A 112,134-nucleotide genomic window follows, 5' to 3' on the forward strand; every position below is an offset into this window, starting at 1 on the left:
AACCACCGCCGCCGGCGCCGATCGAGCTGGCGTTCGGAGCAACGTCAACCTGGAAACGGATGTAACCGTTGATCTTGAGGCAGGTTTCGGTGCCCGGGATGTAGAAGTAGCCGGTGCCGTAAGCGTCGCAGACGCGAACGTATTCAACCGGTTCCGGCTCGGCAGCAACGATAGCGTCGGCGGCCTGAGCGCCGGATACTGCTGCAAGTGCAGCAGCGGAGCCGAGAAGAAGGCTCTTGATGTTCATGGAATAAACCTCCAGTTCAGATGCAAGAGGATGAAGACCGTCTGCCCTCGGCAGTCCCTACGTATCTTCAACCCGTGTGACCGAAGCGGCACCGTTTTGGCTCGGTGCCTGCCTCGCCGCGGAAATTACATAAGGGATGTTGCGCCGCAATAACGATATCGATCATGACAGAAGGCTGTCGTGGCTATGTTGCTGAAATAACACGCGTTTTGTCACAAACCCGTCATCTGTCCGTCACAAACCCGCGCTTCCGGATAGGTAGGCAACGAGGGGCTGAATGTTCAGCAGCGGTATGCAATTGATGCTCGAATGAGCGTATTCTCATATGTGAACACGCCGTAACAGCCATCTGCGCGAGTCGGAGGAAGGCTAGGCGACCGCCAGGGTATGCCGATATTGGCCACAGGTTCTAACGGGCAGTGATCGGTGGCTGACGATACGTCGCCTCGACGAGAAGCGACGAAAATCTGGCATGCACTTTTGCTGGAATCGCTCTATTTGCCCTTTTCACCAGCTTGCCGGCGGCCGCTCGGGCGTCGAACGGGGAGAGCTGTCGTCTCGCCAGCGATTTTTGAAGTCGTCCCAGAGGATCGCCACCCCAGCCGCGAGGATCGTGATCGGTATTAGCCAAAGCTTGATACTAATGGGTTCGACGACATGAAACTGCATATAACCGAAGCCGAGGAGGCCAGCCCCAGCTAGGGTGACGCCGAGGATTATGGATATCGCTTTCCGTGTCCGCGTCCTTTGCGTCCTACGTCCCCCCTTTCCCACGTGTGGGGGCTATCCCACGACCATTAAAATCCGGCCCGGATCATGGTCGCGGACCAATCACGTGCAAGCCCTCGCTCCGCAAAGTGCTGGATCTGGAGCGCGTGCCAAGGTGGGGATTTGTCAACGATGTCATGGAGATCGGATGGTGGGCGTGACAGGGATTGAACCTGTGACCCCTACGATGTCAACGTAGTGCTCTCCCGCTGAGCTACACGCCCATCCGATGGCGGCGCATAGATCACAAAACCTTTGGAGCCGTCAATAGGCTTTTTTCAGTTTTGTGACGCGCCGCCCGACAAGCCTTACGCGGCAAGCATCTTGTTGACCTCGTCGACGAGATCGCGCAGGTGGAAAGGCTTGGAAAGGACCTTGGCATCCTTCGGCGCCTTCGAATCAGGGTTCAGCGCCACAGCGGCAAAACCGGTGATGAACATCACCTTCAGGTCGGGGTCGAGCTCGGTGGCGCGGCGCGCCAACTCGATGCCGTCCATTTCGGGCATGACGATATCGGTCAGCAGCAGGGAAAACGGCTCCTCGCGCAGCCGGTCATAGGCGCTGGCGCCATTGTCATAGGAAAGGACCTTGTAGCCGGCCTTTTCGAGCGCTTTCACCAGGAAGCGGCGCATGTCGTTGTCGTCTTCGGCGAGAAGTATCTTCTGAGTCATCAATCCAGACCGCGATCCATAGGTTTTTGGTGGGCTGCCAGCCGTTTACACTAGTCTTTACCCGGTAAACAACCGGTGAATTGCCTGTGCGTGACCGCCATCCCGTTTACATAGTATGGACTTGCGGCCGGGCAACTGGCAACATGGGCCAAGCAGTCAGTTCATGACATGGTAAAGAGGGCCGAAAGTGCCGGAAATACGCGAATACGAGCTTTTTGAGGTTCATGAGCCCGTGTCGCAGACCATTCCCTTCGTCTACAACTCCCCCCATAGCGGCCGCATTTATCCACCGGAATTTATTGCCCAGTCGAGGCTGGAGGGCATCGCCATCCGCCGTTCCGAGGATCACTATGTCGACGAGCTCTTCGGCTCGGCCGTCGCACTCGGCGCGCCGCTGTTGGCGGCCAACTTCCCGCGCGCCTATCTCGACGTCAATCGCGAGCCCTACGAACTCGATCCGCGGATGTTCGACGGGCTGCTGCCGCCCTATGCCAATGTCAATTCGCTCAGGGTCGCCGGCGGACTCGGCACCATCCCGCGCATCGTCGCCGAGAACATGGAGATCTATGCGCGGCGCCTGCCGGTGCAGGAGGGGCTCGACCGCGTCGAAGCGGTCTACAAGCCCTATCATGCGGCGCTTCGCCGACTGATCGCGCGAACGCATGTGCAGTTCGGCTTCGGCGTGCTGATCGACTGCCACTCGATGCCCGGCAATGTGCGCGTCGCCGGCAGCACAGCGCGACCTGATTTCATCATCGGTGATCGCTACGGCACCAGCGCTTCGGCCGAACTTTCGCGCGCGGCCATCGCCATCCTCGAGGAAATGGGCTTTGCGGCGATCCGCAACAAGCCCTATGCCGGCGGCTTCATCACCGAACATTACGGCCGGCCTTCGCGCGGCCTGCACGCGCTGCAAATCGAAGTGAACCGGGCGATCTATGTCGATGAAGTGACGCTGGAGAGACGCGCGGATTTCGCCGAAGTGGCCGACGCCGTCACGGACTTCATGCAGCAGATGGCGGAATACGTCGAGAAATTTGCCGGCGAGCGGGCGCTGGCTGCCGAATAGCTCTCTTTTTCGATGTCGCTGGCGTCTGGCCTTCCCGGCCAAAAAAAACCGCGCTTGTGAGCGCGGCTAAGTCTAGGGAGGAAACACCCAAGGAGGGTATTTACAGTCAGAAGACTGTATGAAGAACCTACTATTGCATTGCACAAATGTCAAGCAATATATTGCATTGCGATATCTTTGGGCAGTTAAATCCAAATTGCCTGCTGTGTTTGCATTCCCGTTGCTTTTCGCTATGAAAAGCGCCACTCCCGCCAGCCAAACGGTGTCATCATGTTTCCTGACCGTTCGTTCTTCAACCGCCTGGCGGAAGCCGCCCGAGCCGAGACGCTTCCGCGATTCCGGTCCGGCCTCGATGTCACGAACAAGCTTCCCTCCGGTTTCGATCCGGTGACGGAGGGCGACCGGGCGGCCGAACTCGCCATCCGGGCGCTGATCGAGGAGAATTTCCCCGGCCACGGCATTCTCGGCGAGGAACACGGCAATGTCGGGCTCGACCGCGAATTTGTCTGGGTGATCGATCCGATCGACGGCACGCGCGCCTTCATATCCGGTGTGCCGGTGTGGGGAACGCTGATCGGCCTGCAGAAAGCGGGCCGGGCGATCATGGGCATGATCGAACAGCCCTTTACCGGCGAGCGTTATTTCGCCGACCAAAACGGCTCGATCTATACCGGGCCGGAGGGCGAGCGGCGGCTGGCGACGCGCCAGTGCGACACGCTTTCGAACGCCATCCTGTTCACCACCTCACCGCATCTCTTTGCCGGCGAGGAAATGGAGAAATACCGCGAGATCGAAGGCCAGGTACGGCTCTTCCGCTACGGCTGCGACTGCTATGCCTATGCGCTGCTTGCCGCCGGCCATATCGATCTCGTCGTTGAAAACAGTCTGAAGCCCTATGATGTCGGCGGCATCATTCCCGTCATCGAGGGGGCGGGCGGCATCATCACCACCTGGGACGGCGGACGGCCGGAAAACGGCGGCTCGATCATCGCTGCCGGCAGCCGGGCAGTCTACGAACAGGCAATCGCCATCCTGCAGCGCTGATCCCCCGGTCGGCAAAGCCGATCCGGCTCACGTGCCGAGGGCGGCGACGTCCTGGTTTTCTTCGGCATCGCTGCCGGGAATGAAGGCGTGGAAGGCCGCAAGGGCGGCGGCGCGGTAGATATCGCGCTCCTGGAAGATCTCGTGACGGGCGCCGTTGATCGGCACCAGCTGGCCGGCGCGGAAATAACGCGAAAGCCGCTCCTGCGCCGTGTAGGGCACGACACCGTCACGCGTGGGGGCGATGACAATGGTCGGGATGGTGATCGAGAAGAGATGGTAGGGTGAGGTGACCCGGTCCATGGTGCGAAAGGCCTCGATCAGCCAGCGAGCCGTCGGCGGCCCGAGCGTCAGTTCCGGATAGGCCTTCATCATTGCAACATTGCGCTCGAAGCGGTCTTCGTCCGAGGTCAGCGGGTTGTCGCTGAAGTTCGGCTCCTTCAGTTTCGAGGTCAGCGGCAGGAAGCCGAGGCCGAGGGCGGTCAGCGTGCCGGCGAGAGCGCGGATGACGCGGGGCGAGGCCGACTGGCCGGTCAGGCCGATGAAGGGCGCCGAGAGCACCATGCGATCGATACGGGTGGTGAGATAGGGCGCGGCCGACAGCGCAATCAGGCCGCCGGTGGAATGCGCGAGCAGATAGAAGGGCAGGCGGGTATCCGGCAGCACCACCTTTTCCAGGAAGGTATCGAGATCACGCTCGTAATCGGCAAAGCGGCGGATGTGGCCATGGTTGCGGCGCTTCATGAGCCGTGATGAACCGCCCTGGCCGCGCAGGTCGAAGGTCGCGACCCAGAGACCCTTGGCCGTGAGGTCGCGGATCGTTTCGAAATATTTCTCGATATATTCGTTTCGGCCGTGCAGGATGACGACGGTGCCCTTGGCAATCTGGCCACTCGAGCGGAAGACGGCGTAACGCAGCTGCTGGCCGTCATGGGTTTCGAAGAACCCCTCCGTGCGGTTTTCCGGGGCGGGATTATCGGGCGTCGAATAGAGAACCTGATCCATGACTTTGCCAATGCGCCGCTGCTGACTGCTTCGCATCAGGGATAGCGCATGGCATCCGGCTTGGAAAGCGGTGTGCCCGCAAGGCCTGCTGCAGGAAAAGGGCCGGCAGGAGCATGAGGGTGCTCGCGGCCGGCCGAAGTTGAGACTGAAGAAGAAGGGACGATGCACTTCAGCCATCGGGACCAGATTCACCCGACGCCGAAATTCCTAAGCGAATGCGCCTGAACGCGCTCCGAACCGGCCGTTCATGCGGGGTTCACGGGCCGATCAAGGCGATTCCGGAAAGGCCTTGAACTCCTCGAATCCCATCACCATCTCCTTTCTGCGGGTGCCGAACAGGGCCTGCGCAACCGTCCCAAGGCCGCCAAAAATGGGGTCTCAGGGGCATTTCATCGCAACACGTCGCTTCCACAGGAGGACATCATGCGTCACGTAGACTTCTCTCCCCTTTATCGTTCGACCGTCGGTTTCGACCGGCTCTTCACCATGCTTGACAGCCTTGCCCAGCCGGAGCAGGCGCAGACCTATCCGCCCTATAATATCGAGCGCACCGGTGAAAACACCTATCGCATCACCATGGCCGTTGCCGGTTTCGACGAGACCGAACTTTCGATCGAAGCCCATGCCCATGTGCTGTCCGTGAAGGGTGAAAAGAATGAGGAACCTGCCGAAAGCGGCGAATTCCTCTACCGCGGCATTGCCAAGCGCGCCTTCGAGCGCCGCTTCCAGCTTGCCGATCATGTCGAGGTGACCGCCGCTTCGCTGAAGAACGGCCTGCTGCACATCGACCTTCTGCGCAATATTCCCGAGGCCATGAAGCCCCGCAAGATTGCGATCGCCGCAGAACCGGTTGAAGCTCCGAAGGCCATCGAAGCACAGATCATCAATGGCTAATCACATCCTTGTCGGATAAAACGAACGGCGCTCCATCGGGGCGCCGTTTTTATTGTTGTTCAGGCCGGGCTGGCGGCTTCGTCTATCTCTTTTTGCGTTGCCCGGCGGGCCGCGGCGGCGGCGTATTTCTGGGCGATGACGGCGCAGACCATCAGCTGAATCTGGTGGAAGAGCATCAGCGGCAGCACGATCGCGCCGATCGACTGGCCGGCGAAGATGACGTTCGCCATCGGCACGCCGCTTGCGAGGCTCTTCTTCGAGCCGCAGAAGGTGATGGTGATCTGGTCGGGTTTGTTGAAGCCCAGCCAGCGGCTGCCGAACATCGTCAGCACCAGGACAATCGCCAGCAGAACCATGTCGGCGACGATGACGACGGCGATATCGGCGATCGAAAAGGTGTGCCACAGGCCCTCGACGACCGCCGTGCTGAAGGCGAGGTAGACGACCATCAGGATCGAGCCGCGGTCGACAGGCATCAGGATCTTCTTCTTGGCGCGAATCCAGTCGCCGATCCAGGGCTGCAGAATCTGGCCGACGATGAAGGGAGCAAGCAGCTGCAGCAGGATCTGCTCTAATGCGTCGAAGGAGAAGCCGCCATGACCGCCGATGGAAAACAGCAGGCCGACGAGCAGCGGCGTCAGGAACATGCCGAAGATGTTGGATGCCGAGGCCGAGCAGATGGCGGCGGGGACGTTGCCGCCCGCCATCGAGGTGAAGGCGATCGACGACTGCACCGTCGACGGCAGCACGCAGAGGAAGAGGATGCCGAGATAAAGCGGCTGCGGCAGGATCGTGTCGGGGATCAGTCCGAGCGCCATGCCGAGCAGCGGGAAGATGCCGAAGGTCGTCAGCAGGATGACGATATGGAGGCGCCAGTGCAGCAGGCCTGATATGACCACGTCGCGCGACAGGCGGGCGCCATGCAGGAAAAACAGCAGCGCGATGGCGAGATCGGTGGCGATACCGAAATAATCCGCGAACGTGCCGCTTGCCGGCAGCAACGAGGCAAGGATGACGGTACAAACGAGCAGGATGGTGAATGTATCGGGCAGAAAGCGGCGCATGGCGGTCTCGCGGCTTGATAAAACAGTCATTGTTCTGTCGTCCATTATGATCCAGGATGCAAGGAATAACAGTTATCGAGAAGCTGGACCATGTTGGACCTTTCGCAATTGCGCAGTTTCGTCGCCGTCGAGCAGATGGGCAGTTTCACGCTTGCCGCCGAAAGGCTGGGCCTCGGGCAGTCCACGGTCAGCCAGCATATCCAGCGGCTGGAGACAGCACTCGGGCGTAGGCTGCTGGCGCGCGACACGCATAAAGTGATGCTGACCGGTGATGGCGAGGCGCTGCTGTCGCATGCGCGCGCCATGCTTTCGATAGAGGGGCAGGTACAGTCGCTGTTTAAGAACAACAGCCTGCGCGGCAGTCTGCGGCTCGGCGTGTCGGAGGATTTCGTTACCAGCCAGTTGCCGGCGGTGCTCGAGGATTTCGTGCGTTCCCACCCCTCGGTCGACCTCGAACTGACAGTGGCGCTTTCCGGTGTTCTTTACGAGATGCAGGACAGTGGCGAGATCGATCTGGTGCTCGCCAAGCGCCGGCTCGGCGATGCGCGCGGAAAACTCGTCTATCGCGAGCCGCTCGTCTGGCTGGCGCGCGATCCCGAGCGTGTGCTCGCCTCCGGCCCTCTGCCGCTGATCGCCTTTCCGCCGCCGAGCGTCACACGGGTGATCGCGCTCGAAGCACTCGGGCGAAACGGGGTGCCGTGGCGGATCGTTTGCACCTGCGGCAGCCTGAGCGGGCTGACGGCGGCGGCGCGGGCCGGGATGGGCGTGCTGGTTCAGCCGCGCAGCATGGCGCCTTCAGGATTGAAGGAGATCGCTGCGGGAAGACTTCCGGTGCTGGAGGATGTGGAATTCGTGCTGGTGCCGCGCAAGGGCGCGGACCAGGCATTGGTTTCAGCACTGTCCGAGGATATTCTGCAAAAGGTGAGGGGACTGAGGTCGGCGTGAATCCTTGCGTCACCGAAAGGCCTGCCGGGCCGGCAAGCCTTTCGGGCAGGCGATCAGGCGGCCAGGCACTTCAGGAAGCCATCGACATCCGCTTCTGTTGTCGCGAAGCTGGTGACAAGGCGGATCAGGCTCTCGCTTTCAGAAGCGAGTTCGGGCGTTGCCGCCGGGACCGGCCATTCGTAAAATTTCGCGCCCTTTTCCTCCGCGGTTTTCGCAGCGCTTTTGCTGACGACGGCAAAGACTTCGTTGGACGCGGTCGGCCAGGCGAGGCGAGCGGCGTTGCTGGTGGCGATGCCGGCGCGCAGCCGGTCGGCCATGCCGTTCGAATGGCGGGCGAGATCGAGCCAGAGGCCGTTTTCGAAATAGGCATCGAACTGGGTGGCGATGAAACGCGACTTGGAGAAGAGCTGGGCGGCGCGCTTGCGGATGAAGGGCATTTCCCGGGCTTGATCCGGATTAAAGAAGACGATCGCTTCGGCACACCAGCAGCCGTTCTTGGTGCCGCCGAAGGATAGCATGTCGACACCGCGCTTCCAGGTCATCTCGGCCGGGCTGGCGCCGAGCGCGACCAGGGCGTTGGCGAAGCGGGCGCCATCCATGTGGAGCGGCAGATTGCGCTTCTTGGCGATGGCGGCAATCTCGCCGATCTCCGGCAAGGAATAAACGGTGCCGATCTCGGTCGCCTGGGTGATGGTCACCGCGCTGGCGCGGCCGTGATGGACGGCATCCTCGGGAAAGCTTGCGATCTTCGCCGAGAGCTTTGCCGGATCGATCTTGCCGGCTTCGCCGTCAACGGCAACGAGGCGGGCGGAGCCGGAGAAAAATTCCGGCGCGCCGCATTCATCCTCGATCACATGGGCCTCCGAATGGCAGAAGGTGATGCCGCCGGGGCGCTGGACGCTTGCCAGCGACAGGGAGTTGGCGGCCGTGCCGGTGGCGACGAAGAAGATCGAAACCTCACGCTCGAAGATCTCGGAAAAGCGGGCTTCGACCTTTCTGTCGAGATCGCCGGCGCCATAGGCGGCGGCAAAGCCGGTCGATTCCGTCAGCAGACGCTCGGCAATGGATTTGTGAGCGCCGGCCCAGTTATCGGAAGCAAAGAACATAGGGGGGAACCGTGGGGAAGGAGGGGTTGGCATCCGCAGCGGACATTACGCCAAAGCTTCACAGGATCAAGGTTGTCGCCCGCGACACATCACGGAAATTGAACTACGCAATCAATAAACAAAATCGCACGTCTCTACGTAATTTTATTTCGTCATCGCCGCTACCCAGGCAATCTTCCGTCGCAAATTAACGTTTTTTGACGGAGCGCTCTTGCAGAGCCGGATGCTTTCTGGCATAGAACTGATGAATTAGGACAGTGTTGCTGTCCTATTTTGGCCTTTATGACCGAAGAGGCGCCGAAAGCCCTGGAACAGACCGGCTTTCACGCTATAGTTCTTCCGAGCGTCAAGCCTCAAGGGGCGGCGCGCGGAAGCGAATGGCAGGCGCGGAACGCGACGGTTTGCTTTCCTTTAAAGCAGATGTCTGCGGCCGATCTTCACAATGCAACAGCGCTGTCATGCGCCGAACCTATCTTCGGGTTGCGGCGCGGGACGAAAAGCCGCCCGCGGCCCCGCGGGCTTCGACAGGAGGAAAGATGATGACGAAGACGCCATCCATGGAAGTTGACCGGTTTGCTGCTGCAGAGCTGCGCGCGACGGCCAATTTCTCCAAATCCGCCTCCGGCCTGCCGAAGAAACAGGGCCTCTACGATCCGCGCAACGAACATGATGCCTGCGGCGTCGGCTTCGTCGCGCATATGAAGGGCCAGAAGTCGCACCAGATCGTCAAGGATGGCCTTTTCATCCTTGAAAACCTGACGCATCGCGGCGCCGTCGGCGCCGATCCGCTGATGGGTGATGGTGCCGGCATCCTGGTGCAGATCCCCGACCGTTTCTTCCGTGAGGAGATGGCCGAGCAGGGCATCACCCTGCCGCCGGTCGGGGAATATGGCGTCGGCCATATCTTCATGCCGCGCGATGAAAAGCAGATCGAGCACTTCAAGAAGGTGATCAAGGACGTCATCACTGAGGAAGGCCAGGTCTTCATCGGTTTTCGCGACGTGCCGGTCGATAATTCCTCGCTCTCAAAGGCGCCGGCGATTGCCGCGACCGAGCCGCATCACGTGCAGGTCTTCATCGGCGCCGGCGAGGATGCCGAAAACAACGACGAGTTCGAGCGGCGGCTGTTCACGCTGCGCAAGGTGATCTCCAATCGCATCTATGACGAGTTCGACGGCGAGGAGAGCAATTTCTATCCGGTGTCGCTGTCGTCGGCGACGGTGGTCTATAAGGGCATGTTCCTGGCCTATCAGGTCGGCGCCTATTACAAGGACCTGTCGGACCCGCGTTTCGAAAGCGCGGTCGCCCTGGTGCACCAGCGCTTCTCGACCAACACCTTCCCGTCATGGAAGCTCGCGCATCCCTATCGCATGGTCGCCCATAACGGCGAGATCAACACGCTGCGCGGCAATGTCAACTGGATGGCCGCGCGCCAGGCGTCGGTCTCCTCGCCGCTGTTCGGCGAAGACATTTCCAAGCTCTGGCCGATCTCCTACGAGGGACAGTCGGACACGGCCTGCTTCGACAATGCTCTCGAATTCCTGGTGCGCGGCGGTTATTCGCTGGCGCATGCGGTGATGATGCTGATTCCGGAAGCCTGGGCCGGCAACCAGTCGATGGCGGCCGAACGCAAGGCCTTCTACGAATATCATGCCGCACTGATGGAGCCCTGGGACGGGCCGGCTGCCGTCGCCTTCACCGACGGCAAGCAGATCGGCGCGACACTCGACCGCAACGGCCTGCGGCCGGCGCGCTACCTCGTCACCGATGACGACCGCGTCATCATGGCGTCCGAAGCCGGCGTGCTGCCGGTTCCGGAGGAGAAGATCATTCAGAAGTGGCGCCTGCAGCCGGGCAAGATGCTGCTGATCGATATGGAAGAAGGCCGCATCATCTCCGATGACGAGGTGAAGTCGCAGCTGGCGACGGCGCATCCCTATCGCAGCTGGCTCAACCGCACCCAGCTCATCCTCGAAGACCTGAAGCCAGTGGAACCGCGGGCGCTGCGCCGCGACGTGTCGCTGCTCGATCGCCAGCAGGCCTTCGGCTACACGCTCGAGGATACTCGTATCCTGATGTCGCCGATGGCGACGACGGGCCAGGAAGCGATCGGCTCGATGGGCACGGATACGCCGATCTCGGCGATGTCGGAAAAGCCGAAGCTGCTCTACACCTATTTCAAGCAGAACTTCGCGCAGGTGACCAACCCGCCGATCGACCCGATCCGCGAGGAACTGGTCATGAGCCTGGTTTCCTTCATCGGGCCGCGCCCGAACATTCTAGACCACGAAGGCGCGGCGAACGCCAAGCGGCTCGAGGTTCGTCAGCCGATCCTGACCAATGGCGATCTCGAGAAGATCCGTTCGATCGGCCATACGGAAGACCGTTTCGACACCAAGACCCTCGATTTCACCTATGATATCGAGCGTGGCGCCGAAGGCATGCCCGAGATGCTCGACCGGCTCTGCGAGCGCGCGGAAGCGGCCGTCAAGGGCGGCTACAACATTATCGTGCTCTCCGATCGCCAGATCGGGCCGGACCGGATCGCCATTCCGGCACTGCTGGCGACGGCTGCCGTGCATCACCATCTGATCCGCAAGGGGCTGCGCACCTCGGTCGGTCTCGTCGTCGAGACCGGAGAGCCGCGCGAAGTCCATCATTTCTGCCTGCTCGCCGGCTACGGCGCCGAGGCGATCAACCCTTATCTTGCCTTCGACACGCTGCTCGACATGCATGCCAAGGGCGAATTCCCGAAGGAAGTGGATGCTTCCGAAATCGTCTACCGCTACATCAAGGCCGTCGGCAAAGGCATCCTCAAGGTCATGTCGAAGATGGGCATCTCGACTTACCAGTCCTATTGCGGCGCGCAGATCTTCGATGCGATCGGCCTGCAGTCCGAACTGATCGACAAGTATTTCTTCGGAACCGCGACGATGATCGAAGGCGTCGGCCTCGAAGCGATCGCAGCGGAAACCGTCGCCCGCCATAACGCGGCGTTCGGCACCGATCCGCTCCTTGCCACGACACTCGACATCGGCGGCGAATACGCCTACCGCATGCGCGGCGAAAGCCATGCCTGGACGCCGGATGCGGTCGCGGCCCTTCAGCATGCGGTGCGCGGCAATGCAGAGGACCGCTACCGCGAATTCGCCGACATGGTGAACAATTCGGCGCTGCGCATGAACACGATCCGCGGGCTCTTCAAGATGAAGAGCGCCGAGGCGCTCGGCCGCAAGCCGGTATCGATCGACGAGGTCGAGCCGGCGGCCGATATCGTCAAGCGTTTCTCGACTGGGGCGATGTCTTTCGGCTCGATCTCCAGGGAGGCGCATACTACGCTGGCGATCGCCATGAACCGGATCGGCGGCAAGTCGAACACCGGCGAGGGCGGTGAAGAATCCGACCGCTATATACCGCTGGCCAATGGTTCGATGAACCCGGAACGTTCGGCGATCAAGCAGATCGCCTCGGGCCGCTTCGGGGTGACCACCGAATATCTGGTCAATGCCGACGTGCTGCAGATCAAGGTGGCGCAAGGCGCCAAGCCTGGCGAAGGCGGCCAGCTGCCGGGTCACAAGGTTGACGCGACGGTTGCCAAGACCCGCCATTCGACGCCGGGTGTCGGCCTGATCTCGCCGCCGCCGCACCACGACATCTATTCGATCGAAGATCTGGCGCAGCTGATCTACGATCTGAAGAACGTCAACCCGACCGCCGATGTTTCGGTCAAGCTCGTCTCTGAAGTCGGCGTTGGCACGGTTGCCGCCGGCGTCGCCAAGGCGCGCGCCGACCACATCACGGTCGCCGGCTTCGACGGCGGCACGGGTGCGTCGCCGCTGACCTCGCTCAAACATGCCGGCAGCCCCTGGGAAATCGGCCTTGCCGAGACCCAGCAGACGCTGGTGCTGAACGGCTTGCGTTCGCGCGTCGCCCTGCAGGTGGACGGCGGGCTAAAGACCGGCCGCGACGTGATCATCGGGGCGCTGCTTGGAGCCGACGAGTTTGGTTTTGCCACCGCGCCGCTCATTGCCGCCGGCTGCATCATGATGCGCAAGTGCCATCTCAACACCTGTCCGGTGGGTGTGGCGACCCAGGATCCGGTGCTGCGCAAGCGCTTCAAGGGCGCGCCGGAGCACGTCATCAACTACTTCTTTTTCGTCGCCAACGAAGTGCGCGAAATCCTTGCCTCGCTGGGCTTCACCCGGCTTGACGAGATCATCGGCGCCTCGGAGCTGCTGGAGAAGGACGAGATGCTGAACCACTGGAAGGCGAAGGGCCTCGACTTCAGCCGCATCTTCCACAAGGTCGATGCTCCCAAGGAAGAGACCTTCTGGACGAGCCGGCAGAAGCACCCGATCGACGACATTCTCGACCGCGTGCTGATCGAGCAGGCGCAGCCGGCACTGACGGCCAAGACGCCCGTCGCCTTCGAGGTCGGCATCAAGAACGTCGACCGGTCGACGGGCGCGATGCTTTCCGGCGAGGTCGCCAAGCGTTATCGCCATCGCGGGCTGAAGGAAGACACGATTAATGTGACGCTTCGCGGCACGGCGGGACAGAGCTTCGGCGCCTTCCTGGCACGCGGCGTCACCTTCAACCTGATCGGCGACGGCAACGATTATGTCGGCAAGGGCCTTTCGGGCGGCAAGATCATCATCCGGCCGCCGGAGAATTCGAGGCTCGTGGCCGAGGACTCGATCATCGTCGGCAACACCGTGCTCTATGGTGCGACCGAGGGCGAATGCTATTTCCGCGGTGTGGCGGGCGAACGTTTCGCCGTGCGCAACTCGGGCGCGATCGCCATCGTCGAGGGTGTCGGCGACCATGGCTGCGAATACATGACCGGTGGCGTCGTCGTCGTGCTCGGCGCCACGGGCCGCAACTTCGCGGCCGGCATGTCCGGCGGTGTCGCCTACGTGCTCGATGAAACCGGCGATTTCGCCAGCCGCTGCAACATGGCGATGGTCGAGCTCGAGCCGGTGCCCGAGGAGGACGACATGCTGGAGAAGCTGCATCATCACGGCGGGGACCTCATGCACAAGGGACGCGTCGACGTCTCCGGCGACATGACGCGCCATGACGAGGAGCGCCTCTACCAGCTGATCTCCAACCATCTGCATTATACGGGCTCGGCCCGCGCCACGCAGATCCTCGACAACTGGGCCGATTACCGCCCGAAATTCCGCAAGGTCATGCCGGTCGAATACCGGCGTGCGCTCGAGGAAATGGAGCGCAGCCGGATGGGCATCGCCGCGGAATGAATTGCACCGGACATCCGTCACCGGCTGACTGCCGGTGACGGATGACGAAAATATCTCGATGACCCGAGACGATCACGCCGGCGGCGAAGGCTGTCCAGATCGCACGGATGTCTTTCAGGGGATATGGTCCAATGACGGTCAAGACAAGCAACTTGCCCCGGGTACCGGGACTGACGATAGACAGATTGGCTGCGGTGAGGCGGTCATGAGGGTAAGGGACGAAAACATGGGTAAGGTAACAGGGTTTCTGGAAATCGACCGGCAGGTGGCGAAGTACCAGCCGGCGTCGGATCGCATCCGTCATTTCCGCGAGTTCACGATCCCGATGTCGGACCCGGAAGTGCAGAAACAGGCCGCGCGCTGCATGGACTGTGGCATCCCCTATTGCCACGGCCCCACCGGCTGCCCTGTTCACAACCAGATACCCGATTGGAACGACCTCGTTTACAACAACAACTGGGAAGCGGCGATCCAGAATCTGCACTCGACCAACAACTTCCCTGAGTTCACCGGTCGCGTCTGCCCGGCGCCTTGCGAGGAAGCCTGCACGTTGAATCTCGAGGATGCTCCGGTCGCCATCAAGACGGTCGAGCAGGCGATTGCCGACAAGGCTTATGAGCTCGGCTTCATCCGGCCGCAGCCGGCCACCGTCCATACCGGCAAGAAGGTCGCCGTCATCGGCTCCGGCCCCGCCGGCATGGCAGCCGCCCAGCAGCTCGGCCGCGCTGGCCATGAGGTGCATCTCTATGAGCGCGAGACCAAGCCGGGCGGACTGCTGCGTTACGGCATTCCCGATTTCAAGATGGAGAAGAACTTCATCGACCGCCGCGTCGAGCAGATGAAGGGCGAGGGCGTCACCTTCCATTGCGGTGTCAATGTCGGCGTCGACGTAAAGGTCGAGCAGTTGCTCGCCGATCACGACGCCGTGCTTTACTGCGGCGGCTCCGAGACGCCGCGTGAGGCGGGCATTCCGGGCACCGACCTTGCGGGCGTGCATGATGCGATGCCCTATCTTGTGCAGCAGAACCGCCGCGTCGGGCGCGAAAACATCGACAGCGTCGGCTGGCCGTCGGACCCGATCCTTGCCGGCGCCAAACATATCGTCGTCGTCGGCGGCGGCGATACGGCTTCGGACTGCGTCGGCACGGCGTTCCGGCAGGGAGCCGTCAAGGTCACCCAGCTCGACATCCGGCCGCAGCCGCCGGAGAAGGAAGACAAGCTTGCCGTCTGGCCCTTCTGGGCGACGAAGATGCGCACCTCTTCCTCGCAGGCCGAGGGCGCCGTGCGTGAATTCCAGGTGGCCACTCTTGAATTCGTCGGCGAAGACGGCGTGCTGACCGGCGTCAAATGCTGCGAGGTCGACGAGCGCCGGCGGCCGGTTCCAGGTACGGAATTCGTCATCCGAGCCGATCTCGCTTTCATCGCCATCGGTTTCCGCGGGCCGTTCACCGGCAGCGTGCTGAAGGAGCTCGAGGGCAAGCTGACGCTCAACACCGACAAGCGCGGCTCGACCAACGTCGTCGCCAACGACCGCGACTACAAGACTTCCATCGACAAGTTCTGGACGGCGGGCGACGTGCGCCGCGGCCAATCGCTGGTGGTCTGGGCGATCCGCGAAGGCCGCCAGGCGGCGCGCGCCATCGACGAGGAATTGATGGGCTCGACCGTCCTACCGAACTGACCTTCGGCCGCCGACACATTTCCGAAGACATGAACTCCGCCCCCTTCGGCGGAGTTTTTCATGGTGCGCCGTGTCCGACAGGACGCGGGAGCGACCTCCTCGAAGCGGCGAGCCGCCTCCCGCGGCCTTTTCACTTGACCGAGACTTCGGCCGGCGCTTTTGCCACCGGCAGGCGGTAATCATCGACGCGGCCGGGAGGCGCCGGCGTCATTTCGCCCTGCTCGACGAGGAGATCGCGCGGCGACCGCGTCAAAGTCGGAGGCGGCGGCCTGGCGCCGAGAAGCTCGGCGCCGCCGTCGAGATTCGGATCGGAGAGGCTGATCGGCACGGTATGTTCGACCGGATTGGCGGGAAGGCCGAGGCCGGGCAGATTGCTGGAGTCGAGGCGGACCAGATCGGGGCTTGCCTGGGTGCCGAGAAGACGCCGCGCCGGTTTTTCCACATAGAAGGCGAGCTTGCGCCGACCGGCCTGGGTCAGGTTGATGCCGTCGGAGGTGCGCAGGCGCACCTGTTGGCCGTTCACATCCGAACCGGTGACGATGAAGTTGCCGTTTTCATCGACGAAACCGTCCCAGATATCGACGAATTCGCCGCCGATGCTTTCCATCTGGTTGCGGTAGAGCTGGTTCATCTGAACGGCATCGGCCGTCATCTGATCGGATTCGAAGGCGGGAAGGCCGACCCAGAGCAGCGGTATCTTACGATCGGTGACCTCCTTGCCGAAGGAAAGCACGCGGCGGCGGTATTCGGCGAACCAGCCATCGGTGCGGAATTTTTCCTTGGCGGTGTCGGTCACCATCTGCTGGCGGTCGTTGGCGCCGATCATGACGACGACCATTGCCGGCTTCAGCTCGTCGATCATCTTCGGCAGCTGTTCCGGCCAGTCGTAATAATCGTCGCGGACAAGACCCGTTGAGACGTTGCCGCGGGCTTCGACGACGACACCTGGCGATGTCTCGAAGGCGGCGGTGAGGCCGTCGCCAAGGCCGCTGGCCAGGAAATCGCCGACGATCAGGATCTTTCGGGCGTCGCCGAGCTTCTGTACGACCGGCTCCTCCTGTACGGGAGCGCGGACCGGCGGTGCCGTGCGGGTATTGACGATGGCTTTCTGCGCCGGCGGGCGTTTGCGCTGCTGGCGTCTCGGCTGCTGGACGTCAGGGGCTTGCGGGCGGTCGTCGAGATAGCGCCGACCGAGGAAGAAATCGAGGATCGACCGGCGTTGATAGCGCTGCTCCTGGGCTTCGGCGACATGCGCCGGCGCAGACACGCCAAGGCATAGCGAAGCCGCCGCCAGGGCGAGCACAAGCCAACGGATTTTACCGGTCCGATCAGTTTTCTTCGTCATGGGCAGTTCCGCATCTGCCGGCATCTTGCACGCGGGGTAGGCCAGCGTCCACTCCCGCTATTATCTAGGTCACGGTTCTGCCGCTTCCAATCAGCACTTGCTTTTTGGCGTCTGCTCTAGAGCAGTTCCAGCCAAAGTGTGCGCGGTTTTGCGTTCAGAATTGCGTGAAAACAAAAAGATAGAGCATTTTCGTGATTCGAAGAAAACGGAAATGCTCTAGCGACGAAGTGCGTTCAGCAGCGGTAGCGAGGGCTCGCCGTCCGGCTGCATGCCGATGCGAGACTGCACGGCTGATATCGCCGCCTTCGAACCCGAGCCGAAATTGCCGTCGACCTCGCCATTGTAATAGCCGAGCGTCTTGAGACGCGTCTGCAACTCGAATTTCTCGGTGATGTCGAGTGCGCCGTTCGGGCGCGGCCAACGCTGCTGCATGCCGCCGTAGCCGGCGATCTGGTCGGCCAGCAGGCCGACGGCAAGCGCGTAGCTATCCGAGGCATTGTAGTTCTTGATGGTGAAGAAGTTGGCGGTCATCAGGAAGCCCGGGCCACTGGGCCCGGCCGGCATCTTCAATACGGCCTTGGTGCCGCTCTCGCGGAAAGCCTTGCCGTTCGGGCGGGTCAGGCCGAGTGCCGCCCATTGCGCCAGCGTGTGAGTCTTGCCGGCCTGTTTGGCGGCGGCTGCGGGAACGACGACCTCGTAGCCCCAGGTCTTGCCGGTGTCCCAGCCGTTCTTCCTCAGGAGATTGGCCGAGGTCGCCAGCGCGTCGGGGATCGAGTTCCAGATGTCGCGATGGCCGTTGCCGTCGGCATCGATGGCATAAAGCAGGTAGCTTGTCGGAATGAACTGGGTGTGGCCCATGGCGCCGGCCCAGGAACCGGTCATCTCACGCGCCGGCACATCGCCGTTCTGCAGGATCTTCAGTGCGGCAACGAGTTGCTTCTTGGCGAATTTGGCTCTGCGCGGATCGGCATAGGCAAGTGTTGCCAGGGCGCGCGGCACGTAATGCAGTCGGTCGTCTTTGTCGAGGACCGCGCCGTAATTCGATTCCATCGACCAGATGGCGAGCAGAATGCTCTTGTCGACGCCGAAGCGCTGCTCGATTGCAGCGAGCGTCCTTGCATGCTTGGCGGCCATCTCGCGGCCGATCTTAACCGTATAGGGATTGACGCGCGAATCGACATAGTCCCAGATCTTCGCTGTGAATTCCGGCTGGTAGGCGGCCTTTTCGAGCACGGTCGGATCGGGCTCGCTCACCCCGGAAAAGGCCTTTTGATAGGTTGCCTTACTGATGCCACTCTGAGCGGCAGTTTGGTAAAAATCCGCGATCCATTTCTGGAACCGGGAATCAGCTTTCGCGTTGTCGGGGACCAGTCCTACCTGAGCTGCGACAATCAGCGCGAGAGCAAGACCACGAAGGGAGTTTTTGTGATTCTGGGTCATCGACAGTCGTATCCCACATCTTCAGTTTCAGGCGTAGCAGGGCTTCATGTCCGCCCAGACCCGAGACTACAGGAACGGAGTCAACAAAATCTTTACCATGACCGTCCGCTGAGGTCACCAGTTGCAAAACAGTTGCAATTCTATACTAGTCAGACGTGAACGGCTTTATTTAAAAGGCGATATAGTCAAAGCAGGAGGCCTGTGTGGCGCATCACAATAAAGTTCGTAAGGCAGTTTTCCCGGTGGCAGGGTTGGGAACGCGATTCCTGCCAGCAACCAAGGCTGTTCCAAAGGAAATGTTGACGGTCGTCGACAAGCCCATCATCCAATATGTCGTCGATGAGGCTATCGAGGCTGGGATCGAGCATCTGGTGTTCGTCACCGGCCGCAACAAGCATGTCATCGAAGATTATTTCGATATTCATTTCGAACTTGAGCAAACGCTCAAGGAGCGCGCCAAGAAGGCGGAAATCACCCTCCTGCAGCAGCAGCTTCCCAAGGCAGGTACGGTGAGCTTTACCCGTCAGCAGGAGCCGCTCGGTCTCGGCCACGCCGTATGGTGCGCCCGCGAGATCGTCGGCGACGAGCCCTTCGCACTGTTGCTGCCCGACATGATCATGAAGGGCGAGAAGGGCTGCATGAAGGGCATGATCGACCTTTACGCCCATAGCGGCGGCAATATCATCGCCGTCGAGGAATGCGCGCCCGACCAAGCGCATAAATACGGCATCGTCGGTGTCGGCGAAGCGATCGGCGAAGGCTTCCGCATCACCGGCATGGTGGAAAAGCCCGCCAAGGGGACGGCGCCTTCCAACTTCTTCATCAACGGCCGCTACATCCTGCAGCCGGAGATCTTCAAGATCCTCGAAACCCAGGAGCGCGGCGCCGGCAACGAGATCCAGCTCACCGACGGCATGCTGAAGCTGCTGAGGGAACAGGATTTTGCCGGTTACCACTTCCGCGGCACAACCTACGACTGTGGCGCCAAGGACGGCTTCATCCTGGCTAACGTCGCTTACGCCCTCGAACGTGCAGACATCCGTCCGTCGGTTGAAGGCGGCTTCAAGGAACTGCTTGCCGGCTTGAAGTAAGGGTCCCGCTCAGCGCATAATCAAGATCAGAATCGAGAGCGCCGCACCTCCAACCGGATGCGCGGCGCTCTCAACAGTATGAGCATGATGTTGCCCGAAAACCGCTCACACTTTTCGGCATCATGTTCTGAAGCGCGTCACGATCTTTCAGATTCGCTCCTCGCACTTTAGGTCTTTGTTTTGCGCATGTCGTTGGCGCAAAACCGCGACACGCTTTAGCGTTTCAGCTTCAGACCGACACCGGCTCGCCATTGTTGCGAATCAGTGCCTTCCTTGCGCGTCGTCAGCTCGTAGCCGAGTGTGCTGGTCAGATCGAGATAGCGGTTGATGTTCCAGGTCAGGCCGGTTGCGGCGGTATAGACGAGCTCGTCGTTGCTGGTGCTGTCCGTGGGATAATCGCGCCATATGACCCCGCCGATCATCGTCCCGACCAGGTTGTCGCGCAACTGGTGGGTGACCGTCGTCGTCAGCGCGTGCGAGACGTAGCCGCTTTCGCCTGCCGTGGTCGAGGGCTGGATGCTCGTCTGCAGGTCGAGATTGACATCGGTGCCGCGGATCGGCGACCAGAGCAGGCTCGCATCGAGCGTGGCGGTATCGATCGAGGACAGCCGGCTGTCCTCGAAATCCGCCATCTCGTAGCCGACGCCGACTTCACCCTTCAGCTTTTCGCCAAGGTCGACCTCGACGCCTGCCTTGGCGCCATAGCTATGGCCGGAGCGCTCGTAACCGGCGGAATCGTGGGTTTCATCGTAGACCGAACGGCCGATCGTTGCCTCGATGAAGGGAATGAGCGCGGGAGACAGCTCGTAGCCGACGCGGCCGCGTAGCGTACCGGTCGTCTGGTTACGGTCGCTGAGGGCGACGGTGGTGCCGTTGGCAAGCTTGGCATCCGAATAGATCGAGCGGGTCAGTGCCAGTGCCGTCGTGCCGCGCAAGATGCCGAAATCGCGTTGGACGGAGGCGCCGGCCGAAAATTCCTGCACGTCGGACTGTTGCGCGGCGTCGGCGATGGCGTCGGGATCGTCCGTATCCTCACGGTAGAAATTATAGCCAGCGGTGAGGTGCGCGGTCGTATCGTCGGGAAGATCCAGCCTGAGATCGCCGTTGACTTTAAAGGAAGGCTGCTCCTCGCCCTCGCCGCTGATGTTCCTCTGCCAGGCGCCTTCCGAGGTGACGGTCAGCTGGTGCCGACCCCAGTCGGACGTCAGCGTCGCAGCCGCATCCGTTTCGAGAAAGGCGCGCCGCTGCCTGGTATTGCCGTCCTTGGTGGTCTCGGTGTTGATGCTCTGGGTGACGCTCGGGCGGAGCACGAAAGTGCCGATCGGGATTCCTGGCGTTTCTGCCGTCGATGCGCTCTCGACAGCCCTGCTGCGCGGCAGTGCCTCGTCGATCGGCGCCTCGCGGGTGTTCAGCCGGCGTATGTCCTCGTCGAGGATGGAGCCGGTAATGTCGTCGCCGGCTTGCGCATCCGGTATGGCGGGCTGCTGGGCATCGTCCGCGTTCGCAGTCGCGCCGTTTGCCGCAGGAGTGGCGGTATCGCCGGTCTCGTCATCGAAACCGGCAGATGCGGTATTGTTGGTGGCGCGATTGTCCTCAGAGGCGGCGGAGCGGCTGTCTGCCGGCTGCGACGAGGCGGACTGCGCGAAGGCTGCCGTGTGGCTGAGAAACAGGGTACCCAGCACGGCAAAAGAGACGGCACGGCTCATGGCGCGGAGCGGCGCCACACTGCTCGTCTGTTTTGGCTGGCCCATGCAATTCGCGCCTGACATGCTTTCGGTTCTTACCCAAAGGTAAAGCCTCGTGGTTAATCATTCGTTGCCGGCGGCGGGGGCGCTGTTCACAATTCGGAAAGAGTGCGGGTCGGAAAGAGTGCGGGGTGGACTTGGAAAGTGAAAAGGTCTAACGCAATTTCATGAACAGAAGAGCGATCAACCTCATTGAGAACAGTGTTCTCGAGTCGGCAAAACGCACGATAGAGACCGAAAGACGCGGTCTTGAAGCGCTCGAACAGGCTTTTGACAATGGATTGGCCGGTCCTTTCACGCGGGCCGTCGAAGTCATCGGCGACATCTCCGGACGTGTGATCGTCACCGGCGTCGGCAAGAGCGGGCATATCGGCGTGAAAATCGCAGCGACCCTTGCTTCGACGGGGACGCCCGCATTCTTCGTGCATGCGGCGGAAGCCAATCACGGTGACCTCGGCATGATCGGGCAGGGTGATGTGATCATCGCCATTTCCTGGGGCGGCCAGGCGCAAGAACTCAAGGCGATCCTCTCCTATTCGAGGCGGTTTTCCATTCCGCTGATTGCCATTACCTGCGACGAGAAGTCGAGTCTCGGCCTTGCCGCCGATATCGTGCTCAAGCTGCCGAGGGAGGCTGAGGCCTGCCCGCATGGCTTAGCGCCGACGACCTCGGCAATCATGCAGCTTGCAATCGGCGACGCGCTGGCGGTGTCGCTTTTGGAGGCGCGCGGCTTTACCGCCACGGATTTCCACGTCTTCCATCCGGGCGGCAAGCTGGGCGCCAGCCTGATGCACGTCGCCGATGTCATGCATACCGGCGAGCAGCTGCCGCTCGTTGCCCAGGGCACACCGATGCCGGAGGCGATCATGGTGCTGTCGCGCAAGCATTTCGGCTGCGTCGGCGTGCTGGACAAGGATGGGCGGCTTTGCGGCATCGTCACCGAAGGCGACATGGCGCGCAACCTGACGCGCAATCTTGCCGAGCTTACCGTCGACGACATCATGACGCGGACGCCGAAGACGGTGAAGCAGACGGTGCTGGCGACCGCGGCCCTGGCGCTGCTCAACCAGCATCATATCGGCGCGCTGATCGTCATCGACGACGAGCGCCGGCCGGTCGGGCTGGTGCATTTCCACGACCTGCTGCGGATCGGCGTCGCCTGATCAGGCTTGTCTGATCAGATCGGCTCGACCCTCAGGTCGCGGCCGTGACACGAAACCACCTTCACCTGTGTTCCCACGGGAAGGTCGGGTCCCATCACCTGCCATAGCGTATCGTCGAGGCGAATGCGGCCCCGGCCCTCGCGGATCGGCTCGTGCAGCGTTGCCGTGCGGCCGACGAGGCTCTCGCCGCGCTGATTGAGGAAAGGCTCGTCGGTCGTCGCATTGCGCAACGTCAGTCGGCGGCCGGCGAAGGTCGCGGCAACGGCGAGAAGCGCAAAAAGGATCGCCTGCAACTCCCAGACCCAGAAGGCGCTGTCCCAGAAGAGCAGCGACAGCGCGCCGACGATCAAGGCGGCAAGGCCGATCCAGACCAGGAAGAAGCCGGGAACGATCATTTCCGCGGCGAGCAGCACGAGGCCCGCGACCCACCAGCTCCACGGACCGAGTTCGGCGACGATCTTCGCCAGCATGGCTTAACGCTCCTGCTCGGGATTGAAAGGATTGGGGGTCGAAGGATTGATCGGCGGCGTCGAGCGCGCCGGAGCAGGACGGGGACGCGGCGGTACCGGCTGCGGTGTTGACGGGCTGTTGCCGGCATCGCCGAAGACCTCGCGGGCAATGGCGCCGATACCACCGAGCGAGCTCAGGATGGAAGAGGCTTCCATTGGCATCATCACGATCTTCGAATTCGGCGCCGAACCGATCGAGGTCAGCGCCTCGGTGTATTTCTGGGCGACGAAATAGTTGATCGCCTGAATGTCGCCGGCGGCGATGGCTTCAGAGACCATCTTCGTCGCCTTGGCTTCGGCCTCGGCCAGGCGTTCGCGGGCTTCGGCGTTGCGGAAGGCGGCTTCGCGCTGGCCTTCGGCCTGCAGGATGGCGGATTGCTTGGCGCCTTCGGCCCTCAGAATCTGTGCGTTGCGCGAGCCTTCGGCTTCCAGCACCTGGGCGCGTTTCTCGCGCTCGGCCTTCATCTGGCGGGCCATCGCATCGACGAGGTCGCGCGGCGGCTGAATGTCCTTGATCTCGACGCGGGTGACCTTGATGCCCCAGGGATGCACGGCCTCGTCGACGACGCGCAGCAGCCGGTCGTTGATCGCATCGCGGTTGGAGAGCAGTTCATCAAGATCCATCGAACCCATGACCGAACGGATGTTGGTCATGGTGAGATTGAGAATGGCGTTTTCGAGGTTGGAGACCTGATAGGCAGCCTGAGCGGCGTTCAGCACCTGATAGAAGGAAACGGCATCGGCCGAAACCGAGGCATTATCCTTGGTGATCACCTCCTGTGTCGGCACGTTCAGCACCTGCTCCATCACGTTTAACTTGGCGCCGACGCGCTCGATGAAGGGGGTGATGAGGTTGAGGCCCGGCTCCAGCGTGCGGGTATAACGCCCGAAGCGCTCGATCGTATAGCGGTAGCCCTGCGGCACGGTCTTGATGCCGGCAAAGAGCACCAGGATGACGAAGATCACAAGCACGATCACGACGATGTCGAAGCCGCCGAACAGCATGAAGAATTCCTCCTATCGGCGCATGCGCGCCTGCCCAACTGATGTGGTGAGTTAGCACGTTCTTTGCGAGGAAGAAATGAGGGCGCAACCGCCCGGGCTCCAAGTGAAAAGGAGGTTCCGTTTCGGTTAAGTCATTGGTCTGTTATGAGCTACTCGTCCGAGGCCGCGTTCTGAGGGTGTCTCTCAGGCCCAGCCCTGCAATTCGCGGCGGACGACCTTTTCCAACACCTTCATGCCGTCCTCGCCGTCGTTGAGGCAGGGAATATGCGCGAACTTCTCGCCGCCATTCTCGTGAAAGGAATGGGCGGCCTGCTCGGCGATCTCCTCCAGCGTCTCCAGACAGTCGGAGACGAAGCCGGGATTGATGACGGCGATGCGCTTGACGCCGTCCTTGGCGAGCTTTTCCACGGTCTTGTCGGTATAGGGCTGCAGCCATTCCTCCGGCCCGAAGCGGGACTGGAAGGTGACTATGAAGTTTTCCTTGGTGAGCCCGAGCCGCTCGCGCAGCAGCCGGCCAGTCTTCTGGCATTGACAGTAATAGGGATCGCCCTGCTTGAAATAGGACATCGGTATGCCGTGGAAGGAGGCGAGCAGCATCTCGGGCTTCCAGTCGAGGGTCGAAAGATGCCTTTCGACAGACGTGGCGAGCGCTTCGATATAGGTATCGTCATCGTGGTAATCGGGAACGGTGCGCAGTGCCGGCTGCCAGCGCATCGAGAGCAGTTTCTGGAAGGCCTTGTCGTTGACGGTGGCGGTCGTCGCCGCCGCATATTGCGGATAGAGCGGGAAGAGCACGATCCGGTCGCAGCCTTCTTCTTTCAGCGCGTCGATGCGCGAGGCGATCGACGGCGTGCCGTAGCGCATCGCCCAGTCGACCTTGACGTTATCAAGATCCTTCAGGCGCTCAGCCATCAGGTCCGACTGGTTGCGGGTGTAGGTGCGCAGATAACTTTCGTTCTGTTCCTTGTTCCAGATCAGCTCATAGGCCTTGCCGACCTTCTGCGGGCGGGTGTTGAGCACGATGCCGAACAGGATCGGATACCACTTCCAGGGCGACCATTCGATGACGCGGCGGTCGGTCAGGAATTCTCTGAGATAGCGGCGCATCGAGGTATAGTCGGTGCCGTCGGGCGTGCCGAGATTGACCAGCAGCACACCGACCTTACCAAATTTGACGGCCGGATGGTCGGCCGGGCGGAGTGAAATATCTGCTGTCATTCTGGTCCCAACGTTCATTTGTCCCATCGGCTCATACGCAGCCCGGAGATCGTGGTTCACCCTATAGAAAGAAAAGCCGGCCCGGAAAACCCCGGACCGGCCAGCGGCATCGAGACAAATCGTCTTACTTGGCGGGGACCTGAATTTCCTCGCCGATCCTGAGATGGCGCGGGTTCGGGCTGCCATTGGCTTCCGAGAGTTTGCGCCATTCGGCGCCATCGCCATAGAAGCTTTCGGCCAGATCCCAGAACGTATCGCCGGCAACGATGACATGGGTCGATGGTGTTGCAGGTGCTGACGTTGCCGGAGCCGGTGCGGGCTCGGTCGAAGGCGCCGGTGTGGCGGGTGCCGGAGCCGGTTCTGCGGATGGGGCAGGTGCTGCCGGAGTCGGGCTGGGCTCTGCAGATGGGGCTGGAGCTGCAGGGGCCGGAGCGGGCTCTGCAGACGGAGCGGGAGCAACGGGTGCAGCAGGCGCCGGCTCGGAAGCGGAGGGAGCAGGCGCTGCCTGCGCCAGTTCGGTGACGCGGCCGTCCGTGTAGGGCTTGTAGGGCGAATGTGCTGCGACATATTCGGCGGTCACGTCGGCAAGGTCCGGACCGTAATCATAGGCGTTCTTGCCGTCCTTGAAGATCGAATAGCCATCGCCGCCGGCCCGCATGAAGTTATTGGTGGCGACTTTGTAGGTCTTGGCCGGATCGATCGGAGCGAAGCTGTCGCCCTCCTTCACCTGGACATCGCTGACGCGGCTGCCGACGGGCTTCGACTGATCGAAGGAGAACTTCAGGCCCGCGACCTGCGGGAAGCGCCCGGCGCCCTGGTCGATCTGGCTGACACCATTTTCGAGCGCTTTGACGACATCTGCGCCGGTTGCCTCAAAAGTGGCGAGCGTGTTCTGGAAAGGCAGGACGGTGATGACCTCGCCCTGGGTGACCTCGCCGCCGTCGATCGAGGCGCGCAGGCCGCCGCCGTTCTGGACGGCGATGGTGACGCCCTGGTTCTTGGTGCGATCGAGCATGGCGTCGGCCACCAGATTGCCCATCGAGCATTCCTTGACGCGGCAGACCTTGCGGTCGCCTTCGATCGGGCTTTCGGAAGAGCCGATCACCTTCTTGCGCAGTTCTTCGATCGGCTTTGCCAGTTCGGCAATGCGGGCAATGACGGCAGGATCGGGCGTGAAGCTGGAATCGATCAGGATCGGATCGCCCTTGGCATCCTTGACGACGCCGCTATCGTCGAAATTGACGACGAGATCGCCGAGATACTTGCTGTAGGAGGCAGCCTGGACGACCGGCACCTTGTACCCGCCGGGATTGTCAACCATCGTTGGGTAGGGGCCTTCAGCCTTCGGATCGGTGTTGGAAAGCAAGCTGTGGGAATGGCCGCCGACGACGATGTCGACATCCGGGATCTTGGCGATCAGGGCGAGATCGCGGGGATAACCGACATGGGTCAGCGCGATGATCTTGTTGACGCCCTGACCCTTCAGATCCTGAACGGCCGCGGTAATGGTCTCAACGTCATCAGCGATCGTGACGTTCGGGCCGGGGGAGGAAAGCTCTGCCGTATCATTGGTGACGGCGCCGACGATGCCGATCTTCTGGCCGCCGACATCGAGCACCAGCGACGGCTTGATGCGGTCCCCGAGCTTGGAGGCAGCCGTCGCCTTGACGTTCGCCGTCACGACAGGGAACTGCACCTTGTCGAGGAAGGTCGCGAGCCCGTCCTCGCTGTCGTCGAATTCATGGTTGCCGACGGTCATGGCGTCGAACTTCATCAGGTTCAGGAATTCGGCTTCGGCTGCTCCCTTGTAGGTCGTGTAGAAGAGCGAGCCCTGGAAATTGTCGCCGGCATTGAGGAGGACGATGTTCTTGCCGGATAGCGCCTGACGGCGCTGGTCGATCGCGGTCTTCAGGCGGGCAGCACCACCGAAGCATTCCTTCTTGCCTTCCTCCTCAGCCGAGCAGGTGGAGTCGAACTTGTTGATCGATTCGATGCGCGAATGGAAATCGTTGATATGAAGAATATTGAGTTCGTAATCCGCAAAGGCGGCGCCCGCGCTCAGCGCCAGCATGGACGCGGTCAAAAGACCGAAGCTGAAAGACTTCGTCATCCCTGTTCTCCTGATTGAGGCGAAAGATCCCCCTGATCCTCGCCGATCTTTTTCATCGTGCGCCGGGGCGGTTTCCCGGCCTGCGGATGTTCCATCAGACGATGCACGACCGCAAGAGAAAGCTGGGCCAGGCGCGGCGCTTTCCAAGGGGGCAGGGCAAAAAAGCCGGGTTGCCTATCCCAGGCATTCGCCGTCGGCGGCGTTTCGATAGAGTTCGTGCACGGCCTCTGCAATATTCGGAACCGCGGCGAGCGCGATGATCAAGCAGAGAAGGGAAACGAGGCGATGAATGCGCCGGCCGGCCCGATAGGCAAGGGCCGCGCCTGCACCATAGATCAGGACTGCCGGCACGGCGAAGATCAGCACCTGCAGCGGCCCGTCGCAATCGGGAACGGCGATACTCTGGGCACGATAGACATTGGCCGGCAAAACGACCGCAAGTGCCGCAAGCGGCATGGCGAACAGCAGGATGAAATAAGAGGCGAAGGCCCGCATGGTGTGCTTAGCCTATCGCCTTCTTTCAGCCGCGGCGGGAAAGCGTGAACTGTGCGCCGGAATCGGAGGTGCAATTGAGCTGGCTCGGGTTGACGAGGGCGCAATTGACCTTGGACTGGGTCTTGCGCACCAGCGAAGTCATGTTGATCTCCACCAGGGTCGGTGAGGTATTGATATAGGTGCCCGAGGCAAGAAGCTGGTTGCTGTCGGTCGTTCGGGTGGTGAAAGTACCGCCCTGGAAGGTGGAAACGATGCCGTTCGGATCGCTCCAGTTGCCTTCGACGCCGGTAGCGGCGGGCGCGGTTGCGACCGGCAAGCGACGCGGCTCTGATGAAACGCAGGCGGCAAGAGCGACCGCTGCACCGACAAGAACAAGACCAGTTCTGATTTTCATAAGGCTTCTCCCGGCGAATCGGCGCGGCGGACAGCCGCCAAGTTCGGGAAAAACATGGCGCGCGCCCGGCATGAAGGCAAGCCTTGGAAGGGCGGCGGGTGGCATTTAGACAGCCGGCGTTACAAAAATGCCCGCCTTGCGGCGGGCATTGTCGAAGTCGTGCTGGCGATCTTAGAGCGGTTCAGCTTTTCATGGAATCGGAGAACCGCTCTAAGTTTTTATTCTTACGCAATTCCGGACGGAAAACCGCTGCGCCTTTTCCTGGAATTGCTCTAGCGAACCAGAATGTTCTTGAACTGCCAGGGATCCTTGGTGTCGATGTCCTCGGGGAAGAGGCCCGGACGGCCGTCGAGCGGGGTCCAGTCGGTGTAGTGGCCCTCGACCGGGCCGAGATAGGGCATCTGCACTTCGAGGCAGCGCTTGTAATCGATCTCGTCGGCCTCGACGATGCCGGCATTCGGGTTTTCCAGCGCCCAGACCATGCCGGCGAGGACGGCGGAGGTCACCTGCAGGCCGGTGGCGTTCTGATAGGGTGCGATGCGGCGGGTTTCTTCCAGCGACAGGCGCGAGCCATACCAATAGGCGTTCTTCTCATGGCCGTAGAGCAGGACGCCGAGTTCGTCGATGCCGTCTTCCAGCTCGTCCTCGTCGAGAACGTGATGGACCGGCTGCGGCGTGCCGCCATTGCCGAACATCTCATGCAGCGAGAGAACGGCGTCGTTGGCCGGATGGTAGGCATAGTGGCAGGTCGGGCGGAAGGTCACTTCGCCGTCCTTGTCGCGAACGGTGAAGAAATCGGCGATCGAGATCGACTCGTTGTGGGTGACGAGGAAGCCATATTGCGGGCCGGGCGTCGGGCACCAGGTGCGCACGCGGGTGTTGGCGCCCGGCTGCTCCAGGTAGATCGCCGCCTTGTTGCCCTTCTTGTGCTTCTTGGCGTTCTTCGGCATCCATTCTTCATGCGTGCCCCAGCCGAGTTCGGCCGGCTGCAGTCCTTCAGAGATGAAGCCTTCGACGGACCAGGTGTTCCAGAAGACGTTGAGCGGCTTCGGATGCTTGGTGCGCTGGGTGTCGCGCTCGGCGATATGGACGCCCTTGACGCCGAGCTTCTTCATGAGCTTTGCCCAGCCTTCGCGATCGTGCTGGTCCGGTTCCTCGAATTTGAGGCCGATGTCATTGGCGAGGTTGACGAGCGCCTGCTTGACGAACCAGGAGACCATGCCGGGATTGGCGCCGCAGGTGGAGACGGCAGTAGCCCCGCCCGGGTTCTTCGCCTTTTCCTTGCGCACGGTTTCGCGCAGCGCATAGTTGGTGCGATCGGCATTGCTCATGCCCTTGTCGAAATAGAAGCCGAGCCAGGGCTCGACGACGGTGTCGATATAGGGAACGTCGAGTTTGCGGCAGAGCTTGATGATGTCGAGCGAGGAGGTGTCGACCGAGAGGTTGACGCAGAAACCCTGGCCTTCGCCTTCCGTCAGCAGCGGCTTCAGCAGTTCCTTGTAATTGTCCTTGGTGACATATTCCTTGATGTGGCGAACGCCGTGCTTCTTTAAGATCTCCATGTCGGAGGGCTCTTCACGAGGATCGATGACGACCATCCGGCTCTTGTCGAATTTGAAATGGCGCTCGATCAGGGGCAGGGTGCCGCGGCCGATGGAGCCAAAGCCGATCATCACGATCGGACCGGTAATTTCGGCATATACCGGATAGTTCTGTTCCGTCATTCTTTTCTCCTGTGGAAGGGGACGAAGGCGTTCAGCCCGAAGAATTATTTTGAAATTGCCGCAGAGAGTGCGAGGTGACCGGCTCTAATCATAAAATGGCGTCACAATAAAGAGCGTTGACGGGGAAAGGCCAAATATCGAGCGGCGATAGAGGCCGGCGAAACCGTCCTGGGGATCGGCAGACCGCATGGATTGGCTTAACCGATGACGGTGCCCTGGTGGAAGAGCATGCGCCAGTGCCCGTCCTCTTCCAACCGCCAGATGGAACTGCGCAGCGTCCGCCTTTCGCTTCCGTCGGTGTCTGTGTAAATGGCGCGGTAGATGACGAGCGCGATGTGCTCGGCAAGTCTTTGGGTTTCGAAATGCTCGCCGCGGGAGGTTCCCGTCCGTTGCTCGGCCAAAAGACTGGGCACAATGACGTCAAAGGTATAGAGCCGTCCGGAACTGCCGATTTCGCGGAAATCGCGCGAGAGCAGCGCGGTCAGCATCTCCCGCGAGGCGCGAACCGACGGATCGAAGAGTTTTTCTTCGAGCTCTTTCAGATGGGCTGCTAGATCATCCATGATCGGCTCCTTCGAATTCAGCGCTTCAGGATTTCCAGTCCTTCGACCGCCGTCGTCACGGAAAGCTCGGTGATGTCGTATTCGGCGACGCCATGAATGGTGAAGGGATCGGTGGCGACATAGGCCTCGATTGCGGTGCGATCGCCGATTGCGAGGATGACGCCGCCGGTGCGCGGCACCTTGCGGCCGGAAGCCAGAAACCAGCCCTTGGCGTAGCCCTCCTTCACCCAGGCCATGTGCGGCTCCATGTGCCTGTCGGCTTCATCGTTGGGTTTCACATAGGTGAGCGAGAGAATGAACATTGTCAGCTCCTGACGAGGTTTGCGCGGATCAGGCCGCGCAGCGAATTGCCGATATAAAGCGTGCCGGCATCGAGATCGGCAAGCGTGATACGGCCGACGCGGGCCTTGCGCCCGCAGATGAGCTCCGTGCGCAGCACGCCGGCGAGCAGGCCGCAGGAGATCGGCGGGGTGCGCATGATGCCGGTTCCGTCGTCCAGGAAGATCGAGGTGATGGTGCCCTCGCAGACTTCGCCGCGCTCGTTCAAAAGCATGACCTCATCGGCCTCATCCGGCCTGTATTCGGCCCGCGCGGCCTCGTAGACGGCACGGCGCGTGGTCTTGATGCGCAGCAGCCTGTCGGCGGAATTCAGGCGGGTCTCGGCGAGACGGACGGTCCAGGTGGCATCGAGCGCCAGGGGCACGAAAGCGGCGCGGGTCACCTCGATCCGGCCTTGCGCGTCGAAGGTCAGGCGGATGCGCAGCGGACCGTCAGCACCCGCAACGGCTTCGTCGAGCTTGGCCGCTGCCTCGATCGGTTGCGGGAAGCCAAGGCGACGGGCGGAGCGGGAAAGCCGGGCGAGATGTAGTCGCAGCCGGATGAAGCCTTCGCCGGGCTGCCAGAGCAGCGTCTCGATCAGCGAAAAATCGGTCATCGCGCAATCCATTGGTCGCCGACAGCGAAGCGGGCCTTGAGCAGGCATTCCTCATATTCGGCCTCGGCGGTCGAATCGAAGACGATGCCGCCGCCGACATTGAAGACGGCCCTGCCGCCCTCAAAAAGCGTGATGGTGCGGATGGCGACGGAAAAACGCATGGCGCCGGTGGGCGAGATCATGCCGATCGCGCCGCAATAGGCGTCGCGGGGAACATCCTCGAGCGCATGGAGGATTTCCATTGCCCGCATCTTCGGCGCGCCGGTGATCGAACCGCAGGGAAAGAGCGCGGAGAAGATGTCGCGGATCGAAAGATCGGGGCGGAGCCTTGCCTGGACATGGCTCACCATCTGGTGGACGGTCGGATAGGTCTCGATGTCGAAGAGCTTCGGGACGTCGAGCGTGCCGACCTCGGTGATGCGGGAGATATCGTTGCGCAGGAGATCGACGATCATACGGTTTTCCGCCTGCGTCTTGATATCGCGGCGCATGGCTTCGATGATTTCGGCATCCTCGGCGGCGGTAGCGCCGCGTTTCGCCGTGCCCTTCATCGGATGGGTCTCGATCCAGCCCGCTTCGTCGGTGCGGAAGAAAAGTTCGGGCGACCGCGAAAGGATGATCGGGCCGCCGAGATCGACCAGCGCGCCGTATTTGACCGGCTGGCGTTCGATCAGCGACCAGAAGGCAGCACGAGGGTCGCCATTCCAGCGAGCCTCGACCGGCATGGTGAGGTTCGCCTGATAGGCATCGCCAAGCCGCAGGTGCTGGTGGAGACGGTCGAAGCGCTCTTTATATATGGGGAAATCCCAGGCGGCTTTCGGAGCAGTGAGGAACTCCTCGTTTTCGAGGCGCTGTTTTGGCTGGGCAAGCGGATGCGTATCGGCCTGCGGAGCGTCGAACACGCCGAAACAAATGAGCGGGGTCTCGCGATGTTCCCCGGCGAAGGGAGCAAGTTTTTCCTCGAAGAGGTATCCGGCCTCATAGGCCATGTAGCCGGCAAGCCATTTGCCTGCGGCCTTGGCCTGCTGCATCCGGGCAAGGCCTGCAAAGAACTCGGCGCGCGTCCTGGCAACGATTATCTCTGCCGGCTCGGCAAAAAGCATCACCTGCCCTGATGTATCGTCGCGAAAGAGAATGTAGGGTTGGTCAGCCACGCGCCGCTTTCAATTTGTTCTGCTCCTCATTGCTCAAAATTTGATTGGGAGCGTGAGGCATTTTCCCTCTTCTTCCTCGGGGAGAAGATGCCCGAAGGGCAGATGAGGGGGCGGAGCGAAGTGACGTCCTGAGCATATGCGAAGGACAGGTTCGGCCGTATCGCCCCCTCATCCGCCTGCCGGCACCCAGGGTCGAGCCACTTGTCTCGACCCGTCCTTCGGACCCCCGAGGGGAGAAGAGACTCGTTGCTGCCCCTTCCGCTCTTGGCGAAAGGAATTTCAGGCCGACCTATCCAACGCTTCCAGTTCGTCGATCAGCCCTTCGATCATCGACAGGCCTTGGCTCCAGAACGACGGATTGGTGGCGTCGAGGCCGAAAGGCTTCAGCAGTTCCGAGTGATGCTTGGTGCCGCCGGCCCTCAGCAGTTCGAAATACTTCTCCTGGAAGCCCTTCTCGGCCTTCTGGTAGACGGCATAGAGCGAATTCACCAGGCAATCGCCGAAGGCATAGGCGTAGACATAGAAGGGCGAGTGGATGAAGTGGGGGATATAGGCCCAGTAGGTCTCGTATCCCTCGGAAATGTTGATCGCCGGCCCAAGGCTTTCCGACTGGACGGAGAGCCAGAGTTCGCCGATATCGTCGGCTGTGAGTTCGCCAGCCTTGCGGGCGGTGTGCAGCTTGCGCTCGAATTCGTAGAAGGCGATCTGGCGCACGACCGTGTTGATCATGTCCTCGACCTTCTGGGCAAGCATCGCCTTGCGCTCGCGCGTATCGGTCGTCTTTTGCAGAAGGGCGCGGAAGGTCAGCATTTCGCCGAAGACGGAAGCGGTTTCGGCAAGTGTCAGCGGCGTCTGGCACATCAGTGCCCCCTGCGCACCGGCGAGAACCTGATGCACGCCGTGCCCGAGTTCATGAGCAAGGGTCATCACATCGCGCGGCTTGCCCATGTAATTGACGAGCACATAGGGATGGGCCGAGGGAACCGTCGGATGGGCGAAGGCGCCGGGCGCCTTGCCGGCACGGACCGGTGCATCGATCCACTGTTCATCGAAGAACCGCCTGGCGATATCAGCCATCTCGGGGGCAAAATTGCCATAGGCAGAAAGCACCGTGTCCTTCGCCTCCGGCCAGGAGATGATGGCGCTGGAGGTTTCCGGAAGGGGCGCATTGCGGTCCCAGAAATTCATCTGCTCCATGCCGAGCCACTTCGCCTTCATCTTGTAATAGCGATGCGAAAGGCGGGGATAGGCTTCGCGGACGGCCGCGGCCAGCGCATCGACGACCTCGCGCTCGACACGATTTGCCAGGTGTCGGCTGTCGGCGATGTCTTCGAAGCCGCGCCAGCGGTCGGCGATCTCCTTATCCTTGGCAAGCGTGTTGGTGATCAGCGTGAAGGTGCGGATATTCGCCTTGAAGGTTTCGGCAAGCGCCATGGCTGCCTTGCGGCGCACTTCCGAATCCTTTTCCTGCAGCTTGTTCAGCGCCACTTCGAGCGGCACTTTCTCGCCATCGATATCGTAGCGAAGTTCCGCCATGGTTTCGTCGAAGAGGCGGTTGAAGGCTGCGGCCGATGTCATCGACTTCTCGAGGAAGAGCTGTTCCAGTCTGTCGTCGAGCTGGTAGGGCTTGTCCTTCCTGAGGTCGAGCAGCCATGGGCGATAGTGTCCGGCGGCGGGATCATTCGCCATGCAGGCGTCGATCACCGCGTCGTCGATGCGGTTCAGTTCCAGCGCGAAGAACAGGAGATGGCCGGAAAATTCGGTGATCTTGGCCTGTACGTCGCCGTAGAGCTTGCCGTTTGCCGGATTGGTGGTGTCGGAGAAATAGGTGAGGCCGGCAAAGGAGCCGAGACGGCCGATGATGTCATCCAGCGCCTCATATTCCTTCAAAGCCGCGCCGATGCCCTCAGCGCCGGTCTTCGTCGCCGCCTCAGTGAGTGTGCCCTTCCACTTTTCTTCAAAGGCGATCGCTGCCTTGCCGGCCTTTTCCATGTCGGCGACGAAGGCGGTGGAGGTGGCGGAGGGATAAAGATCCTGCAGCTTCCAGACCGGCAGATCGCCGAGCGCCGCATCGGCTGCCCCAGCTGGCGCTGCCGCCGATAGAAGAAGGCCGGCGTGCGGGAGCTTGTTTTTCATGAGCGCAATTCCTCTCCACTTTTATAACAGGTCTGCCGTAACAGGTCAGCTTGTCTACCGCATCGGCCCGAAAATCGGAATCGATTTTCGAAAAGCACGATGCGTCGATTGAAAGTGTTACAGCGTCCTTTGCGCATCTGAGAAGACGCGCTGCGCCGTAAGCGTGCCAAGGCCCGGCATCAAGGGGCTTTCGGCGCATGAAAGGCCTCGCTTCGGCACGAAAACGACCCGTTGCAATCGTTAAAATGCAATTGTTTCTCAAAACTGGATGTTCAAGCCTTGCTGTCAGAGTGCGCTTCATGGTTTCGCATGAAGTGAGGCGACAATGACCGGTTACAATGAGCTCAAGGGAGCAGGGCAAATCCTCGTGGTCGAGGACGACCCCGTGCAGCGCCGCCTGCTCAAGAACGCAATCGAGCGTCACGGCCATGTCGTGCACCAGGCGGAAAATGGCCGCATCGGCCTGGAAATGGTCAAACGCGACAGCGGCCTTTTCAACGTCATCGTGCTCGACTTGATGATGCCGGAGATGACCGGCCTCGAATTCCTCGATGCGCTTCATGAATTTGGCACGCAGATCCCCGTCATCGTGCAGACGGGGCAGGGCGGCATCGAGACGGTGGTGCAGGCGATGCGCGCCGGCGCCTTCGATTTCGTCGTCAAGCCGGTCTCGCCTGAACGCATCGCCACTTCGATCTCGAACGCGATGAAGCTCGACCAGCGCGAGGTGAAGGCACGGGCCGGACGCCGGTCGCGCTCAGGCTCGGTCGGCTTCGACGATATCGTCTCGGCAAGCCCGGCGATGCTCCGCGTCATCGATCTCGCCCAGCGGGCGGCTCAGTCCAACATTCCCGTCGTGCTCGAAGGCGAATCCGGCGTCGGCAAGGAACTGGTGGCGCGCGCCATCCAGTCCGGCGGCGACCGCTCGAACAAGCCCTTCGTCACGGTCAATTGCGGGGCGATCCCGCATAATCTGGTCGAGAGCATTCTCTTCGGTCACGAGAAGGGTGCGTTTACCGGCGCGACCGAGCGCCACATCGGCAAATTCATGGAAGCCGACGGCGGCACTATCTTCCTGGACGAGATCGGCGACCTGCCGCTCGACGTGCAGGTGAAGCTCCTGCGTGCCGTTCAGCAGGGCGAGATCGAGACCGTCGGTGCGCGCACCGCGCACAAGGTCAATGTCCGGCTGATCTCGGCGACCAACAAGGATCTGATCGAAGAGGTCAAGAACGGCCATTTCCGCGAGGATCTCTACTATCGCCTCAACGTCTTCCCGATAACCATTCCGGCGCTGCGCAAACGCAAGGAAGACATTCCGCATCTGGTGCGCGTCTTTGCCGACCGCTTCTCCAGCGAGCAGAAGAATGGCCGCCGCATGACGGTGAATGCCGGCACGCTGGCTTTGCTGACGGCCTATGACTGGCCGGGCAATATCCGCCAGCTCGAAAACGCGATCTTCCGTGCGGTCGTCCTGGCCGAAGGACCGGAGCTGACCGAGGCGGATTTCCCGCAGATCGCCGCCCAGCTTCCGGAATATGAAGTGATAGATCATCTAGCCCTCGTTGCCGACAATACCGGCCTCAATCCAGAGGATGGCTATGGCGAGGACTTCAGGGCGTCGATGGGTGAGGTGCACCACCGCCTGTCCGAGACCTCGGAAAATGCGATCGCCAGCGTCAATCCTGCCGGAGACGTGCGCAAGCTTGCCGATGTCGAGGAGGAACTCATCCGATTCGCGCTCAAATTCTATCGTGGGCAGATGAGTCAAGTGGCGCGTAAGCTCGGCATCGGCCGATCCACACTTTATCGCAAGCTCAAGGACTACGGCATAGACCCTGACAATCCCCAGAAAGATGCGGCTTAAGCGCTTTTCATTAAGATTAAGGCAACCACGTTTTGTTACTAGTCATAAACCACTTGTTAGTGGCGCGTTCACTATGTAAAGAAAAGGTTGATCATGTGTGGCATTTTTGCCATCGTGTGACCGCATTTGACAGTCATCTGAGACAGTACGGGACATTGTCTGTCTGACGGGGATCGAGTTGCCGAATCTGAATGGGAATTCCAAGCCTTCGCGCTTGAGCTGGCGTTTGTTGTGCGCCGACATTTGCGGAAAGGCAATGAGGACGGTAGCGGCCGCCCTTATTGCGCTCGCGGTTTCCTCACCGGTATTCGTTGGTACGCCTTCGCAGGCAGCGGGCGACACCCGCAGCCTCAAGCTCTATTTCATTCATACCGGCGAAAAAGCCGTCATCACCTACAAGCGTAACGGCAAGTTCGACCCCAAGGGTCTGGAGCAACTGAACCGCTTTCTGCGCGACTGGCGCAAGAACCAGCCGACCAAGATGGACCCGCGCCTGTTCGACCTGATCTGGGAAGTTTATCGCCAGAGCGGTTCGAGGGATTACATCAACGTCGTCTGCGGTTTCCGTTCGCCGGGAACCAACGAGATGCTGCGCGGCCGCTCGCGCAAGTCCGGTGTCGCCGAAAAGAGCCAGCATATGCTCGGCAAGGCGATGGACTTCTTCATTCCCGACGTCAAACTGGCGACGTTGCGCGCCATCGGCATGAAAATGCAGGTCGGCGGCGTCGGCTTCTATCCGAAATCGGGCTCTCCCTTCGTGCATATGGATGTCGGCGGCGTTCGGGCCTGGCCGCGCATGAGCCGCGACGAGCTTGTCCGGCTCTTCCCGAACGGCAATACCATCCATATTCCGGCCGACGGCAAGCCGCTACCGGGCTACCAGCAGGCAATGGCCGAGTATAAGCGCCGCGGCGGCGGCCCGCAGATCCAGATCGCCAGCGCTTCCGAATCGGCGGCGCCGAAACATAAGACGCTGTTTGCCGTGCTCTTTGGCGGCGGAGCGGACGAGCAGGAAGACGAGTCGGACGATTCCACGCCTGTTGCCGTCGCCAAGGCGACGCCGCCGAAGGCCGAGCCCGCTCCTGCCGAGCCGCAGCAGACCGAAGTCGCCGATCTGAATGCGCCGGTACCGCAGGTTCGCCCGGCATTCAGCAACCAGCCGACGGGCAGCGAAGTGGCGAGCGCGCTCGTCGCGCCGCCTTCGGGTAATGCCGCACAGCAGGCTCTTGCGGCGGCCCTTCCGGCCGATCAGGCCCAGTCGCAGCAGTTCGCCGATCTCAGCGCCTACAGCATTCCGGTTCCCTCGCTTCTCGGCCAGCGCCGCGCGCCTGGCGACGCCGAGGTGGCATTGGCCGATCCCATGCTGACCGGCGCGAATGCGCTGCCGGTTCCGACGCCGATCGAACGCCCTGCCGTTGCCGAGAACCTCCTTGCCGCGGCCGATGCCGATCCGGAAGCAGAGGCCGACGAAGCCGATCAGGACGCGCTGTCTCCTGCGGTCGCCGATGCGCTCGACCAGCAGCGGAACGAGGATGCGGAAAGGCAGATCGCGTCCAGGGCGGCGCCGCAGACGGTCGAGCAGGCCATCAACGCCGCGATGACGCAAAAGGCGCCTGCCGCAAAGCCGCCGCTCGAACTCGCCGCCTTGGCGCCGATGACCAAATCGGCAAGCTTTGGCGATGGCTTCGACGAACCGGCTGTCGAAAGCGCCGTGGCGCAGGGGCTTCCCGCCAAGGGTGGCCGCCCGACGCATAAGGAGGCCGCCGCAGCGGATGCCAGCCGCACGACGGTGCGCACCGAGCCGAAGCTGACGGAAAAGATGATCTCGCAGTGGGCGCTTACCAATGCCCGCCTGGAAATGGCCTCCAAGCAGGTCAAGGCGCCGCGGTTCGTCAGCCAGACGATGCGCGCCCAGCCGACCGCCGTCTATGCTGATGGCTTCAACGTCAAGACCGCTTCGGTCGACCCGGCCCGCTTCAGCGGCACGGCTGTGAACTTCATGGAAGTGCGCAAGTTCAACACGAACTGAGCTTGCGATTACGGAATATCGAAAACCGCCGGAGCGATCCGGCGGTTTTTCTTTTTTCGATCCGGCACGTTGGCTGTTTAGGCAGTTGTTTCCACCGCAAAAGAAAAGCCGCCGAAAGGCTCGGCGGCTTGTCGATATCGGCGATGTCGGCGGATCAGCCTTCCGGCGGCGACTCGATCATGCCGAGCGCGAGCAGGTAGGTGTCGAGGATTGCTTCCTCTTCCATGCGTTCCTGCTCGTCCTTCTTGCGCAGCGCCACGACCTTCTTCAGGATCTTGGTATCGAAGCCCATTCCCTTGGCTTCGCCATAGACGTCCTTGATGTCGTCGGCGATGGTCTTCTTTTCTTCTTCCAGCCGTTCAATGCGCTCGATGAAAGCGCGAAGCTGATCGCGGGCGACGCCATGAGCATCAGACATCGTGTTCTCCTGATTTTTCGGTGATCAATTTTGGATGCCAGTGACTGCCGCGAAGCGGCGTCACGGTCAAGCCTGTTCGCGGCCAGCCAAGCTATTTGTGTGGGTTGTTCAGTTCAAAAGCAGCCTTTTGCACAGGCGAGGCCTCGTTCTGGTGAAGATTCTTCCAGTCCTCATAGGACATGCCATAGACCATTTCGCGCGATTCGTCCCTGGTAACCGGGAGACCTTCGGCTTCTGCGGCTTCGCGATACCAGTTCGACAGGCAGTTGCGGCAGAAGCCGGCCAGATTCATCAGATCAATGTTCTGAACGTCGCTGCGTTCGCGAAGATGTGCGACGAGGCGGCGGAAGGCGGCAGCTTCGAACTCGGTCTGTTGTTCCTTGCTGAGCGCGGTCATCTCGCTTCCTTTCGTTAAAGTGAGGCCTTTCGTTCAATTGGCCTTCGTTCAATAGGGGCCGGTGCGCGACAAATGGACGTCGTATCCGTGCAAGGCGGGATCGGCATTCATCGCCGCAAAGATCGGCGCCAGGCGTTCGGCCCATGCCGATATGCCGGTCTCGTCTGCGATCAGGTCCTGCCGCACTTCGAGCAGCGCATGCGGAATGCCTGTGATCATGCAATGGCGGTACATGGTATCGCCCTTCAGTGCGCCGTCATAGGGTTCGTTGTCGCCAACGGCGAGATCGGGGTCGGCGCGCAGCATGTCGAGCAGCGGGCCGACGGCGCGATGGTCGCTATCCCAAAGCACGGCGGCGTGCCAGGGACGGGGAATGCCTTTCCAGGCCGGCGTGAAGGAGTGCAGCGACAGCACCAGCGGCGCCCTGCCGGTGGCATTCGCCACGCTGTCGATCGTTGCGGCGACAGCGTCGTGATAGGGGCGGTGGAAGGTTTCGATGCGGTAGTCCCATTCCTGCGGTGTGATCGGATGATTGCCTGATATGATGGCGCCGTCGGAGATCTTCATGATTAGCGTCGGATCGTCTTCACCGCGATTCGGATCGATCAGCAGACGCGAAAAGCCGCCGAGCACGGCAGGAACGCCGAGCTTCGCCGAAAGCTGCCGCGTCAGGCGCTCGATGCCGATGTCGTAGGCGATGTGGCGGGCGAAGGCCGCGTCGGGCAGTCCGAGCCGGCCATATCGCGCGGGAAGGCGGTTCATCGCATGATCTGCGAGGATCACCATGCCTTTGTCATGTTTGCCGGATAGGATTTCGAAGGATTGGAAGTCGTCCATCAGGAATTGCCGTTCGTCATTTGCGCCGTCGGGCGCAGTGATCGCATGTACCTGCGGCGGGTTCAAGCGTGGCGGGCGAGGAGAGGTTGAGCCGGACCCTCGACAGGTGGATTATGAAAGGAAATATAATCGATTAGCATTGCGTTGACTTTCGCTTGACGGCGGCGCAAGAAGACACGGATACGAATAACCGTGGAGCTATTTGGGAGCCGTGTTGATCCAAGCCGCGCCAAGTTTCCTCACGCGGTCCGGACCGCTGGTCCGTCTCGCTTTGTTCGCTCTTGCAGCCGCCATGCCGTTTTTCATCGCAGATGCCGCACGCGCCGATTTTCGCGTCTGCAACGGAACACAGAATCTCGTCGGCGTCGCGATCGGATACCGGGCCAAGGATGGCTGGGTGACGGAGGGCTGGTGGCAGGTGCCGGCAACGACCTGCGCCACGCTGATCGAGGGAGAATTGCAGTCGCGTTATTATTACCTCTACGCAGAGGACGCCGCCCGGGGAGGACGATGGACGGGTGACGTGCACATGTGCGTGGCGGAAAATGAATTCAAGATCTCGGGTGTGCAGGATTGTTATGCCCGCGGTTACCAGAAGATGGGATTCAAGGAATATGATACGGGCCGCCAGGGTAGCTGGATGGTTCAGCTCTCCGACACCCCAGGGACGCAAGAAAGCCAGAATTGATGAAGCGTAATCGCAAAGTTAAAATCCTCGCCACCCTCGGGCCAGCCTCCTCCGAGGAATCGATGATCGAGAAGCTGCACCAGGCCGGTGCCGATGTCTTCCGCATCAATATGAGCCATGCGAGCCACGACATGATGCGTACGCTCATCCAGCGCATCCGCTCGGTCGAGGCACGCTCCGGCCGGCCGATCGGCATTCTCGCCGACCTGCAGGGACCGAAACTGCGTGTCGGCAAGTTCGTCGACGGCAAGGTGGATCTGAGGCCCGGCCAGACCTTCACGCTCGACAACAACGAAGCCCTCGGCGATCAGAACCGCGTCTATCTGCCGCACCCCGAGATCCTGGAGTCGGTGCAGCCCGGCCACCGTCTGCTGATCGACGACGGCAAGCTCGCCCTGCGCGCAGAAAAATGCGACGGCAAGAGCATCGTCACGACTGTTATTTCGGGCACGCGCATCTCCGACCGCAAGGGCGTCAGCCTTCCCGACACGCTGCTCGGCGTCGGCGCGCTGACGGACAAGGACCGCGCCGATCTTGACGCCGTGCTTGCCACCGATGATGTCGACTGGGTGGCGCTTTCCTTCGTCCAGCGTCCTGACGACCTTGCCGAAGTGCGCAAGATCGCCCGTGGCCGCGTCGGCCTGATGTCGAAGATCGAAAAGCCGCAGGCTCTCGAGCGCATCGAGGAAATCATCGAGCTTTCCGACGCATTGATGGTCGCCCGCGGCGATCTCGGCGTCGAAATGCCGCTCGAATCGGTTCCCGGCATCCAGAAGCAGCTGATCCGCGCCTGCCGCCGTTCGGGCAAGCCGGTGGTCGTTGCCACCCAGATGCTGGAATCGATGATCTCAGCGCCGGTACCGACACGCGCCGAAGTTTCCGACGTGGCGACCGCCGTCTTCGAAGGTGCTGATGCCGTCATGCTCTCGGCCGAATCGGCCTCGGGCGACTATCCCGTCGAAGCGGTCTCGACGATGGCGTCGATTGCCACCGCCATCGAGCGCGAGCCGCATTATCCCGGCATCATCTATGCGCAGCGTGCCCAGCCGGAAGCGACCGGCGCCGATGCGATCTCGCTTGCCGCCCGTCAGATCGCCGAAACGCTGAAGCTGTCGGCGATCGTCTGTTATACCTCGTCGGGCACGACAGGCCTGCGTGCCTCGCGCGAGCGTCCGCAGGTGCCGATCCTGGCGCTGTCGCCGATCATCAAGACGGCGCGCCGTCTTGCCGTCGTCTGGGGCCTGCATTGCGTCGTCACCCATGACGCGACAGATCTCGACGACATGGTCAACCGCGCCTGCCGCATCGTCGCGGACGAAGGCTTCGGCAAGCCGGGCGACCGCATCATCATCTCGGCCGGTGTGCCGCTCGGCACGCCCGGCGCCACCAACATGATCCGCATCGCCTATATCGGCTCCGACGGCCAGAGCGGCGTCTGATCCAATCGCATCCCTTCGAAAGCCCGCTGCCTGAGGAGAGGCGGCGGGCTTTTTCGTTGACGGACCGGCATTGCCAAGCTTGGCGGCGCGTGCAAGTTTCGGTCCCTAGGGCAGGGTTCGGAGGAGCATCATGGATATCGTCACGCTTCTGGCTTTTGCGGCCGTTTCCTCCGTTGGCATCGCGACGCCGGGGCCAACGGTGCTGTTGGCGCTGACCAACGGTTCTCGGCATGGCCTCCGCCGCGCAGTTGCCGGCATGATCGGCGCGGTGCTGTCCGATTTCGTGCTGATCGGCGCCGTGGCGATCGGGCTCGGCGCGCTGCTCGCCGCATCGGAATTCTGGTTCTCGATGCTGAAATGGGCGGGTGCCGCCTATCTCGCTTTTCTCGGCATCATGCTGCTGCGTTCGAAGGGCACGATCGATGCGGCGTTGAAGTCCGGCGCGCCTTCGGGCGCGACTTCGGCCTTCTCGATCGGACTGAAGAGTTTTATGGTCGCGGCGACCAATCCGAAGGGCTACCTGTTCTTTTCGGCCTTCCTGCCGCAGTTCATCGATCCGACCATGCCGCAGGCGACGCAATATATACTGCTCGCCCTTGTCTTCGCCGCGCTCGATTTCCTCATCATGTTCGGCTACGCCTTCTTCGGCTCGCAGGCGGTGCGTTTCCTGAAAACCTCGGGTGCCATGTGGCTGGAGCGGGCCTGCGGTGGCGCGCTGCTGGCGCTTGCCGGCTCACTCGCCTTCTATCGCCGGGCGACCGTCTGAGTTCAGGGTCGAGCCAGGGATAGATGACCGACGCGATAGGCTTGCGTGTGCTCACCGATCTCGGGAATCTCCCGCCAGAGCCTGAAGCGCACCCGCGTCCAGGTCGTCGGTTCGAAGCCGGAGACGGAGGCGAGTGCTGCGCCTGTGGCAACGTCGGCTGTAGCCTCTGCGCTTTCGGTACGGCGGATATTGGCAACCGGCGCGTAAGCCTCCGTTTGCAGAATATCGCGTGTGGCGAACCTGGCTGAGGCGATATCAGGCGAGATTTCTGCCTGCCAGACGATCCAGGTCCTCACCCGCGGCCAGCCGAAGGCGCTGGTGAGAGCCTCGAAACCTGGGCTGCACAGAAAGTCGCTTGCTCCTTCCGGCCTCTGCCAGAGATAGAAGGGCGCATAGAGATTGTCGTGGCTGCCGAACTCCCCCTTGCGGGCGCTGAGATAGGCCTTGAAGCCGAGATTGGGAAAGCCCTCGAGTAACGGACCCTTTTCGCGGACGCGGCGGTCAATGATCGACATGTCGTAATCGGCGGGCAGGGTGAAGCCGTATTGCATGGCGATCATGATCGTGCCTCCACGGGTTGCCTCCATTTCCTCATTGCCCGCCTCCGGCCGTGTGCAGCCGCCAGTCGGGGTCGGTCATCTGGGCAATACCATTGCCGAAGGAGCAGTCTTCCGGGGCGCTGGTGCTGATGACGATCATAACGTCTTCGGGCCGAAGGCCTGGCGATTGAGTGAGGAGATCGACGATCCGCCGATAGAGCGTCTTCTTCGTCTCGACCGTGCGGGGCCTGCCGATGGTGATCGAGATATAGACGAAATCGTCGGAGCGCGGGCCGGCGAGATAGCTGCGGTCGAAGATCAATTCGTTCTCGTCATGCTGGTGGATGGTCTGGAAGCGGTCGTTTTCGGGCACGTCGAAGGTCTCGACCAAGGCGCGCTGAATGTTGTCGGCCAGTGCCATGAGGTAGTCCGGCGACTTGCCTTTGCGAAGGGAAATGCGAACGAAGGGCATCGGAATCTCCATGGTTCAGGCCGTCGGTCGGCCTTGACAGCAGAACCATCGCACGGCACGATGATGCTGAAAATCAGAATTTTATGAATTAATGATCCTTAAAAACGGGATTATGCGATGCGACGGACGAACTTCGATCTCGATGTGCTTCGAACCTTTTCGACCGGTATGGAGCTTGGCAATTTCGCCAAGGCGGCCGAGCGGCTCGGGCGTTCGACCTCGGCAGTGAGTGCGCAGCTGAAGAAGCTGGAGGAACAGGCCGGCACGCCCATCTTCCGCAAGGCAGGGCGCGGGCTGGCGCTGACCGATGCCGGTGAGACGATGCTCGGTTATGCCCGGCGTCTGCTGGAGCTTAACGACGAGGCGGCTGCGGCCGTCAACAGCGTTGAACTGGAAGGCTGGGTGCGGCTCGGCCTGCAGGAGGATTTCGGCGAGACCTTGCTGCCGGAGGTGCTTGGCCGCTTCGCGCGTGCCCATCCGAAGGTCCGGATCGAGGCGCGGGTGGTGCGCAATGCCGAACTGCTCGAGCGTGTCACATCAGGCAAGCTCGATCTGGCGCTTGCCTGGAGCGACGGCACGCTGACGGCGCATTGCGAGCGGATCGGCGAAGTGCCGATGCGCTGGATCGGACCTTCCGAGGGGCAGCCGGGCTGGCAAGCCGCAAGCGGCGGGCCGATGCCGCTCGCTTCGCTGGAGGCGCCGTGCCTGCTACGCAGCGCGGCGACCAAGGCACTTGATGAGGCGGGCATGTCCTGGCGGCTCGCCTTCGTCAGTCCCAGTCTCGGCGGTCTCTGGGCCGCGACGGCGGCAGGCCTCGGCCTCACCATCCGCACGCCGATCGGCCTGCCGGCGAAGGTCCGGCCGCTCGCGCCGGAGACAATCGGCTTGCCGGATTTGCCGAAGCTCGGTCTGGTCCTGCATCGGGCGGAAGCCGAACCGCAACCGGCTGCGGCCCGCCTTGCCGAGCTCGTGCTTCAGTCGGTGCATGGCGCGTTGCGCGAGGTGTTGGCTTGACATCTCCGCATTGACCCTTTGGGCACAAGCCTGTAGCCTCGAATCGCTATGAAGACGTTCACCCTCAATATCGCTTCGGTCTTCTTCTTGAGCCTCTAAGGCTCTGCCTTCGGGCATCAGAAGATGCGGCCGCTGACCAGCCGTTGTGGCTGGCGCGTTGCCGTGGATGTAACCACCCTGCATCTGGCCAAGGAAAGGGCCGGGCAGGTTTGGCGATAGAGAGATATGTCATGACATCAAATGTTTACCCGCCGGCACTGAGTGCTGCGCAGATCGAGCGATTCATCGAGGATGGTTTCGTCAGGATCGACGATGCTTTTTCCCGCGAATTGGCCAAGGAAGCTCGTGCCATCATGTGGCGCGATATTCCCTTCGATGCGGATGATCCAAGGACGTGGACGCAGCCAGTGGTGCGGCTTGCCGGTTATGGCGGCGGACCTTTCGAGAAAGCCGTCAACACGCCGGTATTGCATTCGGCCTTCGATCAGCTCGTCGGCACCGGGCGCTGGGAGCCGCGCAGTGGGCTTGGCAGTTTCCCGGTCCGCTTTCCCCATCCCGATGATCCCGGCGATGCCGGTTGGCATGTCGATCTGAGCTTTCCCGGCGAGGGTTCCGATCCGGACGAGCAGCGGGATTTTTCTGCCTGGCGGGTGAACATCACCTCGCGCGGGCGGGCGCTCCTCATGCTCTTCCTGTTTTCGGATGTCGGAGAGGAGGATGCGCCGACCCGTATCCGCGTCGGTTCTCACAAGGATATTGCTCGTCTTCTAGCGCCGGCGGGGGAAGCGGGGATGGCGCATCTCTGGCTGGAGCATGTGGGAGAAGACCGTCCGCTGGCGTTAGCGACGGGCCTGGCGGGCACGGTCTATCTGTGCCATCCGTTCCTCATCCATGCAGCGCAGATGCATCGCGGCAAGGAGCCGCGTTTCATGGCGCAGCCCGGCCTTGCACCTGCCGAACCTCTTCGGCTTGAACGGAAGGACGGTGCCTATTCGCCGGTCGAGACCGCGATCCGCCGGGCGCTTCAGGAGCAGTAGTCGAGACATGATGCATCCGGCCGCCGACAGCGCCGCGCGTCGTTTCAGACGCGCTAAGGACGCTGTAGCGCTTTGAATTGCTGCATAATTTTATCCTTAAATCGAATCCGATTTAAGGAATTAGGCAGCAGGCCGGGTGCATCAGATCTGCTGTTCCTGCACGGCGGCGCGTCGAATTGCCTGGGGCGGCTGGCCAAAGGCGCGAAGGAAGGCGCGGCGCATGCGCTCGCGATCGGCAAAGCCGGTTTCGCGGGCAACGATATCGATCGGGTGGCGGCCCTGCTCCATCATCAGACGGGCCGCTTCCAGCCGCAGATTCTCGACGGCCTTGGCCGGCGATTGTCCGGTTTCGGCGCGGAAAGCGCGGCTGAACTGGCGGGGGCTGAGATGAGCGGCTTCCGCCAACTCCTCGACTGAAAGCGCCGATTTCAGATTGCTGCGGGCGTGAGCGAGCGCCTTCTGGATGCGGTCCGATTTAGGCTCCAGTTCCAGCAGGGCGGAAAATTGTGACTGGCCACCAGCGCGGCGATGATAGACGACGAGCTTGCGGGAAACGGCGCGCGCCACCTCGAAACCATGATCCTTCTCGACCATCGCCAAAGCCAGATCGAGGCCGGCCGTCATGCCGGCCGAGGTCCAGATGGAACCGTCGATGATGAAGATCCGGTCCTCTTCCATCTTTATCTTGGGATAGCGGCTTTGCAATTCGCGGGAGACATACCAGTGCGTCGTCGCGCGGCGGCCATCGAGGATGCCGGCTTCAGCGAGAAAGAAGGCACCGGTGCAGATCGAGGCCAGACGACGCGCGGCCGGCAGAGCTGCGCGGATGAAGTCGGCTTCTGCGGCATTCGGCAGCCTGATACCGGGCGCTCCTGCCACGATCAGCGTGTCGAGCTCTGGGTCGCCAAAGGCTTCCGTCTCCATCATCATGCCAAGCGAGTTGGCAATCGGCCCGCCATTTTCGGAGAGGTAGCGGATCTCGTAAACCTTTTCCTCAAGCTCGAGATTGGCGAACTCGAAGGCGGAGACGGCTGCCAGGCTCATGATCTGGAAGCCGGGATAGAGCAGAAAGCCGATTTGCTGCACGATCATCACCTTCGTAAAAGAGGATGTCCTGAAAAGTGGTATATATGACATTCAGGACGCACGCAATCGAGCGTAAGACTCTCCTCAAGCGCAAGGCATCGGGCCGGCGCATGCGAGGAGATAGATCATGATACAGGAACATAAGGGCACGGCGCTTGTAACCGGCGCATCCTCGGGCATCGGAGCAGTCTATGCGCACAGGCTGGCAAAGCAGGGTTATGACCTGATCATCGTTGCCCGCAACGGTGAGCGGCTGAAGGCCTTGGCAAGCGGGCTGACTGAGGAGACGGGCAGGACGGTCGAGACCGTTGTGGCTGACCTCGGCAACACGGCCGACCTCGCCCGTGTCGAAGGCGTGCTGAAGCAAGACCGGAGCATCACGCTTCTGGTCAACAATGCCGGCGTTGGCGGAACGGCGCCGCTGCTCGCCGCCGATGTCGACAAGATGCAGAAGATGATCGAACTCAACGTGACGGCGCTGATGCGACTGACCTATGCCGCCGTTCCCGGTTTCGTTGCCCGCGGCGGTGGCACGATCATTAACATTGCTTCCATCGTCGCGATCGCGCCAGAGCGCCTGAACGGCGTCTATGGCGCCACGAAAGCCTTCGTGCTTGCCTTCAGCCAGTCGCTGAAGCATGAACTGACGGAGAAGAACATCCGTATACAGGCCGTGCTACCGGGCGCCACAGCGACGGAATTCTGGGGCATTGCCGGCACGCCGATAGAGCATCTGCCGAACGAGATCGTAATGTCGGCCGAAGACATGGTCGATGCCTCGCTCGCCGGCCTTAAGCAGGGTGAGTTCGCAACGATTCCGGCGCTTGAGGATGCAGGCTTGCTTTCTGCTTACGAGCAGGCGCGCCAGGCATTGATTCCGCACCTGTCTCGCAGTTTGCCGGCCAAGCGTTACAAGCTGGCATAATGGTTTGCTGACAAAAACCATCTGCGGCATATGCTGCGGATGGTTGGGCACTTACCTCAACCGAAGCGTTCCAAGGCGGTGGAGAAAATATCGGCATCGACGTTGCCGCCCGATGTGACGGCGACGATCGTGTCGCTTTCCAGGGCGTCGCCATGGAAGAGGGCGGCAGCAAGCGCAACGGCGCCGCCGGGCTCGACGACAATCTTCAACCGTGTGAAGGCGAGTGCCATGGCGCGCAGCGCTTCATCGTCGGTGACGACGATGCCGGCGCCGGCGAGGCGCTTGAGGATCGGGAAGGTGATGTTGCCCGGCTGCGGCGTGACGATCGCATCGCAGATCGAGCCTGATACCGATGCGTTGCGTTCGATCTTGCCGGAGGCGAGCGAGCGGGTGGTGTCGTCGAAATCCTTGGGCTCGCAGGGGCGGACACGAAAGCCGGGGGCGCTGGCTTCAAGGGCGAGCGCAATGCCAGAGGTCAATCCGCCGCCGCCGCAGGGCACGAGGACTTCGGCTGATATCACGCCTTCCTCTTCGGCCTGTTCGGAGATTTCAAGACCGGTCGTGCCCTGACCGGCGATGACCAGCGGTTCGTCGAAGGGCTTGATCAGCGTCAGGCCGCGCTCGGCCGAAAGCCTCGCGCCGATCTCGTCGCGATCCTCGTTGACGCGGTCGTAGAGCACCACTTCGGCACCGAAGGCGCGGGTGTTGGCAATCTTCAGCTTCGGCGCATCGCTCGGCATGATGATGACGGAGGGGATATTGTGCAGCTTGGCCGCAAGCGCAACGCCCTGGGCGTGGTTGCCGGAGGAGAAGGCGATGACGCCTTTCGAGCGTACCACAGCATCGAGGCCGGAGACGGCCGACCAGCCGCCGCGAAATTTGAACGAGCCGGAATGCTGCAGACACTCCGCTTTCACGAACAGACGCCGGCCGGCGATCTCATCGAGGAAAGGGGAGGAGAGAAGCGGCGTGCGCCTTGCATGACCGCGCAGACGGGCGCGAGCTGCGACAATCATTTCAATGCTGGCCATTCGGGAATCTTTCTGCTTGCGGGTTCGCCCATGCATAGGGCGCGGCAAGCCAATTGTGAACGGCGACTTTGTCACGGTGACATGAATGGTGCCACCGCTGCTTCTTGAGCCGCGTTGCGCTTCCGCCGACTGTTTGATCAGGCGATCGCGAAGCGTCAGTAGCCGCTTGCCGACCCTTCCGTTGCGCGGCTGTCCATGGCGCCATTATAGCGGGCACCGCCGCCTTTTGCGATGGCCGCAAGGCTTTTGCCGCCGACGAGGATGCCGGCGGCCTGGCCCCATTGCGGCGCATCATTGCCGCCATCGAAGCTGTAGCCCATGGCGGCGAGCGTCTTTTCCGTATCCGGCGAAACTGCATACGGTTCGAGAAAGACCTTGTCGGGCTGCCATTGATGATGGATGCGCGGAGCATTGACCGCCTGGCTGATGTCCATGCCGAAATCGACAACGTTGAGGATCGCCTCCAGCGTGATGGTGATGATGCGCGAGCCGCCGGGGCTGCCGATCACCATGAAGGGCTTGCCGTCCCGAGTGACGATCGTCGGGCTCATTGAGGAGAGCGGCGTCTTCTTCGGGGCGATGGCATTGGCCTCGCCCTGCACCAGTCCGTAGAGGTTCGGCACGCCGGGCTTGGAGGTGAAGTCGTCCATCTCGTTGTTGAGCAGCACACCGGTGCCGGGGGCTACGACGGCGGCACCGAAGGAGCCATTCAGTGTATAGGTGACGGCGACCGCATTGCCCTCGTCGTCGATGATCGAATAATGCGTCGTCTCGGTGCTTTCCTTACCGCCGAGCGGTTTCAGGTTCGCCGAGGTGCCGGCCTTGTAAGGGTCGATCTTGGCTGCGATCTCCAAAGCATATTTCTTGTCGAGTAGTTTTGTCACCGGATTCTCGACGAAATCGGGATCGCCGAGTGCAGCATTGCGGTCGACATAGGCATAGCGCATAGCCTCGACCATGATGTGCACGGTTTCGGCCGAGTTATAGCCGAGATAGGACAGCGGATAGCCTTCGAGAACGTTGAGGATCTCGCAGATGATGACGCCGCCGGAAGAAGGCGGCGGCGAGGAGATGATGTCGTAGCCGCGGTAATTGCACTCGATTGGCTTCAGCTCGCGCACCGCATATTGCTCGAAATCCTCCTTGGCGAGGATGCCGCCATTGGCCTGGCTCGCCTTGACGATCGCCTCGGCGGGCGCGGCCTTGTAGAAGGCGTCGGGGCCTTTTTCGGAGATGCCTGCCAGGACGGCGGCAAGGTCCGGTTGCTGGAGTTTTTCGCCGGAAGCATAGGGTTTGCCGTCCGCTTTCAGGAAGATCTTTGCCGCGGGTTCATCCTTGGCGAGGCGTTTGGCGTTGCCGGCGAAACTTGCCGCGTCGCCCTGTTCCAGCGTGAAACCTTCCTTGGCGAAGCGGAGCGCCGGCGCGATCAGTTCTTGGCGCGATTTGCTGCCGTATTTCTCGCGCGCGGTCTCGAAGCCCATGACGGAGCCGGGTACGCCGACGGCAAGATAACCGTCGAGGCTGGCACGCGGCACGATATCGCCCTTGGCGTCGAGATACATGGTCTTGGTGGCGGCAAGCGGTGCGCGTTCGCGGAAATCGAGGAAGGTCTTCGTGCCGTCCTTCAGGCGGATGGTCATGAAGCCGCCACCTCCGAGATTGCCGGCTGAGGGATAGACAACCGCCAGTGCATAACCGACGGCGACCGCTGCATCGACGGCATTGCCGCCGCTTTTCAGCACGTCGACGCCGACGTCGGTCGCCAGATGCTGGGCAGTGACCACCATGCCATGCTCGGCTTCGACGGGCGCAGGCGAGGCGGCAAAAGCCGAGGTCAGGCTCAGCGACAATGCTGATATGACGGAGATCGTCCCGATATGCAGACGGCCCATGATTTCCCCTCCTATGGACAATGATAGAAAACATATGGGGCTGCCGCAGCCCGCGGCAATGCAAAGGATTCGCTTTATGCGGAGCATGATGCCGAAATGTGTAAGCGGTTTTCGGACGACATCATCCTCTAACCATTTAATTTAGATCAGGATTCAGATTTTAGGCCGACCCGGCCTAAGATCATCCTGTTCTAGGAGTTCGGCAAGTTTCCTGTTGGTGTCGTCATCGAGCGGCGTGTAGACGATAAGCTTCATCTCCGGCCGGTTCGTCTGTGTCAGGCCGGTATGTTCGAAGGACATGCGGCCCTTGACGGGGTGATCGATGCGCTTGATGCCGGACAGCGGGCTGATGACCTCGTGGCGCTGCCACCAGTTGCGAAATTCGCCGCTTGCCTGCTTCAGCAGCGCGATCAGCCGCTCGAAATCCGGATCGCCGGCATAACGCGCGCTATCGGCGCGAAACATCGCCAGCGAGACGCGAGCAACCGATTCCCAATCGACGAGCAGCCGGCGATGCGCCGGGTCGACGAAGAGACGGTGCATAATGTTGCACTCGTCGCGATCGAGCGTGTCATAGCCACCGAAAAGCACGTCGGCGGCGCGGTTCCAGGCGAGCACATCCCATCGGCGGCCGAGCACATAGGCCGGTTGGTGAGTAAGGTTGGTAAGCATGCGTTGCAACGGCTCGTCGACGCATTCGGGTGCGGACGATACTGCCCGCGGCACTTGCCGATTGTTGAGGGTGAAGAGATGCTGGCGCTCGACCTCGTCGAGGCGCAGCGCATCGGCAAGGGCATTGAGCACCTGTGCGGAGGGACTGACGTCGCGGCCCTGTTCCAGCCATGTGTACCAGGTGGTGCCGACGCCGGCGAGCATGGCGAGCTCCTCGCGGCGGAGACCCGGCGTGCGCCGGCGAAACCCCTCCGGCAGGCCAACCTCGGAGGGCGTCAGCCGCTCGCGACGGGAGCGCAGGAAGGCTGCGAATTCACGGCGGCGGGCTTCGAATGTGTCGGATCGCTGGTCCATGGCGGCGATCATATCAGTATTGATACTAGGATAAAACTGGAACTGTTTGCCGTTTCCGAGCCGCGCATGATGCCGGTGTCGCAGCTGTTGAAGCGTCTGCGGCTCGATCAATTCAAGGAGCAGCATCATGTCTTTGCAGCATGTGGTCGTCATCGGCGGTTCTTCCGGCATCGGCCTTGCCACGGCGAAATTACTTTTGAAACAGGGGTATACGGTCATCATTGCGGGTCGCGACGCTGAAAAGCTGGCGGCGGCGAAGGCTTCGCTCGATGGCGATCTGCGCAGCCTCGTGCTCGATGCGACGCAGCTTTCCAGCCTCGGGGAGGCTTTCGCCGGCATCGGCGCGTTCGGTCATCTCGTGCTGGCGATGGGCAGCGGCCATGGCGCCGGACCTTTTGCCACGCTCGACATGGCGGATCTGCTCGCCGGATTCCAGACCAAACTCATTCCGCATGCCGCGGCGGCACAGGCGGCCCTGCCGTTCTTGCCGCCGGGTGGCAGCATCACCTTCGTCTCCGCGGTCAGTGCGCAGGCTGCAATGCCCGGTACATCGGGGCTTGCGGCCATCAATGCCGGCATCGAGGCGATGGTGCCCGTGCTTGCCGTCGAACTGAAGCCGCTGCGTGTCAACGGCGTTTCTCCCGGGGTCGTCGATACGCCCTGGTGGAATTTCCTGCCGCCGGAGCAGCGCGGCAGCGTCTTTGCGGATTTCGCCGGCCGCACGCCGGTCGGCCGTGTCGGCCGGCCGGAGGATATTGCCCAAGCGATCGCCTTCCTGATCGGAAACGGCTTCATGAGCGGCCATGTCGTCACCTGCGACGGCGGTGTGCGTCTCAGCGCGTGAGGCAGGTTTCCGGCGGTACGGCCGATCGTCTCGTCGGCGGGAAATTCCAAGCCGCAGAGCTTATGCGCCATGCAGGGCGCCTGGCCCCAGCGATGACACGGTTGCGACCGTTCGATCGCGTGATGCGGCGGCAAGCCTCTCTTCGGCCTTGCGGGCGATTGCCTGCAGGTCGCGCGGCTTGCCGGCGATCTTCTCCATGGCGGCGATGGCGACATCGGTTGCGAGGTAATCCGGCTTGTGGCCGACGCCGCTAACGGTAATGAGCTCGGAGCCTGATATATCGCGGGCGAGGCCGCGCGAGTGCAGGTGTTCCCAGACGATCTCGTCGCGGTCGCCCGTTATGATGACGGTCGGCGCGGTGATCTGCGAATAGAGCAGCGACTGCTCCTTCACATAGGCGAGCAGTCTTTTGAAATCGGCGGCATTGTTGTGGAAGGCACTGGGGCGCAACACCAGCGACGGACCGGTTTTTTCGATGTAGTCGGCCGGGCGAGGATTGGGACGGAAGACATTCAGCGTGCCGCGCTCCAGCCGGCTCAGCCCGAGCGGCACGACGATCGCATGGTTGAAGAGCCAGCCGATGATCGGCACGGTCGCCACATGATAGTACCAGTCGATGCCGCCCGGCCATGGATGGGTGGCGGGCGCGAGGAAAAGCAGGCCGACGGTCTTGTCAGGATGGCGCAGGCCGAAGGCGGCGGTGATCGCGCCGCCGAAGGAATGGCCGACAATGATCGCCTTCTCGATGCCACGCTTCTCCATCAGCCTAGCGATCGCATCGGCCTGGCCGGAGGGGACGGCGTTCTCTAGGCCCCCGCGTTCGGAATAGCCATGACCGGGACGATCGACGAACAGCATTTCCGCCCGGCCTTCGAGTGCGGCGCGGAAGGCAACGACCTGGTCGAGCAGATTGCCACTGGCACCGTGAATGAAGACCAGCGCCGGCAGATCCGCATTTTCGGGACGCTCGATGTGGACGGCATTCATGCGGTAACCGCCGACATCCGTCAGTTCGCCGATATTCGGATAGGCGTGTTCGAACTGCCGCGCCTTATAGGATGAATAACCGATGGCGGCGGCGAGCGGGGCGAGAAGAGCGGAAACTTCTGCAAGCATGATCTCAACGAGCGATAATTGCGGGATGACCTGCGGCGGACAACCGCCACATCGTTCCCTCCAAAGTCTAAAATTGTGCGGCGTGATCCGACGTCAAGATCGCTGACCGGGAATCAGGTGCGGTTGCCGGCAAGTTTTTCCGCAAGCGTGTTGGCCTGTTCCTGCGCGGTGCGTTCGGCGGGATAGATATCGAGAAAACGCTCCCACGCCTTCAAGGTCAGCTGGTCGTTGCCGGAATTGCTAAGGATCGCCGCCATGCCGGAGAGCGCGCCGAAATGGCGCGGCTCGAGATCGAGAACACGTTCGATGTCGGACATCGACTTGCGATAATTTCCCATGACGAAATTCAGCGTGGCGCGGCGGTTCCAGCTTTCGGCATAATCGGGCTTCAGCGCGATCGCCTCATCAAGGAAATCGAGGGCCGCGGGATTGCGCTTTTCCTCGATCGCCTTGTCAGCCCACTGCATCAGCAGATTGATGGTGGCGCTGCCGGAATCGTTCCATTCCATGCGGATTTCATTGGCGATGCCGCTGGCCTTTTCGGGATCGCGTTCACGCTTCAGCTGGCTGAAGAGCTGGTCGATGTGCTGCTTCGGCGAACTGTTGGCATCCGCCTGCTCGACGATGACGTCCCTTTTCGCGGCGGCAACGGGCTCTTCCGCGGCGGCGGCCGGAAAGGAGGAGGTGAGGAAAACGAGGGCGAGCGGCAGCGCCGCTGATGTCAAAGCAAAAAAGCGCATGGCGGACATATTAGCCCGCCAGCGCCGAAGATCAAACAAATTTGACGTGATCACCGCAGCGACCCACCGGATACATCCGCCGGCGTAAGCTCACGCGGCACGGCGATCCGGACGCGCGAAATCAGCCCTGACGAGCCTTGAAGCGCGGGTTCAGCTTGTTGATGATGTAGATGCGGCCCTTGCGGCGAACCAGACGGTTGTCACGGTGACGAGCCTTGAGCGACTTGAGCGAATTCTTGATCTTCATTTTTCTGATCCGCGATCTCTATGGGGGAATTCACATTCGCCCGTATCTTTAACAATCAAAAGCGCGCCATCGGGCGCGCTGTTTAGGTGGGGGAGCAGATACCCCGTCACCTTTTGCGTGTCAACCACATGAAGGTGTTTTTCCCAAGGCGCAGGGGTGTTTTCTCAGGCCAAAAGCGGCAATTTCGGCGTCAAGGTGGTGACATGGCCCATCTTGCGGCCGGGGCGCCACTCGGTCTTGCCATAGAGATGAACCAGCGTATCGGGGCGCCGCAGCCAGTCGGGAACGGCAAGGATATCGTCGCCGATCAGGTTCTGCATGACGCAGTCGGAATGGCGCTCGGCATTGCCGAGCGGCAGGCCGGCAACGGCGCGGATATGCTGCTCGAACTGGCTGACGACGCAGGCGGCTTCCGTCCAGTGACCGGAGTTGTGGACACGCGGCGCCATCTCATTGGCAATCAGACGGCCATCGGCAAGCACGAAGAATTCGATGCCGATGACGCCGACATAGTTCAATGCGGCAAGGATTTTCTCGGCCGATTGCCGCGCGGCGTCCGCCGCCGGCGCGGAGATCGCGGCGGGAACCGTCGAAGTGTGGAGGATACCGTTGCGGTGGACATTCTCGGCGGGATCGAAGCAGACGACCGTACCGTCGGTGGCGCGGGCGGCGATGATCGAGACCTCACGCTCAAAGGCGACGAAGCTTTCGAGGATGAGCGGCACGCCGCCAAGTGCTGCATAGGCGCCATCCGGGCTGTCTGCGGCCGAGCGGAAAACCTTCTGGCCCTTGCCGTCATAACCGAGTCGGCGGGTCTTCAGCACGCCCTGGCCGCCGAAATCCTTCAGTGCCGTCCCGAGGTCGGCCTGGCTGTCGATTGCATGGAAGCGGGCAGTGGTTATCCCGCAGCCGTTGAGAAATCGTTTTTCGACGAAGCGGTCCTGGGCGGCTTCCAGCGCCTTCGGCGGCGGATAGACGGACACGCGCGCCGACAGCGTTTCGGCGGCTGCGACGGGCACGTTCTCGAATTCGTAGGTCACGACGTCGCAGATATCGGCGAGTTCGGCCAGTGCCGCCGGATCGTCATAGGCGGCGGTGATCTGCCGGCTGGCGAGCTGGGCGGCCGGGCAGTCCGTCTGCGGCTCGAGGATGATAGTGCGAAAATTCAACCTGGCGGCGGCAATGGCGAGCATGCGGCCGAGCTGGCCGCCGCCGATAATGCCGATCGTTCCTGCCGTCATAGATCGTCCATTGGGTATTCGGCGACGGCAGCACTCTGGCGCTCGCGCCATTCGTCGAGCCGGTCGGCGATTTCTTCGTCGGAAAGGGCAAGCACGGCGGCGGCGAGAAGGGCGGCGTTGACTGCGCCGGCCTTGCCGATGGCAAGCGTGCCCACAGGAATACCGGCCGGCATCTGCACGATGGAAAGGAGGCTGTCCTGGCCGGACAGGGCTTTCGACTGGACCGGCACGCCGAAGACCGGCAGCGGCGTCATCGAGGCGGTCATACCCGGCAGGTGGGCGGCGCCGCCGGCGCCGGCGATGATGACCTTGAAGCCCTCCGCGCGTGCGCCCTTGGCGAAATTGACCAGCCGGTCGACTGTGCGGTGCGCCGAAATGATGCGCGCGTCATAGGGAATTTCCAGCGCCTCCAGCGTGTCGGCGGCGTTTTTCATGGTCTCCCAGTCGGACTGGCTGCCCATGATGATGGCGACGGGTGGTCTGTCTGTCATCGTTGCTGCTCTTCCCTCTCAGGCGATGATGTCAGGGATGATCTGATCTTCCAGCTTGGAGAGCTTGTCCTTGATAGCGAGCTTTTTCTTTTTCATGCGCTGGATCCGCAGAGCATCGCATCCGGTCTGGATCATGGCGTTGATCGCGGCGTCGAAATCCTCGTGCTCCTGGCGCAGACGCGCCACCGTGAGCCTGATTTCCGCCTGTTCCTGATCGGCCATATGCATTCCCCGTTATCGTCCTTGGACCTTGTCCGATCTGGCGATGATTTCCGCAAGCTCCTATCACCAAATACAGGTAACGGCTAGTTAGTCTTGATCATGAAATTGCCATCCAGTCTTCATCTTTTGGCCTTCGACAAGCCTTCAAAAATATGTCACAGTCCCGCCGTTGACACCTTGATCCCCGACGATGATGGCCGGGGAGGGTAAGAGGAAGGAAGGGTCATATGACTGTTCAAGCTCATCTTGAGTCACTCCAGAAAAAGCATGTCGCTCTCGAGGAGGAGTTGCACGCGCTCAGAACATCTCCCTCTATTTCCGATACGGAACTTGCCGAATGCAAGCGCCGCAAGTTGCGCATCAAGGACGAGATTCAGCGTCTTAAGTCATCCGTCCACTAATCTTCCCAAGGGTCGCCGGGCGATCATCTTGCGCAACAAGGTAAATCCATCCATTCCACCAAAAATTTGCAAGAACCGGTGATTTGACACCATAGTTGCGCCAGTCCGATGCATCCGGCATCGCGGCTGGCGCTTTTGGGTCGCCACGTCTCACATCGCGTTCTTGTGATTGGTATCGTATTCCCAGATCTTGCGGGAACCTGCATCAGGCCCAGAACTGATCCAGCCACAAATTGAGCTTGTCGAAGCCGCGGTTGTTGACCGTGTAGATGCGTTTGGTGCCTTCCGAGGTCACGGAAACGAGATTGCTGTCGAGAAGCGCCTTCAGGTGCTGCGAAACAGCAGGACGACTGATCGGCAGACCTTCGGCGAGCTCATTGACCGTCCGTGGCGCGCGACGCAATTCCTCCAGCAGAAACCGCCGGTTCGGATCGGCAATCGCGGAGAAAGGGTCTGTGTTCGACATGGCGGCAACGCTACGTCAAACAGGCCGTGCCAGCAAGGAAATTGTGCATTGCAGCGTGCAGCCACTCAAAGTGCTACAGCGTCCTTTGCGCGCTTGAAAAGACGCGCGGCGCTGTAGGGCCGCTTACCAGCCAAGGCCCTCGCGCAGGATCAGGAAGGCGGCGATCAGAGCCATTGCATAGATGAAGGGATAGAAGATCTGTGGCTTCATGCGGCGCACGCACCAGGCGCCGGCAATGGTGGCGAGCGGGGCGAAGGGCAGAAGCGTTGCGGAGGTCGCAAGGTTCTGGGTGCCGAGTTGGCCGAGCGCGAAATAGGGGATCAGCTTGATGGCGTTGAGGATCGCGAAGAAGCGCACGCTGGTGCCGGTATATTCGCGTGGCTGCAATTTGAGCGGCAGGGTATAGATCTGGAAGGGTGCGCCGCCGGCATGGGCGACGAAGCTGCCGTAACCGGAAAATGTGCCCCAGAGGCTGGCTGCTACCGACCGCTGGCCGCGCGGCGGGACCACCTTGCCGGCGCTCGGGCCGAAATTGCTCCAGAAATAGCGCAGGCAGAAGAGAATGGTCACCGCGCCGATGACGATGCGCAGCATGTTGCCCGGAACCAGCGCCGAGGTCGCCCAGCCCAGCGCAATGCCGAAGACGGCGCCCGGCAGCATGATCTTCAGCGTCGCCCGGTCGCCATGCTTGCGCCAGATGACGAGCGAGATCATGTCCATGAAGACCAGGATCGGCAGCAGGATGGCTGCCGCCTCGACCGGCGAGACGACGAGGGCGAGGAAGGGCAAGCCGATCAGCGACAAAGCGTCGCCCATGCCGCCCTTTGCGAGGCCCACCAGCAGAACGGCGGGCACGGCGGCGTAATAGAATGACAAATCCTGCGGCATGCTTTCGACGTCCTCCTCTTGCAAGCCTCGTCTAACGGAACTACTCACACAAAACGAGTGCGGATCCCTCATTTCGAAGGGGAATTCGCAGGAAACGGAAAGACCCCATGACCGAACCGGAAAACCGCTGCCGCCTTGTGCTCATCGTAGCCGATATCGCCGATGCCGATGAACAGGCAAAGATCGTCGCCGACGCGCTGAAGGGCGGCGATGTCGCGTCGGTGATCGTGCCGCAATACGGGCTCGACGACGGCACCTTCCAGAAACATGCCGAAAAGCTGGTGCCGTTGATCCAGGACGCTGGCGCCGCCGCGCTGATTGCAGGCGACAGTCGTGTCGCAGGCCGGGCGAAGGCCGACGGCCTGCACCTTTCCGGCAATGCGGAGGCACTTTCGGAGGCGATCGACAAACATGCGCCGAAGCTGATCGTCGGCGGCGGCAACGCGGCCGACCGGCACCACGCGCTGGAGATCGGCGAAGTCAGGCCGGACTATATCTTCTTCGGCAAGCTCGATGGGGACATCAAGCCGGAGGCGCATCCGAAGAACCTGGCGCTCGGCGAATGGTGGGCCTCGATGATCGAGATTCCCTGCATCGTCATGGGCGGCACCGATCCGGCCTCGGCGCTCGCCGTCGCCGAGACTGGAGCGGAGTTCGTGGCGATGCGGCTGGCGGTCTTCGGCGAGCCTGCCCGGGCGCCGTCCGTCGTTGCCGAAATCAATGCCTTGCTTGACGAAAAAGCGCCACGGTTTGAGGATTGAAATCGCGCTCATGCCGATCCCGCCCTCCCGTCTTTTGAAATATCTCCTCGCCGGCATGGCCGCCTTCCTGGCGGCCGGGCCGAATGTTGCCTTGGCGCAGGCGCCGGACAGCGTCATCAGCCAGCCAGGCACGGGGCCGGCTTCGACCTTTCGCACCGACCGGCCTTCCAGCCCGGGCGTGCAACCCTCCGATGGCGTCGGCGTATTCGACCGCATGGGCGCGAAGCTGCCGGACCTGCCGCCGGAGAAGGATTACAAGGGGCCGATCGACGAGGCCTACGGCGCCTTCCAGCGCGGTTATTACCTGACGGCAATGGACAAGGCGCTGCCGCGCGCCCAGCTCGGCGATCCGGCGGCGCAGACGCTGATCGGGGAAATCCTCTCGCAGGGCCTCGGCGTGAAGAAGGACGTGAAGAGCGCTGCCTTCTGGTACGGCAAGGCGGCCGAAGGCGGCGATGCGGCGGCGATGTTCAAATATGCGCTGATCCTGATGGAAGGCGAAGGTGTGCCGCGTGACAAGGTCAAGGCCGACGACTACATGCACAAGGCGGCCGAGGCGGGCAATCCTTCGGCGGAATTCAACTGGGCACAGCTTCTCATCGCCGACAATCCCGGCGAAAAGGGACTGAGGCTCGCGCTGCCATTCTACGAGAAATCGGCCGAGCAGGGCATTGCCGACTCGCAATATGCCGTGGCGCAGATCTATGCGACGCTGAAGGACCTGCCGGAGGAAAAGAAGAAGCTCGCACGCGAATGGATGGCGCGCGCGGCGCGCGCCGGCTTCGACACGGCCCAGCTCGATCTCGGCATCTGGCTCGTCAACGGCGTCGGCGGACCGAAGGATTACGTCAAGGGCTTCGAATGGCTGAAACTTGCCGCCAATGGTGGCAATGTCGCCGCGCAGAACAAGCTCGCCCATCTCTATATCAATGCGATCGGCACGGCGCCCAATCCGATCGAGGCGGCGAAGTGGTACGTGCTGTCACGCCGGGCCGGGCTCGCCGATCCGGCGCTCGAGGATTTCTATCTCGGCATCGAGGATACCCAGCAGAAGGCGGCGATCGACGCCGCCAACAAGTTCCGGCGGCGATAGCGCCGCTTGGCGACCCGGCCGACGAGGCGGACGGGCTATTGCATAATCCCTTAAATCTGATCGATTTGGGCATTATGCGGCTACGGCGTCCTTTGCGCGTCTGAAAAGACGTGCGGCGGTTTAGCGTTCCAACCTAAAAAAGCGCATCGGCGAAGAGGTCTTCATCGTTTTCGGCTTTGGCGGTTTCGGCGGGAGCGGAGGTGCTGTCCTCGCTCGCCGGAATGATGCCGCGATGAATGCTGCGCTCCTGGACCATCGTATAGTGCTTGAAGATCTTGCGGTCGAGCGACGCGATCGTCTCAGCGAGATCGGAGATATCGGCGACATCGGTGCCGGCGACCCCTTCGAGCATATCGGCGCAGCCGGCAAGGACTTCGCCCAGATTATGCTGGAAATCGAGCTTGCCGATCAATAGGCTGATCTTGTTGGCGACCTCGCGACCGTTCTCGGAGAGCACCTTCAACTCGTTTTCCATGACGTTGGCTGCAGAGCGGATGTTGTCGACGGCCGAGGTCAGGCTTTCTCCGAGATTGCCGGCTCCGGCATCCGTGGCGGGAGCGACGCGCCCGGCCGCCGCTTCGAGCGCCGGCAGGCCGTTGACGATGGCGTCGGCGGAATCGTCGAGCTTGCCGGCGAAAATGCGCAGCTCGGCGGTGACGACGTTGATCGACTTGCCTTCCTCGCCGAGCCGGCTGCAGCGCAGGTTGGTATTCAAAGCCATATAGTGAATGTCGGTCTTGACGGCGCGGATGTTACCGATCGCTTCGGAGAGCTTGGCGGCCGTACCGATCGTCGACTGGCTTACCTGGTCGGCCTGGCGGCTTGCCGTGTCGACCTGCTTGACGATTTCATGGGCGGCCGAAACGCTGGATTCCAGCGCGCGCATGAAGTTGCCGCCGGCCTCGTCATCCTCACCGCTCATCTGATCGCGGAGCTTGAGAATCTCCCGCATGTCGTGGTCGAAACTTGCGATCGTCTTGACGACGTTTTCGGAATCCCGCTGGAAATTTGCGCACATGTCGCTCATCTGCGCCGCTGTCAGATGGTGAATGACGTTCTGGAGGCGCTGGCGTGCGTCGGCATCAAGCCTCACGCCATCCTCGCCGGCAAAGAAATCTTCAAGCAGCGAAAAAGTGGCCTGCACATGCTCGATGCGCTGGCGGGTGATGTCGCCGATCTGCAGGGCAGACAGGGTCGAGGCGACCTTGCTTTGGACGGCGCGGGCAATTGCGCCGACCTCGCGGGCGATGACGCCGAGATCCTTGCGATGTCCGGCGATCTTGGCGGCATCATCTCGGAGCGCTGCCGCGACGGCCGGAACAGTATCGGCATAGCCCTTGGAAACACCGGCGCCAAAGGAAGTGGCGAGCTTGACCTCCTTATCGAGACTGTCAAGGTGCGTGGCGAAACGGTTGACCTCATCGGTGCCGGAATAGATGCGCTCCAGGATCTCCTGCGCAAAGCCGGCGAATTCGGCGAGGCCGGCACCGGTGATCTTCACGGTCACCGCGAAGGTTCTGAGATAACGCATCGTCTCCTGCATGTCGGCTACGTGCTTGCGCAGCTCGCGGCCGGTATGCGCCAGCGAAACGAGCGCCTGTTGCCGGTTTTCTTCGGTGACGGGCAGCGCCATCAGGCTCTCCACCGTGGCACGGAGATCGGCGCTGGTGTCGCTCGCCTCCTTGTTGTCGAGCGTCGTGGTGATGCTCTCGAGCGAGTTCAACAGGCGGTTGAGGACCTCCATCACCGAGAGCAGCACGGTGCCGCCTTCGAGGAAACGTTCCTCGACCTGGCTCCGAGCAGATTCCAGGGTCTGGCTGATGTCCCGCCCAGACGTGTAGGCTACAGCGTTCGACAATACCAGAGCGTGTGCCACTTTTATACCTTTTCTTAAAATACAGGCAATTCGACTCTATTTTTACGGGCAGGATGGAAACGTCCGGTAAACGCGTCGGGACTCGCCAGCGTTGTGATTAACGAAAGATGTCGATGGGGTGCCGGTGAAAGAGTCACCGTCGCGTGGTGTAATTCAACATACTGTTTTTACTTTATTTATTTCTAAATTTTGAGGAAAAAATACAACTTATCCCGGATGAGAATTGGGAGTCGCGGAACGCGCTATACGGCAGTTTCCTACAACCGCTGTTTACTCTGCATTAACGCTGCCGTGAGAGTCCTTTTAGGGTCATCAAGTATTTTTCTGGCCCAGGAGGCTGCATTGGATACTCAGAAACAATATTACGAATCTATAAATTTGCCGGACGTGCTCAGTATTCGTAATGTGTCCGAGCTATATTCAAAGTTTATCGATGAATTTCATAGCAATGATACAATCACCATCAGCATTCCAGAAGGCGCGGAAGCGGATCTGAGTTTCGTTCAACTCATCGAATCCTCGCGCCGCCAAGCAAAAGCCAAGGGAAAGACGTTCAAACTTTCTTCGCCGGCCAGCGGCTCGGTTCTGAAGGTACTTGAGCGAGCAGGTTTCATCGAATCCTTCGATCACGAAGACGCAAAGTTCTGGTTGCATAAAGAGGTGACGTTATGAGTGCAAATATCCTGACTGTTGACGATTCCGCCAGCATTCGTCTGACCACCAAGGTCACGCTGACCAATGCCGGCTATAACGTCACCGAGGCGGTCAACGGGGCAGAGGGCCTCGCGACGGCCAAGGGCAGCAGCTTCGATCTGATCGTGACCGATCTCAACATGCCTATCATGGACGGTCTGACGATGATCGAGGAACTGCGCAAGCTGCCGGCGCAGGCAGGCGTTCCAATCATCTTCCTGACGACGGAATCGGACGCCGATCTCAAGGCGCGCGCCAAGGCCGCCGGCGCGACGGGCTGGCTGACCAAGCCGTTCGACCCGGAAAGCCTAGTGAAGATCGTCAAGAAGGTTCTCGGACGATGAGTACGCTCGATCCCGTCGCCGTATTCCGCACGGAGGCTGCCGAATGCCTCGAAGCGATCGAGGCCGGTCTTCTCGACCTGACCCACCAGCTCGACAACAAGGATCTCGTCGACGCCGTGTTCCGCGGCCTCCACACGCTCAAAGGCTCCGGCGCGATGTTCGGTTTCGAAGCGCTCGCCGCTTTCACCCATCATTGCGAAACGGCCTTCGACCGTGTCCGCAAGGGCGAGGTCGCGGCGACCAGCGAACTCGTCGCCGCCGTTCTCGCCGCCCAGGACCATATGCGAGCCCTGGTCGACCAGCCGGACGCCGATCACGGTGATACCGGGCATAAGCTTCTGGCGCAGCTGCAGGCTGCCGTCGGCGGCAAGGAAGCGGCGCCGGCCGCTGTTTCCGTACCCGCAGCCGTGCGCGACGCTGCGGCGAAGAAGAAGAATAGCTGGCACATCCGCTTCAGCCTACCCGCCAATTCGATGGCCAACGGCACCAACCCGCTCGGCCTGCTGGACGAGCTGCGCGACCTCGGCGAATGCACCGTGCGCGCCAACACCTCGGCCATTCCGCCCCTCGATGCGCTGCCTCCAACGGAACTCCACATTTCCTGGGACGTGACGCTGACCAGCGAGCAGGACCGCTCGGCGATCGACGACGTCTTCATCTTCGTGCTCGACGATATGGAACTCAGCGTCGAGGAGATCAGCGGACGGGCAGCGGCAACCGCCGCTCCGGTCGAGGAGAAGGCTGAACCTGCCCCTGCCGTCGCGGCATCGGCGGCCCCTGTTTCACCGGCCACCGTGCCGGAGTTCCGTCCTGTCGAGGCGGTTCCGGTCAAGCGTGAGGCGCCCGCTGCCGTCAGCCAGGCAAAGGCGGCCGAGAATGTCCGCGTTCCGGCCGAACGTCTCGATGAACTGATGGACCGCGTCGGAGAACTTGTCATCGCGCAATCGCGCCTCAGCCAGCTTGCCAGCGCCAGCGCCGATATCGCGCTGCGCTCCGTCTCGGAAGAAATCGAACGCCTCTCCGGCGAATTGCGCGACACGATGATGGTGCTGCGCATGGTGCCGGTCGCCACCCTCTTCTCCCGCTTCCGCCGCCTTGTCCACGATCTCGCTCGCGAGACCGGCAAGGTGATCGAACTGGTGACGGAGGGCGAGAGCACCGAAGTCGACAAAACCGTCATCGAGCGTCTGGCCGATCCGCTCGTGCATCTGGTGCGCAACTCGATCGATCACGGCCTCGAAACGCCCGCCGACCGCCTTGCCTCCGGCAAGACCGAAGCCGGCACGGTGACGCTTTCGGCCCGCCAGGCCGGCGGCGAGGTGATCATCTCGATCAAGGACGACGGCCGTGGCATCAATCGCGAACGGGTTCGCGCTAAGGCGGAATCCTCCGGCCTCATCCAGCCCGGTCAGCCGCTTTCCGACTCCGAGCTACTGCAGCTGATCTTCGCCCCAGGCTTCTCGACAGCAGCCGCCATCACCAACCTGTCCGGCCGCGGGGTCGGCATGGACGTGGTCAAGAAGACGGTCGAGGCGCTCCGCGGCGCGATCGACATCGTCAGCGTGCCGGGACAGGGTTCGGAAGTGTCGCTGCGCATCCCGCTGACGCTCGCCATCATCGATGGCCTGCTGGTGCGTGTCGGCGCCGGCCGCTACGTGATCCCGCTCTCGGCGGTCGAGGAATGCCTCGAGCTGTCGCTCGAGGAAGATCTGCGCTCGCGCGGCCGCAGCTTCATCTCGCTACGCGACAGCCTGGTGCCGTTTCTGCGCCTGCGCGATCTCTTCCGCACCGGCACCAAGCCCGACGTGCATCAGAAGGTCGTCGTCATCTCGACCGGCACGGAGCGCGTCGGCCTCGTCGTCGACCAGATTATCGGCGACCACCAGACGGTCATCAAGTCGATGTCGAAGCTGCACAATAACGTCGCGACCTTCTCGGGCGCCACCATTCTCGGCGACGGCAGCGTCGCTCTTATTCTCGACGTCGGGCACCTGGTTGCCGCGGGTCAGCAACAGGAGGCGCAATTGCGTGTAGCAGGATGAGTGCAACAGCAGCAGCCGAACGATTTGACAATCACTGGAGCTATGCCGAGGAAGTCGAGGTCCTGACCTTCGATCTCAACGGCGAAACCTTCGCGCTGGAAGCGGTCATCGTCCAGGAAATCCTGGACCTGCTTCCCGAGACCGCGGTGCCGGGCAGCCAGCCCTTCGTCGCCAGCGTTATCAACTTTCGGGGCAAGGTCATTCCGCTCGCCGATCTGCGTCTCGCCTTCGGGATGGAAGCAGCGGAGGCGACGATCGACAGCCGCTTCATCGTCATCGAGATCGATCTGCAGGGCGAGCCGACGCTCGTCGGCCTCAGGACCGATAAGGTGAACGAGGTGACGACGCTTGCAAAATCCGCCAGCGAGGCGCCGCCGAGCGTCGGCATGCGCTGGCGCGCCGATTACATCAACTGCCTGGTGAAGAGGGGCGGAGAATTCATCATTCTCCCCAATCTGCAGGCGATCTTTTCATCGAGGCACGACGCGGCCGGAGCCGCCAGCTGATGTCGGCCGAGTTAAATTTGGGGTTAGACCGATGCGATTGACAATCAAGACAAAACTGGTGACGGCGTTCACCTTCATCATCCTCATGCTCATGGGCACCGCTGCCTACGGCATTTTCAGCCTAGGATCGCTTAACGACACGATTGGCAATCTCCTCGCCGGTCCGGCAGCCCGTCTCGACCTCGCTCAGCAAATCAACATTGCTCAGCTCGAGGCCATCCGCCAGCAGAAGAACCTGCTCGCTGCCCGCACTGCCGACGAAACCGCAGGTGCGATCGCCAAGGGCAATCAAGCCCGCAAGGACTTCACAGATGCCTTCGGCCAGGTACTGGCGTTGGCAACCGAAGAAGGCAAGGCGCGCTGGGCGCGCATTGCCGAACTTTCCAAGACCTTCACGGCAGCCGACGATCAGATCCGTGACTATGTGAAGGCCGGCAACGCCGAAGGCGCAAATACCGTCTCCGTGACCGCGGCGCGGGCCGCTGCCAACGACATCGACTCGACGCTTAGCGAAATCCTGGCACTTGAAAAACAGCGCATGAAGGCCGCCGACGATGACGCCGACGCCCAGTATGCTGCCACACGCACCATGATGATGGCGGTGGCAGCCGTTGCCCTGCTGGTTGCTGCGATTACCGCATTCTGGATCGCCAGCACGATCAGCAAGGGCCTTAGCCGTGCCAACGCCGTGGTTCGTGAAGTGTCGGAAGGTGATCTGACGAAGATGGCCGACATCACCAGCCGTGACGAAATCGGCGAACTTCTGGGCAACGTCAATACTATGATTGAACGTCTGCGCGGCGTCGTTGCCGACGCACTGTCGGCCGCCGACAATGTCTCTTCCGGCAGCCAGGAACTTTCGGCGAGTTCGGAACAGGTATCGCAGGGCGCCACCGAACAGGCAGCGTCGGCCGAAGAGGCTTCCGCCTCGATGGAGCAGATGGCCGCCAACATCAAGCAGAACGCCGATAACGCCGCCCAGACCGAAAAGATCGCCCGCCAGTCGGCCAAGGATGCGGAGATGAGCGGGGAAGCGGTGACGCGTGCCGTCGACGCCATGCGCACGATCGCCCAGAAGATCGGCATCGTCCAGGAGATCGCCCGTCAGACCGATCTGCTGGCTCTCAACGCCGCCGTCGAAGCCGCTCGTGCGGGTGAACACGGCAAGGGCTTTGCGGTCGTCGCTTCAGAAGTGCGCAAGCTTGCCGAACGCAGCCAGTCGGCCGCGGCCGAAATCAGCGCGATGTCGACAGATACGGTCAAGGCTGCCGCCGATGCCGGCGACATGCTCGGCCGGCTGGTGCCCGATATCCGCAAGACGGCGGAATTGGTTTCCGAGATCAGTGCCGCCTGCCGCGAACAGGATATCGGCGCCTCGCAGATCAACGAAGCGATCCAGCAGCTCGACAAGGTGACGCAGCAGAATGCCGGCGCCTCCGAGCAGATGTCGGCAACTTCCGAGGAACTCGCCTCCCAGGCCGAAGAGTTGCAGACGTCGATCGCCTTCTTCAAGGTCGATACGGCAGGCAGCCTGCGATCCGGCGCCAACAAAGCGCAGCCAAAAGCTTCGGCCAAGGTGAAGGCCCCGGCCGCTGTCCGTAAAGCTGTCCCGCAGGCCCACAGCCAAGGCCGAGGCCAGACGATTTTGGCTCAACAGCAGCGTCTCAAAGGCTTTGCTCTCGATATGTCGATGGGTGGTCCAGACGCCAGCGACGACGATTTCAGGGAAAGCGCTTGAGCGCCTTCGCCTCAAAGTGATCCCTCGGGCTGCTCCTGCGGCCCGAGGCGGGAATATCCCCCAACGCATGTAGGCGTTGGCGCTGCGATCGATAGATGTCCGGCTGCCGGGAAGTGAATGTAGTCGCTTTCCCCCTTTTCAGACACATCACTTTCAAGCTCGACGCCCCACCGATGGGACGTGTCGCTATCCATTCATTTTGACCGCAAATAGGGGTATCACATGCGTTTCACCATCAAGCTCAAACTGGGTCTTGCCTTCGGCATCATGACGCTGCTGCTGATCGGCATCGCGGTTTATGGAAGCCTGAGCCTCGGCACCTTGAACGATGCAAGCGGCAAAATGATCGACGGCCCGATGCGCCGCCTGGAACTGGCGCTGAACGCCAATGTTGCCGAAGTCAACGCCATCCGCGCTCAGAAGGACGCGCTGCTTTCCACCGAACCCGACGCCGCTGCCGGTTTCTACAAGGAGGCCGACCAGAACTTGCAGGCGATGTTCGACGCCCTCGATGCCGGCCACGCCATCGCTTCGCCCGAAGGCAAGCCCTATTGGGAAAAGCTGCAGACGGTCGGTGCGAAATTCCGCGACAGATCCGCCGAACTGCAGCAGCTTGACGCCAGGGGCGATCAAGCCGGCGCATTGGCGCTGTCGCTCGGCGACCTGCGCACGATGACCAACGACATGGGTGACGCGATTGCCGCACTCATCGAGATCCAGCGCAAGGGCATGAAGGCGACCGATCAGTCGAACACCGATCTTTACAACTCGACGAAGCTGATCCTCGGCACCGCTTCCGGTATCGCCCTGCTCATCGCTCTCGGCGCTGCACTGTGGATCACGCTCGGCATCAACAACGGCCTGCGGAAGATTACGACCGTCGTAAACGCCGTCGCGATCGGCGACCTCAACCAGAAGGTCGATGTCAAGACCAATGACGAGATCAAGGATCTCATCAATACGGTCAATGCCATGACTGCCAATCTGCGCGCCACGGCGGCACTCGCCGATCAGATCGCCATGGGCGACCTCAGCACCGACGCCAAGCCGCTTTCGGATAAGGATGCGCTCGGCATTGCCATGCGGAGCATGATCTCCAACTTGCGGACCACCGCCGGCATCGCCGATCAGATCGCGAACGGCGACCTGACGGTGTCTCCGAAGCCGCTCTCCGACAAGGATGCACTGGGCATCGCGCTCGAACAGATGGTCGAGCGCCTGCGCGGCGTCGTCGCCGATGCGATCTCGGCCGCCGAGAACGTCTCATCCGGCAGCCAGGAGCTTTCGGCAAGCTCGGAACAGGTGTCGCAGGGCGCCACCGAACAGGCGGCTTCCGCCGAAGAGGCTTCCGCCTCGATGGAGGAAATGGCGTCGAACATCAAGCAGAACGCCGACAATGCCGCTCAGACGGAAAAGATCGCTCGTCAGTCGGCCAAGGATGCGGAAGCCAGCGGAGAGGCTGTCTCCCGCGCTGTCGACGCCATGCGTACGATTGCCCAGAAGATCGGCATCGTTCAGGAAATCGCCCGCCAGACCGATTTGCTGGCTCTGAACGCTGCTGTCGAAGCCGCGCGTGCCGGCGAACATGGCAAGGGTTTTGCGGTCGTCGCCTCGGAAGTGCGCAAGCTTGCTGAACGCAGCCAGTCGGCTGCTGCCGAGATAAGCTCAATGTCGAGCGATACGGTGACGGCGGCCCAGGAAGCGGGCGACATGCTCGGCCGGCTGGTGCCCGATATCCGCAAGACGGCCGAGCTGGTTTCCGAGATCAGTGCTGCCTGCCGTGAACAGGATATTGGGGCGGCCCAGATCAACGAGGCAATCCAGCAGCTCGACAAGGTGACGCAGCAGAATGCCGGCGCCTCCGAGCAGATGTCGGCAACCTCGGAGGAACTCGCCTCCCAGGCTGAAGAGCTGCAGACGTCGATTGCTTTCTTCAGGGTCGACATGGCAGGCGGGCGCCGCGAGCGTGCGCCGGCTGCAAAACTCACGGTCCGCAGCCGGGCTCCGGCCGCACCGCGAAAACCGGCTGGCAAGGCGCCCGCCAATACGGTCGCTGGCCAGCAGGCCCGCGTGAAGGGCTTTGCCCTCGATATGTCGATGGGCGGTCCCGATACGACCGATGACGAGTTCCGTGAAAGCGCATAGGGCTTTTCCGATGCAGAAGCGGGGGCCGCGGTGGATAGCGGCCCTCGATTGAACCGGTGCATGGACGCACCTGGTCATGCCGGCTCCGCTGGTGACGCATGAAGCGTTTTTACGACGGCACGATGTGCGATCTGGCGGAATATCCGCCGCGGTACTAACGGGGTTTTGAAATGCGCTTCACAATCAAAGCAAAACTGAGCCTAGTGTTCGGTTTCATCGTTCTCCTGACCTGCGCGATGGCCGGTCTTTCGATCTATAATCTCTCGTCGCTGAACAACGAGATCTCGATCATGGTCGCCGGTCCGGTCGCCAACTTGCGTGATTCCAGTGATCTTTCCGATGCCGTGATGCGCTCCATTCGCGCCGAAAAGGATGCGATCATCAATACCGACACCAGCAAGATCACCGGCTATGTCGAAGAGATCTCGCAACAGCGAGAGCTCATCAAGACGCTCCAGGGTCGCCTTGCCGCCTCGGACGATCCGGAGATCAAGTCCGGCATGGCACAATTCGGCGAACTCTACGGTAAATGGACGGCGCTGCAGGATCGTGTGGCCGATCTCGCCAAGCAGAACACCACCGAATCCAACGCCCAGGCCGGCATCATTTCGATGGGCGAAGGTCAGCAGGTGACGACCCAACTGCTCGGCATTCTCACCAAACTGAACGACACGGTGACCGGCAACGTCGCCGAAACCGACGCCGCCACCAACGACCAGTATGCGCACTCGCGCAATCTGCTGGTCATGATGACGATCGGCCTGATCATCGTCTCGTCGGCAGCAGCAATCTGGATCCTGCTCAACATTTCGCGCGGCCTGAAGCGCGCCGTCAACCTTGCCGATGCCGTCAGCATCGGCGATCTCGAACAGAACATCGAGCACAAGAGCAACGACGAAATCCGCGATCTCGTCCATTCGATGAGCCGGATGACGGCGAACCTGCGCACTACCGCAACGATCGCCAACCAGATCTCGAACGGCGACCTGACTGTCTCTCCGAAGCCTCTTTCGGAGAAGGACATGCTCGGCATCGCGCTGGAGCAGATGGTCGAGCGCCTGCGCGGCGTCGTCGCCGATGCGATCGCCGCCGCTGAGAATGTCTCGGCCGGCAGCCAGGAACTGTCCTCGAGCTCCGAGCAGGTGTCGCAGGGCGCCACGGAACAGGCCGCATCGGCCGAAGAAGCATCGGCCTCGATGGAAGAGATGGCCGCCAACATCAAGCAGAACGCCGACAACGCTGCACAGACAGAAAAGATCGCCCGCCAGTCGGCCAAGGATGCGGAGATGAGCGGCGAAGCCGTCTCTCGTGCTGTCGATGCCATGCGTACGATTGCCCAGAAAATCGGCATCGTCCAGGAGATCGCCCGCCAGACAGACCTTCTCGCCCTCAATGCCGCCGTGGAAGCGGCACGTGCCGGCGAGCACGGCAAGGGCTTCGCGGTCGTTGCCTCCGAGGTGCGCAAGCTTGCCGAACGCAGCCAGTCGGCGGCTGCGGAAATCGGCGCGATGTCCGGTGATACTGTCAAAGCCGCCCAGGAAGCGGGCGACATGCTCGGCCGGCTGGTGCCCGATATCCGCAAGACGGCGGAGTTGGTCTCCGAGATCAGCGCTGCCTGCCGCGAACAGGATATCGGCGCCTCGCAGATCAACGAGGCGATCCAGCAGCTCGATAAGGTGACGCAGCAGAATGCCGGCGCCTCCGAGCAGATGTCCGCAACCTCGGAAGAGCTCGCCTCCCAGGCCGAGGAACTGCAGACGTCGATCGCCTTCTTCAAGGTCGATATGGCTGGCGGGCGCCGTGACCGCACGCCAGCTGCCAGGATGACGGTGCGCAGTCCAGCTCTGGCCACCGCCCGCAAGCCGGGGGCCAAAAAACCAGCCGCCAACAGCGTCGCCGGTCAGCAGGCGCGGGCGAAAGGCTTCGCTCTCGATCTCTCCATGGGCGGTCCCGATGATGGGGACGCCGAATTCAAGGAAAGTGCATGATCATGGCCACGACCTCCCTGGAAGCGCAATTCGTGACCTTCAGCCTGGGCGAGGAGATTTTCGCCGTGCCGGTTGAGGTGGTGCGGGAAATCCTCGACTATGCGGAAGCTTTCAAGATTCCGAATGGTCCCGACTATCTGCTCGGCCTGCGCGATGTGCGCGGGCAGGGCGTGCCGACGATCGATCTTCGCTTGAAGCTCGGCATGACGAAGACCGTGCCGACGCCGCACACGCGGGTGCTCGTCCTCGATGTGCCGATGGAAAGCCGGCTGCTGACGCTTGGCCTCGTCGCCGACCGCGTCTTCGAGGTCACACCGTTCCGTCGCGAGCAGATCGAGGCAGCGCCCGATATCGGCGTGCGCTGGCGCTCGGACTACATCGCTGGCGTCGTTCGCCGTGAAAACGGCTTCGTCGTCATCATCGATCTTGCACGGCTGCTGTCGCGCGAGGACGCCTCGGCACTGCAATCAGCGGCCTGACCGCGTATCAACTTGGAGTACTGCGTTCTATGGGTATGGCAGCAGCGGTGGAAACCCAATTGCCGGGCGACCGGATCAGCAAGCGCAATTTCGACAAGCTTGCCCGGTTCATCTACGATTATAGCGGCATCAAGATGCCGCCGACCAAGCTGACGATGCTCGAAGGGCGGTTGAGACGCCGCCTTCGCGCAACCAACCATTCGACCTTCGACGATTATTGCGACTTCCTGTTCAATGAGGATGGCCTCGCCCAGGAAACCGTCTACCTGATCGACGTCGTGACGACGAATAAGACCGACTTCTTCCGCGAAGCCAAGCATTTCGACTATCTGCAGAGCGTGGCGTTGCCGGCGATCGCCAACAGCGGCGTGCGGACCATCCGCACCTGGAGTTCGGCCTGCTCGACGGGGGCCGAACCCTATACGATGGCGATGGTGCTGGCAGAATTCGCCGAAGGCCGCAATGACGTCTCCTACAGCGTGCTGGCGACCGACCTTTCCACCGACGTGCTGCAGACGGCGCGCCGTGGCATCTATCCGGAAGATTTGATTGCACCCGTGCCGCGCGACCTGCAGCGCAAATACGTGCTGACGGCCAAGCAGCCGGGACGGCGGGAGGTGCGCATTACGCCGAAACTGCGTAGCAAGATCGGTTTTGCCCGTATGAACCTGATGGACGAGAAATACGCGATCGGCGAACCGATGCACGTCATCTTCTGCCGCAACGTGCTAATCTACTTCGACAAGCAGACTCAGGCCGGTGTTCTCAACCGCCTCTGTGATTGCCTGGCGAAGGGCGGCTATATGTTCATCGGCCATTCCGAATCGATCACCGGCTTCGATCTGCCGTTGAAGCAGGTCTCGAATACGGTGTTTCAGCGTATCTAAAGCGCATCGCGTCATCCCAAAACCGCTGCGCACTTCTGGACGGCATGCATTAGGGGCATTCATGGCTAAGAAAATCCGCGTTCTCATCATCGACGATTCCGCCAGCATCCGCCAGACGCTGACCCATGTGCTGGAGCAGGATCCCGATATCGAGATCATGGCGGTCGCATCTGACCCCTTCATGGCGGCGCGGAAGTTGCAGGAAGAGATCCCCGATGTCATCACGCTCGATGTGGAGATGCCGCGCATGGATGGCATCACCTTCCTGCGCAAGCTGATGTCGCAGCGGCCAATCCCTGTCGTGATGTGTTCGTCGCTGACGGAAGCGGGTTCGGAAACGCTGCTCCAGGCGCTGGAGGCTGGCGCAGTCGACGTCATCCTGAAATCGAAGATCGGCGCCGCCGACAGCCTTTCCGACGATGCGATGCGCATTCGCGAAGTCGTCAAGAGCGCTTCGCATGCACGGCTTTCCAATGTCCGCCGCGCCGCCGGAACCATCCGCTCCGCCTCAGTGGAGGGGCCGGCCAAGAAGCTGACGGCGGATGTGATGCTGCCGCCACCGACGGGGCGTGCCATGGCGAAGACGACGGAGATGGTCGTCTGCGTCGGCGCCTCCACCGGCGGCACCGAAGCACTGCGCGAGTTCCTCGAGGAACTGCCGGCCAATGCACCTGGCATGGTGATCGTCCAGCATATGCCGGAGAAATTCACCGCCGCCTTCGCCAAGCGGCTGAACGGGCTTTGCGAGGTCGAGGTCAAGGAAGCCGTCGATGGGGATCCGGTGCTGCGCGGCCATGTGCTGATCGCGCCAGGCGACAAGCACATGCTGCTCGAACGCCAGGGTGCGCGCTACTATGTAAGCGTCAAGACCGGGCCGCTGGTGTCGCGACACCGGCCTTCCGTCGACGTGCTCTTCCGCTCGGCGGCGCGCTCGGCCGGCTCGAACGCGATGGGGATCATTATGACCGGCATGGGCGACGACGGCGCGCGCGGCATGCTGGAAATGCATCAGGCCGGTGCCTACACGGTGGCGCAGGACGAGGCGAGTTCCGTTGTCTTCGGCATGCCGAAGGAGGCGATCGCCAAAGGCGGCGTCGACCGGGTCCTGCCGCTCGATCAGATCGCTCGCGAAGTGCTGATGACGCAGCAGAAGTTTTAAGTCGGTTTCAACGGAACCGGCTTTTGATCATAGCCGTGCAGGTTCAGTATTCAGGCGAGATAACCGCCGTCGATCGTCAGGCTGGCGCCGGTGACGAAGGCGGCCTCGGCACTGGCGAGATAGGCGGCGAGGCCGGCGATCTCGCGGTCCTCACCCAGGCGGCCAAGCGCCATCAGCGGCTTGAGGCGCTCATGATCGTCCTCATTGGGGTTCATGTCGGTCGCCGTCGGGCCGGGCTGGATGTTGTTGACGGTGATGCCGCGTGGGCCGAGATCGCGGGCGAGGCCGCGGGTCATCGAGGCGATCGCGCCCTTCGTCATGCTGTAGACTGCGGAGGTTGGAAAGCCGCTGCGATCGGCAGTAACGCTGCCGATGGTGATGATGCGGCCGCCTTCGTTCATATGTCTTGCCGCTGCCTGGATGCCGACGAAGGCAGCGCGGACATTAATGGCAAACATCCGGTCGAAATCTTCGAGCGAATAGTCATCGAGCGGGTTGAGGATGAGAATCCCGGCATTGCTGACGAGAATGTCGAGACCGCCAAAGGTTTCGGCTGTCAGCGCGACGGCATCCTGTACGGCCTTCGCATCGGCACTGTCGGCCCGGATCGACAGCGCCCTGCTGCCAGCAGCCTCCAGCTCGGCGACGATCGCCTTCGCCCTGTGCTCGGAGCTGGAATAGGTGAAGGCGACGGCGGCGCCGTCAGCGGCAAGTCTTCGGACGATGGCGGCACCGATGCCGCGCGAGCCGCCGGTAACGAGGGCGATCTTGGTCGAAAGGGGTTGAGACATGCAGGTTTCCTTTGTTTTGGATTGATCAGTCTAGAATTTCCCATGGAAAACCAGTTCGATGTTCCCCTTGTTAGCGGAGGCCTCTGATTGCCATGTGTGCGATACCGCGGAGCGTCTCGGGTGGGGCGCCGTTTCGGGCGCTGACTTTCATTCCGGACAGAGTAGCGCCGAGAAACGGAATGGCGTCGGCGATATCGATATCTGTTGCGAGATCTCCGGTCCTGCGAGCCTCTCCGAGAAGGCTCTCGATCGCCGCGTGAAGCGCGTGGCCGGCGCTGTCGGTAAGAGCTGCGACCTCGGCATCGGTGCGGCCGAACTCACAAATGGCGCTGACACCGAGGCAGCCGCGCCGCGCCTCGGCAGCGGGACGCGAGGCGAAGGCGACAAGAGCGCCTTCCAGCGCCTCGATCGGCCGGCCCTCGCGGCGAAGATCGGCGATGATCTTGTCGATGCTCTCCACATTGTAGCGCTTCAGCGCTTCCAGATAGAGGCCGCGCTTGTCGCCGAAGGTGTCGTACATGCTTTGCCGGCTGATCTTCATCGCCGTCAGCAATTCCTCGGTCGAGGTGCCTTCATAGCCGTGCTCGGAAAATACGCCGATGGCGGCATGAAGGGCGGTGTCGCGATCAAATTCCTTGTGTCGTGCCATGACCAGCCTTCTACCCTTATTGGACTAATCTGTCCAGAATAAAATTAATGGCTTTTGGCGCTGCAGGGCAGCCATGCGCGCCTCCCCTTGAAATTTCCCCGATTTTGTGGTCTTGAGGCCGCCAATCTTCGCAGCGCTGTCTGTCATGCATGTTCAGGGACACTTCCCGCCCCTGGCAGCGCGCGCGCCCAGTATCAGTCCCAAGGAAAATGCGCCGATGGCCCGTTCAGCTCTTCTCAATGTCATGGTTCAGGCTGCCCTTAAGGCAGGAAAGTCGCTGGGACGTGATTTCGGCGAAGTGCAGAACCTGCAGGTTTCCGTCAAAGGACCGGGCGATTTCGTTTCCACTGCTGACCGCAAGGCCGAAAAGATCGTCAGGGAAGAGCTGCTCAAGGCGCGTCCGACCTATGGCTTCCTCGGCGAGGAAAGCGAGGAAATCAGGGGCACCGACGGTGCGCATCGCTGGATCGTCGACCCGCTCGACGGTACGACGAACTTCCTGCACGGCATCCCGGCCTTCGCTGTCTCGATCGCGCTCGAACGCAACGGCGAAATCGTCGCCGCTGTGATCTTCAATCCGGCGACCGACGAGCTCTATACCGCCGAGCGCGGTGGCGGCGCCTTCCTCAACGACCGGCGCCTGCGCGTCGCCGCGCGCCGGGCGCTGTCGGATTGCGTCATCGGCTGTGGCGTGCCGGCGCTCGGCAAGCGCAATCACGGCAAGTTCCTGGTCGAGCTTCGCCACGTTATGGGCGAAGTGGCAGGCATGCGGCGCCTGGGCTCGCCAACGCTCGATCTCGCCTATGTCGCGGCCGGGCGTTTCGACGGTTTCTGGGAAGCGGAGCTTGCGCCCTGGGACATGGCGGCCGGCATCCTGCTCATCCGCGAAGCCGGCGGTTTCGCCACCGACTGGGACGGCGGCGCAACGATGCTTGAGAGCGGCACGATCGTCGCCGGCAACGAGCTCATCCACAAGGCGCTGATCGAAGTCGTCAAGCGGCCGGTTCCCGCCAAGTGACCGAACGAAAATCTGGCTGTTGTAAAGTCACGGTTTTCTCCCCGGCATACTTCAATTCGGCACAATGTTGCTCTAGTCTCCGCCGGCAGGGAATGCGGAGGCTGCGTAACCTATGGAAAATGTGAATGTGGCGGAGATCGGCTCCACCGAAAAGACGGCAGGCGCTTATGCCCACAGGCTTTCAAGCCCCATGCCCTTCCTCTGGACGATGCTGCTTTTCCTCGTCATCGTCGGTTTTATAGCCGCCATCCTCTTCCGGCAGACGCAGACCGCCTTTATGCACAATCCGGGCCTCAATGGCCTGATCGTCGGCGTTCTCGCGGTCGGAATCATCCTTGTTTTCAACCATGTACTGGCGCTTCGCCCCGAGGTGCGCTGGTTCAATTCGTTCCGTGCCGCCGGCAGCGCCGACAAGGTCAACCGCAATCCGCGGCTGCTTGCGCCAATGCGGGCGCTGCTCGGCAGCCGCAAGTCCTCACTGGCGCTGTCGACGACGGCGCTGCGCTCGATCCTCGATTCGATCGCCACCCGCCTCGACGAATCGCGCGACGTTTCGCGCTACCTGATCGGCCTCCTGGTCTTCCTCGGCCTGCTCGGCACCTTCTGGGGCCTCATCGGCACAATCGGTTCGATCAGCATCGTCATCCAGTCGCTCGATGCTGGCTCGAACGGCACCGGAGACGTGCTCTCGGCGCTGAAGGAAGGGCTTTCCACGCCGCTTTCGGGCATGGGCCAGGCCTTCTCCTCCTCGCTGCTCGGCCTTTCCGGTTCGCTCATTCTCGGCTTTCTCGACCTGCAGGCGGGCCGCGCGCAAAACCGCTTCTACATGGAGTTGGAAAACTGGCTGTCCTCGGTCACGGATGTCGGCTCCGATCTTGCCCCGGCTCTGGAGGCCGTTTCCGGCGCGTCCTCGGACGACATGCGCGCGCTCTCCGATTATCTGCGCAAGGTCTCCGAAGAGGGCGGCGCCGGCAGCCAGCGCTCCGTCGCCGCCATGGCAAGCCTTGCCGAAGGTATTCAGGGCCTCGTCAAGAACATGCGCAACGAACAGCAGATGCTGCGCGACTGGATCGAGGCACAGCAGGACGAGGCCAAGGCGATGCGTCGCACGCTCGACCGGCTCGCCGAACGCATCGGCGTGCAGGAGCGCGCCGGCGAGAGGGGCGAGCGGTCGCGCGACCGCGCCAGCCAGGCCGAGAAGAGCGAGGGCAAGTAAGCCATGGCTCTTGCCCGCAACCGGCGCCGCGAACGCACGGTGGATTACTGGCCGGGCTTCGTCGACGCGCTGTCGACGCTGCTCATCTCGATCATGTTCCTGCTGACGGTCTTCGTCGTCGGGCAGTTCATCCTCAGCCGCGAGATCAGCGGACGCGATGAGGTGCTCAATCGCCTCAACAGCCAGATCAACGAGCTGACGCAGCTTCTGGCGCTCGAAAAGGGCAGCAACCAGGATCTCCAGGATTCGGTCGCCAATCTGCAGGCTTCGCTTGCCACCGCCGAAGGCGACCGTTCGCGACTGCAGGCGCTGCTGAATGCCGGTTCGGGCGGTCAGGATGCGGCGCAGAAGCGGATCGGGGCGATGACGCAGGAGCTCGACCAGCAGAAGCAGGTGAGCGAGCGGGCGCTCAGCCAGGTCGAACTGCTGAACCAGCAGATCGCAGCGCTTCGCAGCCAGATCGCCGCCGTCGAAGCAGCCCTTCAGGCGTCCGAAGAGAAAGACCGGGTGTCGCAGACCAAGATCGCCGATCTCGGCAGCCGGCTCAACGTGGCGCTCGCCGCGCGCGTCCAGGAGCTGAACCGCTACCGCTCCGACTTCTTCGGCCGTCTGCGCGAGATCCTTTCGGACCGCGAAAATATCCGCATCGTCGGCGACCGGTTCGTCTTCCAGTCGGAAGTCCTGTTTCCCTCGGGCGGCGCCGATCTCAACCCGGAGGGGCAGACGGAAATGGCGAAGCTTGCCGCCGCCCTTCTCGATCTTGCCAAGGAAATTCCACCGGAGATCAACTGGGTGCTGCGCGTCGACGGGCATACCGACAATGTGCCGCTTGGCGGTACGGGCCGCTATCGCGACAATTGGGAACTCTCCTCGGCGCGCGCGATTTCGGTCGTCAAGTTCCTGATCGCACGGGGCGTGCCGGCCGACCGGCTGGTTGCCGCAGGCTTCGGCGAGTTCCAGCCAATCGCGCCGGGCGATACGCCGGATGCGCGCTCTACCAATCGCCGCATCGAGCTGAAGCTGACCGAGAAGTGATTAACCTGATATCGCTTGCCGCGCTTCCTTTAGCCGACCGGCAAGAAAATCGCGCACGGCGGGGCTGTCGCTGAGACCGATCGCTGTCATATAGGAATCGGCTGCCGCGGTATCATCGCCGGCCTGGGTTAGGAGAAAGGCACGCACGGCCCAGTAGGGCTGGTAGCTTGTAATGTCATGCGGATCGAGCTTGTCGAGCTGCTCCAGCCCGGCAACGGCGCTCGAGGCCCTGCCGATTACTGCAGCCTGGCTGACCCGTGCACCCAGCGTTGGCTTCATCATCACCAGCGCCGCGTAGAGTGTCGTCAGTGCCTGCCAGTCTGTCGCTCCTGACAGCCGGCGCGCCGCATGCACGGACTGGATCGCCGCCTGGCACTGGAAGGGGCCGAAACGGTCGAAGCCGCTGGCCTTGCGCAGCAGTGCATCCGCCTCGGCAATCATGATCGCGTTCCACGCGGCCGCGTCCTGCTCGTCCAGCGGCACATATCGGCCGCTATCGTCGCGCCGGGCGCTGCGGCGGGCTTCGCAGTGGAGCATCAGCGACAGCAGGCCGATCGCTTCCGGTTCGTCCGGCAGCACCGTCAGAAGCGCACGGCCGAGCCAGATCGCCTCGCCGGCAAGCGAAGGGTGTTCGTTCTCTCCGTCGAGACCGTCCCAGCTGAGGCCGTAGGCCGCGTAGATCGCCGAGAGCACCGCGGCAAGCCGCCCGGGCAAGGCGGGGCGAGGCGGGACGGCGAAGGGAATGCCGGCATTCCTGATCTTCACCTTGGCCCGCACCAGCCGCTGGCTCATCGCCTCCGGTGAGACGATGAACGATCGGGCGATGGTCTTTGCCTCGATGCCGAGAACGGTCTGCAGCATCAGCGCCGTATGCACGGAGCTGTCGATGGCGGGGTGGGTGCAGGCGAAGAGCAGCTTCAGCCGCTCATCGGGAAAGACGGCGTTACCGGTCTCGTTCATGCGTTCCTCGGCCTCCTCGAAGGCGACCGATATCGTCGTTTGCGCATTGGCCTCAACGGTGCGGTGGCGGGCCGCCTGCATGAGGTTGCGGCGGGCGGCCACCAGCAGCCAAGCTTCCGGATTGCCGGGAATGCCGCGCTCCGGCCAGACGCGAAGGGCCGAAGCCAGCGCTTCCGACAATGCATCTTCTGCCGCCGGCACGTCGTGCGAGCGGGCGGCGAGGAAGGCGATCAGCTTGCCGTAGGACTGACGCGCCACCTTTTCGGCGGCGCGTCCGGCATCGAGCGGCATGACCGCCTCACATCTGCAGGCGCGGGCGCACCTCGACCGAACCCTTGTCGGAGATCGGAACGCGGGTTGCCCATTCGAGCGCGGTGTCGATGTCAGGGACGTCGATCAGATAGAAGCCGCCGAGCTGCTCCTTGCCGTCCGGATAGGGGCCGTCCTGGACATCGTGCTCCTCGCCTTTGCGGCGCACGATCGTGCCGGTCTCCGGGCCTGTCAGCCCCGCACCGCCGGTCATGATCCCTGCCTGGGCGAGCGCCTTGCTGTAGGCGACCCAACCGTCGCGATAGGCGGGATCGGCGCGGCGAGCGAAATCCTCGGCGGCTTCGCGAATGATGAGAGCATATTGCATGGAAAACTCCTGATCTCGTTGTTGGCGTTGATCCGGGCATGCCGATATCGGGACCGATATCCCGAAAGCCGTGAAGCCCGGGGGAACGGGGCGGCCGTTCCGAAACAATGAGGCGCGGCCACCGGTCGTTTCGACATGGCTTTCAAAAAATATGCGAAAAAGAAAAATGGCGCCGAAAATCGCAAGCGGGCCGGGCTCAAGGGCGTCGGCGCTGCTCAAGGGCGCGAGAGGGCAGGGCGGCAATCACGCCGCCGCTGCCGGTCTGCTCAGGACTCGGCCTTCGTCTGGTCGACGACCTCGGCGCTTGGCGTGTTCTTCTTGATGGATTCGATGGCACTCACGGCGGACGCCTTCGCCTTGTAGCCTTCGGACAGGAACATGGTTTCCCCGTTCGATGCCTTGAAGCGGAAGCGGAACTCGCCGGCCTTATCCTTATAGACTTCGAATTTATACATAGATGTCTCCCGAAATCCCAAAACGCTGAATTGCAACCATCAGCTTAGTCGAGGCTAGATCAAAATGGCGAGCTTTTCCACTGCCTTAATCAGGAATGGGTTGCTTAGCGTCCAATTGTCACCGTTTCCATTGGGCGCAAGCGAATGAATACGCCGGCGCCTATGCCCCGGGAGCAGGATGATTTCAGGCCGGGCCAGCCTGAAATCTGATTCCGGTTCTCAATTAAAGAGCATGATGCCATCCGAAAACCGCTCACACTTTTCGGCATCATGCTTTGGCATCACTCCATCTGAATGTTCGCGCCCTTGACGACCGGTCCCCATTTGGCGAGCTCGGCCTTCACATGGGCGGCGAGTTCCTCCGGCGTCGAGCCGACGATGGTGGCGCTGAATTCCTTCATCCGTTCCGCGACGGCAGGGTCGGCGAGCGCTTTCTTGGCCGAGGCGTTAAGGCGGATCACGACCTCGCTCGGCGTCTTGGCCGGGGCGAAAAGCGCGTTCCAGGTGTAGGTCTCGTAACCTGGAATGCCTGACTCGGCGACGGTCGGTACGTCGGGGAAGGAGGGCGCGCGCTCAGCCGTGGTCACCGCCAGCGCCCGCAGAGTGCCGGCCTTGATGTGGCTCGACGAGGAGGGCAGGTTGTCGAACATGATCGGCACCTGGTTGCCGATGACGTCGTTCAATGCCGGGCCGGCGCCCTTATAGGGGATGTGCTGCATGCTGACACCCGCCATGGACTTGAAGAGTTCACCGGAAAGATGCAGCGGCGTGCCGTTGCCCGACGAGGCGTAGCTGTATTTGTCGGGCTCGGCCTTCAGCAGCGCGACCAACTCCTGCACGGTCTTTGCCGGCAGTTCCGGATTGACCACCAGCACATTCGGTACGATGACGAGCAGCGAGATCGGTGCGAAATCCTTTTCGGCGTCATATGGCGTCGATTTCAGGATCAGCGGATTGAGGGCGTGGGTCGCGACCGTGCCCATCAGGATGGTGTAGCCGTCTGGTTCGGCGCGGGCGACGTTACCGGCGCCGAGATTGCCGCCGGCGCCGGCTACGTTCTGGACGATCACTTGCTGGCCGAGATCCTCCGACATCTTCTGCGCGACGATGCGGGCGACGACGTCGGTCGAGCCGCCGGCCGCGAACGGCACGACCATGGTGATCGCGCGATCGGGGAAATCCGCAGCAGTGGCAGACGCGCCGACGGCAAGGGCCGCAAGCACACCGAAACCGAGCGCAAGGCCCGTACGTCGCGTTATATCGGAAAGCGCCATTCCTATCTCCTCCCAAGGATTTCAGCAGCAATATCCCCACCCCGGGGAATGAAGAGGTTAGGGCAGGAAGCGCGAAAGACAACCGCAGAGAAGCGCGGCGGGTTCAGACTTTAGTCGCTGTTGGCGGAAGAAGTGCGCGCCGGCTATTTCGCCGCGGCGAGCACATCCTCGTTGGCGGCGTCGAATTGCAGCCGAGCCAGCCGCGCGTAGATGCCACCGTGACGGATCAGGCTCTGATGCGTGCCCTCTTCGACGACCCGGCCCTGATCCATGACGAGAATACGGTCGGCCTTCAGCACGGTTGCCAGGCGATGCGCGATGACGAGCGTCGTGCGGCCGTCCACCAGGCCGTCAAGCGCCTTCTGCACCAGCGTCTCGCTTTCGGCGTCAAGCGCGGAGGTCGCCTCGTCGAGCAGCAGCACGGGTGCGTTCTTCAGGATGGCGCGGGCAATGGCGATGCGCTGTCGCTGGCCGCCGGAGAGCGTGATGCCGCGTTCGCCGACCTCGGTCTCATAACCCTGGTCCAGCCGGGCGATGAATTCGTCGGCCTGTGCGGCAAGAGCTGCGGCACGGACCTCGTCACGCGAGGCGCCGGGACGGCCGAAGGCGATGTTGTCATGGATCGAGGCGGCAAAGATGGTGACGTCCTGCGGCACGATGGCGATGCGCCGGCGCAGCTCGTCGGGCGTCGTCAGCTGCGCATCGACACCATCGACCTTCACGCTGCCCTGCTGCGGATCGTAGAAGCGTAAGAGAAGCGAAAAGACGGTGCTCTTGCCGGCACCGGAAGGGCCGACGATGGCGACGGTCTCACCTGGCGTGATCGCGAAGCTTAAGCCATGCAGCGCCGATTTGCCGGGGCGCGAGGGATAGGCAAAATGCACGCCGGAAAATTCGACGCGGCCACGGCTGGGCGAAGGAAGCGGCTCGGGGTTGGCGGGAGCGGTAATCGGCGAGACCTCGTCGAGAAGCTCGGTCAGCCGGTCTGCGGCACCGGCAGCCTGCGAGAGTTCACCCCAGACCTCCGACAGCGCGCCCAGCGAACCGGCGGAGATGACGGCATAGAGCAGGAACTGGCCGAGCGTGCCGGCCGAAAGCGTGCCGGCAAGCACGCTGTGGGCGCCGACCCAGAGCACGGCAACGACGCTGCCGAAGATCAGCGTGATGGCAATCCCCGTCAGCAGGGCGCGCGAGCGGATGGCGGCGCGGGCGGCCTCATAGGCAGATTCGACGGCGGTGCCGTAACGCATCGCTGCAGCATCCTCGCCGTTGAAGGCCTGGACGGTGCGGGTCGCGGCGATCGTCTCGTTGGCGAAAGCGGAGGCATCGGCGAGCGTATCCTGGGCGGCACGCGAGCGCTTGCGCACCGAGCGGCCGAAGGCGACGAGCGGGAAGACGATCAGCGGAATCGCTCCGATGACGAGGCTCGAAAGCTTCGGCGAGGTAACGATCATCATGCCCATGGCGCCGATACAGAGGATGAAGTTTCTGAGCGCCACCGAGGCCGTGGCGCCGACGGCGGACTTGATCTGCGTCGTATCGGCGGTCAGCCGCGAAACGATCTCGCCGGATTGGTTGACGTCGAAGAAGGAGGGCGACAGCCTAGTCACATGGGAAAAGACATCGCGGCGAAGATCGGCGACGATGCGCTCGCCGATGGTGATGACGAAATAATAGCGCAGCGCGCTGGCGACCGCGAGCACGATCGCCATGACCATCAGCATGGCGAAGTAGCTGTTGATGAAGCGGCCATCGGACTGGGTGAAGCCGTGATCGATCATGCGGCGCACGGCGAGCGGCAGCGCCAGCGAGGTAATGGCGGCAAGCGCCAGCGACATCAGCGCACCGGCCACCAGGCAGCGATAACGCATGAGATAGGGCGTCAGCCTGCCGAGCGGTCGCAGCGATCGCTTCTTGTTTTCCTCAGCCCGTGCCTGCTCTGCCAAATCGTCTCCGATCGCCCGCAGGACCCGCGCAATGCGGCCTGTTGGCTCTTGTTATCCCGGCGTCCTTCATGTATAGGCACCGCATCCTAATGGGAAGCCGTAGCCATCCGACTGCGGCTTCATTTATTCAATCGGTTCGTTGGCCGCAACTGCATGCGGCAAATTGAACTCCGGTATCGCAGGAAGATTGTTATGAAGGCAGGCATCCATCCCGAATATCACATGATCAAGGTGGTCATGACCGATGGCACTGAGTACGAAACCCGCTCGACCTGGGGTTCGGAAGGCGCTGTCATGAACCTCGAAATCGATTCCAAGTCGCATCCGGCCTGGACTGGCGGCAACCAGCAGCTCATGGACCGCGGTGGCCGCGTTTCCAAGTTCAACAAGCGCTTCGGCGGCCTCGGCCTCTAATCGCATTTGCTCGACGGAATTCGAAAAGAGCCCGGTTTTGCCGGGCTTTTTTGCGTGCAAATGGCTCGCGAATACTGGCCTTCAGCGGCAAACAAAAAACCGGCCGCGTAAGACGCAGCCGGTTTGTATTCGAATTCTTGCAGATCTGGTCAGTTGTTGCCGAAGGCGGTCTGCAGCAGGGAAAGCTGGGCTTGGACGCTGTTCTGATTATCGTGAACGATCACGGCTTCGGACGGGCGGTAGATTTCGCGGTCGAGCAGGGCAATGCGGTTCTGCAAACGCAGCGAGCGTTCGACGAGGTCGCGGAAGGATTCCGGCAGGTCACCCCAGCCAGGCGCGGCGCGATCGACGTTGAAGCCATCGAGGCGAACCTTGTTCTTTTCGGCCAGCACCTGGTCACGGGACATTTCGCCATTGTTGACGGCGCGCTGCAACAGCAGCCAGGAGGCCATCTGCATCAGGCGGGTGGTGAGACGCATGGATTCCGCGGCGTAGAGAACCGAGGCCATCCGCGGCAGAACCTTGGAGGCGGCGCGGCCCTGACCGTCGAGATAGGCGGCCGTCTCTTCGACCAGCGACATGCCTTCCGCATAAAGTGCCTTGAACTGCGAGGATGCAGCGGCGCGGCCTGCAAAACTAATCGTGTTCAATCCAACTTCCGACATCGCAATAGTCCCTGTTCGCACGCAGCTACATATATTCAGGTAACGCCGGCACCGACGGAAAAGTTTCCAGGCCCGGTCTTTATGACTTTAAGATGGTATCATTAGCCCAAATGCGCAAGCCGTTTCTTAAGAAAGGGTTAATCTCCACAGTTTCGTGGAAGTGCGCCGGCCACAGGAAAAAGAAGAGCCGCAAACGCGGCTCTCAAGGTAAAACAGGGAGAAAAATCAGACCAATTCACCGCTTGGAAAACTGTCTGAGATCCAGAGGAAATCCGGATGAATACAGTAATACCTTATAAAGCTTAATATTTTATTAACATTGTGCCGAATTAAGACTTGAGGCGGGCTATTTTAGCCGCCTATAGCCTTGTTTTTCGGGGTTTTTATCGGATCACGAGCGGAAGAAGCTTTCCGCCGCCTGCCGCCCGGAGGCTTTGCGGGCGGCCTCGGCTTCGAGACGGGCGATCTCCATCTTCAGCAATTCCACCCGCGCCTTCAATTCGTCGACCGAAAGCATGGAGAGATCGGCGCCGATCTCGTGGGCGACTTTCTTCTGCGGCCGGTCATCATCGATGAAGCTCATGGTTCGTCCTCCGTTCGCTGCCTGGCTTTTTCACGCACTTCCGGAACGCAAAACCGCTTCACACTTTTTCCGGATTTTGCTCTAGCCGAACTTTACAGCAGGATCGCCGCTTTCGGGAGACTTTCCGGTTTCGGAAGGTTTGCCGGTGCCGCGATCGGCAAGCGACATGCTTTGCGGTGTCAGCATCGGCGAGGTGCCGGTCGGGATCGTTGTATAGGCGTCGCGGTCGCTGGCGGGGACCGCGGCGCGGATGCGGCTCCTGATGATGGCATAAACGGTGATCAGCACATGGGCGATGGCGGTGACGAGGAAAAGCGCATGCGGCGTGATCGCCGACATGACGGGACCGCTGAGCGTCGGGCCGATCACCGTGCCGATGCCGTAGAGCAGCAGCAAGCCGCCCGAGACCTTGACGAAATCCTCCGACGCCGCGAAGTCGTTCGCGTGGGCGACGGCGATCGGATAGAGCGTATTCGCCACGGCGCCGTAAAGGACGACGAGCCCGATCAGCAAAGCGGGCGACGTCGGGTGGAGCAGAAAGATCAGCAGGCCGGCAAGGGCGGCGATCCCCGACATGGCGGCGAGCACGTAACGCCGGTCGATGCGATCGGAAAGCCGGCCGGCCGGCAGCTGCATCACCGCCCCGGCGAAGATGGTGGCGCTCATCATGACGGCTATGCTGGTGTCGGAGAGGCCGGCGCCGGCGCCGAAGACGGCGCCGAGCGTGCCGTAGGCACCGTTGGCGATGCCGACCAGCAGGATGCCGAGGCAGGAGACCGGCGAGTTGCGATAGAGCGCCGGCAGATCGAGACGCACCGCCTTCAGCGGCTGCGGCGAAGCGGCGGTCGACAGCGTCGTCGGCAGCATGGCGATGCAATAGAAGATGCCGCAAACCATGAACAGCACCGGCGTGCGCACATCCTCGAGCGGGATCATCATCTGGCCGCCGACGACGCCGATGAGTGTGATGCCGATATAGAGCGAGAAGATCATGCCGCGGCTCTCGTTGCTGGCGCGCTCGTTCAGCCAGCTTTCGATGATCATCGACGTGCCGGCGGTGGAGAAGCCGGTGACGGCGCGCAGGACCACCCACCAGATCGGATCGATGATGATGCCGCTGACCAGCGCGATGATGGCGATGATCGAGATGAAGCCCGAAAAGGCACGCACATGACCGACGCGGCGCACGATGTTCGGCGCAATCAGGCAGCCGATGACGAAGCCCCCCGCCCACGAGGTGCCGAGCAGGCCGAGCGTCGTCGTTGCGTAGCCTTCGAGATTGCCGCGCACGGGAAGCAGGATGCCCTGCAGGCCGTTGCCCATGAAAAGGAAGAGCGTGCCAAAGAGCAGCGCGGCGACGGACAGCAGATTTCTCTTCATTTCCCCAGACTCGGTCTTAGCGATTTGCAATGACATAAGGCAGGACCTGCGTCAGCCCAGCCTCAAGATGATTGATTGTGCCCCGGAATGTCTTTACGGCGTGTCGAGATCCTCTTGTTCGCGCGGAAAAATGTCCGTCCTGTGACATTCCGAAAAACGGAAAAAATAAAGCATGACAAAGCTGATAGCGTTGCTGCTCATCCTTGCCATGGCGATACAGGTGATCAAACCGCTCGGGCTTCCCGGCCTCAGGCGGCGGATGGATTTCTGGAAGCTCGCGCTGATCGCTTTCGCCGTCTGGGCAGTGGCTCTACTTTCGCGCGATTTCCTGATGTAGCCCCGGATTGCGTGTAACCCAGGGGTACGGTCCGAGCTGCGACCGTCAGTCTTGCAAGCTAATTTCTCCGCGCATGACGGAAACGCAGCCTCCCGAGATGACGACATCAGTGACGATGCCGCCCGATTTCACGACATCAAGGGTGATGATGCTGCGGCGGCCCATTTCGACGCCCTGTTGAATGGTGATGCGGACGTTCATATCGGCCTCTGGCGCAAGCGAGACGAGATAGGCGCCGAGCGCCGCGGAAGCGCTGCCCGTTGCCGGATCTTCGGGCACGTTATCGAGGGGCGCGAACATGCGGGCGCGAATATTCCATGGATTTTCGGCTGTCCTCACATAAAGGAAGAGCGAGAAGTCGTGGCCGCTGGTCGTCTGGCGGCCGGCAGCTGCCTGGAACCCGGCAAGGTTCGGGCGCGCGCCGGCCAGCGCTTCGAGCCCGTTCAGCTCTGCGATGGCGAAGTTCAGGCCGACCGAGGCAAAGGCCGGGGCATGTGTGGTGTTGACGATGACGCCGGGGTCGAGCGAGACGCAGCCGGCGATGGTTTGCGCGGCTATGGTGTCGCCGACCGTCAGCGGCTGCGGCGCGCGGATGGCGGCAGCAGCAACCTTTCCGCCGCTGCGTTTAAGGCTGACTTCGACGATGCCGGCCTTTTCCTCGAAACGCAGCTTATCGCCGACCGGCTTGCCGAAGATTTCCGCCTGCTGGCCGAGCACGTAAGCGGTGCCGACGTTTGGATGGCCGGCAAAGGGTATTTCCATCGTCGGGGTAAAGATGCGCACGCGGGCGGAATTTTGCGGGTCTTCCGGCGGCAGGACGAAGGTGACCTCGGAATAATTGAACTCGGTAGCGATCTTTTGCATCGCCGCATCGCTCAGACCGCGCGCATCGGAGATCACGGCAAGCGGATTGCCCTCGAAGCGGGTGGAGGTGAAGACATCGACGGTAACGTAGGAGAGGGTGTTCATGGCGGCTCCTGTTGTGGCAGGGCGCTATGAGTAATCACGGTTTTCGAGGGAACGAAGTGGTTTCTTGTCGCCGTGACAATGAGAGGGAAGGAAACGCAGAGAGGGCAGGAAGCTGCGTTCGCCGCTCCCTGCTATCAGTTCAAAGCTCTAAAAACTCAGGCGGCCTTTTCCAGGTCTTTCTTCCAGTTGCCCTTGGCGGCGAGGCTGTTCATCTCGGCGCGGTGGGCGAACTCGCGTTGGCCGGCAGCGACGTTTTCCTGCTTGCCGTTCCAGGCCCTGAGCGCGCTGTCCTGCAGGGCGCGGCCATAGGAGAAGGTGACGAACCAGGGCAGGTCGCCGCTGGCATTGATCGCCGAAAGATGGGCTGTCGCTTCTTCGGTCGTCTGACCGCCGGAGAGGAAGGCGATGCCGGGAACGGCGGGCGGGACGGTCGCCTTCAGCACCTTGACGGTGCGCTCGGCAACTTCCGCGACCGAGGCCTTGCGCGCGTTCTTGCCGTCGATCACCATGTTCGGCTTGAGGATCATGCCTTCGAGGTTGACGCGGGCCTCGGCCAGTTCCTCGAAAACGATGCGCAGCGTGAATTCGGTCACTTCGGCGCAGCGGTCGATATTGTGGTCGCCCGGTTTGCCGTCCATCAGGCATTCCGGCTCGACGATCGGAACGATCCCGGCCTCCTGGCAAAGCGCGGCATAACGAGCAAGCGCCTGCGCGTTGGCGCGGACGGAACCGCGGGTCGGCAAGGTCGACGAGATGGCGATGACGCCGCGCCACTTGGCGAAGCGGGCGCCGGCTTCATAATATCTGGCAAGTCGCTCGCCGAGGCCATCAAGGCCTTCGGTGATGGTTTCAGCGGGATATTTGGCCATCGGCTTGGCGCCCGTATCGACCTTGATGCCGGGGATGGCGCCGGCTGCGCGGATGATATCGACGAAGGGCGTGCCGTCCGCGGCCTTCTGGAACAGGGTCTCTTCGAAGAGGATGACGCCGGAGATATATTTCTTCATCGCCTCGTCGGAGCGGAAGAGCATCTCCCGGTAGTCCCGCCGGCTGGCTTCGGTCGATTCGAGATTGATCGCGTCGAAACGCTTCTTGATGGTGGAGGTCGATTCATCGGCGGCGAGCAGCCCCCGGCCGCCCGTAACCATCTGCAATGCAATGTCTTCCAGTCGTTCGCTCATTTCGTTCTCTCCACAACAATAAACATCGGTACTTCAGGAATATAGAACGCGGATAACAGAAGTTTATAGCGAGGAAAATGGAAGGCTAAGTCATTGAAACGATTGAATTCAATTCAATCGTTTGAAAATTTGGGATTTTTTTCATCATCTGAGCAAAAGACCGCGGAAGCTGCTTTTCTTCCACGGTCTATGCACATGTAAAATCAGCGAAATCAGTCTTGGTAATTATCTACAGCGCCGCGCGTCTTTCAGACACGCGAAGGACGCTGTAGCACTTTGAATGGCTGCATAATTACGTCCTTAAATCGGTACCGATTTAAGGAATTATGCAGCAGCAGCGTTGAGGACGGCGACGCCGGGAAGCTCCTTGCCTTCCATCCATTCGAGGAAGGCGCCGCCAGCGGTCGAGACATAGGTGAAATCGTCGGCAACGCCGGCATGGTTGAGCGCCGAGACGGTGTCGCCGCCGCCGGCAACGGAGGTGAGCTTGCCGGCCACCGTGCGCCCAGCGGCGAATTTCGCAGCAGCGACCGTCGCGGCATCGAAGGGTGCGATCTCGAAGGCGCCGAGCGGGCCGTTCCAGACCAGGGTTGCGGCGCGCTCGATCCAGGCGTTGATGGCCTCGACGGATTTCGGGCCGACATCGAGCACCATGGCATCGGCAGGAATGGCGTTGATATCGACCGTCTCATTGGCGGCACCCGCCTTGAACTCGCGGGCAATCACGCCATCCTCTGGCAGGATAATGGCGCAGCCGGCGGTCGCGGCCTCGATCATGATCTGCTTGGCGGTCTCGGCGAGATCATGTTCGCAGAGCGACTTGCCGACATGGGTGCCGCGGGCGGCGATGAAGGTATTGGCCATGCCGCCGCCGATGACGAGCGCATCGACCTTTTTCACGAGGTTCATCAACAGGTCGATCTTGGTGGAGACCTTGGCGCCGCCGACGATCGCGACGACAGGGCGAGCGGGATCACCGAGGCCCTTTTCCAACGCTTCCAGCTCGGCCTGCATGGTGCGGCCGGCATAGGCCGGCAGGTGGTGGGCAAGCCCCTCGGTCGAGGCATGGGCGCGGTGGGCGGCCGAAAAGGCGTCGTTGACATAGATGTCGCCGTTGGCGGCAAGCGCCTTGGTGAAGTCGGGGTCGTTGTTTTCCTCGCCCTTGTGGAAGCGGGTGTTTTCCAGAAGCAGGATATCGCCGTCATTCATCGCGGCAACGGCGGAGGCGGCGGCCTCGCCGATGCAGTCGGCGGCCGTCAGCACAGCATGATCAAGCACTTCCTCGACGGAAGGGGCGATCAGCGACAGCGACAGCTCCGGCGAAGGGCCATCCTTCGGCCGGCCAAAATGGGCCAGCAGGATCACCTTGGCACCCTTTTCGGACAATTCGAGGATCGTCGGCGCCACACGCTCGATGCGCGTCGTATCGGTGACCTTGCCGTCTTTCACCGGGACGTTGAGGTCGACGCGGACGAGAACGCGCTTGCCGCGGATGTCGGAAAGATCGTCGAGGGTCTTGAAAGAAGGCATGGGGAGGATCCTGTCGTGGTTGGCGAAAGTTGCGCCGAACATAGCAAGGATCATTCGAGACGCAAGGCGTTCAGCGGCCGTTTTCGCGTGTGCCTTCGTGGTGTCCGGCCGGCGGTTTCAGCGTGCTTTCGGAGGCTGCGGTTTCCCGGTTCCGGCGTCCGTTCAGTCGGTCGCGGATGCGCTGGATGATGTCCTTGAGATTGAGGAAGATCGGCAGCGTGATTGCCGGTTCGACCGCTTCGAGCGACATGCCCACGGAGGTGATGTGGTCGTGCTCATCGAGATCGCGGACGATGAGGATGATCGAGCCGAGGCGGACGCGGTCGGCATAATCGGCCTTGCCGCCGAGGCGCTGCCGCATCAATTCGGCGATCGTCAGGCCCTTTTCGGATTCGTTCAGCAGGCCGGGGCCATAGGCGGCGTCGAGATCGGCGGCAGGACGGGCGGGAGAGAGCGCGAAGGCCCCGAAGAATTCGGCATCGTCGTCATCGACCGGCGCACGGCTGGCGAAAAGCCGGTCGAGCAGGCGGGAATAACTCGGCACGATGAAGAGATAGACGAGATCGTGCTCGCGCAGCCGCCCGGCATATTGGTAGCGCATCGATTTGCCGTCTCGGATGACGAGCGAGGGTGTCGCCCAGCGCGGAATGCGCTCGCCGCGCAGCACCGGGCTGTCCTTGATGACGCGGTAGGAGAGCAGTTCGTGGTGGGCTGCGCCCGGCAAGTCGACTTCGACCTTGTCGACGGCGCCGATGCGCGGCGGAATGATCAGCCCGAGCTTCTTGGCGACGGGTTTGATCGTCCAGCCTTGGACGAGCAGCGAGACCAGCACGATGATGAAAGCGGTGTTGAAATAGATCTGGCCGTTCTCAAGCCCCCCGAGGATCGGCATGATGGCAAGCAGGATGGAGACGGCGCCGCGCAGGCCGACCCAGGCAACGAAGCCGATTTCCTGCTGCGTGTAATCGAAGGGAAGCAGCGAAAGCCAGACCGCTAAGGGTCGGGCGATGAAGATCAGGAAGAGGGCGAGCAGGATGGCCGGGACGATGATCGCAGGGAATTGCGACGGCGTGGCGAGCAGGCCGAGCACCAGGAACATGATGATCTGCGCCAGCCACGTCATGCCGTCCTGGAAACGCTTGATGGTGCCGATCGCCTGCATCTTGCGGTTTCCGGCATAGATGCCGGCGACATAGACGGCGAGGAAGCCGCTGCCGCCGACAGCGCCCGTGAAGGAGAAGACGAGAAGGGCGAGCGCCAGCACGAAGATCGGCGTCAGGCCGCGATCGGTATCAAGCTTGCTGACGATCAACACGATCATCATTCCGCCGAGCAGGCCGAGGATGACGCCGAGGCCCATCTGCTGCACGAACATGGCGAGCATGCCGATATTGATGCCCGCGTAACGCTCGCCGCTCGCCAGCACCTCGACGAGGGCGATGGTGAGGAAGATCGCCATCGGGTCGTTGGTGCCGGATTCGACTTCCAGCGTCGAGCGCACCTTGTCGCGGATGTTGATGCCGCCGATGCGCAGCAGGAAGAAGACGGCGGCGGCATCCGTCGATGCGACGATCGAGCCCAGCAGCAGGCCTTCCAGCCAGGTGAAATTCAAAAGCCACATCGCGGCGAAGGCAAAGAGCGAGGCGGTGATCAGTACGCCGACCGAGGCGAGCGCCAGAGAGGGCACGGCCGCAAGCCGAAAGGCCTGCATCGGCGTGCCGAAGCCGGAATCGAACAGGATGACGGCCAGCGCGATGGAACCGAGAATATAGGCGAGATAATTGTTGCTGAACTCGATGCCAAGGCCGTCGACACCGGCGGCAAGGCCGATCATCAGGAAGAGCAGCAGCAGGGGGGCGCCGAAGCGGAAGGCGAGCAGGCTCGAAAAAGCGGCAAGAAGCACGAGCGCCGTCGAAACCAGCACCACGATATAGAACGCTTCCATGACCACCCCTTTCCATCGACTGCTTTGCGAACACAGCCGCCCCGGCCGATCCGCCTTTATTCAACCCCTCCGTCACGCGGCAATCCATCAGTAAACGGCAAAACGCCAGAGAAGGGTAGGCCTTGCGGCTTAACCTCGTCGCGATGCTGCTTCATGCTGCTGAACGGCTGCCGGACGGCCAACCGACACGGAATGCTACGGGAGAAATTCTCTATAAAGAATGTATAGGAAAATCAGGCGAGAGCAGGGCAAAAGAGACAGGCACGGATTTTTCCTGCCAGTATCTGCGAATGGCAACAGAATAAGAGACGCTCCTCCTTCCACGCGGCCCGTTTGCCTTGTCCAATAACGGGAAGACTGGATTGGACGCGCGGATGCGGAGAGTGAGGAAAATGAACGCTGAGATATTTCGATATAGGGTAGGAAAATGCCGGCCGCCAGCGAGAGCAGCCGGCTGTAGTCTTGTGTCCGAAGCGGCCGGCCGGCCCTTGCTCTGCTATCCCAACACTGCCTGAAGTATGACGATGGCGAGAAACGAGAGGCCAATGAACGCGGCAACCCAGATGACCAGACGATTAGCCTTTGCCAGCACGGCCGGTCTGACGTCCCGCTTGGGGTGAAACCGTTGCCGCCGTTTGAGGGTGGTGTGGGACAAGCGTTTTTGTGCCTCTGCCATTATCACCTCCACTTGGCTCACTTTAGCCATTGTGCAGCGCTGTGCATTTCCTCAATCTAGCACGCTTGGCCAGCCGATTGCCAACTCGCTCAGTCTTCCGTGTCCTCGCCCTCGTCGGTCAGATCCGCGACCGGGACCAGGAAAACGACGAACTCGTCCTCGATCGTCCGTTCGGGATCGTCGTCGAATTCATAGGCGTGCTCGACTTCGCTTGCTTCCTCGGCCGTTGCCTTGCGCAGGCTCAGGACAGCTTTGCGGTCCCAAAGAGGCTTGCCTTCGGATTCCAGGACGGTCAGATCGTCGCGAAAGTCTTCCGCCTCGAAGAAATGCGTTGCTTCCTCGTGATTTTCCGAGCGAAAACTGGCAACGGCGCGGCCGGCGATTTCAACGGTAAAATAATCCATCCATCTCTCTTTATCTCCCCCAGACGACGATGCGGCTGCAGGGGTTATCGATGACGCCATAGCCGGCTTCGGAACCGAGGCGGTACTGGCGTCTGTGCATGTCGAATACCCAAGGCCGCCTATCCTACCAGATCCGGTGCTGGAAATGGGAAATGATGCGGCTCGAGCGTGTATAACAAAACGGCCCGGTTTCCCGGGCCGCTTGCGATAGTCGATAATCAGGCTCTTAGATCAGCTTGGCAAACGCGACGGCGGTGTCGGACATGCGGCTGGAGAAGCCCCACTCGTTGTCGTACCAGGACAGGACGCGCACGAAGTTGCCTTCCATGACTTTGGTCTGATCGGTTGCGAAGATCGAGGAGTGGCTGTCGTGGTTGAAGTCACGGGAGACGAGCGGCTCGTCGGTGTAGCCGAGGATGCCCTTCAGCTTGCCGTTGGCAGCAGCCTTGATGGCTTCGTTGATTTCGCCGACGCTGGTTGCCTTCTTGGCGACGAACTTGAAGTCGACGACGGAAACGTTTGGGGTCGGAACGCGGATCGAGGTGCCGTCGAGCTTGCCCTTGAGGTGCGGCATGACGAGGCCAACGGCCTTTGCAGCGCCCGTCGAGGTCGGGATCATCGAGAGGGCAGCAGCACGGGCGCGATACAGGTCCTTGTGCATCGTGTCGAGCGTCGGCTGGTCGCCGGTATAGGAGTGGATGGTCGTCATGAAGCCGTGGTCGATGCCGACGGCGTCGTCGAGAACCTTCACGACCGGCACCAGGCAGTTGGTGGTGCAGGATGCGTTGGAGATGACCATGTGCTCCTTGGTGAGCTGGTCATGGTTGACGCCGAAGACGACCGTCAGGTCGGCACCATCGGCAGGCGCCGAAACGATGACGCGCTTGGCGCCGGCCGTCAGGTGAGCGGCAGCCTTGTCGCGGGCGGTGAAGATGCCGGTGCATTCCATCGCGATGTCGACGCCGAGTTCGCGGTGCGGCAGCGTTGCCGGATCCTTGATCGCCGTGACCTTGATCGGCTTGCCGTTGCCGACGATGATCGAGTCACCCTCGACCTTCACCGTTGCCGGAAAGCGGCCGTGGATCGAGTCGTAGCGCAGCAGGTGGGCGTTGGTTTCAACCGGGCCGAGATCGTTGATGGCGACGACTTCGATATCGGTGCGGCCGGATTCGACGATGGCGCGAAGGACGTTGCGGCCGATGCGGCCGAAACCGTTGATGGCAACCTTGACTGTCATGTTCATTCACTCCCGATAGAGTAGGGCCCGATAGTGAGGGCCTGGAATTGAGGAGATGGAGAGCGCCTCAAGGCGCCCTCATTAAAGCTTTGCTTCCGCGGCCGCAACGACGGCGTCGGCGGTGATGCCGAAATGCTTGTAGACTTCCTTGACCGGGCCGGAAGCGCCAAAGCTCTTCATGCCGATGAAGGTGCCTTCCGGTCCGATGAACGCATCCCAGCCTTCGCGAACGGCGGCTTCGACGGCGATCTTGACCGGCGAGTTGCCGAGGATTTCCCTGCGATAGGCTTCCGGCTGCTCGAAGAACAGTTCCGTGCAGGGAACCGATACGACGCGGACGGTAACGCCCTTGGCTTCGAGTGCCGTACGGGCAGCAACGGCAATTTCGACTTCGGAGCCGGAGGCGAAGATCGTTACCTGGGCGTCGGCATTGCCGGCCAGCGTGTAAGCACCCTGTTCGCAGAGGTTCTTTTCGCTGTATTCGGTGCGGGCCGCCGTGAGGTTCTGACGCGTCAGAGCAAGGCCCGAAGGACGGTTGTGCGTCTTGATGGCGATCTGCCAGCATTCCGCCGTTTCCGTGGCGTCGGCCGGACGGAAGACCATCAGGTTCGGGATGGCTCGCAGACCGGCGAGCTGTTCGACCGGCTGGTGCGTCGGGCCGTCTTCGCCGACGCCGATCGAGTCATGCGTCAGGACATGAATGACGCGGATGCCCATCAGCGAAGCAAGGCGGATCGGCGGGCGGCAATAATCCGAGAAGATCAGGAAGCCGCCGCTATAGGGGATGAGGCCGCCATGCAGCGCAATGCCGTTCATGGCAGACGCCATGCCATGCTCGCGGATGCCCCAATGCACGTAGCGACCGGCGAAATCCGTCGGCGTGATCGAGTGCATCTGGCTGGTCTTGGTGTTGTTCGACGGCGTCAGGTCGGCGGAGCCGCCCAGCGTTTCCGGCAGGAAGCCGTTGATGACCTCGAGCGCGTCTTCCGAAGCCTTGCGGGTCGCAACCGTCGGCTTGGTCTCGGCGAGCTTCTTCTTATATGTGCTGATCGCGGCGTCGAAGCCTTCCGGCAGCTCGCCTGCCATGCGGCGGGTGAATTCGGCCTTGGCGGCGGCTTTGGCGAGGGTTTCCTCCCATGCCTTGACGATATTGTCAGAGCGGGTGCCGGCCGCGCGCCATGCGTCCAGGACGTCGGAGGGGATGACGAAGGGCTCGTAATCCCAGTTCAGCGCCTTGCGGGTGGCGGCGATTTCCTCGGCGCCGAGCGGGTTGCCGTGGACCTTGTGGGTGCCCTGCTTGTTCGGGGCGCCGAAGCCGATGACGGTCTTGCAGGCGATGAAGGTCGGGCGGTCGGACTTATGGGCAGCTTCGATCGCGTCGGCGATAGCGGCCTGATCGTGACCGTCGATCTCGATGGTGTTCCAGTGAACGGCCTTGAATCGGGCGATCTGGTCAGTCGAGTCCGACAGCGAGACGGCGCCGTCGATGGTGATCGAATTGTTATCCCAGAATAGGACGAGCTTGTTGAGCTTCAGGTGGCCAGCGAGCGCAATGGCTTCGTGGCTGATGCCCTCCATCAGGCAGCCGTCGCCGCAGATCGCGTAGGTATAGTGATCCTGGAGATCGGAGCCGAACTCCTCGCGCAGCTTGCGTTCGGCAATCGCCATGCCGACGGAATTGGCGATGCCTTGGCCGAGCGGGCCGGTCGTCGTTTCGATGCCTGTGGCATGACCGTATTCCGGATGGCCGGCGGTCTTCGAGCCGACCTGACGGAACTGCTTCAGATCCTCGACCGTCATGTCGGGGTAGCCGGTCAGATACAGCAGCGAATAGAGCAGCATCGAGCCATGGCCGGCCGACAGCACGAAGCGATCGCGGTTCGGCCAGTGCGGCTTCTTCGGATCGAAGCGCAGATATTTGGTGAACAGGACCGTTGCCACGTCGGCCATGCCCATCGGCATGCCCGGGTGGCCGGAGTTCGCCTTTTCGACGGCGTCCATGGCGAGAAAACGGATCGCATTCGCCATCCGGTCGTGTTGTTCGGGAGAGGTCATGGCTTTTCCGCAAGTTCCGGGTGTCGGGGGATGGCCTCGAGCCTCCAAGACCATCGAGTGAAAGCGGCAGAGACATAGCAGTTGGGACGGGCAAGTCAATAAATGGCAGGCCAAATCCGGGCAAGCAGCGGCGATTTTTGACATTTGATCGCGCGATTGTACAAATGACGAATCTGATGTGACGAGCCTATGTAAAACGCTCATCCACAGGATAGGCCGGTGGGCAAGTGACAGGATTTATTGACGGGCCGTCGGCGAGCTGCATATCCTTTTGAAATCGCAAGATCGGCGTGGCGTGTCGATTCGCGGATCCTGCGCGGGAATCGGAAAGACATGATGCCCACAGGCAAAACCATGGAAGCAGCGCTCAACGAATTGAGACAGGCGATTTCGAGCCTCGAAAACGCCGTCGACATGCGTGTCGAGCGGCAGCGCGAGCAGGGCGAGATCGAGGGCGAGGTACGGCGTGTGCACGCCGACCGTTCGCGGCTGGCGCAGGAGCTCGACCAGGCCGAATTCCGCGCCAACCGGCTGGAAGAGGTCAATCGCGAGGTATCTCGGCGGCTGGTGACGGCGATGGAAACGATCCGCGCAGTTCTGGATCGCTGATGAGAGAGAGTTTCGCATGGCGCAGGTGACGGTAACGATCGACGGCAAGGCCTATCGCATGGCCTGCGAGGAAGGGCAGGAGGATCACCTGACCGATCTCGCCAACCGCTTCGACGGCTATGTCGGCCATCTCAAGGATCAGTTCGGCGAAATCGGCGATCTCAGGATCACTGTTATGGCCGGCATCATGGTTGTGGATGAAATTTCCGAACTCACGCGCCGCGTCGCTGGATTGGAATCCGAACTCGAGTCGCTGCGCGGCAACCGCGATACGGTGCTTGCAGCGACCGCCCGCACCGAGGAAAATCTTGCGGCGGCGTTGAGTGAAGTATCGAGCCGCATTCGCGGCATCACCGACAAGCTGAACGGCCGGTCTGCCCCCGAACTCAATTGATCTCAAATAAATAGGGGCGGCCTTTCGTCACCACTGGCGCGTCAGCGCAAACGACCTTATATATCGCCATGCGGTCTGCGCCTCTCGACAGGAACCACAATCCCTGGGGCCATACTCGATCCAAAGGGAGCTGTCCCTGGCCAGGCCCGTGGGCCTGGACACACGGCGCCCACCTACGTTTGTAGGCACCCAGGATCGTAAACATCCATCGGTGGTCGTGGATCGCACCTTTTCTTTTATCATCGCGATGACGACGAACGCGGCTCGCGCGTTCGTCCGTTTCAGCACGTCCGCTATTTCTTCAGGCCTGGAAGGGTGACCTGGAAGACCTGTAACATGGTGTCGATGTTGGCACCGCCGTCTGCCTTGTAGGCTGCACCCACCTGGAAACCATCCTGCGTCAAGAAGTCGTTGTCATTGACGACGAACAGGAAATAGTCGTCCGGCAGGTTCGGGTCGAGAACGCTCGCAAGAGCCATGGCCTCCCATTTTTCTGACAGATTGTTCTTGTCGTTCGGCGCACCGTTGTGCAGGCCGAAGCGGCTGAGATCGGCCTTGTCGTTGAGGTCGATGAAGGGTGTCAGCGTCGCCGGCGTCAGCGAGGGATCGACGACACCCTTCGGCGCGATCGGCTTGCCGTCATCGAATTCGCTGCCGGCGATGTCGGTCGCGGCGGAAACGTCGACGATGCCGACCTTGCGGTAGAGCGAGGTATCGCCTTTCAGGCCCTGGCCGTTGCCGCTGTCACGAGCGAGCATCAGGAAGGTCTTGTCGGAAAGAGCGACGATTTCGCTCTCAGCGGCGATCGTCGTCTTGTCCTTGGCGTCCTTGAAGACCGGCAGCGGCACGACATATTCGTGCACCAGTTTCAGGTCATCGGGATCGGCGGCGTCATAGACCATGGCGCGGGTATTTTGGCGGGTCGAGCTGGAATCGCCACCGTCCTGGCGGGCAGCCGATTGCAGCACGGCGATGATGAACTTGCCGTCCGGTGTCATCGCCATGCCTTCGAGACCCTGGTTGTTCTGGCGGCCGGTCTCCGGATCCTTCGGGTCCGGAGCGGAGGCGCCGGGGCCGGGATTGTTGGAGGCAAAGCTCAACGCGCCCTTGCGCATCGGCAAAAGCGCCTTCGGCGGCTGGGCGGCGGACAGCAGATGGCCATCGGCCGAGAAGCGGTAGATATAAGGCCCGTATTCGTCGCTGACGAACATGGTGCCGTCGGCCATGCGGATGATGGCTTCATTGTCGAGCGCGATCTTGCCGTTCGTCGCCTTCGGCAGTGGCGGAAAATCGCCGGCAGCGGGTCGGACGCCGGATTCCGGGTCGAGACCGGTCATCTCGCCGCCTTTGTCGTCGACGAAGGGCGTGGAATCGACGAGCTTTGCGTCGACGCCCGACTGTTCCTTGCCGGTCTCGGGTGCCGCACCCGGAGCGGTCGGCGTCAAACCGATCGAGATGGTGTTCAGGCGTGGCCGGTAATCAACGGTGCCGACGGCGTTATAACCGCGATCGGGCAACAGGTAGAGTGTGCCCTTGTAGGTAGCGCCGTCGCGGCTCCAAGCGGCGGGATCGATCGCCATGCCCGAGCCGGAACCAAAGGTCTCGCCGAATTTGTCACGCTGGTTGGCGGGGATGCGGCCGATGCCCACAAGGCCCTTGTTGACGAAGGTGAGGCCGCCGACGGTGGCGGAATTCTCGGCCATTGCGACGGCCGGAACGGCGGCGGATGCCGCAAGAACCGCGGCGAACAGCCGCGCTGTGTAAGGTCTGACATTCTTCATGGAAATACCCTCTCGGTCAAAAGCGCTCTCGAAACGGCTTCCGCCCGCAGGCTGGACGCCGCTTCAAATGACACCCCCGGCCTGGATTCGATTTCCGGATGGCACAACACGCCCTGGATTTCGTCGCCCCATATCCCCGGCAGACGGTCTATGACGGGATCGTGATATCTGGATGACACTTTTCAGTGACAAGGCCACGCCAACAGGTGTGAGGCTTTTGCATATCCGCATTCCAGCTCACTGCTCTATCCGACCGGATAAGGCCCTTCGGCGAAGTCCTCATCGTGGTAGCCCTTGGAGCCGACATCCAGCGCCAAGGGGCTTCGCCACTCCCTGTTGTCGCGCAGGCAATCGAGCACGAAACGGAAATCATATCGCGGCTGCCAGCCGAGTTCCCGTCTTGCGCGTTCGTTGACATAGACACGGTCGAGCGAAGGAAACATTTTCCAGCCCCGTGATGCGTAGAGAGAGGCTGCACCCGGGAGCAGTCGTTCGACGACGTGAGGCGCGTCGCGCCTGATCTCGGCAAGATCATTTGCCGAAAACGGCGTCGTGGCGGAGATGATGTAGCGGCCAAAGCCGATTGCCGGCGCCTTTTCGAGCGCTTGTAGATGAGCACCGACAACGTCGCTGATATCGACGCGGCGGTGAAGAAGCTCGTTGGCCTGGGCGTTCTTTGCCGAATAGCCGTTGCGAATGTCAGGATCGTCGTCGCTTTCGGGAAAGAAACGCGACGTCCTGAGGATGACCACCGGCAGGCCGGATTTGCGGGCGAAGAGTTCGCACAGACCTTCGGCGGCGAGTTTCGTCACGCCGTAGATGTTTTTCGCAACGGGAAGCACGTCCTCGGTCACCCATGCCGCGGGTTCACCGGCAGCCGGCGTCAATGCCGCGCCGAAGGTGCTGGTGAAGACGAAGCTTGCAACGCCTGCGGCGACCGCTTCTTCGACCAGGTTAAGGGTGCCGGCGATATTCGTGTCGAGGAAATCGTAATTGTCGTGGGTTGCCACATGCGGTTTGTGCAGCGTTGCGGCATGGATGACGTGGCTGATGCCAGACATCGCCTGCCGGACGAAGGTGCGATCATTAATCGAGCCGACCATGTCGGTATAAGCCGAGGACTTGATATCGATGCCGCGCACCCAGCGGCTTTCGGCACTTAACGTTCGCATCAACGCCTCGCCGAGATGGCCGGCACTTCCCGTTACCAATATCGTCATCACATCGTCTCCTGACCGTTCGGCGGGGGACGCTATAAAGACTGAGGTTACCGGACAACGCATAAATTATGCATGGGCGTGCAGGAAAGCTTGAGGCTCAGCCGATGGTCGTAACAAGGCGGCCGGCGCTGCCGTCGGAAAGCATGATCCGTTCCCAGGTCACACGGCCGGCGGCGATCGGCAGCAGCGCATTGCCGTTGGCGCCGGTATCGAGAGTCAGCGACGAGAGCCTGCCCTCATGCCAGCCGCGCTCCTTCAGCGACTGTTCGGCGGCGGCGATTTCGGCGGAGGCGTAGGAGAGCAGAGAACGGCCGAGAAAGGCGCCGAGCGGAGCCCGCCACTCCGCCTGCCGCGGGCGAGAGGCGGAGTGCAGCCGGTGGGTGCGGTCGCAGATCAGATGCACCGGCCGGACGGAATCCTCGACCAGCCGCTTCAGCGCCGCATCGACTGCTGCATGTCGCGGTGAGGCGAAAATCCGTTCCAGCTTGGCGGCCTGTTCGGGCGATAGGGCGAGCTGATCGCGCTCCCAGCGTGAGACCGTCGCCTGGTTGACGCCGAGGAGTTCGGCGAGGTGTTCCTGCTTCATGCTGCGCAGCAGCCGCATGCGGCGTATGCCGGCCCCCGATATCGTCATTTGCCTGATCCCGTGCCGTTTTGGCCAGCATAAGGCTTCGGGCGGCTGGCCGGCAAGCTGTTGGATTGCCGGATCACTATTCGGGTTGGCCCTCGAGGTCGCCTTTCAGCCGGTCGAGAATCGACAGGGAATGGCCGGCATAGGCGCTGATCCAGCGGTCATAGATGTGCTTGATCGGCAGGCTGTTCAGGTGGTTCCAGCGCTCGCGGCCTTCCTTCCTGGCGATGACCAGGTCTGCCTCCTCCAGCACTTTCAGATGCTGCATCACCGTGCAGCGGTCCATCTCCGGAAACATCTCGCAAAGGGTCCCTGTGGTTCGGGCGCCATCCTTGAGCAGATCGAGGATTTCGCGGCGGCGACGATGCGCCAGCGCCTTGAAAACGGGGTCGTCGGTTGATTCGCTTGACATGTTATGTTTTTATAACATAATGGCGCCAAGGACAATGGAACAGACACACTGGAGAAGAGGAGAAGTGTCGTGTCTCTCGGAATCCGCGTTTCCGGCCGTATCGGCCGCCCCGTCGCAGAAGTGTTCGATGCCGTCGTCAACCCGAAGAAGCTCAGCAGTTATTTCACGACGATTGGCGGAGCGAGCGCACCGCTCGTGAAGGGCACGATGGTGACTTGGTGGAAGGATGCGCCGGTCGAGGTCGTCGACCTCGTGTCGGAAAGCCGCATCGTGCTGCGCTGGGATGGCGGCACCGGCGAGGACAAGGCGACCTATAAGACGATGGTGGAGATGAACTTCAAGCCGCTTGAAGACGGTGGCACGCTGGTGACCATCGCCGAGACCGGCTGGCGCGAGGACGATGCCGGCCGGCGCGGCACCTATCTCAACTGCGAAGGCTGGACGCAGATGCTTTGCTGCATGAAGGCCTTCGTCGAATACGGCATCAATCTGCGCGAAGGCATGTTCCTCAGTGAAATGAAGGGTGAGCCGGCCAGTGCGCCGGACGTTTGAGGAGAAAGGTCATGACGGAACTTTCTTTATGGCGGCGTCGATATTGCGATGAAGGTGCCGCCGCACCAGTATCAGGCGACGGTCGCCTTCTATCGCAATGTCATCGGCCTCAACCAGATCGGCGAAGGTGATGCGGCGCTGTTCGCTCTCGGGCCGATCCGGCTCTGGATCGACGAGGTGCCGGCGATGAGCCAGGCCGAACTCTGGCTGGAGTTGATGACACCGGATCTCGAAAGGGCTGCCGCGCATCTCGAAAGGGCCGGTGTCATTCGCTGCGATCCGATCGAGGCGTTGCCGGAGGATCTGCGCGGCGCCTGGATCGTCAATCCGGCCGGTATCGTGCATCTGGTGCGCGAGGCGCAATAGTCGCATTCGTCAATATGACCGAGACTTCGCTTGCCTGTCACACCGCGGGTGCTAATTTCCGGATTCGATACTTCATTTCGGTTTCCAGGAGATTCATGATGCAGCTTGGTATGGTTGGTTTGGGCCGCATGGGTAATTATATGGTCCAGCGCTTGATGCGGGGCGGTCACGAATGCGTTGTCTACGACGCCAGGCCGGAAAGCGTTGCCGAGCTCGCAGGCCTCGGTGCGACCGGCAGTGCCTCGCTCGAGGAGTTCGTCTCGAAGCTCGCCCATCCGCGCGCAATCTGGCTGATGCTGCCGGCGGCGATCGTCGACAAGGTGCTGGCGAGCCTGGTACCGCTGCTTGAGAACGGCGATATCGTCATCGACGGCGGAAACTCCTATTATCATGACGACATCCGCCGCGGCGCCGACCTCATCACCAAGGGCATCCACTATGTCGATGTCGGCACAAGCGGCGGCGTCTTCGGCCTCGAGCGCGGTTATTGCCTGATGATCGGCGGCGAGAAAGGCATCGTCGAACATCTTTCCCCGATCTTCGCGACGCTGGCGCCCGGCGTCGGCAAGACCGAGGCCTCGCCGAACCGGAGCGCCGAAGCGGCTGCGGTCAGCACCGCGGAGCAGGGTTACCTGCATTGCGGCCCGCATGGCGCCGGTCATTTCGTCAAGATGGTGCATAACGGCATTGAATACGGCCTGATGGCCGCCTATGCCGAAGGTATCAATATTCTGAAACACGCCAATATCGGCGCCGCCTCGCACGAGGCCGATGCGGAGACCGCGCCGCTCGCCCATCCAGAACATTTCCAGTATGATTTCAACCTGCAGGATGTCGCCGAAGTCTGGCGCCGCGGCAGCGTCATCACTTCCTGGCTGCTCGATCTCACGGCCGATGCGTTGCATGCCGATCCCGCACTTTCGAAATATGCCGGCCGCGTCTCGGACAGCGGCGAAGGCCGCTGGACGATCATGGCGGCAATCGACGAGAGCGTGCCGACGCCGGTGCTGAGTGCTGCGCTCTACGGTCGCTTCTCCTCGCGCGACAATGACGAATTTGCCAACAAGGTGCTGTCGGCGATGCGCGCGGGCTTCGGCGGCCACGTGGAAAAGCCGGCCGCGAAATCCTGAAGGGGCCGCTGACGCGGTGCCGTTCGGCGAACACGGCGCGGTGAAGAACCTCAATCGCGACTGGACGATCGACAAGATCAGCCTCAACGTCAAATACGATACCGATCTCGTCAAGGCGAAGAAGGTGATCAAGCAAATCGGCCAGACGCTGCTCGAAAATCCGGAATTCGGCCCTCCTATCATCGAGACGCTGAAGATGGCGGGTGTCGAGCAGTTCGGCGAATTCGCCATCGAAATCCGGCTGTCGATGATGACGAAACCTGGCGAACAATTCGTCATCCGCCGCAATGCGCTGGCGATGATCCGCAATGCCTTCCAGAAAAACGGCATCGAATTTGCCGTGCCGACCGTGCAGGTGGCGGGCGATCGCGACGCGGAGTTGATGCTGCCGTGGCGCGCTATGCCGCGCATGCACGGGCGGGCAGCGAGCCGGCGGCGCAAATCCTCACATCGCGCCGGCGGCTGCGATCAGCAGGCCGCCAATGATCGCCATGTTGGTTTTCCAGGTATTGATTGCGCTGTCGCGCGCCGTTCCCTGCATGTCCCAGAAATTCAGCAGCATGATGGTGGCGGCAAGGGTGAAGATGACGAGACCGAATGCCGCCGCCGTGACGAAAAGTCCCAGCATCAACAGGAGGCCGGCCGCGATCTGGAACAGGCTGCCCGAGAGCAGCACCCATTTCGCGAAAGGAATGCCGCGCGCTTCGATCGCCGCGGTCAGCGGCACGATGACGAAAAAATGATGAATACCGCCCGCGACATAGAGGCCGCCCAGCAATAGGCGGCCGAGGACAAGCACCATGAAGGCCGGACCATCCTGCATATCGAACTGTTCTCCCGGATCTCAAATCCCATCGCATGGCCAAGTTCTTTCGAAGCTTACGAAAATGCAATGTGCCGCGACGCTTGCCTGCGCAAATTCGCCCCAATTGAGGATAATTGAGGCGCAACGGGCGGGGCGGGTAGCGGCGGCATGGCTTCATAGAGCTTCCATGCCTCCTATGTTACGTCTTTCAAAAATGATTCCCGCCACGCTAGCAGTTGCGACAGGTACGAGATGTCGGGTCACGGCAATTTGGAAAATATGGAAGAATCGGGCGGGTTTTCTTTTGGCGCGCTATTCAGACGGTACAGAACGCCGCTGCTGGCAGCCGCGTCACTGGTGGTCTTCTGCCTCGTCGGTTACGCGATCATGCAGCTCACCAACGAGGTGCGCTATGACGATGTCGTCGGTGCGCTGGCCGGGACCAGGCCGAGCGCAATCCTGCTTGCGTTGTTCTTCACGGCGCTCAGTTTCCTCGCGCTGATCTTCTACGATCTCAACGCCATCGAATATATCGGCAAGAAGCTGCCCTTTCCGCATGTGGCGCTGACGGCGTTCAGTGCCTATGCGGTCGGCAATACCGCTGGTTTTGGCGCGCTTTCGGGCGGCGCGATCCGCTACCGCACCTATACGCGCCTTGGGCTCTCGCCGGAGGATATCGGCCGCATTATCGCCTTCGTCACGCTGTCCTTCGGATTGGGGCTTGCGGGCGTGGCGGCAATCGCCCTCATCGTCATCGCCGACGAGATCGGCCCGCTCGTCGGCGTGAACCCCTTCCTTCTGCGGCTGATCGCCGGTTCGATCGTCGCCATTCTGGGCGCGGTGATGATCATCGGCCGCGACGGGCGTGTGCTCAATCTCGGGCCTGTGGCAATCCGCCTGCCGGATTCGCGCACCTGGTCGCGCCAGTTCCTCGTTACCGCCTTCGATATCGCCGCCTCGGCGTCCGTGCTTTACGTGCTGCTGCCGCAGACGGCCATCGGCTGGCCGGTCTTCCTCGCCGTCTATGCGATCGCAGTTGGACTCGGCGTGCTCAGCCATGTTCCGGCCGGGCTCGGCGTGTTCGAAACCGTGATCATCGCCTCGCTCGGCAGCGCGGTGAACATCGATGCCGTGCTCGGATCACTGGTACTCTACCGGCTGGTCTACCATGTGCTGCCGCTGCTGATCGCTGTGCTCGCGGTCTCGGCGGCGGAGCTGCGTCGTTTCGTCGATCATCCGGCCGCCTCCAGCATGCGGCGCATCGGCGGACGGCTGATGCCGCAGCTGCTGTCGGCTCTCGCGCTGCTGCTCGGCGTCATGCTGGTGTTTTCGAGCGTCACGCCGACACCGGACCAGAACCTCGAATTCCTCTCCAACTATCTGCCGCTGCCGATGGTCGAAGGGGCGCATTTCCTCTCCAGCCTGCTGGGACTGGCGCTCGTCGTCGCCGCCCGCGGCCTCGGCCAGCGGCTCGACGGCGCCTGGTGGGTGGCCGTGTTCTCCGCGCTTGCCGCCTTGACTTTGTCGCTGTTGAAGGCGATCGCGCTTGTCGAAGCCGCGTTTCTCGCCTTCCTCATCTTCGGGCTCTTCGTCAGCCGCCGGCTCTTTACCCGCCAGGCCTCGCTGCTCAACCAGGCGCTGACGGCGTCCTGGCTGATGGCGATCGCCGTGATCGTCGTCGGCGCCGTCGTCATCCTGCTCTTCGTCTATCGCGACGTCGAATACAGCAACCAGCTCTGGTGGCAGTTCGAATTCACCGCCGAGGCGCCGCGGGGCTTACGCGCCGTCCTCGGCATCACCATCATCTCGTCGGCGATCGCCGTCTTCAGCCTGCTCCGTCCGGCGAGCTTCCGGCCGGAGCAGGCCACGGACGAGGCTCTGGCGCGTGCCGTCGAGATCGTCATGAAGCAGGGAAATGCTGACGCCAATCTGGTGCGCATGGGCGACAAGAGCATTATGTTCTCGGAAAATGGCGACGCTTTCATCATGTATGGCCGGCAGGGCCGCTCCTGGATCGCGCTGTTCGATCCGGTCGGCGACCATCACGCCGTGCAGGAACTCGTCTGGCGTTTCGTCGAAGCTGCGCGCGCCGCCGGCTGCCGGGCCGTATTCTACCAGATATCGCCGGCGCTGCTGTCGCATTGCGCCGATGCCGGCCTGCGCGCCTTCAAGCTCGGCGAACTGGCGGTGGCCGATCTCAGGACCTTCGAGATGAAGGGCGGCAAATGGGCGAACCTTCGCCAGACGGCAAGCCGCGCCCAGCGCGACGGGCTGGAATTCGCCGTCGTCGAACCTGAAGACGTGCGCTCGGTCATCGATGACCTTTCCGCCGTTTCCACGGCCTGGCTCGAGCATCACAATGCCAAGGAAAAGGGCTTCTCGCTCGGCGCCTTCGATGCCGATTACGTCTCCTCGCAGCCGGTCGGCATCCTGAAAAAGGACGGCAGGATCGTCGCCTTCGCCAATATCCTCGTGACCGAATCCAGACAGGAGGGCACGATCGATCTCATGCGCTTCTCGCCGGATGCGCCGAAGGGCTCGATGGACTTTCTCTTCGTGCAGATCATGGAATATCTGCGCGCACAGGGTTTCACCCACTTCAATCTCGGCATGGCGCCCCTCTCCGGCATGTCGAAACGCGAGGCGGCGCCCGTCTGGGACCGCATCGGCAGCACCGTTTTCGAACACGGCGAGCGCTTCTATAACTTCAAAGGCCTTCGGGCATTCAAATCCAAGTTTCATCCGCACTGGCAACCGCGCTATCTTGCGGTCTCCGGAGGGGGCAATCCGATGATCGCGTTGATGGACGCGACATTTCTGATCGGGGGCGGATTGAAAGGGGTAGTGAGAAAATGATCAGAACAATCCTTCTTGCCACGGCATGCGCCTGCATGCTCGCGGCCGCACCGGCTGATGCCGCCGAAGAGACCACACAGAGCTTCGAAGCCGGACTCATCCCGTCGCCCCACATCTTTCTACCGGAAGGGGAGGTGAAGGGCACGGTGATGCTGATCTCGGATGCCGCCGGCTGGGGCGACTATGAGAAGGCCGAAGCCGACAGGCTGGTCGCCGAAGGCGCCGTCGTCATCGGCGTCGACTTCCCCTCCTATATCCAGGCGCTCAACCGGTACGACGTCAGCCTCAATGACGGCTGCGTCTACATGGTCTCGGACATCGAATCGCTGAGCCAGCAGGTGCAGCGCGCGACCGGCAACAGTGCCTATCACCTGCCGATCGTCGCCGGCATCGGCGAGGGCGGGGCCTTAGCGCTGGCGATTGCCGCGCAGACGCCGGATGCGACGATCGGCCAGACGCTTGCTGTCGATCCGAAGGCCGGCATTCCGCTCGCCCAGGGACTTTGCACGCCGGCTTCCAAGAAGGTCGTCGGCCAACGCACCATGTATGGCCTCAGCGACGGCGCTCTGCCGGATCCGATCGTCACCGTCTTTACGCCCAATGCCGACAAGGATGGCAGGGCGCATGCCGAAGCGCTGAAGAAGATCCATGCTGCGATGGAGATCCGCGATTCCACCGACGATGCGCAGACGGTGTTTGCCGATACGCTCGACGATCTCGTCACCGCCTCCGGCGCCTTCGGCAATCCGCTCGGCCTGCCGCTGGCAATCCTTGAGGCGACTCCCGCCCTCGATACGATGGCGGTGATCTATTCCGGCGACGGCGGTTGGCGCGACATCGACAAGGAGGTCGGCGGCACGCTGCAGAAGGAAGGCATTCCCGTCGTCGGCATCGATTCGCTCCACTATTTCTGGTCGGAGCGCAAGCCGGAGGAGACAGCCGGCGATCTTTCGAAGATCATCGACTTCTACCGCAAGCAGTGGAAGGTGAAGCATGTGCTGCTCGTCGGTTATTCCTTCGGCGCCGATGTGGTACCCGCCACTTACCAGCTCCTCAAGCCGGCTGAAAAGTCGGCAGTGGCGCAATTGTCGCTGCTGTCGCTGTCACACGAAGTCGACTATGTCATTTCCGTTCTCGGCTGGCTCGGCCAGAAAACGGATGGGGCCGGAGGCGATCCCGTCAGCGATCTGAAGAACATCGATCCGAAGCTCGTGCAATGCATCTACGGCAAGGACGACGATGACGATGTCGCCTGTCCGGCGGTGAAGGAGAGCGGCGCCGAGGTGATCGAACTGCCCGGCGACCACCATTTCGACGAGAATTACGACCTTCTTACCAAGACGATCATCGACGGACTGAAGAGGCGGCTGCTGAATTAAAGCGTCGTGCGTCCGATAGGACGCGCTAAGCGCGCTTTACCATGAAATCAGCGCATCAGCTTCTCTTCACTCCAGCCGAAGTCTGCAAGTTCGCTGCTGCGAAACCTCGCATCGTCGGCGACGATGAATTCGTCGAGCTGCGGCGGGGCGACGCTGGTGCCGGCGAGAATCGCATGCACCTGTCCGCGATGATGGGTCTGATGCTGGAAGAGGTGGCCGAGCACGTCCTCCATCCGCTCCTCTTGGATGCGGTCGCCGCGATGGAGGTTGATGGTCGAGGTGAGCCTCTCCGGCGTCAGGGCCTCGCAAAGCGCCACCAGGCGCTGATCGACCTTCGCCTGCGCTGCTGCGAGCGAGGAAATGTCATCGAACGGTTCGTCGACCTCGAAGGCCTTGAGCCCGAGCGTGCCGCCTTCCAGGCCGTCGACATAGAACCAGTCGACCGTGATGATATGGTTCAAGGTTTCCTTGATGGAGGGGAAGAAACTCGTGCGCGGCGCTTCGAATTCGCCGGGCTTCAATGTCGCGCAGGCCTGAAGCAGCCGGCGGTTGGCAAGGGCGTTGTTATAGGCAAGTTTGCGGAATGGCCTGACAGGATCGAAGGTCGGCAACGGCGCATCTCCTCTTTAAGCGCTTTTGGCTACAGCACCGGGCGCCTGTGACGCGCAAGGGGCGCTGTAACACCTCGACTGCTTGCGTCAGTCTTTGCCGTCGAGATCGCCGTCCCGCCAGACGAGATGACGTGGCGCAACGGGTAGGTTTTCGATCTCATCGGCGATGAAATAGGGCGGGATGTCGAGTGCGGTCAGGGCATTACGCGTTGCCGGCACCCATTTGAACTCGAGATGGTTGTCGCCGTCCTCGACCCGATGGATGATCTCGCCGGACAAAAAGGGGAATTCCGGCGGGAGGTCCATCAGGTAATAGAGACCAAGTTCATGCCAGTCGCGCTGTTTGTAGCGGAAAAAGTTCTCGACGATCCACAGCAGCCGATGGACGGTCACCTCAACGCCCAGCTCCTCCACCATCTCCCGTTTCAGCGTTTCCTCCGACGTCTCGCCGATTTCCGCCCTGCCGCCTGGAAAGGTCCAGAAGGGCTCATGCACGGCGCGATGGACGAGCACGTGGCCATCGCGAAAGCCGAGGCCGGCGATCCGATAGTTGAAACGCTCAGCGCCCGCTTTCAGGCGGATGAGAGTGCGCTTGGCCATGCCATTCTTATCCAAGATCGATCACGACAATTTCCGGCGGCACGCCGAAGCGCACCGGTGCTATGGAGCAGCCGAGGCCGCCGGAAACGATGATATTCCGCCCCTCCTCGATCATATGGCCATAGGCATAGCGGTTACCATAACGCGAGGGGACGATCGGCGAACGGCCGAGGAGGCGGATCTGTCCGCCATGCGTGTGGCCCGATAGCGTCAGCGAGACACGTTCAGGCACGCGCGGAAAGATATCGGGCTCATGGGCGAGCAGAATGACCGGCGCATCGTCCGTAACCTGAGCCATCGTTCCCTCAAGATCGTCGAGACCGAGCATATGTGTGCGGCCCCACTTCCTGCCGGGCAGCAGCGCCAGCTGATCCTCGAGGCCTGCCAGCCAGAAGCCGCGGCCATCCTTTTCGAGTCGAATGGCGCGGTTGCCATAGACCGTCACGCCGACGTCGGCGAGGGCCCGGTGTCCGAATGTTTCCATCCCGCCGTTCTTCTGGGCGGTCCTGTCCTCCCACCAATCATGGTTGCCCATGACCGCATGGACGCCGAGAGGGGCCCGCAAGGTGGCGAGCGCCTTCGACCATTGGCTCGAATGCACGTACTGCGTCACCATGTTCATGCCGGCGGCATAATCGCCGAGCAGGACGGTGACATCGCCTTCGAGTTCATTTGCCCGGTGGCAGATCGCGGCAATGCGGCTTGTCGACATCCAGGGTTCGCAGGCATGGAGATCGGCGAGCGCAACGACGCGCAGCTTGAGCCCCGGCGTCCATCCCGGCGGCGTCAGCTGATAGCGGGTGATGGCGAGCCGCGCGAGCGG

General features: G+C 61.8%; 107 protein-coding genes, 1 tRNA gene, 1 other RNA gene and 2 pseudogenes (2 of these 111 only partly in view). 45 read left to right on the forward strand and 66 right to left on the reverse strand.

Going from position 1 to position 112,134, the window contains the following annotated elements; all coding sequences use genetic code 11:
* From G9X64_RS18125 to cpdR1, 4 genes and pseudogenes are all read right to left on the reverse strand, one after another.
* Window positions 1–247, reverse strand: partial view of a porin gene (locus tag G9X64_RS18125; RefSeq protein ID WP_168308569.1) — the beginning only. Its footprint begins 797 nt before the window's first position; 247 of the gene's 1,044 nt are visible here — the first part of the coding sequence; it begins with the start codon at window positions 245–247; the stop codon falls past the left edge of the window.
* A 567-nt stretch (window positions 248–814) separates the two neighbouring features.
* Window positions 815–1,021: pseudogene (locus G9X64_RS37120) on the reverse strand (hypothetical protein); the annotation flags it as partial.
* A 143-nt stretch (window positions 1,022–1,164) separates the two neighbouring features.
* Window positions 1,165–1,239, reverse strand: a tRNA-Val gene (locus G9X64_RS18130).
* An 84-nt stretch (window positions 1,240–1,323) separates the two neighbouring features.
* Complete coding sequence (gene cpdR1, locus G9X64_RS18135) at window positions 1,324–1,686, reverse strand: response regulator CpdR1 (RefSeq protein WP_003542883.1); 363 nt, start codon at window positions 1,684–1,686, stop codon at window positions 1,324–1,326.
* Between the two features lie 187 nt (window positions 1,687–1,873).
* Between cpdR1 and G9X64_RS18140 the strand changes: the two genes are divergently transcribed.
* Entirely contained in the window at window positions 1,874–2,755 is an 882-nt protein-coding gene (locus tag G9X64_RS18140; protein WP_171377116.1) for an N-formylglutamate amidohydrolase, read from the forward strand.
* A gap of 270 nt (window positions 2,756–3,025) precedes the next feature.
* Entirely contained in the window at window positions 3,026–3,799 is a 774-nt protein-coding gene (hisN, locus tag G9X64_RS18145; RefSeq protein WP_171377117.1) for a histidinol-phosphatase, read from the forward strand.
* A gap of 27 nt (window positions 3,800–3,826) precedes the next feature.
* Here the strand turns inward: hisN and G9X64_RS18150 are convergent, their stop codons facing one another.
* The gene (locus G9X64_RS18150; protein ID WP_168315395.1) at window positions 3,827–4,801 is read right to left on the reverse strand and encodes an alpha/beta fold hydrolase; all 975 of its coding nucleotides are present in this window, start codon (window positions 4,799–4,801) and stop codon (window positions 3,827–3,829) included.
* A gap of 423 nt (window positions 4,802–5,224) precedes the next feature.
* Between G9X64_RS18150 and G9X64_RS18155 the strand changes: the two genes are divergently transcribed.
* Complete coding sequence (locus tag G9X64_RS18155; RefSeq protein ID WP_003542878.1) at window positions 5,225–5,695, forward strand: Hsp20 family protein; 471 nt, start codon at window positions 5,225–5,227, stop codon at window positions 5,693–5,695.
* Window positions 5,696–5,754: 59 nt separating this feature from the next.
* On the opposite strand, the gene G9X64_RS18160 is transcribed toward G9X64_RS18155, so the two are convergent.
* Window positions 5,755–6,804, reverse strand: a complete 1,050-nt coding sequence (locus G9X64_RS18160) for a bile acid:sodium symporter family protein (protein ID WP_171377118.1) — start codon at window positions 6,802–6,804, stop codon at window positions 5,755–5,757.
* A gap of 45 nt (window positions 6,805–6,849) precedes the next feature.
* On the opposite strand from G9X64_RS18160, the gene G9X64_RS18165 reads away from it, so the two are divergent.
* Window positions 6,850–7,704 carry a LysR substrate-binding domain-containing protein gene (locus tag G9X64_RS18165; RefSeq protein WP_168308563.1) on the forward strand — a complete coding sequence of 285 codons (855 nt, stop codon included), beginning with the start codon at window positions 6,850–6,852 and terminating at the stop codon, window positions 7,702–7,704.
* Window positions 7,705–7,757: 53 nt separating this feature from the next.
* On the opposite strand, the gene G9X64_RS18170 is transcribed toward G9X64_RS18165, so the two are convergent.
* Window positions 7,758–8,810, reverse strand: coding sequence for a threonine aldolase family protein (locus tag G9X64_RS18170; protein ID WP_168308562.1), 1,053 nt, complete (start codon window positions 8,808–8,810; stop codon window positions 7,758–7,760).
* A gap of 536 nt (window positions 8,811–9,346) precedes the next feature.
* Here G9X64_RS18170 and gltB point away from each other — a divergent pair.
* Together gltB and G9X64_RS18180 are read left to right on the forward strand one after the other, a co-directional pair.
* Window positions 9,347–14,071, forward strand: coding sequence for a glutamate synthase large subunit (gltB, locus tag G9X64_RS18175; RefSeq protein WP_171377119.1), 4,725 nt, complete (start codon window positions 9,347–9,349; stop codon window positions 14,069–14,071).
* Window positions 14,072–14,297: 226 nt separating this feature from the next.
* Window positions 14,298–15,752 (forward strand): glutamate synthase subunit beta, encoded by a 1,455-nt coding sequence (locus tag G9X64_RS18180; protein WP_168308561.1) that lies wholly within the window; start codon window positions 14,298–14,300, stop codon window positions 15,750–15,752.
* 130 nt (window positions 15,753–15,882) lie between these two features.
* On the opposite strand, the gene G9X64_RS18185 is transcribed toward G9X64_RS18180, so the two are convergent.
* Together G9X64_RS18185 and G9X64_RS18190 are read right to left on the reverse strand one after the other, a co-directional pair.
* Window positions 15,883–17,121, reverse strand: a complete 1,239-nt coding sequence (locus tag G9X64_RS18185; RefSeq protein WP_171377120.1) for an SGNH/GDSL hydrolase family protein — start codon at window positions 17,119–17,121, stop codon at window positions 15,883–15,885.
* 192 nt (window positions 17,122–17,313) lie between these two features.
* Window positions 17,314–18,537 (reverse strand): lytic murein transglycosylase, encoded by a 1,224-nt coding sequence (locus tag G9X64_RS18190; protein WP_171377121.1) that lies wholly within the window; start codon window positions 18,535–18,537, stop codon window positions 17,314–17,316.
* A 203-nt stretch (window positions 18,538–18,740) separates the two neighbouring features.
* Between G9X64_RS18190 and galU the strand changes: the two genes are divergently transcribed.
* On the forward strand, window positions 18,741–19,628 hold the full coding sequence (galU, locus tag G9X64_RS18195) for a UTP--glucose-1-phosphate uridylyltransferase GalU (protein WP_168315391.1): 888 nt from the start codon (window positions 18,741–18,743) through the stop codon (window positions 19,626–19,628).
* Window positions 19,629–19,843: 215 nt separating this feature from the next.
* On the opposite strand, the gene G9X64_RS18200 is transcribed toward galU, so the two are convergent.
* A complete protein-coding gene (locus tag G9X64_RS18200; protein WP_171377122.1) occupies window positions 19,844–21,379 on the reverse strand; it encodes an outer membrane beta-barrel protein in 1,536 nt (511 codons plus the stop codon).
* Between the two features lie 161 nt (window positions 21,380–21,540).
* Between G9X64_RS18200 and G9X64_RS18205 the strand changes: the two genes are divergently transcribed.
* Window positions 21,541–22,536, forward strand: coding sequence for a KpsF/GutQ family sugar-phosphate isomerase (locus G9X64_RS18205; RefSeq protein ID WP_168308556.1), 996 nt, complete (start codon window positions 21,541–21,543; stop codon window positions 22,534–22,536).
* Between the two features lie 14 nt (window positions 22,537–22,550).
* Here the strand turns inward: G9X64_RS18205 and G9X64_RS18210 are convergent, their stop codons facing one another.
* The 6 genes from G9X64_RS18210 to omp10 all read right to left on the reverse strand — a co-directional run bounded on the left by G9X64_RS18210 (window position 22,551) and on the right by omp10 (window position 28,267).
* On the reverse strand, window positions 22,551–23,006 hold the full coding sequence (locus G9X64_RS18210) for an NfeD family protein (RefSeq protein ID WP_168308555.1): 456 nt from the start codon (window positions 23,004–23,006) through the stop codon (window positions 22,551–22,553).
* Between the two features lie 3 nt (window positions 23,007–23,009).
* Window positions 23,010–24,050 carry an SPFH domain-containing protein gene (locus G9X64_RS18215; protein WP_168308554.1) on the reverse strand — a complete coding sequence of 347 codons (1,041 nt, stop codon included), beginning with the start codon at window positions 24,048–24,050 and terminating at the stop codon, window positions 23,010–23,012.
* A 183-nt stretch (window positions 24,051–24,233) separates the two neighbouring features.
* The gene (gene hemH, locus G9X64_RS18220) at window positions 24,234–25,268 is read right to left on the reverse strand and encodes a ferrochelatase (RefSeq protein WP_168308553.1); all 1,035 of its coding nucleotides are present in this window, start codon (window positions 25,266–25,268) and stop codon (window positions 24,234–24,236) included.
* A gap of 124 nt (window positions 25,269–25,392) precedes the next feature.
* Window positions 25,393–27,378, reverse strand: a complete 1,986-nt coding sequence (locus tag G9X64_RS18225) for a bifunctional metallophosphatase/5'-nucleotidase (protein WP_171377123.1) — start codon at window positions 27,376–27,378, stop codon at window positions 25,393–25,395.
* 174 nt (window positions 27,379–27,552) lie between these two features.
* Window positions 27,553–27,873 (reverse strand): hypothetical protein, encoded by a 321-nt coding sequence (locus tag G9X64_RS18230; protein WP_171377124.1) that lies wholly within the window; start codon window positions 27,871–27,873, stop codon window positions 27,553–27,555.
* Between the two features lie 25 nt (window positions 27,874–27,898).
* Window positions 27,899–28,267, reverse strand: coding sequence for an outer membrane lipoprotein Omp10 (gene omp10, locus G9X64_RS18235; RefSeq protein ID WP_168308550.1), 369 nt, complete (start codon window positions 28,265–28,267; stop codon window positions 27,899–27,901).
* Window positions 28,268–28,321: 54 nt separating this feature from the next.
* Here omp10 and G9X64_RS18240 point away from each other — a divergent pair, with 54 nt between their 5' ends.
* Window positions 28,322–28,543: a hypothetical protein gene (locus G9X64_RS18240; protein ID WP_168308549.1), complete on the forward strand. Its 222-nt coding sequence runs from the start codon at window positions 28,322–28,324 to the stop codon at window positions 28,541–28,543.
* Here the strand turns inward: G9X64_RS18240 and G9X64_RS18245 are convergent.
* The 6 genes from G9X64_RS18245 to G9X64_RS18270 form a co-directional block, all read right to left on the reverse strand.
* Window positions 28,540–29,991 (reverse strand): homospermidine synthase, encoded by a 1,452-nt coding sequence (locus G9X64_RS18245; RefSeq protein WP_168315382.1) that lies wholly within the window; start codon window positions 29,989–29,991, stop codon window positions 28,540–28,542. The genes G9X64_RS18240 and G9X64_RS18245 overlap by 4 nt on opposite strands.
* Before the next feature lie 197 nt (window positions 29,992–30,188).
* Complete coding sequence (locus tag G9X64_RS18250; protein ID WP_168308547.1) at window positions 30,189–30,554, reverse strand: nuclear transport factor 2 family protein; 366 nt, start codon at window positions 30,552–30,554, stop codon at window positions 30,189–30,191.
* A 17-nt stretch (window positions 30,555–30,571) separates the two neighbouring features.
* Window positions 30,572–30,856, reverse strand: coding sequence for a YciI family protein (locus tag G9X64_RS18255; RefSeq protein ID WP_168308546.1), 285 nt, complete (start codon window positions 30,854–30,856; stop codon window positions 30,572–30,574).
* Between the two features lie 2 nt (window positions 30,857–30,858).
* Window positions 30,859–31,488, reverse strand: a complete 630-nt coding sequence (locus tag G9X64_RS18260) for an aminotransferase class IV family protein (protein ID WP_171377125.1) — start codon at window positions 31,486–31,488, stop codon at window positions 30,859–30,861.
* Entirely contained in the window at window positions 31,485–32,642 is a 1,158-nt protein-coding gene (locus G9X64_RS18265) for an aminodeoxychorismate synthase component I (protein ID WP_168308544.1), read from the reverse strand. The genes G9X64_RS18260 and G9X64_RS18265 overlap by 4 nt, the downstream gene beginning before the upstream one ends.
* Window positions 32,643–32,921: 279 nt before the next feature.
* Entirely contained in the window at window positions 32,922–34,778 is a 1,857-nt protein-coding gene (locus G9X64_RS18270; protein ID WP_168308543.1) for a M3 family oligoendopeptidase, read from the reverse strand.
* Between the two features lie 325 nt (window positions 34,779–35,103).
* Between G9X64_RS18270 and G9X64_RS18275 the strand changes: the two genes are divergently transcribed.
* Window positions 35,104–36,645, forward strand: coding sequence for a sigma-54-dependent transcriptional regulator (locus G9X64_RS18275; RefSeq protein WP_168308542.1), 1,542 nt, complete (start codon window positions 35,104–35,106; stop codon window positions 36,643–36,645).
* 178 nt (window positions 36,646–36,823) lie between these two features.
* A complete protein-coding gene (locus G9X64_RS18280; RefSeq protein ID WP_168308541.1) occupies window positions 36,824–38,674 on the forward strand; it encodes a peptidoglycan L,D-endopeptidase MepK in 1,851 nt (616 codons plus the stop codon).
* A gap of 154 nt (window positions 38,675–38,828) precedes the next feature.
* Here G9X64_RS18280 and G9X64_RS18285 read toward each other — a convergent pair whose 3' ends face one another.
* The 3 genes from G9X64_RS18285 to G9X64_RS18295 form a co-directional block, all read right to left on the reverse strand.
* Window positions 38,829–39,092, reverse strand: a complete 264-nt coding sequence (locus G9X64_RS18285; protein ID WP_003542853.1) for a DUF2312 domain-containing protein — start codon at window positions 39,090–39,092, stop codon at window positions 38,829–38,831.
* Window positions 39,093–39,183: 91 nt separating this feature from the next.
* Entirely contained in the window at window positions 39,184–39,489 is a 306-nt protein-coding gene (locus tag G9X64_RS18290; RefSeq protein WP_168308540.1) for a DUF1244 domain-containing protein, read from the reverse strand.
* A 48-nt stretch (window positions 39,490–39,537) separates the two neighbouring features.
* A complete protein-coding gene (locus tag G9X64_RS18295; protein WP_168308651.1) occupies window positions 39,538–40,326 on the reverse strand; it encodes an N-formylglutamate amidohydrolase in 789 nt (262 codons plus the stop codon).
* 202 nt (window positions 40,327–40,528) lie between these two features.
* On the opposite strand from G9X64_RS18295, the gene G9X64_RS18300 reads away from it, so the two are divergent.
* The 3 genes from G9X64_RS18300 to G9X64_RS18310 all read left to right on the forward strand — a co-directional run bounded on the left by G9X64_RS18300 (window position 40,529) and on the right by G9X64_RS18310 (window position 43,219).
* On the forward strand, window positions 40,529–41,014 hold the full coding sequence (locus G9X64_RS18300) for a DUF1036 domain-containing protein (RefSeq protein ID WP_171377126.1): 486 nt from the start codon (window positions 40,529–40,531) through the stop codon (window positions 41,012–41,014).
* Window positions 41,014–42,453 carry a pyruvate kinase gene (gene pyk / locus G9X64_RS18305; protein ID WP_168308539.1) on the forward strand — a complete coding sequence of 480 codons (1,440 nt, stop codon included), beginning with the start codon at window positions 41,014–41,016 and terminating at the stop codon, window positions 42,451–42,453. The genes G9X64_RS18300 and pyk overlap by 1 nt, the downstream gene beginning before the upstream one ends.
* Window positions 42,454–42,583: 130 nt before the next feature.
* Entirely contained in the window at window positions 42,584–43,219 is a 636-nt protein-coding gene (locus G9X64_RS18310) for a LysE family translocator (RefSeq protein WP_171377127.1), read from the forward strand.
* 2 nt (window positions 43,220–43,221) lie between these two features.
* On the opposite strand, the gene G9X64_RS18315 is transcribed toward G9X64_RS18310, so the two are convergent.
* Together G9X64_RS18315 and G9X64_RS18320 are read right to left on the reverse strand one after the other, a co-directional pair.
* The gene (locus tag G9X64_RS18315) at window positions 43,222–43,779 is read right to left on the reverse strand and encodes a DUF4865 family protein (protein WP_168308537.1); all 558 of its coding nucleotides are present in this window, start codon (window positions 43,777–43,779) and stop codon (window positions 43,222–43,224) included.
* A gap of 31 nt (window positions 43,780–43,810) precedes the next feature.
* Window positions 43,811–44,230, reverse strand: a complete 420-nt coding sequence (locus G9X64_RS18320) for a tautomerase family protein (RefSeq protein ID WP_168308536.1) — start codon at window positions 44,228–44,230, stop codon at window positions 43,811–43,813.
* Window positions 44,231–44,347: 117 nt separating this feature from the next.
* Between G9X64_RS18320 and G9X64_RS18325 the strand changes: the two genes are divergently transcribed.
* Together G9X64_RS18325 and G9X64_RS18330 are read left to right on the forward strand one after the other, a co-directional pair.
* A complete protein-coding gene (locus G9X64_RS18325) occupies window positions 44,348–45,244 on the forward strand; it encodes a LysR substrate-binding domain-containing protein (RefSeq protein WP_168308535.1) in 897 nt (298 codons plus the stop codon).
* Between the two features lie 230 nt (window positions 45,245–45,474).
* A complete protein-coding gene (locus G9X64_RS18330; RefSeq protein WP_171377128.1) occupies window positions 45,475–46,281 on the forward strand; it encodes a phytanoyl-CoA dioxygenase family protein in 807 nt (268 codons plus the stop codon).
* Between the two features lie 141 nt (window positions 46,282–46,422).
* Here G9X64_RS18330 and G9X64_RS18335 read toward each other — a convergent pair whose 3' ends face one another.
* Entirely contained in the window at window positions 46,423–47,367 is a 945-nt protein-coding gene (locus G9X64_RS18335) for a GlxA family transcriptional regulator (RefSeq protein ID WP_168308533.1), read from the reverse strand.
* A 127-nt stretch (window positions 47,368–47,494) separates the two neighbouring features.
* On the opposite strand from G9X64_RS18335, the gene G9X64_RS18340 reads away from it, so the two are divergent.
* Window positions 47,495–48,292, forward strand: coding sequence for an SDR family NAD(P)-dependent oxidoreductase (locus tag G9X64_RS18340; RefSeq protein ID WP_168308532.1), 798 nt, complete (start codon window positions 47,495–47,497; stop codon window positions 48,290–48,292).
* Window positions 48,293–48,348: 56 nt separating this feature from the next.
* On the opposite strand, the gene G9X64_RS18345 is transcribed toward G9X64_RS18340, so the two are convergent.
* The 3 genes from G9X64_RS18345 to G9X64_RS18355 form a co-directional block, all read right to left on the reverse strand.
* Complete coding sequence (locus G9X64_RS18345; RefSeq protein WP_171377129.1) at window positions 48,349–49,323, reverse strand: threonine ammonia-lyase; 975 nt, start codon at window positions 49,321–49,323, stop codon at window positions 48,349–48,351.
* A gap of 155 nt (window positions 49,324–49,478) precedes the next feature.
* Entirely contained in the window at window positions 49,479–51,215 is a 1,737-nt protein-coding gene (gene ggt, locus G9X64_RS18350; protein ID WP_171377130.1) for a gamma-glutamyltransferase, read from the reverse strand.
* A 153-nt stretch (window positions 51,216–51,368) separates the two neighbouring features.
* Window positions 51,369–52,253, reverse strand: a complete 885-nt coding sequence (locus G9X64_RS18355; protein WP_171377180.1) for a helix-turn-helix transcriptional regulator — start codon at window positions 52,251–52,253, stop codon at window positions 51,369–51,371.
* A gap of 115 nt (window positions 52,254–52,368) precedes the next feature.
* Here G9X64_RS18355 and G9X64_RS18360 point away from each other — a divergent pair, with 115 nt between their 5' ends.
* On the forward strand, window positions 52,369–53,085 hold the full coding sequence (locus tag G9X64_RS18360) for an SDR family oxidoreductase (RefSeq protein ID WP_171377131.1): 717 nt from the start codon (window positions 52,369–52,371) through the stop codon (window positions 53,083–53,085).
* A 60-nt stretch (window positions 53,086–53,145) separates the two neighbouring features.
* Here G9X64_RS18360 and G9X64_RS18365 read toward each other — a convergent pair whose 3' ends face one another.
* The 6 genes from G9X64_RS18365 to G9X64_RS18390 all read right to left on the reverse strand — a co-directional run bounded on the left by G9X64_RS18365 (window position 53,146) and on the right by G9X64_RS18390 (window position 57,142).
* Window positions 53,146–54,201 (reverse strand): alpha/beta fold hydrolase, encoded by a 1,056-nt coding sequence (locus G9X64_RS18365; RefSeq protein ID WP_171377132.1) that lies wholly within the window; start codon window positions 54,199–54,201, stop codon window positions 53,146–53,148.
* 113 nt (window positions 54,202–54,314) lie between these two features.
* The gene (locus G9X64_RS18370; protein WP_171377133.1) at window positions 54,315–54,950 is read right to left on the reverse strand and encodes a tetratricopeptide repeat protein; all 636 of its coding nucleotides are present in this window, start codon (window positions 54,948–54,950) and stop codon (window positions 54,315–54,317) included.
* A gap of 112 nt (window positions 54,951–55,062) precedes the next feature.
* Window positions 55,063–55,188: a type B 50S ribosomal protein L36 gene (gene ykgO / locus G9X64_RS18375; RefSeq protein ID WP_003566454.1), complete on the reverse strand. Its 126-nt coding sequence runs from the start codon at window positions 55,186–55,188 to the stop codon at window positions 55,063–55,065.
* A gap of 164 nt (window positions 55,189–55,352) precedes the next feature.
* Complete coding sequence (locus tag G9X64_RS18380; protein WP_171377134.1) at window positions 55,353–56,429, reverse strand: 5-(carboxyamino)imidazole ribonucleotide synthase; 1,077 nt, start codon at window positions 56,427–56,429, stop codon at window positions 55,353–55,355.
* Entirely contained in the window at window positions 56,426–56,920 is a 495-nt protein-coding gene (purE, locus tag G9X64_RS18385) for a 5-(carboxyamino)imidazole ribonucleotide mutase (RefSeq protein WP_168308525.1), read from the reverse strand. Before purE ends, G9X64_RS18380 begins: the two co-directional genes overlap by 4 nt.
* Window positions 56,921–56,938: 18 nt before the next feature.
* Entirely contained in the window at window positions 56,939–57,142 is a 204-nt protein-coding gene (locus G9X64_RS18390; protein WP_168308524.1) for a YdcH family protein, read from the reverse strand.
* Window positions 57,143–57,369: 227 nt separating this feature from the next.
* Between G9X64_RS18390 and G9X64_RS18395 the strand changes: the two genes are divergently transcribed.
* Window positions 57,370–57,543 carry a YdcH family protein gene (locus G9X64_RS18395; RefSeq protein WP_003542831.1) on the forward strand — a complete coding sequence of 58 codons (174 nt, stop codon included), beginning with the start codon at window positions 57,370–57,372 and terminating at the stop codon, window positions 57,541–57,543.
* A 205-nt stretch (window positions 57,544–57,748) separates the two neighbouring features.
* Here the strand turns inward: G9X64_RS18395 and G9X64_RS18400 are convergent, their stop codons facing one another.
* Together G9X64_RS18400 and G9X64_RS18405 are read right to left on the reverse strand one after the other, a co-directional pair.
* Window positions 57,749–58,009 (reverse strand): ArsR/SmtB family transcription factor, encoded by a 261-nt coding sequence (locus G9X64_RS18400; protein WP_003542830.1) that lies wholly within the window; start codon window positions 58,007–58,009, stop codon window positions 57,749–57,751.
* A 123-nt stretch (window positions 58,010–58,132) separates the two neighbouring features.
* Entirely contained in the window at window positions 58,133–58,897 is a 765-nt protein-coding gene (locus G9X64_RS18405) for a sulfite exporter TauE/SafE family protein (protein ID WP_171377135.1), read from the reverse strand.
* Between the two features lie 107 nt (window positions 58,898–59,004).
* On the opposite strand from G9X64_RS18405, the gene G9X64_RS18410 reads away from it, so the two are divergent.
* Window positions 59,005–59,658 (forward strand): thiamine phosphate synthase, encoded by a 654-nt coding sequence (locus G9X64_RS18410; protein WP_020051578.1) that lies wholly within the window; start codon window positions 59,005–59,007, stop codon window positions 59,656–59,658.
* 10 nt (window positions 59,659–59,668) lie between these two features.
* Entirely contained in the window at window positions 59,669–60,751 is a 1,083-nt protein-coding gene (locus tag G9X64_RS18415; protein WP_168308522.1) for a tetratricopeptide repeat protein, read from the forward strand.
* A 133-nt stretch (window positions 60,752–60,884) separates the two neighbouring features.
* Here the strand turns inward: G9X64_RS18415 and G9X64_RS18420 are convergent, their stop codons facing one another.
* A complete protein-coding gene (locus tag G9X64_RS18420) occupies window positions 60,885–62,627 on the reverse strand; it encodes a methyl-accepting chemotaxis protein (RefSeq protein ID WP_168308521.1) in 1,743 nt (580 codons plus the stop codon).
* Window positions 62,628–62,969: 342 nt separating this feature from the next.
* On the opposite strand from G9X64_RS18420, the gene G9X64_RS18425 reads away from it, so the two are divergent.
* From G9X64_RS18425 to G9X64_RS18470, 10 genes are all read left to right on the forward strand, one after another.
* On the forward strand, window positions 62,970–63,299 hold the full coding sequence (locus G9X64_RS18425) for an STAS domain-containing protein (protein ID WP_168308520.1): 330 nt from the start codon (window positions 62,970–62,972) through the stop codon (window positions 63,297–63,299).
* Entirely contained in the window at window positions 63,296–63,664 is a 369-nt protein-coding gene (locus G9X64_RS18430; RefSeq protein ID WP_171377136.1) for a response regulator, read from the forward strand. Before G9X64_RS18425 ends, G9X64_RS18430 begins: the two co-directional genes overlap by 4 nt.
* Window positions 63,661–65,706 carry a chemotaxis protein CheA gene (locus G9X64_RS18435; RefSeq protein WP_168315361.1) on the forward strand — a complete coding sequence of 682 codons (2,046 nt, stop codon included), beginning with the start codon at window positions 63,661–63,663 and terminating at the stop codon, window positions 65,704–65,706. The genes G9X64_RS18430 and G9X64_RS18435 overlap by 4 nt, the downstream gene beginning before the upstream one ends.
* Entirely contained in the window at window positions 65,703–66,212 is a 510-nt protein-coding gene (locus tag G9X64_RS18440; protein WP_065281214.1) for a chemotaxis protein CheW, read from the forward strand. Before G9X64_RS18435 ends, G9X64_RS18440 begins: the two co-directional genes overlap by 4 nt.
* Before the next feature lie 31 nt (window positions 66,213–66,243).
* Window positions 66,244–67,950, forward strand: a complete 1,707-nt coding sequence (locus G9X64_RS18445) for a methyl-accepting chemotaxis protein (RefSeq protein ID WP_171377137.1) — start codon at window positions 66,244–66,246, stop codon at window positions 67,948–67,950.
* Between the two features lie 222 nt (window positions 67,951–68,172).
* Window positions 68,173–70,095, forward strand: a complete 1,923-nt coding sequence (locus tag G9X64_RS18450) for a HAMP domain-containing methyl-accepting chemotaxis protein (protein WP_171377138.1) — start codon at window positions 68,173–68,175, stop codon at window positions 70,093–70,095.
* A gap of 170 nt (window positions 70,096–70,265) precedes the next feature.
* Window positions 70,266–72,083, forward strand: coding sequence for a methyl-accepting chemotaxis protein (locus tag G9X64_RS18455; protein ID WP_171377139.1), 1,818 nt, complete (start codon window positions 70,266–70,268; stop codon window positions 72,081–72,083).
* Window positions 72,080–72,562 (forward strand): chemotaxis protein CheW, encoded by a 483-nt coding sequence (locus G9X64_RS18460; RefSeq protein WP_018072866.1) that lies wholly within the window; start codon window positions 72,080–72,082, stop codon window positions 72,560–72,562. The genes G9X64_RS18455 and G9X64_RS18460 overlap by 4 nt, the downstream gene beginning before the upstream one ends.
* Window positions 72,563–72,591: 29 nt before the next feature.
* Window positions 72,592–73,449, forward strand: a complete 858-nt coding sequence (locus G9X64_RS18465) for a CheR family methyltransferase (RefSeq protein ID WP_168315359.1) — start codon at window positions 72,592–72,594, stop codon at window positions 73,447–73,449.
* 61 nt (window positions 73,450–73,510) lie between these two features.
* Window positions 73,511–74,608: a protein-glutamate methylesterase/protein-glutamine glutaminase gene (locus G9X64_RS18470; RefSeq protein WP_164048041.1), complete on the forward strand. Its 1,098-nt coding sequence runs from the start codon at window positions 73,511–73,513 to the stop codon at window positions 74,606–74,608.
* A 50-nt stretch (window positions 74,609–74,658) separates the two neighbouring features.
* Here G9X64_RS18470 and G9X64_RS18475 read toward each other — a convergent pair whose 3' ends face one another.
* Window positions 74,659–75,399, reverse strand: coding sequence for a 3-oxoacyl-ACP reductase family protein (locus tag G9X64_RS18475; protein ID WP_171377140.1), 741 nt, complete (start codon window positions 75,397–75,399; stop codon window positions 74,659–74,661).
* Between the two features lie 70 nt (window positions 75,400–75,469).
* The gene (locus tag G9X64_RS18480) at window positions 75,470–76,048 is read right to left on the reverse strand and encodes a TetR/AcrR family transcriptional regulator (RefSeq protein WP_171377141.1); all 579 of its coding nucleotides are present in this window, start codon (window positions 76,046–76,048) and stop codon (window positions 75,470–75,472) included.
* A gap of 217 nt (window positions 76,049–76,265) precedes the next feature.
* Here G9X64_RS18480 and G9X64_RS18485 point away from each other — a divergent pair, with 217 nt between their 5' ends.
* The 3 genes from G9X64_RS18485 to G9X64_RS18495 all read left to right on the forward strand — a co-directional run bounded on the left by G9X64_RS18485 (window position 76,266) and on the right by G9X64_RS18495 (window position 79,317).
* Complete coding sequence (locus G9X64_RS18485; protein WP_171377142.1) at window positions 76,266–77,066, forward strand: inositol monophosphatase family protein; 801 nt, start codon at window positions 76,266–76,268, stop codon at window positions 77,064–77,066.
* Between the two features lie 112 nt (window positions 77,067–77,178).
* Window positions 77,179–78,282, forward strand: a complete 1,104-nt coding sequence (locus G9X64_RS18490; RefSeq protein WP_171377143.1) for a MotA/TolQ/ExbB proton channel family protein — start codon at window positions 77,179–77,181, stop codon at window positions 78,280–78,282.
* Between the two features lie 3 nt (window positions 78,283–78,285).
* Window positions 78,286–79,317, forward strand: coding sequence for a peptidoglycan -binding protein (locus G9X64_RS18495; RefSeq protein ID WP_168308508.1), 1,032 nt, complete (start codon window positions 78,286–78,288; stop codon window positions 79,315–79,317).
* On the opposite strand, the gene G9X64_RS18500 is transcribed toward G9X64_RS18495, so the two are convergent.
* The 5 genes from G9X64_RS18500 to G9X64_RS18520 form a co-directional block, all read right to left on the reverse strand.
* On the reverse strand, window positions 79,318–80,568 hold the full coding sequence (locus G9X64_RS18500; RefSeq protein WP_168315356.1) for an RNA polymerase sigma factor: 1,251 nt from the start codon (window positions 80,566–80,568) through the stop codon (window positions 79,318–79,320).
* A 7-nt stretch (window positions 80,569–80,575) separates the two neighbouring features.
* A complete protein-coding gene (locus G9X64_RS18505; protein ID WP_168308506.1) occupies window positions 80,576–80,914 on the reverse strand; it encodes a YciI family protein in 339 nt (112 codons plus the stop codon).
* Between the two features lie 266 nt (window positions 80,915–81,180).
* Complete coding sequence (locus G9X64_RS18510) at window positions 81,181–81,369, reverse strand: YegP family protein (protein WP_064651210.1); 189 nt, start codon at window positions 81,367–81,369, stop codon at window positions 81,181–81,183.
* 281 nt (window positions 81,370–81,650) lie between these two features.
* Entirely contained in the window at window positions 81,651–82,643 is a 993-nt protein-coding gene (locus G9X64_RS18515; RefSeq protein WP_171377144.1) for a Bug family tripartite tricarboxylate transporter substrate binding protein, read from the reverse strand.
* A 143-nt stretch (window positions 82,644–82,786) separates the two neighbouring features.
* Window positions 82,787–84,589 carry an ABC transporter transmembrane domain-containing protein gene (locus G9X64_RS18520; RefSeq protein ID WP_168315354.1) on the reverse strand — a complete coding sequence of 601 codons (1,803 nt, stop codon included), beginning with the start codon at window positions 84,587–84,589 and terminating at the stop codon, window positions 82,787–82,789.
* 192 nt (window positions 84,590–84,781) lie between these two features.
* Between G9X64_RS18520 and rpmE the strand changes: the two genes are divergently transcribed.
* The gene (rpmE, locus tag G9X64_RS18525; protein ID WP_003542805.1) at window positions 84,782–85,003 is read left to right on the forward strand and encodes a 50S ribosomal protein L31; all 222 of its coding nucleotides are present in this window, start codon (window positions 84,782–84,784) and stop codon (window positions 85,001–85,003) included.
* Window positions 85,004–85,152: 149 nt separating this feature from the next.
* On the opposite strand, the gene rcdA is transcribed toward rpmE, so the two are convergent.
* The 3 genes from rcdA to G9X64_RS18540 form a co-directional block, all read right to left on the reverse strand.
* Window positions 85,153–85,668 (reverse strand): protease adaptor protein RcdA, encoded by a 516-nt coding sequence (rcdA, locus tag G9X64_RS18530; RefSeq protein WP_003542804.1) that lies wholly within the window; start codon window positions 85,666–85,668, stop codon window positions 85,153–85,155.
* A 391-nt stretch (window positions 85,669–86,059) separates the two neighbouring features.
* Entirely contained in the window at window positions 86,060–86,251 is a 192-nt protein-coding gene (locus G9X64_RS18535; RefSeq protein WP_168308503.1) for a DUF1192 domain-containing protein, read from the reverse strand.
* Between the two features lie 81 nt (window positions 86,252–86,332).
* Entirely contained in the window at window positions 86,333–87,631 is a 1,299-nt protein-coding gene (locus G9X64_RS18540) for an MFS transporter (protein WP_168308502.1), read from the reverse strand.
* Window positions 87,632–87,803: 172 nt separating this feature from the next.
* On the opposite strand from G9X64_RS18540, the gene G9X64_RS18545 reads away from it, so the two are divergent.
* On the forward strand, window positions 87,804–87,968 hold the full coding sequence (locus G9X64_RS18545; RefSeq protein WP_003542801.1) for a hypothetical protein: 165 nt from the start codon (window positions 87,804–87,806) through the stop codon (window positions 87,966–87,968).
* Window positions 87,969–88,013: 45 nt separating this feature from the next.
* On the opposite strand, the gene G9X64_RS18550 is transcribed toward G9X64_RS18545, so the two are convergent.
* The 8 genes from G9X64_RS18550 to tkt form a co-directional block, all read right to left on the reverse strand.
* Window positions 88,014–88,937 carry a PhzF family protein gene (locus G9X64_RS18550; RefSeq protein ID WP_171377145.1) on the reverse strand — a complete coding sequence of 308 codons (924 nt, stop codon included), beginning with the start codon at window positions 88,935–88,937 and terminating at the stop codon, window positions 88,014–88,016.
* Between the two features lie 155 nt (window positions 88,938–89,092).
* Entirely contained in the window at window positions 89,093–90,118 is a 1,026-nt protein-coding gene (locus G9X64_RS18555; protein ID WP_168308500.1) for a class I fructose-bisphosphate aldolase, read from the reverse strand.
* A 324-nt stretch (window positions 90,119–90,442) separates the two neighbouring features.
* Window positions 90,443–91,648, reverse strand: coding sequence for a phosphoglycerate kinase (locus tag G9X64_RS18560; protein WP_171377146.1), 1,206 nt, complete (start codon window positions 91,646–91,648; stop codon window positions 90,443–90,445).
* Window positions 91,649–91,718: 70 nt separating this feature from the next.
* Window positions 91,719–93,593, reverse strand: coding sequence for a potassium/proton antiporter (locus G9X64_RS18565; protein WP_168308498.1), 1,875 nt, complete (start codon window positions 93,591–93,593; stop codon window positions 91,719–91,721).
* A gap of 496 nt (window positions 93,594–94,089) precedes the next feature.
* Window positions 94,090–94,269 (reverse strand): hypothetical protein, encoded by a 180-nt coding sequence (locus G9X64_RS18570; protein ID WP_171377147.1) that lies wholly within the window; start codon window positions 94,267–94,269, stop codon window positions 94,090–94,092.
* Window positions 94,270–94,358: 89 nt separating this feature from the next.
* Complete coding sequence (locus tag G9X64_RS18575) at window positions 94,359–94,673, reverse strand: hypothetical protein (RefSeq protein ID WP_168308496.1); 315 nt, start codon at window positions 94,671–94,673, stop codon at window positions 94,359–94,361.
* 226 nt (window positions 94,674–94,899) lie between these two features.
* Window positions 94,900–95,910, reverse strand: a complete 1,011-nt coding sequence (gap, locus tag G9X64_RS18580; protein ID WP_168308495.1) for a type I glyceraldehyde-3-phosphate dehydrogenase — start codon at window positions 95,908–95,910, stop codon at window positions 94,900–94,902.
* Window positions 95,911–95,991: 81 nt separating this feature from the next.
* Entirely contained in the window at window positions 95,992–97,965 is a 1,974-nt protein-coding gene (tkt, locus tag G9X64_RS18585; RefSeq protein WP_171377148.1) for a transketolase, read from the reverse strand.
* 333 nt (window positions 97,966–98,298) lie between these two features.
* Between tkt and G9X64_RS18590 the strand changes: the two genes are divergently transcribed.
* The 3 genes from G9X64_RS18590 (at window position 98,299) to ssrS (ending at window position 99,196) form a co-directional block, all read left to right on the forward strand.
* On the forward strand, window positions 98,299–98,574 hold the full coding sequence (locus G9X64_RS18590) for a DUF4164 domain-containing protein (RefSeq protein WP_012758879.1): 276 nt from the start codon (window positions 98,299–98,301) through the stop codon (window positions 98,572–98,574).
* A 16-nt stretch (window positions 98,575–98,590) separates the two neighbouring features.
* Entirely contained in the window at window positions 98,591–98,968 is a 378-nt protein-coding gene (locus tag G9X64_RS18595; RefSeq protein WP_027668249.1) for a cell division protein ZapA, read from the forward strand.
* 69 nt (window positions 98,969–99,037) lie between these two features.
* Window positions 99,038–99,196, forward strand: a non-coding RNA gene (gene ssrS, locus G9X64_RS18600) — 6S RNA.
* A 65-nt stretch (window positions 99,197–99,261) separates the two neighbouring features.
* Here the strand turns inward: ssrS and G9X64_RS18605 are convergent.
* The 4 genes from G9X64_RS18605 to G9X64_RS18620 all read right to left on the reverse strand — a co-directional run bounded on the left by G9X64_RS18605 (window position 99,262) and on the right by G9X64_RS18620 (window position 103,012).
* Complete coding sequence (locus G9X64_RS18605; RefSeq protein WP_171377149.1) at window positions 99,262–100,749, reverse strand: esterase-like activity of phytase family protein; 1,488 nt, start codon at window positions 100,747–100,749, stop codon at window positions 99,262–99,264.
* Between the two features lie 245 nt (window positions 100,750–100,994).
* On the reverse strand, window positions 100,995–101,969 hold the full coding sequence (locus G9X64_RS18610; RefSeq protein WP_171377150.1) for an NAD-dependent epimerase/dehydratase family protein: 975 nt from the start codon (window positions 101,967–101,969) through the stop codon (window positions 100,995–100,997).
* Window positions 101,970–102,066: 97 nt separating this feature from the next.
* On the reverse strand, window positions 102,067–102,603 hold the full coding sequence (locus G9X64_RS18615) for a helix-turn-helix domain-containing protein (RefSeq protein ID WP_171377151.1): 537 nt from the start codon (window positions 102,601–102,603) through the stop codon (window positions 102,067–102,069).
* A gap of 76 nt (window positions 102,604–102,679) precedes the next feature.
* The gene (locus tag G9X64_RS18620) at window positions 102,680–103,012 is read right to left on the reverse strand and encodes an ArsR/SmtB family transcription factor (protein ID WP_171377152.1); all 333 of its coding nucleotides are present in this window, start codon (window positions 103,010–103,012) and stop codon (window positions 102,680–102,682) included.
* Between the two features lie 69 nt (window positions 103,013–103,081).
* Here G9X64_RS18620 and G9X64_RS18625 point away from each other — a divergent pair, with 69 nt between their 5' ends.
* The 4 genes and pseudogenes from G9X64_RS18625 to G9X64_RS18640 form a co-directional block, all read left to right on the forward strand.
* Window positions 103,082–103,564, forward strand: a complete 483-nt coding sequence (locus G9X64_RS18625) for an SRPBCC domain-containing protein (RefSeq protein WP_171377153.1) — start codon at window positions 103,082–103,084, stop codon at window positions 103,562–103,564.
* Between the two features lie 48 nt (window positions 103,565–103,612).
* Window positions 103,613–103,930, forward strand: coding sequence for a VOC family protein (locus tag G9X64_RS18630; protein ID WP_171377154.1), 318 nt, complete (start codon window positions 103,613–103,615; stop codon window positions 103,928–103,930).
* A gap of 98 nt (window positions 103,931–104,028) precedes the next feature.
* Window positions 104,029–105,060, forward strand: coding sequence for a phosphogluconate dehydrogenase (NAD(+)-dependent, decarboxylating) (gnd, locus tag G9X64_RS18635; protein WP_168308487.1), 1,032 nt, complete (start codon window positions 104,029–104,031; stop codon window positions 105,058–105,060).
* 10 nt (window positions 105,061–105,070) lie between these two features.
* Window positions 105,071–105,546 (forward strand): annotated as a pseudogene (locus G9X64_RS18640) (mechanosensitive ion channel family protein); the annotation flags it as partial.
* Here G9X64_RS18640 and G9X64_RS18645 read toward each other — a convergent pair.
* Window positions 105,506–105,883, reverse strand: a complete 378-nt coding sequence (locus G9X64_RS18645) for a DoxX family membrane protein (RefSeq protein ID WP_168315347.1) — start codon at window positions 105,881–105,883, stop codon at window positions 105,506–105,508. The pseudogene G9X64_RS18640 and the gene G9X64_RS18645 sit on opposite strands and share 41 nt — an antisense overlap.
* Before the next feature lie 234 nt (window positions 105,884–106,117).
* Here G9X64_RS18645 and mprF point away from each other — a divergent pair, with 234 nt between their 5' ends.
* Together mprF and G9X64_RS18655 are read left to right on the forward strand one after the other, a co-directional pair.
* Window positions 106,118–108,721, forward strand: coding sequence for a bifunctional lysylphosphatidylglycerol flippase/synthetase MprF (gene mprF / locus G9X64_RS18650; RefSeq protein WP_171377155.1), 2,604 nt, complete (start codon window positions 106,118–106,120; stop codon window positions 108,719–108,721).
* A complete protein-coding gene (locus G9X64_RS18655) occupies window positions 108,718–110,100 on the forward strand; it encodes a virulence factor family protein (protein WP_168308484.1) in 1,383 nt (460 codons plus the stop codon). Before mprF ends, G9X64_RS18655 begins: the two co-directional genes overlap by 4 nt.
* A 47-nt stretch (window positions 110,101–110,147) precedes the next feature.
* Here the strand turns inward: G9X64_RS18655 and G9X64_RS18660 are convergent, their stop codons facing one another.
* The 3 genes from G9X64_RS18660 to G9X64_RS18670 all read right to left on the reverse strand — a co-directional run.
* Window positions 110,148–110,711: a DinB family protein gene (locus G9X64_RS18660; RefSeq protein WP_171377156.1), complete on the reverse strand. Its 564-nt coding sequence runs from the start codon at window positions 110,709–110,711 to the stop codon at window positions 110,148–110,150.
* Window positions 110,712–110,798: 87 nt separating this feature from the next.
* A complete protein-coding gene (locus G9X64_RS18665; protein ID WP_171377157.1) occupies window positions 110,799–111,311 on the reverse strand; it encodes an NUDIX hydrolase in 513 nt (170 codons plus the stop codon).
* A gap of 7 nt (window positions 111,312–111,318) precedes the next feature.
* Window positions 111,319–112,134: the 3' portion of a metallophosphoesterase gene (locus G9X64_RS18670; protein WP_168308481.1), read on the reverse strand. The gene runs 87 nt beyond the window's last position; only the last 816 of its 903 coding nucleotides appear in the window; the start codon falls outside the window, past its right edge — the gene reads right to left on this strand; its stop codon occupies window positions 111,319–111,321.

This window comes from Rhizobium sophorae (genome assembly GCF_013087515.1).
Taxonomy (GTDB): Bacteria; Pseudomonadota; Alphaproteobacteria; order Rhizobiales; family Rhizobiaceae; genus Rhizobium; species Rhizobium sophorae.

Coding starts and splice junctions, on each gene's coding strand:
- cpdR1 (WP_003542883.1), bottom strand. CDS start 1,686: ATGACTCAGAAGATACTTCTCGCCGAAGACGACAACGACATGCGCCGC.
- hisN (WP_171377117.1), top strand. CDS start 3,026: ATGTTTCCTGACCGTTCGTTCTTCAACCGCCTGGCGGAAGCCGCCCGA.
- G9X64_RS18150 (WP_168315395.1), bottom strand. CDS start 4,801: ATGGATCAGGTTCTCTATTCGACGCCCGATAATCCCGCCCCGGAAAAC.
- G9X64_RS18155 (WP_003542878.1), top strand. CDS start 5,225: ATGCGTCACGTAGACTTCTCTCCCCTTTATCGTTCGACCGTCGGTTTC.
- G9X64_RS18160 (WP_171377118.1), bottom strand. CDS start 6,804: ATGGACGACAGAACAATGACTGTTTTATCAAGCCGCGAGACCGCCATG.
- G9X64_RS18165 (WP_168308563.1), top strand. CDS start 6,850: ATGTTGGACCTTTCGCAATTGCGCAGTTTCGTCGCCGTCGAGCAGATG.
- G9X64_RS18170 (WP_168308562.1), bottom strand. CDS start 8,810: ATGTTCTTTGCTTCCGATAACTGGGCCGGCGCTCACAAATCCATTGCC.
- gltB (WP_171377119.1), top strand. CDS start 9,347: ATGATGACGAAGACGCCATCCATGGAAGTTGACCGGTTTGCTGCTGCA.
- G9X64_RS18180 (WP_168308561.1), top strand. CDS start 14,298: ATGGGTAAGGTAACAGGGTTTCTGGAAATCGACCGGCAGGTGGCGAAG.
- G9X64_RS18185 (WP_171377120.1), bottom strand. CDS start 17,121: ATGCCGGCAGATGCGGAACTGCCCATGACGAAGAAAACTGATCGGACC.
- G9X64_RS18190 (WP_171377121.1), bottom strand. CDS start 18,537: ATGACCCAGAATCACAAAAACTCCCTTCGTGGTCTTGCTCTCGCGCTG.
- G9X64_RS18200 (WP_171377122.1), bottom strand. CDS start 21,379: ATGGGCCAGCCAAAACAGACGAGCAGTGTGGCGCCGCTCCGCGCCATG.
- G9X64_RS18205 (WP_168308556.1), top strand. CDS start 21,541: ATGAACAGAAGAGCGATCAACCTCATTGAGAACAGTGTTCTCGAGTCG.
- G9X64_RS18210 (WP_168308555.1), bottom strand. CDS start 23,006: ATGCTGGCGAAGATCGTCGCCGAACTCGGTCCGTGGAGCTGGTGGGTC.
- G9X64_RS18215 (WP_168308554.1), bottom strand. CDS start 24,050: ATGCTGTTCGGCGGCTTCGACATCGTCGTGATCGTGCTTGTGATCTTC.
- hemH (WP_168308553.1), bottom strand. CDS start 25,268: ATGACAGCAGATATTTCACTCCGCCCGGCCGACCATCCGGCCGTCAAA.
- G9X64_RS18225 (WP_171377123.1), bottom strand. CDS start 27,378: ATGACGAAGTCTTTCAGCTTCGGTCTTTTGACCGCGTCCATGCTGGCG.
- G9X64_RS18230 (WP_171377124.1), bottom strand. CDS start 27,873: ATGCGGGCCTTCGCCTCTTATTTCATCCTGCTGTTCGCCATGCCGCTT.
- omp10 (WP_168308550.1), bottom strand. CDS start 28,267: ATGAAAATCAGAACTGGTCTTGTTCTTGTCGGTGCAGCGGTCGCTCTT.
- G9X64_RS18240 (WP_168308549.1), top strand. CDS start 28,322: ATGGCGCGCGCCCGGCATGAAGGCAAGCCTTGGAAGGGCGGCGGGTGG.
- G9X64_RS18245 (WP_168315382.1), bottom strand. CDS start 29,991: ATGACGGAACAGAACTATCCGGTATATGCCGAAATTACCGGTCCGATC.
- G9X64_RS18250 (WP_168308547.1), bottom strand. CDS start 30,554: ATGGATGATCTAGCAGCCCATCTGAAAGAGCTCGAAGAAAAACTCTTC.
- G9X64_RS18255 (WP_168308546.1), bottom strand. CDS start 30,856: ATGTTCATTCTCTCGCTCACCTATGTGAAACCCAACGATGAAGCCGAC.
- G9X64_RS18260 (WP_171377125.1), bottom strand. CDS start 31,488: ATGACCGATTTTTCGCTGATCGAGACGCTGCTCTGGCAGCCCGGCGAA.
- G9X64_RS18270 (WP_168308543.1), bottom strand. CDS start 34,778: ATGAAAAACAAGCTCCCGCACGCCGGCCTTCTTCTATCGGCGGCAGCG.
- G9X64_RS18275 (WP_168308542.1), top strand. CDS start 35,104: ATGACCGGTTACAATGAGCTCAAGGGAGCAGGGCAAATCCTCGTGGTC.
- G9X64_RS18285 (WP_003542853.1), bottom strand. CDS start 39,092: ATGTCTGATGCTCATGGCGTCGCCCGCGATCAGCTTCGCGCTTTCATC.
- G9X64_RS18290 (WP_168308540.1), bottom strand. CDS start 39,489: ATGACCGCGCTCAGCAAGGAACAACAGACCGAGTTCGAAGCTGCCGCC.
- G9X64_RS18295 (WP_168308651.1), bottom strand. CDS start 40,326: ATGGACGACTTCCAATCCTTCGAAATCCTATCCGGCAAACATGACAAA.
- pyk (WP_168308539.1), top strand. CDS start 41,014: ATGAAGCGTAATCGCAAAGTTAAAATCCTCGCCACCCTCGGGCCAGCC.
- G9X64_RS18310 (WP_171377127.1), top strand. CDS start 42,584: ATGGATATCGTCACGCTTCTGGCTTTTGCGGCCGTTTCCTCCGTTGGC.
- G9X64_RS18315 (WP_168308537.1), bottom strand. CDS start 43,779: ATGATCGCCATGCAATACGGCTTCACCCTGCCCGCCGATTACGACATG.
- G9X64_RS18320 (WP_168308536.1), bottom strand. CDS start 44,230: ATGCCCTTCGTTCGCATTTCCCTTCGCAAAGGCAAGTCGCCGGACTAC.
- G9X64_RS18325 (WP_168308535.1), top strand. CDS start 44,348: ATGCGACGGACGAACTTCGATCTCGATGTGCTTCGAACCTTTTCGACC.
- G9X64_RS18330 (WP_171377128.1), top strand. CDS start 45,475: ATGACATCAAATGTTTACCCGCCGGCACTGAGTGCTGCGCAGATCGAG.
- G9X64_RS18340 (WP_168308532.1), top strand. CDS start 47,495: ATGATACAGGAACATAAGGGCACGGCGCTTGTAACCGGCGCATCCTCG.
- G9X64_RS18345 (WP_171377129.1), bottom strand. CDS start 49,323: ATGGCCAGCATTGAAATGATTGTCGCAGCTCGCGCCCGTCTGCGCGGT.
- ggt (WP_171377130.1), bottom strand. CDS start 51,215: ATGGGCCGTCTGCATATCGGGACGATCTCCGTCATATCAGCATTGTCG.
- G9X64_RS18355 (WP_171377180.1), bottom strand. CDS start 52,253: ATGATCGCCGCCATGGACCAGCGATCCGACACATTCGAAGCCCGCCGC.
- G9X64_RS18360 (WP_171377131.1), top strand. CDS start 52,369: ATGTCTTTGCAGCATGTGGTCGTCATCGGCGGTTCTTCCGGCATCGGC.
- G9X64_RS18365 (WP_171377132.1), bottom strand. CDS start 54,201: ATGCTTGCAGAAGTTTCCGCTCTTCTCGCCCCGCTCGCCGCCGCCATC.
- G9X64_RS18370 (WP_171377133.1), bottom strand. CDS start 54,950: ATGTCCGCCATGCGCTTTTTTGCTTTGACATCAGCGGCGCTGCCGCTC.
- ykgO (WP_003566454.1), bottom strand. CDS start 55,188: ATGAAGATCAAGAATTCGCTCAAGTCGCTCAAGGCTCGTCACCGTGAC.
- G9X64_RS18380 (WP_171377134.1), bottom strand. CDS start 56,429: ATGACGGCAGGAACGATCGGCATTATCGGCGGCGGCCAGCTCGGCCGC.
- purE (WP_168308525.1), bottom strand. CDS start 56,920: ATGACAGACAGACCACCCGTCGCCATCATCATGGGCAGCCAGTCCGAC.
- G9X64_RS18390 (WP_168308524.1), bottom strand. CDS start 57,142: ATGGCCGATCAGGAACAGGCGGAAATCAGGCTCACGGTGGCGCGTCTG.
- G9X64_RS18395 (WP_003542831.1), top strand. CDS start 57,370: ATGACTGTTCAAGCTCATCTTGAGTCACTCCAGAAAAAGCATGTCGCT.
- G9X64_RS18400 (WP_003542830.1), bottom strand. CDS start 58,009: ATGTCGAACACAGACCCTTTCTCCGCGATTGCCGATCCGAACCGGCGG.
- G9X64_RS18405 (WP_171377135.1), bottom strand. CDS start 58,897: ATGCCGCAGGATTTGTCATTCTATTACGCCGCCGTGCCCGCCGTTCTG.
- G9X64_RS18410 (WP_020051578.1), top strand. CDS start 59,005: ATGACCGAACCGGAAAACCGCTGCCGCCTTGTGCTCATCGTAGCCGAT.
- G9X64_RS18415 (WP_168308522.1), top strand. CDS start 59,669: ATGCCGATCCCGCCCTCCCGTCTTTTGAAATATCTCCTCGCCGGCATG.
- G9X64_RS18430 (WP_171377136.1), top strand. CDS start 63,296: ATGAGTGCAAATATCCTGACTGTTGACGATTCCGCCAGCATTCGTCTG.
- G9X64_RS18435 (WP_168315361.1), top strand. CDS start 63,661: ATGAGTACGCTCGATCCCGTCGCCGTATTCCGCACGGAGGCTGCCGAA.
- G9X64_RS18440 (WP_065281214.1), top strand. CDS start 65,703: ATGAGTGCAACAGCAGCAGCCGAACGATTTGACAATCACTGGAGCTAT.
- G9X64_RS18445 (WP_171377137.1), top strand. CDS start 66,244: ATGCGATTGACAATCAAGACAAAACTGGTGACGGCGTTCACCTTCATC.
- G9X64_RS18450 (WP_171377138.1), top strand. CDS start 68,173: ATGCGTTTCACCATCAAGCTCAAACTGGGTCTTGCCTTCGGCATCATG.
- G9X64_RS18455 (WP_171377139.1), top strand. CDS start 70,266: ATGCGCTTCACAATCAAAGCAAAACTGAGCCTAGTGTTCGGTTTCATC.
- G9X64_RS18460 (WP_018072866.1), top strand. CDS start 72,080: ATGATCATGGCCACGACCTCCCTGGAAGCGCAATTCGTGACCTTCAGC.
- G9X64_RS18465 (WP_168315359.1), top strand. CDS start 72,592: ATGGGTATGGCAGCAGCGGTGGAAACCCAATTGCCGGGCGACCGGATC.
- G9X64_RS18470 (WP_164048041.1), top strand. CDS start 73,511: ATGGCTAAGAAAATCCGCGTTCTCATCATCGACGATTCCGCCAGCATC.
- G9X64_RS18475 (WP_171377140.1), bottom strand. CDS start 75,399: ATGTCTCAACCCCTTTCGACCAAGATCGCCCTCGTTACCGGCGGCTCG.
- G9X64_RS18480 (WP_171377141.1), bottom strand. CDS start 76,048: ATGGCACGACACAAGGAATTTGATCGCGACACCGCCCTTCATGCCGCC.
- G9X64_RS18485 (WP_171377142.1), top strand. CDS start 76,266: ATGGCCCGTTCAGCTCTTCTCAATGTCATGGTTCAGGCTGCCCTTAAG.
- G9X64_RS18490 (WP_171377143.1), top strand. CDS start 77,179: ATGGAAAATGTGAATGTGGCGGAGATCGGCTCCACCGAAAAGACGGCA.
- G9X64_RS18495 (WP_168308508.1), top strand. CDS start 78,286: ATGGCTCTTGCCCGCAACCGGCGCCGCGAACGCACGGTGGATTACTGG.
- G9X64_RS18500 (WP_168315356.1), bottom strand. CDS start 80,568: ATGCCGCTCGATGCCGGACGCGCCGCCGAAAAGGTGGCGCGTCAGTCC.
- G9X64_RS18505 (WP_168308506.1), bottom strand. CDS start 80,914: ATGCAATATGCTCTCATCATTCGCGAAGCCGCCGAGGATTTCGCTCGC.
- G9X64_RS18510 (WP_064651210.1), bottom strand. CDS start 81,369: ATGTATAAATTCGAAGTCTATAAGGATAAGGCCGGCGAGTTCCGCTTC.
- G9X64_RS18515 (WP_171377144.1), bottom strand. CDS start 82,643: ATGGCGCTTTCCGATATAACGCGACGTACGGGCCTTGCGCTCGGTTTC.
- rpmE (WP_003542805.1), top strand. CDS start 84,782: ATGAAGGCAGGCATCCATCCCGAATATCACATGATCAAGGTGGTCATG.
- rcdA (WP_003542804.1), bottom strand. CDS start 85,668: ATGTCGGAAGTTGGATTGAACACGATTAGTTTTGCAGGCCGCGCCGCT.
- G9X64_RS18535 (WP_168308503.1), bottom strand. CDS start 86,251: ATGAGCTTCATCGATGATGACCGGCCGCAGAAGAAAGTCGCCCACGAG.
- G9X64_RS18540 (WP_168308502.1), bottom strand. CDS start 87,631: ATGAAGAGAAATCTGCTGTCCGTCGCCGCGCTGCTCTTTGGCACGCTC.
- G9X64_RS18545 (WP_003542801.1), top strand. CDS start 87,804: ATGACAAAGCTGATAGCGTTGCTGCTCATCCTTGCCATGGCGATACAG.
- G9X64_RS18550 (WP_171377145.1), bottom strand. CDS start 88,937: ATGAACACCCTCTCCTACGTTACCGTCGATGTCTTCACCTCCACCCGC.
- G9X64_RS18555 (WP_168308500.1), bottom strand. CDS start 90,118: ATGAGCGAACGACTGGAAGACATTGCATTGCAGATGGTTACGGGCGGC.
- G9X64_RS18560 (WP_171377146.1), bottom strand. CDS start 91,648: ATGCCTTCTTTCAAGACCCTCGACGATCTTTCCGACATCCGCGGCAAG.
- G9X64_RS18565 (WP_168308498.1), bottom strand. CDS start 93,593: ATGGAAGCGTTCTATATCGTGGTGCTGGTTTCGACGGCGCTCGTGCTT.
- G9X64_RS18570 (WP_171377147.1), bottom strand. CDS start 94,269: ATGGCAGAGGCACAAAAACGCTTGTCCCACACCACCCTCAAACGGCGG.
- G9X64_RS18575 (WP_168308496.1), bottom strand. CDS start 94,673: ATGGATTATTTTACCGTTGAAATCGCCGGCCGCGCCGTTGCCAGTTTT.
- gap (WP_168308495.1), bottom strand. CDS start 95,910: ATGACAGTCAAGGTTGCCATCAACGGTTTCGGCCGCATCGGCCGCAAC.
- tkt (WP_171377148.1), bottom strand. CDS start 97,965: ATGACCTCTCCCGAACAACACGACCGGATGGCGAATGCGATCCGTTTT.
- G9X64_RS18590 (WP_012758879.1), top strand. CDS start 98,299: ATGATGCCCACAGGCAAAACCATGGAAGCAGCGCTCAACGAATTGAGA.
- G9X64_RS18595 (WP_027668249.1), top strand. CDS start 98,591: ATGGCGCAGGTGACGGTAACGATCGACGGCAAGGCCTATCGCATGGCC.
- G9X64_RS18605 (WP_171377149.1), bottom strand. CDS start 100,749: ATGAAGAATGTCAGACCTTACACAGCGCGGCTGTTCGCCGCGGTTCTT.
- G9X64_RS18610 (WP_171377150.1), bottom strand. CDS start 101,969: ATGACGATATTGGTAACGGGAAGTGCCGGCCATCTCGGCGAGGCGTTG.
- G9X64_RS18615 (WP_171377151.1), bottom strand. CDS start 102,603: ATGACGATATCGGGGGCCGGCATACGCCGCATGCGGCTGCTGCGCAGC.
- G9X64_RS18620 (WP_171377152.1), bottom strand. CDS start 103,012: ATGTCAAGCGAATCAACCGACGACCCCGTTTTCAAGGCGCTGGCGCAT.
- G9X64_RS18630 (WP_171377154.1), top strand. CDS start 103,613: ATGAAGGTGCCGCCGCACCAGTATCAGGCGACGGTCGCCTTCTATCGC.
- gnd (WP_168308487.1), top strand. CDS start 104,029: ATGCAGCTTGGTATGGTTGGTTTGGGCCGCATGGGTAATTATATGGTC.
- G9X64_RS18645 (WP_168315347.1), bottom strand. CDS start 105,883: ATGCAGGATGGTCCGGCCTTCATGGTGCTTGTCCTCGGCCGCCTATTG.
- mprF (WP_171377155.1), top strand. CDS start 106,118: ATGTCGGGTCACGGCAATTTGGAAAATATGGAAGAATCGGGCGGGTTT.
- G9X64_RS18655 (WP_168308484.1), top strand. CDS start 108,718: ATGATCAGAACAATCCTTCTTGCCACGGCATGCGCCTGCATGCTCGCG.
- G9X64_RS18665 (WP_171377157.1), bottom strand. CDS start 111,311: ATGGCCAAGCGCACTCTCATCCGCCTGAAAGCGGGCGCTGAGCGTTTC.